Consider the following 89,150-nt stretch of genomic DNA (forward strand, 5'->3'; position numbering starts at 1 on the left):
GCCATAATAAATCAAGGCTGGCACTGTGCCAGAAAACATCCAACTGCCTACTATAATTCCTACCGCTAGTATAATTAAAATTGCAGGCATTGCAGTATTTAAACGTTCTGCAATGCCTTTTTCTAAATCTTGCCATGTTAAGCCTACACGTTTTGCAATCCATGTGGCATATGCTGAGGCAATAATTAATAATACTTGAATTGGAATATCAAAAAACACAAAGCCTGTTACAACAACAATAACCATTACAATCATTGTCGAAATTGATTCTAAAAAGGTTGGTTTTCTTGTCATCATCTATCGTCCCCTTCGCTTATTGATGAGAAACCTCTTTTCTTCAATTTATTGCTTTTGCATAATACTATATCCTTTTCTATCTTCAAGCCATCATTTATTTTAAATATTTTTCTAAATCAAGCTTATCTAAACCAATTTCTTCAACTGTTAAGCCTTCCTCAAAGAAGTCTCTCTCTAAAATAGTTGATGCAATTACAATTACTGCATCTATATTTGGTGTCGGTACATCAATAACACGACCTAAGCTTGACCATAATACTAAACCATATGCAATATCTTCAGTTAAATATCTGCTTTCTACATGATTTGGTCCTGGAATTTGTGAAAATACTGGGCTTGTATTAAACAAACGATTTAATGGTTCATCTTCTTTATCACGTTCTAAATAACCACGTTCAATACGTGATTCTTTAGCTGTTGATAATTCAAAACCTAATCTACGGCCTAAATTTAAACGTTCTAATTCGATTGCATGAAGTAATCTAACTGTATGTTTAGTAATTCCTTCTTTATATAAAGCGAACTCACCAGCATAATCAATGCGACCGACATTCAATAATGTTGGTCCTGGATGCACTTCAGGATTACCATTTTCAAGATTTGTTTTAATTAAGCTTTCCTCTTTTACTAAATGATCATAAATACTTGAAACTTTGTCATAACAATCATTTAGACAGCTTCTATCATATGTTGAAAAGAAGATACGACGTACATTTAGAGATAAATCAACTGCTGCATTTTCAAAATCGACACGCGTACCATACGTCAACGTATTAGCTTCCGCTAATTGTGGTTTTGTTTCAATATGTCTATCTTCTAAAACATTCATAAAACGAATTGACCCCATTGCTGCAGCCATGTTGAAGAATATCAACTGATTATCAGTTACATGCTCTGCCATTACATCAGCATAATACTCTATGTATGAAGATGGAATAATCACTTGAACAATTTCAGCATCTTTTAAAACATATTCCATATCATCACTAATATCAGTGAATTTTACGAAACGTTCATCACCTTCATTATTAAAATCAAATCCGCCCTTTTCGATTGCGTTTTGAAACTTACTTATAGATTGATTACGACAATATAATTTAACATCGTGGCCTTTGCTCACCATATCTACTGCTGCCGTAACTGCGCCATTTCCTGATCCTACAATTGCTATTTTCATAAACAACCCTCTTTCTATCTTTGGTTAAAATTAAAAACAAATTATACGTAAGACAATATAAAAATGATGCGAATTCATTACGCATCATTATAAATGTTAAGTATATATAACCTTAAATTAACCTATTTAAACGCCGACGTCCACCAATTATTTTTATTTTTAATAATTGTTTAATAAACATGTTTATTTTTGATTATATTTTGTTATAGTTAAAGATAATATTACAATTTTCAAAGGAGTGTCTAATATGACAACTGAAATGAACGATATAACACATCATCAACCGAATCGCAAATCCAATGATGAGAACATTATGGCGATGCTTATCTATTTATTAAGTTTATTCACATCTATTATTGGGCCACTGATTATATGGTTATTGAAAAAAGATGAATCGAAACTAGTTGATCGTGCTGGAAAAAATTATCTTAACTATACGATTTCATATATTATTTGGTCTATCGTTTTAGTCGTTATCACTTTAATAGGCGTTTTCCTAATTGCTACCGATATTGATTTCATTATCATTATAGGTTTCATCATTACATTTATCGGTATTTTATCCATATTCGCTTTCTCAATATTATCTTTTGTATTCACAATTATTGCGTGTGTCAAATATTATAATGGCCAAGAATATGTAATACCTTTAACAATTCGATTTATTTAAACATATTACAAATAAATATTTCCTATTAATTATCTGTTAATCTCATTGTAACTTTGACTAATTTTTATTACAAAATTAGTCAAAGTTTTTTTATTCTTTTACAAATCAATAACATTCCCCACAAGAAGCATTAATTTTGTTAAAGTAACTATTGTCATCAATTCGAGATGTAAGAATAAAACAGTCGCTACGTTTTATTTATAAAAAAAGATATAGAACTTTGGAGGACTTTATTCATGAAAAAATTAGTAACAGCAACTACGTTAACAGCAGGAATCGGTACAGCATTAGTAGGTCAAGCACATCATGCAGATGCTGCTGAAAATTATACAAATTACAACAACTATAACTACAACACGACTCAAACTACAACGACTACAACAACTACGACAACTACATCATCAATTTCTCATTCTGGTAACTTATACACTGCAGGACAATGTACTTGGTATGTATATGATAAAGTAGGCGGAGAAATCGGTTCTACTTGGGGAAATGCTAATAATTGGGCTGCTGCTGCACAAGGTGCTGGATTCACAGTAAACCATACACCTTCTAAAGGCGCTATCCTACAATCTTCTGAAGGACCATTTGGTCACGTTGCATATGTAGAAAGTGTAAACAGTGATGGTTCAGTTACAATTTCAGAAATGAATTATAGTGGCGGACCTTTCTCAGTAAGTTCTAGAACTATTTCTGCAAGTGAAGCAGGTAACTACAACTACATCCATATTTAATATAAACACGATGATACATATTGTCTTGAAACTTAATTCTAGTACATATGTCATCAAAAAACTTTGAGCTTTCCTTTATAGGAGAAGCTCTTTTTTTGCTATTTTTCGTTGCCACCTACTTATTTATATTTACTCCCATATTCATAATATTATTTTTTTCAATACTATTAACTTTAAAACTATGTTATCTAATTTAATTAATCCAGTTTTTCCACATTACAATATTCATAGTTCTACAGTGCCTAAGTTATATCACCTCCATCAAAAGTACACGCTTACATCATTGATACACAAGACATCATGACATAGTTGTATACTGTCTAATCTTCTACTATACTAAGATAAAAGGAGTGATCTTTTATGGAAAAAGTTTATGTTGCTGGTGCAATACCAGAAGTAGGTTTAAAACTTTTACAAGAACATTTTGAAGTTGAAATGTATGAAGGTAAAGGATTAGTCGATAAAGACACTTTAATTAAAGGTGTTAAAAACGCGACTGCCTTAATTAGTTTATTATCTACAAACGTTGATAAAGATGTTATCGATGCTGGTAAAGACTTAAAAATCATTGCCAACTATGGCGCTGGTTTTAATAATATTGATATCGAGTATGCCCGAGAAAAAAGTATAGATGTTACAAACACACCTAAAGCATCAACAAACGCGACTGCTGATTTAACAATTGGATTAGTACTTGCAGTAGCGCGTCGTATTGTTGAAGGCGACCAATTATCACGTACCACTGGATTTGACGGATGGGCACCTTTATTTTTCAGAGGTAGAGAAGTATCTGGGAAAACAATCGGCATTATCGGTTTAGGAGAAATTGGTAGTGCGGTAGCGCGTCGTGCAAGAGCATTTGACATGGATGTACTATACACAGGACCTAATCGCAAAGAAGAAAAAGAACGAGAAATCGGTGCAAAATATGTAGATTTAGATACACTATTAAAGAATGCAGATTTTATCACTATCAACGCTGCTTATAATCCTAAAATGCATCATTTAATTGATACAGAACAATTTAAAATGATGAAATCTACGGCGTATTTAATCAATGCCTCTCGTGGTCCAATCGTGCACGAACAAGCACTAGTGCAAGCATTGAAAGATAATGAAATTGAAGGTGCTGCACTTGATGTATATGAATTTGAACCAGATATTACCGATGACTTAAAATCACTTAATAATGTAGTATTAACACCACATATTGGTAATGCTACATTTGAAGCACGTGACATGATGTCTAAAATTGTTGCTAATGCTGCAATTAGTGCCGTTCAAGGTGAGAAACCACAATTTATCGTTAACTAATAATTGAATTTATTATAATGACATTATAAAAACAAGAACCCCCATATGTTGAGCTCTCGTTTCAACATACGGGGGTTTTCATATTGTTGTATTATTTTTCTTTCGATTTATATAAGAATTTAGTTTGTCCAGCTGCTAATGCATTTGGCATCATTTTCATAATACGATTTCGAACTGCAACAACTAAACGACTACGATATTGGGCAATTTTACCGATTTTTCTAGAACGCTTAATTACTTTTGCAGTATGTTTGACACGTATTTTATCATAACGCTGTAATGCTTTTTCAAAGTCGTATGCGTTAAAACAATTTACTAATACAATAGCATCTTCCATTGCTTGTCCAGCACCTTGCCCCATATTAGGCGTTGTCGCATGTGCTGCATCTCCTAGTAAAATAGTACGACCATAAACAAAAGATTTGAGTGGTTTCAAATCATAAATATTATGCAATAAGATACCTGTTTCACTTTGTTTGTCTAATATCTCTCTAACTTCATTTGGATAGTGATTAAAGTATGCTTGCAAATGAGGTTTACCAAACGAACTATATTTATGATTGTTTTCCTTCGAGTTAATTGTAATGAACCAATATGCTTGATTATTTAATAACGGAACAATACCTACTCTTCCTTTTCTTCCCCAGTATTCTTTTGCACAATCCGGATGCTTTAAATCAATATCATCAATTAAACCTCTAAAGCATGTATACCCTTGATATAATACTTTACTGTCAGCATTTACAGATTGTCTCACTTTAGAATGAATTCCATCAGCACCAATACATAAATCAAATGCTTCACTTTCTTGTTCCGCGAAATGTATGGTAACTTTATCTGTCTCATTATCTATATGCGTGACTTCATGATTTGTAAATATTGCATCATCTTTTACATAAGATTTAATAATGTCAATTAATGTTTGGCGTGGTAACGTCACATTCAATGTATTACTTTTTAATTTAACAGTAGTTAACGGGCGATCTTTGTCATCTAACACTGTCATTGTAGATAAGATTTGCCCAGCATTTTTAATACCTTTAGCTAAGTCATGATTACCTAGTTTTTTAAGCACATTATCTCCGATACCAATCCCAGCGCCAATTTCTTTAACTGACTCATTTTTTTCAAAGACTTTAATAGTATGACCTTGTTCTTGTAATAATGCAGCAGCTGTTAATCCACCGATGCCTGCACCTATAATTGCTATCTTCATATTGTCACCTCTATATTTTTCATTCTTTTCTATTTTATCACATGCACTATTGTTTAAAAATGACTCTTGGAACTAACGTTTCATTTTTAAAGACTTAAGTGTATTATCTGCACCATTGTATATTACATGCACATTTAGACAGCAATATTCATTTACATAATGTACATTTGTAACAATGATGTGGGAGCTTGGGACATAAATCAATGCCCTAGGGTCTATAATATTATATTGGTAGTAGTTGACTGAATGAAAATGCGCTTGCAACAAGCTTTTTTCAACTCTAGTCAGGGGCCCCAACACAGAGAATTTCGAAAAGAAATTCTACAGGCAATGCGAGTTGGGGTGTGGGCCCCAACACAGAGAAATTGGATTCCCAATTTCTACAGACAATGCAAGTTGGCGGGGCCGCAACATAGAAGCTGGCGGAAAGTCAGCTTACAATAATGTGCAAGTTGGCGGGGCCCCAACATAGAAGCTGGCGGAAAGTCAGCTTACAATAATGTGCAAGTTGGGGTGGGACAACGATAAAGAAATACTTTTTCTATAGAAATTAGTATTTCTTATGCATGAGTTTTACTCATGTATTCCTATTTTTAAGTACACATTAGCTGTGGCTAATGTGTAAGAACCACTACATAATAAATCATTAGTGGCTCTTTATCATTTCTGTCCCACTCCCGCGTTTTTGTTAGGTTAAAATCCATTTAACTAACACACTCAGAATGCGCTAAAGGAGCTCGAAACAATAAATTGTTCCAGCCCCTTTAAGCACCGATGTCTTATTTATAATATGTTTGTCTAATATCATCTTTCTTTATACCAAACTGCTTATAGGATTTATCCATTAATTTGGCAATTTTATCTGCCCAGCGAATGTCACTCGCATATTGATGTTGCGCAGGATTTTCTGGATTCCATCGCATTTGATATAAATTCAGTTGATTGTTTTCAAAATATTCATTACGAATGAACTTTGCACCACCAAGTATCGCCTTATCTGGTGATGTCCATTGTTCCTTTTCAGCATAACTTTTCCCACTACGAACAGCACTACTATCGAATGCTCCTATACCAAAAAAGTTGTAATAGCGTTTTTTTCCATCTTTAATGCCTTTTGCTAATTCTGATTTGCCGTTACCTGTTTCTACTAATGCATGGCTAACAAGATAAATGACATTAACCTCATATTTTTCTTGAGCTTCTAGAAAAACTTTCCCTCGATTTTCTAAAATCCCCTTACCTTTTAGCAATTGGTTAACTTCAGATTCCGACATTGGCACTTTTTCTGTGATATCCATATACTTCATATCATTGTCTTTATGTGAAATAGTCATTGCTTTAGCAATTTCATTATTATTTGCTTCAACAAATTTACCATCCTCTTCTTTTGTCTGTACAATACCTTTCCCTTGTTGCATTGAAACAGCCTCATCAAAAGAGTAATTCACATCATTTTTAAACAATTTAGTTTCATTCACGATGAGTAATATAGCAAAAACAACTAAAATAACTATCAATAGTAGCGTTGAAATGCGTAACTTGAAATTCTTCTTCATATAGACAAAACCTCATTTTTCTTACTTAGACAATAAAAAATATGCCACTACAATCGCTAATATTACGATTAAAAAAGAAGCGTTAACGATTACTTTCATCGTTGTTCTATCTCTGAACATCATATTAAAGACAACTAGACTAATTGATAATGAAACAGCAAAAAAAGTAATAGCTAACACTAATTTCATCATAAATAGACAGACTAAACCTATGACTAATAATGTATTAGAAATTACAGCTGACGTTTTTAACATTCTCGAATTAATATGCACTCACCCTTTTTATTTAAATAACTTACATAATCATAATAATACATGATGTTTCATAGCCCTGTCGATGGTTGATTATCAATAGCACATTATTTTCTCGATTCTCAAAAATATTGTTTAAAGTTTGATGAAGACTCGGATACAAATAATATTTCAATATAACTTAAAACAGTGCCCCTACACCAACATGCAAGAACACTGTTATATTCAAAGACAAAAAAATCGGAAAGATGAAAACTAAAAAACTTTTACATCAATCCGATTTATTATAGACCCATATTAATCTTCTCGAGACATACCTTTTAGCATATTAAGCATATATGTTAAACTACGGTTCATGTCGTCATCTTTTAAAACGCCTAACAGACTTCTTACAGATGTCTTCGCATTAGGACTCGCTTGATTTGCAACATGTAATCCTTTATTAACTTTATTAAGGAAGTCACTTAAATCTGATACATTTAATTCACCTAATAAAAATACCATTGAAGCCATATTTGTTAATAGACCAGTATAGATATCTTTGTTGAGCTCAACAGCAAATTTATTAATAATCACTTGACGTCCTCTAACTGCGCCATTTAAAGCATCTAATATTTTAGCATCATCTAACACTTTAATAAGTTTGATTACTTTTAATATACTATCTTTATTCGCTGCAATTGCCTCTGTAACTTCATTTATACTTTCTAACTTAATTTGTTCTTCTGATTTTTCTAAGCGTCTAATTTTAGAAGATATTCTCTCAGCCATTATTTATCCACCTGATTTCCTGGGAAAACATAATCTGGACGTTCCCATTTTTTCTGTACTTGAACACTGTACTGCGGATGACGTTTTTTATTGACACGGAAATTATTAGGGTTCAACGGTGACTTACCACGTTTCGTAATTACCTCCAAACGACAGCTTGTACGTTTATAAGATGGTGTATCCGTGTATTGATCAACATCACTATTAGTTAATAAGTTAATTGCACCTAGATCTCCATTTTCCATCGCATCATTATTTAATGGAATATAGATTTCTTTACCTTTAACACGATCTGTCACATGAACTTGTAATACCGCTTCTCCTGTTTCAGATATCAACTTAACTTCTGCACCTTCATGAATGCCTCTATCTTCAGCAAGTTCTGGAGAAATTTCAACAAATGCACGTGGCACTTTGTATTTAATCATTGGTGTTTGATAAGTCATATTACCTTCATGGAAGTGCTCTAACAATCGACCATTATTTACATGAATATCATAAACTTCATCTTGCTTAAAGTAATTATCAAATGATAATGGGAATAACTTTGCTTTACCATTATCGAAATTAAATCCTTCTAAATAAAGTATTGGTTCATCTGTACCATCTGGATGCACAGGCCATTGTAAACTATTAAATCCTTCTAAACGTTCGTAGCTTACGCCAGCATATAATGGTGTTAGTCTAGCAATTTCATCCATAATTTCGCTTGGATGTTTGTAATTCCAATCGAAACCTAATTTATTAGCAATTGCTTGGAATATTTTCCAGTCAGGTTTAGAATCACCTAATGGTTTCAATGCTTGGTATAAACGTTGAATACGTCGCTCAGTATTCGTAAAAGTACCATCTTTTTCTAATGAAGGACTTGCTGGTAAGACAACATCTGCAAATGTAGCTGTAAATGTTAAAAATTCATCTTGGACTACCATGAAATCTAATTTTTCAAAAGCAGCTTGTACAAAATTAATATTTGAATCTACAATTCCAGTATCTTCTCCATATAGATATAATGAATGAATTTCCCCATCATGGACACCTTCAACCATTTCATGATTATCTTTACCAACTTTAGGATTCAATTTAACGCCATATTCTTTTTCGAATTTAGCGCGAATATCGTCCGCTTCAATACTTTGATAGCCAGTAATTTTATCAGGCATACTACCCATATCACTACAACCTTGAACATTATTATGTCCACGTAATGGATACGCACCTGTACCAGGTCGACGATAATTTCCAGTAACTAATAATAAGTTCGAAATTGCTGTACTTGAATCACTTCCAATGTCTTGTTGTGTGATACCCATTGCCCAACAAATGACAACGGACTCTGCTTTGGCACATTCTTCAGCGAACTTAATCAACTCTGCTTCTGGAATACCAGTAGCCTCTTCAGCGAATGCCATTGTAAATGTTTCTAATGACTTGTAATATTCATCAAAATCTTCAACCCACTCTTCGATAAAGGCTTTATCGTGTAAGTCATGATCAATGATATATTTCGTCACTGCGCTTAACCAAGCCAAATCTGTACCTGGTTTCGGTTGATAAAAACGATCTGCGCGTTCAGCCATTTCATGTTTTCTAATATCAAACACATGTATTTTTTGTCCAAATAATTTTTGAGCACGCTTCATGCGTGATGCAATAACCGGATGCGCTTCGGCTGTATTCGTACCAATCAATACAGACATTGCTGCTTTTTCTAAATCTTCAATACTACCTGAGTCACCACCGTGTCCAACCGTTCTAAATAAGCCTTTTGTTGCAGGTGCTTGGCAATATCTTGAACAGTTATCAACGTTATTAGTGCCAATAACTTGTCTTGCTAATTTTTGCATTAAATACGATTCTTCATTCGTCGCTTTAGAAGAAGAAATGAATGATAGTGCATCTGGGCCATACTTTTCTTTAATAGATGTAAAATTATCTGCAATGACATTTAATGCTTCATCCCATTCTACTTCATGGAACTCACCATTTTTCCTTACTAATGGTTTCGTTAAGCGTTGATCTGAATTAATATGTCCCCATGAAAATTTACCTTTAACACAAGTCGCAATTTTATTTGCTGGAGAATCATGTGATGGTTGTACTTTTAAAATTTCTCTATCTTTAGTCCAAACTTCAAATGAACAGCCCACACCACAATATGTACACACTGTTTTAGTTTTCTTAATACGCTCTTTACGCATTTCTGCTTCTGAATCTGAGATTGCAAATAGTGGACCATAACCAGGTTCTGCTTTTTTAGTTAAATCAATCATTGCCGCTAATGAACCAGGTTCCGTATCAGTCATATAACCCGCATTACCTTCCATGTTAACTTCCATCATCGCATTACACGGGCATACAGTTGCGCATTGACCACAAGATACACATGACGATTCATTAATCGGTACATCATTATCCCAAATGACACGTGGATGCTCACGATCCCAATCAATTCTAATTGTTTCATTTACTTCAATATCTTGACATGCTTCTACACAACGCCCACATAAGATACATTGATTTGGATCATAACGATAAAATGGGCCGTAATCTTTTTCGTATGGCTTCTCTTTATATTCATACGTTTGATGCTGAAGTCCCCATGCATCCATCGTATTATGAATTTCACAATCACCATTATTATAATCACATACTGTACAATACAGCATATGCTTTTCTAAAATTCGATCAAGCGCTTCTTTTTGAGCATCTTTCACGTCATTATTCACTGTATTTACTGTCATTGGACGATCAATCACTGTACTACATGAACGTTCAATTTTACCATCAATCTCAACAGTACATGTATCACACGTTTGTATTGGTCCCATTGATTCGTTATAACAAATTGAAGATACAAAAGTATCTTGCGATTTAATGAATTCAAGTAAATTTGTACCTGGTTCTACAAGATAATCTTTACCATCAAGCGTGACCACCAAATGTTCTTGCATACTATTCACCCCATCTATATATTTTTCCGTAAATGACTTTTAATAAATTGCCTAATTTCCACCTAAAATAAAGATGCCCCACACATCTTTCAGATAGAATCAATATAATTGTATTACTTTAAGTGTATAATGTTAAGCGTATTTTTGTATTTTTTATTTTTGCAATCATTTTTATTTGAAATATTTTGCGCGAAATTAAATCATCTTTTTGTTTAATTGAAAATAATTATCATTATTAGCTTTCCAATTATCTGTTTCACGCTTTTTTGCCATTTCTTTCACAACCTTATTAATGACAATACTTAATAATCACCTCACCTAAAAATCGCTATACCATTTATAAATACCCTTTTTCTGAAAATTAATAACCCAAGTTTGATAAATATCTACTGTCATTTAGAAGGTAAGATTTATCTTTAAATTAAATTTGTAATGGATTAATTAATAAAAATCAAATCAGGCATTAAATAAAATAGCCCATAAATACAAAGTGTTATCACCTTCTATTTACGGGCTATTAATTCTATTCGTTATTCTTTATACAGCTCATTCTATCTAATTAATTTGTGTACAATTTTGATAACTTATTTTCCCTTAGTTTACTATTCTAGATTATCTTTTAATAACTTAGTACTTTCAGCTTTTGACTGCTCACTAGGAATGAAGTAGTACAATCCGTCACTTTGAATGCCGCCTTGACCACTCAATTGATGTTTATTAATTGTGTCATTAGCATCTTTATAATTGCTTCTAATCGTATTCAAATCACCTAATGTTAAATCTGTTTTAACATTATTTTGAATTTCATTCATTAGACTATTAAAATGTGTAATCGATGATGGGCTTGCAATCTTATTAGCCATCGCTTCAAGTACAATTTGCTGACGTTGTTGTCGACCAAAGTCACCACCAGCACCTTCTTCTTTACGACTTCTAATAAACTTCAATGCTTGATCACCATTTACATGTGTTTGCTGTCCTTTTGTAAAACGAACACCATCAACAGTGAATGTATCATTACTTACTACATCAACACCGCCGATGCTATCTATCATATTATGCAAACCATCCATATCGATTGTCGCATAATGATCAATTGGCACATTCATTAATTTTTCAAGTGATTTAACAGCCATATTTGGTCCACCATATGCATAGGCATGTGCAATTTTTTCAGTAGTACCACGGCCAACAATTTCCGCTCTTGTATCACGCGGTATACTTACTATTTCAGTTTTCTTCGTTTTAGGGTTGATAGATAAAATCATAATACTATCACTACGCTCTCCGCCACCCTTTTTCTTACGATCAGCATCTGAATCGACACCAAATAAAGCGATTGTGAATGGATCACCATCGTTTAAACTCACTTTTTTATCTCTTAATTCTGAATGATTGCGATCTAACGGATTGTGTATCTTATTACCAGTAATAAAAATTTTAGCAGCTACATACACAACAGCTACAATCGCTAAGATTACTAAAATACCGAATACCCATAAAAATATTTTTTTCGGTAGGCTCATTTTACTTTTAGACGAACGTTTCAATCCCACCACTCCTTTACTATTCCTTACATACTTTGTCTGTTTTCTCTATTTATTATATAGTAAAATAATTTTTTTACTATACTTCTGTAGACGTATAACTATTTTTTATCATTTTTTATCTCTCAAGAATATCTATCTGTATTTTTGATAACCACCATTTGCATTTAAAATTTTAAGTACCGTTTCATGACATGCTTTATTACTTATAATAAAAGGTGCACCCTTTAAATGATCAATTGCCTTACCATCTAAAGTTGTCATTTTTAGATTCAATAGTTCTGCAAATAAAAACTGTGCAGCAATGTCCCAAGGTTTAGGATTTGTATTAATATGTGCCCCAAATTGACCTTTTGCCACTCGCATAGAATCTAATCCGCAAGCACCAACTAAACGATAACTAAATGAGGCATCAAATAAATCTTGCACCGTATCCAGATTCATCACTTGTGCATTAAACGATATAATAGCGTCTTCCAATTTTAACGATGGTGGTTCTTCCATCTTAATTCCATTACAAAAAGCGCCTTCTCCTCGTATTGCTTTATAAAGCTTTTTATGCGGATAATCATATACGTACGATAACATTGGTTTACCTTCATAAAAATACGCCAATATAATACAATAATCTTCTTGCTGTTTTACTAAATTGGCAGTTCCATCAATGGGATCCATAATCCATAAATGATTAATTTCATTCGTAATCATTTCATTACTTTTTTCTTCCGCTAATAGTTGGTGTTCCGGAAAATGTGTTGCTAAAAATTGTTGAAATTGTTGTTGAATCTGTTTATCTACATTTGTAACTAAATCAAATCGATGACGCTTCGTTTCTGTAGTCATCTCCGTAATTAATTGTGGAATAACATTGTCTATTTGTTTCAACCATGAACATATTAACTTATCTATTTGCTGTAATGTTTTATCTGTCATTTCGTCCACCACTTCTCATATCATTATCATTTTATTATTACCCTATATTAAAATAATCAACAATACAACTGAAGACTTCTTCATTTTATGCATAAAAAAATCGGCTAGTCACGTGCTAGCCGACAAATAGAAAGGAAAGTAAGTAATAAATATTGAAGATGTTGTGATGTAACTTGAACGATTAAAAGCTATCTGTTATATAGCTCTACCCCTTTGTTTAATCGCTCCCCCTGTTACAAGTAATATCATAGCACAATCTTTTTTAAAATGTAAGCGTTTTCCACGAAATTTTTCCGATTTTTTTAAAAAGATATTGAAAATGTCCTCATTGTCACTCTTATGTTATACTTTGTGTAATATATCATCTTTTAGGAGGTGGCTGTCATGAATAAAGCTGAAAGGCAAAATTTAATAATTACTGCAATTCAACAAAATAAAAAAATGACCGCTTTAGAATTAGCTAAATATTGCAACGTATCCAAACGCACAATTTTAAGAGATATTGATGATTTAGAAAATCAAGGTGTTAAAATTTATGCGCATTATGGGAAAAATGGTGGTTACCAAATACAACAAGCACAATCTAAAATTGCATTAAACTTATCTGAAACACAATTATCGGCCTTATTTTTAGTGCTTAATGAAAGTCAGTCGTACTCGACATTACCATATAAAAGCGAAATCAATGCAATTATAAAACAATGTTTAAGTCTTCCACAAACACGCTTAAGAAAATTGCTTAAGCGCATGGACTTTTATATTAAATTTGATGACACACAACATATGACACTCCCAATGTTGTTTTCCGACATTTTAATTTATTGTACAGAACGAAATGTGATGTTAGTAGATCATAAGGTTGATGATAATATTAAAGCCGAAAACGTTATATTTATTGGCCTTTTGTGTAAACATGGACATTGGCATGCAGTCATTTATGACATTGCTCAAGACAAAACTGCCGAACTCGAAATTGAAAATATTATAGATATTTCGTATTCATTCGGTAAGACGATTCAAACCAGAGACATATCCATTGATAACTATCATCAATTTTTAAACCCCATCGATTCCTAAACTATGGAGTCGACGGGGTTTTATCTACGCATAAATACTTATTACTGATATAACGAAAGAAACAAAATTATTTGCTATATGTAATGCAATTGTTGAACCTAGGTTTCTTCCAGATTTTAAATAAGTGAAAACTAATATGATGGATAGTATGAGATATGGACCAAACTCAAACGGTGACTTTGCATCAGTCACATGAATAAATGCAAATAAGAACACCGAAACAATACTCATAGCTATAAAATTAAACTTCTTACCTAATTCTCCAATTAAAATATGTCTAAATACGATTTCTTCAACTATTGGACCTACAATCACAATTAATAAGAATGCTACAGGTAAAAATGCAGGCACTTCAAACATTTTATTTAGCTCAAGTTCATTGGCTGTTTCACTATATTGCAAATGTTTAGGTAGAAACTGTGTCATATATTCATATGTATAAATTAAGATGAGAGCAATAATATACGTTATTGACAATCTAAGCCAATATTTTTTGATATACGCAAAACCAGCCCGAAGCCTTGATGGCATCACTTTTAAATGAAATAAATAAAATGCGCCAATCCCAATCGTATATGCTAAAGCTTGTGTGATAGTCGCTACAAATATCAGATTACTATCGATTTCATAATAATCAAACAAAATTGGTCCTATGTAAGCTGCAATGTTTAGTGCAAATAATAATACACCTATAATTGGAATTATAAGCAAATCTCTCCATGCTATATCTTTAAACGTGTATTTCTTTTTTTCATTTTCCACTGTTATATCCTTTCCTGTTTAATAATTGATTTTTGGAGGTACTTCTACATGATAAACGAAACTAAGTATATGAGACAACAAATTACTAATTTGATTCAAATCATTGATACGATTAAATATAATACTTTAATGACAGATTGGAACATTCAAACGCATATTTATAAATTTAACCAAATAGTTACTAATGAATTGAATAAGTTCAAAGGCTTTGAAACATCATATATAATAAACGAAAATCAAGTTTCCTATTATGAAATTATAACACTACTTAATAAACGTCCCCTCCGACAAGTCGACTATGGTAACAAAATTCAATATCTTAATTTTTATCATACAGAACTATCTAACGCATTATTTGCAATTAAATTTGCCCATTAACCTATTTTTCATAAAATGTCATTTAAACAAGTTATTTATTAAAATTCACTTTATTACATAAATTATACAATTAAAAAGTTTCTTCAAATTGTAAAGATGCATTAATCGAGTTATAATCATAATGATTAAGATGGTAGATTTAGTCTTATATAACTACATTTACTAAGATTTAAATAGATGAGTACATAATGTATAAATTGGGAATATACAGTATGACTTACGGTAATATATCAATATATTGATATATTATTTGCACATGGGAGTATGCTATTTTTTATCTATACATCTTAAAAAATTTACAGTTTTATAATTCAATATCATTAAACAAACAACATATTCAGCTTATTTTTCATTCTCTTACGTTACAAGTTGTAAATACCATCGCGTTAAACAACAATAGCCAACGCTAATAAAATATATTGCGTTAAAGTGGAGTGATTAATATGTCAAACGTACTAACAGAAATAGATAGTCAATATCCATATATGACTAAAAACGAAAAAAAGATAGCTAAATTTATACTAAATTCACCTCAAAAGGTGATTAAAATGAGGTCTCAAGACTTAGCAAGCTTATTAGATATTAGTACATCATCAGTCATTCGATTCAGCAAGAAAATTACTGATGGCGGTTTTCATGACTTGAAAATAAATATATCTAAATATGTTCCTAAAGCATCATCAATTTACAATGTTGAATTAATGAATAACGAAAGCACAGAATCTTTAAGAACTAAACTCCATACACGTACTACACGCGCACTGAATCATGCTAATAACGAATTAAATGATAAAACTATTGATCAAATATGTCATTGTTTAAAACGTTCTGAGACGATTTTTATATATGGTTTTGGCGCATCTTTTGTAGTTGCTACCGACTTATACCAAAAGTTATCAAGAATAGGTCTTAATATTCAACTTGTTCAAGAAACACATATTTTTGCAACATTATTAGCAACTCACAATTCGAACGACAGTGTTATTCTTATTACTAACAATGGTACGCAAAGTGAAATGCAATCAATGGTTAAAGTTATTGATGACTACCATATACCTATAATTACAATTACTAGTACAAGGGATAATCCCGTAGCACAGGCATCAAATATTGTTTTAACTTATGGGAAAACTGATGAAAATGAGATGCATATGGGAGCAACAACTTCATTATTTGCTCAAATGTTCACTATTGATATTTTATATTATCGTTATGTTGCATTAAATTATCACGCATCATTAGATTTCATAACACAATCTAAAATGGCTTTAGATAACTATCGTAAACATTTATCAAATATTAACTTTAAACATTAACAGTCTTATATAAATTCTTTAATCATGTCATATAATAATTTATGCATCATTTCCAAAGCTTACATGTCTTTTATCTTGTATAACATACGCATATGACCAATGATTTGATAAGGCCATTCAATTTCTTATATTAAAAACAAACGCAGTTGATTAACGGATTCATTCCATATATCAATTGCGTTTGTTATTTTAATGATGCTATTTTTTTAAGCCCACAGTAAAAACTATCGATAGTATTGCCTTTTAAAGGTAAATTCTTACTACAACTTCGATTTAAGCTAAATTTATAAAAAAATGCGCCTACTCATAACACTTCTTTGGCTATTTAACTTTAATAAGCTAGGGCCAAGTTTGTCATAAAATAAGCGCACATTATAATCATACTATTTTGCTTTTACATTATTTTTATTATATCTAATAAAATAATAAATCGTTACAATCGTTAAGAAGATAACACCAATAAGCACTGATATTCTAGTTTCAACATTAAATACCATACCAACCAATACTAATATTAAAAATAAGATTGTTAAATAGTTAGTTACTGCGCCACCAGGCATTTTGAATGGGTGACCTTCCACTTCTTCAGGGTGTAATTTTCTAAAACGTAAGTGACTGAATAAAATCATAAACCAAGGAATCATACCTGGTAAAATAGACGCACTATAAACGTATACGAAAATACTCTTCGCTCCATCGATATATAAAGGTAAAATTACATTTAATAAAGCACCAATTAAAATACCAAGAGATACTGCAACAACAGTGTACAATGGCACACCATTTCTCATGATTTTAGTAAATATTTTCGGCATTTCACCTTTATGAGCAAGTGTATAAATCATACGACTCGCACTGAAAATACCTGAGTTACATCCTGACATTGCTGCAGTTAATACGACAAAGTTAATTAATCCAGCTGCAAATGTAATACCGATTTTAGCAAATGTTGCAACAAACGGACTTCCAATGTCTCCTAATTGATTCCAAGGATACACTGAAACAATAACAAAAATAGCACCTAAATAGAAAATTAAAATTCTCCAGATAACACCATTCACTGCTTTAACGATATTTTTCTGAGGATCTTTAGTTTCACCTGCAGTAATACCTATCAGTTCCACACCTTGGTATGAACCAATTACAATTGATAATGCAAAGAAGAAACCAACAATACCATTTGGCATAAATCCGCCATTTGTCCATAGATTAGAAATACCTACCGCATGGCCACCATTTCCAAAACCAAAGAAAATAAGACCAAAACCAGCAATAATCATTAAAATAATTGTTACAACTTTAATTAAAGCAAACCAAAATTCAAATTCTCCAAACGCTTTTACCGAGAATAAATTCGCTGCCATTAATAATAAAATAGCAATAACACCAGGAATCCAAGTTGGCAATTCCGGGAACCAAAACTTCATATATTCTCCTACTGCGATGACCTCACTCATACCAACAACAATCCATTGGAATATATTACTCCATGCTGTCATATAACCTGCTGCAGGATGTATATAATCACTTGCAAATGTTGCAAATGATCCTGTTGTAGGGTTTAAATAAATCATTTCCCCCATTGCTCTCATGATTAAAAATAAAAAGATACCCGCAATTAAATATGCAAGGATAACTGATGGGCCTGTCCATTTAATTGTACTTGTCGCACCCATGAAAAGCCCCACGCCAATCGTACCACCAAGTGCAATCATTTGAATTTGACGGGCACTCAATCCCCTTTGTAGTTCATTGTTCTCCATAACTTCTTACCCCATCTCTGATTGATACTAAATAAATCCATAAAAAAACTTATTGCCGTAATTATACTATAAATTATCGATTTTGGTACATTAATATTTGCATACCATGCAATCGTTTACAGAACTACTATAGCAGGCTTTTGCAACTTTGCAAACAATTATTTTGTGATTTTTCTAAAAAATTAAAAAAGTTGTCCAAGTACCGTTGAGTCACATACAACTTCAGCTATTCTCGGTAATTATGATATAATTTTAATAATATTAAAAAGGAGTATATCAATGTTAAAACAAATACTGCCACGTGCTACAAAAATATCGGTAATCTTTGCTGTAGCATTTTTCATCATAAATTATATCGGTATGGAAAAACCTGACATCCTATATTTAGTTGGAAGAACTATTATTGCAACACTTGCTTTCATACTCATTTGTCTTACATTATTTACTATTATTAATTCTCCAGAGCGCAAGATTAAACTCGGTACGACTTTACCGATTGCATTAATTATTGGTATCATTTTCGGCGCCATATTTTTAACGGTACAAATCGGTGTCATCACTGGGTTAATCATCGGTGTGATTGCTACGTTTATTTGGGAATTGATTGAAAAAAATAAAGGAGGTCGTTCATCATGACAACAGCATTAATTGGTGTAATTGTATTAATCTTACTAATTATTAGCTTTGTGCCAAACTACCGTGCTATGAAATCAGCAAAAGAACAAGGAAGTAATGCAACAAGAGCTACAATTATGGTAGGCATAGATATTATCTTAATTGTACTTATCATCGTGACGTTATTATTAAAATATATGTAACTATTTAAACCACCCTATCTCATACATAAACATGAACGTTCTACCATTTCACATACATATGGTCGTCCATTTAATGAGGTAAGGTGGTTTTCTCGTTAAAGTTTACCTTGTAATAGTAAAAAATAGCCAATTGTTGCAAGTATTAAGTAAATCATTGAACCAACAACAAAAGATCTTACTTGCACGCGAAATGGTGTCTGTTTGTTAAATATAGGACCAATCACCAAATTTCCAACGCCTAAAATTACTGGACCAGCTAGAAAAAACAATATAATGTAACCCATCATGATACGCCTCCTATTTCGTAAAGAAACGCGCTACAATTTGATCGTAATCAATATCTTTTGCTACATAATCTACATTAGAAAAGTCCTGTGCGCTTGTCATTTTATTCGTATTAACAATAACATCTAATCCAGCTGCAATCGCGGCTGTTGCACCATTTACAGAATCTTCAATAGCCAAACATTGTGTCGGCATATAATTTAATTGTTGTACTGCAGATAAATATAATTCAGGGTCAGGTTTAACTTGTTCAACATCTTCTCTACCAACAACTACCTCTATATACTCGTCTAGACCTAATGCTTTAAAGGTAGGCAATATTTCCGCTTTCACACTACTTGTGGCAATCGCCATAGGAATGTGACGTTGCTTTAAAAATGCCATCAATGATTTAATCGTATCAATCATCGGTAATGTTGTACTAGTAAGATGATGTTCTTCATAAAGTTTATCTTTATTTTCCGAACCAATCGCTTTAATTAAATGGTCATGCAAATCTGTAGCTGCTCCTCCAATAGAAGAACGATAAAAATCAATGCTTATAGGATCGGCATTATGCATCTCTAGATGTTTATTAATAACATTAAATAAATGTTGTTCCGTATCTATTATTGTTCCATCGAAATCAAATATAACTGCTCTATACATATATTTACTCCTCTATTTTTTCTCTTTATCAAAGCTTAACACAGTCCGATGACCACTTCATTCTATTAGTGCAATTATAACTTTTTTGACCAATACTTTGCTAAAATAGGCCCTGTTATATTATGAATGAAACTAAACACTGCGCCTGGTACTGCTGCAATTGGATTAAAATGCAATGCTGCTAATGACACAGCTAAACCAGAGTTCTGCATTCCAACTTCAATACTGACTGCTTTTTGATCTTGTCGATCTAATTTTAAAAGACGAGCTAACCAATAACCAATCGTATACCCTAATACGTTATGTAACATAACTACTAAAAATATTAATAATCCTGTAGTTAAGATTTGGTGCTTACTGCCACCTACAACTATTGCTAAAATTAATGAAATAGCAACAACTGATATAATCGGTAAAGCTGTAGAAGCTTTTTCAGCAATTTTACGATTAATAATTTGCAAAACAATACCTAAAGCAATTGGAATTAATACAACTTGAACAACTGACCACAACATACTCAAGAAAGATACTTCCAACCATTCATTTGCAAATAGATATATTAACGCAGGTGTAACGAATGGCGCTAGCAACGTAGAGACCGTCGTAATAGAAACAGAAAGTGCTACGTTAGCTTTGGCTAAATAACTCATTACATTACTTGATGTCCCACCCGGACAACATCCAACTAATATTACGCCAACAGCAATATCAGGTGGTAAATGAAAAGACTTTGCAATTATAAATGCTAATGTGGGCATAATACTGAATTGTAGACAGACACCAATAATTACTGCTCTAGGTGCTTTAAAGACCATTTTGAAATCATTAGGTGTAATTGTTAATCCCATACCTAACATAACAATACCAAGTAAATAAGGTACCCACTTACCTAATGTCGCAACATGTTGTGGGAAAATAAATCCAATAACAGCTGCTACTAACATCCATACCAAAAAACTCTTCGTGGCAAATATACTCAATTTTTGAAACATTGTTAACACATCCTCGTCGATAATATTGAAAAATATTACCATAAGACCAGTAAGGTTACAATTACTTTTCTGAAAATTAAGATTATTTGGCCATTCTCTTCTTCTTGCAAATATTTTATCTCTGATAAACAATTATTTTAAACTTCATTCAAAAGTCTTAGTGAATAAAGAAAAAAAGCGTGGTAAAATCAACTTGAACTAAATTAAGTCACCTTTATAAATATTAAACGTGTATTTAATGCCATGTATTCCTCGGGAGGTCCTCACATGTTAATTGATAAATTCGAAACATACATCATCAACATCGCCGGTTTAAATGACCGTACTACTAGAAAAAAATTAAGTAAGTTATGCAAAAGTGTACAATTTTGTGATGCGTTGCAATTCTCAATAAACAAACAGTTTAATCAGTATGTATTAGAAATTAGCTTACCAAAGCAACAACTTCCATACTTCATTTCATTTTTAAGTTTTCATCAGTATAGTATTTTCCAAGTACTTTCACCAAAGAAAATAAATGAATTACTTGATTCTGATAATTTATATCAATCTGCAAAGCGTTTCGATATCAATATTGATGGCTTGCAAGATGCTTTCATTAAAGACAAAGTTATCGATATTATGAATATGTTCCAAAATCACACTGATATCACTTATACGTTGAATAAGTCTCATGCGCATATTATATGTACGCCAGAAATATTCGCTATATTGTTACATACGATTGCAACTAGAAATATCGACATTCTATCTGCCAATTATAGATCGTCATCTATGAGCAAAGCTCGAATATCATAATAAAAGACACATCTATACGATGATCATTTACAATGATTGCGTATAGTGATGTGTCTTTTTTTTGTATTATTTAACTTCGGACGATTGATCCTCAACCATTTGTTCAAATGCTTCACGAACTTGTGGTACTGTCATACCTACTACAACTTGGATACTCTTACCACTCTTTACTAATCCGTGTGCCATTTGTTGATGCGTGAAATATTCCGTATCCGCAACTTTACTTTCATCATAAACAGTTAAGCGTAATCTTGTTGTACAGTTAGTAACATCTTTGATATTTTCTTTACCGCCTAAACCGTCTAGGTAATACGCAGCTTTGTCTTCGTATTCATTACCAGTTGAAGCACGTTTAGAATCTTCGCTATCACCTTTTTTATTTTTGTAATCTTGCTTAGAAAATAATTTAACTTCCTCTTCTGTTTTCTTACGTCCAGGTAATGGAATATCAAATTTCAAAATTAAGAATCTGAATAAGAAGAAGTAAATCGCTACAAATATTAAGCCTATAACAACTTGTGCTACATAAGTGCCCCAATGTTCTTTCCCAAGTGGTAACCAGTTTGTTGAAATAAAGTCTAACAAACCACCACCCATATTTCCTACAACACCAAATGCGTACATTAAAGTATCCATTGATGCTGCTAAAACTGCATGTAAAACAAATAAGTATGGCGCGATGAATAAGAATGTAAATTCTAATGGCTCAGTAATACCTACAACGACTGCTGTTAATGTGGCAGGAATAAGTAGTGCCGCCACCTTTTTACGATTTTCTTTAGGTGTCGTAGCATACATTGCTAAGGCAATACCTAAACATCCAAATACTTTCCCATTTCCTTGAAGCATAAAGCCATAAGGGAATTGCTCTTTTAATGGCTTAGTACTCTTAGCAAACTCATTTAAATGTTGTAACCATTCAGCTTTCAAGCCGTGATTGACTACTACTGGTCCAACTTCAATTGGTGCATAAATAAAGTGATGTAATCCTGTCGGTATTAATACACGTTCTAAGAAGTGATACAACCATACACCGATATAGCCTGAAGCAATGATAAAGTGTTGCATTGAGCCAATACCGTGCTGAACAGTTGGCCAAATAACACAAGTAATTGCTGCTAATGGTAACATCACAAAAAATGAGATTGTAACCACAAATGTTAAACCTTGGAATACACCAACCATTTCTGGTAATCGTTTACTATAGTATCTATTGTGAATCCAAGTAATAATAGCTGAAATAATAATACCACCTAGAATATTCGTATCCAATGTGGCAATACCTGCAATTGATTTTAAACCAGGTACATTTTCAACGCCTTTTTCTAAATTAGCGCCAAACGTATGTGGCCATTGCGTTAAAATGGCATTTATAAATGTATTAAACATTAAGTAACCCATCAATGCTGCAAGTGCTGCATGACCTGGTGCTTTTTTAGCTAAAGAAAGTGGTAAACCTACAACAAATACAACTTCCATATGCGTAAAAATAACCCAGCCACCAGATTCTATCACTGACCAAAATTTAAACCAAAACGTATGTTGATCTGCTAAACTCCCCATGATTGTAGGATTTTTAAATAATGTCGCAAAGCCAAGCACTATCCCAAAGAAAGCGAACATTAATACTGGTACAATCATTGCACTACCGAAACGCTTTATCGCATTCATCTTCTATTCCCTCCATATCATCTTTCCTAACAATACATCTAATTAGATTCATTTATAAATAGATGTCTTACTATTTAAATATAATATATAGTAAACGCTTACACACCTACAACGACATTGACGTATTTTGAAAGTATTTTGTATAATTAGATTATCTTTTCATATAGTGAAAATTTTTTCACGACCTTATATATGACATCGTTGTATTTGTAATACATTCGTTTTAAACACATAATCAAACCTATATCAATACACAAATATATATAATGACATACAAGGTTTTAATGTAATAACGATCTATCACACATTTATTTTCAAGGAGGTTGAATATGTTTTTAGATGAACACATTAATCGAAACTTTGATAAACTTAATGACAATGATTTACATATCGCTCACTTTATCAATACACATATAGATGAATGTAAAAATATGAAAATACAAGATTTAGCGCAATTCACACATGCCTCGAATGCAACCATTCACAGATTTACACGCAAATTAGGTTTTGACGGTTATAGTGATTTTAAATCGTACCTTAAATTTGAAAGTAATAAGACACACCAATTACCATCTAACTCTATCGATAGTTTCAAACAAGAAATCGATAGTACATTCAGTTATTTAGAACGCGTTGATTACCAGCTTCTTACTGAAAAAATGCATACAGCTTCAACAATATATTTGTATGGTACAGGGCGTGCACAGTTAAACGTTGCTTCAGAGGCACAGCGTATATTGTTAACGTTACATAATCATGTCATTGTACTTCATGATGAACATGAACTTAAAATGATTTTGAACAAGAGTGAACCTAATGATTTATTCTTTATTATTTCATTATCAGGTGAAACACATGAATTATTAGAAGTAACAAACTTGCTTCAACTTAGACAAAAATACTTTATTTCTGTTACTACAATGAAAGATAATACCCTTGCTCAAAAAGCAAATTACAACGTCTATGTATCCAGTAACACATTCTACTTAACTGATGGTACAGACTATTCTAGCTTCATCAGTTATCATATATTCTTTGAAACACTTGTAAGAAAATATAATGAGTATTTACTACATAATGATATTTCAAACTAGAAAAAAGGAAGTTATGATTTAATGGCCTTGAGCCTATCATAACTTCCTTTTATCATTTTATTGTTGTGTTGATGTTTCGATAACGTGGTACATCTTATCAAACATCAATTCGAAACCATGCACCATGGCATCATGATATTCTTTTTTCTTTTGCTTGTATTCTAAATTAGTAAATCGTCTTTCTTTTTCAACTAATGAACGATAATAAAATAGCATTTGGGTGCCACCTGTTTCACGTTCAAAAAATTCTACCTCAATGACATCTTGTGTTTCACTTAGTCCAGGCATACCGATAGTCATCTTAACGTATTCATCCATAACTAAAGATTCATAAATACCTTCAATCACATTTACTTTGCCATTACGTTGTTGATCTACAATACGATATTTACCGCCTTCTTTAACATCCGCTTCAATCTCTTTATTCGTTCTGGCTGATGTCATAAACCATTGTTTCAACAAATCTTTCTTTGTCCAAGCTTCGTATACTAACTCTGGAGAAAATTTATAAAGCTTTTCAATTTCAACTTCGACATGTTCATTCTCTACATTAAATTTTGCCACTGTTGTCCACCCACTTTCGCTCTTACTTTTATTTTAACGTATTTTTGCTCAGTTCCAAACATAGATGATCATCATTTTTAAAAGATTAGCGTTATACGGTGAGTACAACATGATCTGTTAATATAACAAGCCACCTTACTTGGCTAGATCGATATATTGTTAAGCATTAATGTTTCATTTCTTGACTAGTGTTCTTTTTTTAGCTTTGGAAAATTAAATAAAATCGCAATAAGTCCGCATACACCTAATAATATAGGATAAATGCTGTATGGGAATAACATTAACGGTGAAATACCAGCTACACCAGCCGCTGAAATGACTTGCGGGCTATATGGTAATAAACCTTGGAAGCAGCCTCCAAATATATCAAGAATACTTGCTGATTTCCTTGAATCTACATCATATTCATCTGCAATATTTTTAGCTAAAGGACCTGACATAATAATAGAGATGGTGTTGTTTGCCGTGGCAATATCTGCGACACTTACCAAACTCGCAATTCCTAATTCTGCGCCACGCTTTGATTTCACTTTAGAGCGAACAAATTGCAACAACCATTCAATACCACCATTGTGTTGAATAATACCGACTAAACCACCAATTAGCAACGCAATCATAGCAATATCTTCCATGCTTATAATACCTTTGGACACTGCATCTAGTAGCCCCATCCAACCGAATGAACCATCTATGAGACCAATGATTCCGGCTAATAATGTTCCGCCAATCAATACGATAATGACATTTACACCTAATAATGCTAATACCAATACTAAAATATACGGTACAACTTTAATTAGATTGTAATCATAGTTTTTAGCATGATTTAAAGAAATGCCATTCGTTAAGAAATACAGAATAATAATCGTTAAAATAGCACCTGGCAATACAATTTTAAAGTTTACTCTGAATTTATCTTTCATTTTCGTATGTTGTGTTCTAACCGCAGCAATTGTTGTATCTGAAATCATTGATAGATTATCGCCGAACATTGCACCTCCAACAACTGTAGCCATTGCTAGTGCAGTTGGTACATCTGTCGCTTGTGCAAATCCGTAACCAACAGGTGCTATTGCAGCAACAGTCCCTACTGACGTTCCCATAGATATAGAAACAAACATACAAATCACAAACAATCCTACAATAATTAAATTTTCTGGGATTAATGATAGTCCTAAATTAACTGTCGACTTTACGCCACCCATTTTTTCAGCTGTATTTGAAAATACACCTGCTAAAATAAAAATCAACATCATTAAAATAATGTTTGAATGGCCTGCACCTTTCGTGAAGACCTCAACTTTTTTAGCAAATGATTCTTTTCGATTCATTAATAACGCCACAATTACCGTTATCGTAATTGCAACATTTAATGGTATTGAAGTAAAATCACCTGTGATAATACCTACGCCTAAAAACAACGCCACAAATAATAACAAGGGGAATAATGCCCAAGCATTGCTCTTTTTATGTACTTCCATCCTTTTTACCTGCTTTCCAATTAAAAATACCTCTTTCTCACAAACGATGAAGAAAGAGGTTTCCATGTGCTTTACCTGCTTATCTTCAAACCATTACGGTTACTGGAATTGGCACATTCGAGATGTTGCCGAGGCTTCATAGGGCCAGTCCCTCCACCTCTCTAGATAAGTGATGCTTATTTACGTTTACGTTACAAGATAATCCTTAGTACGTCAATCATAAATTAATCAGGAGTCGTATAATATTTTTCATAAACAATCATTGCTACTGTAATAATAATCAAAACAATAATGCTAATAACAAGTAAAAGCCACCATTTAAGCATTAATGCAATAAAAATGAACACGATAGACACACTTACTAATATTAATGATATGACTTTAAATTGCTGTGCGCTTTGTTCAGAAATAACTTTTAGCTGTTTGTTTGATGGACGCGTATTTTTAAAATTAATACCCAGTACAATTTCTAATATTGTAATCGATACGATACTTATTGCAAATATAATAAATGATATAAAATTATAGTAACCTATAATAGTTGCTCCATAAATAACGATTCCAATGTAGAATACTCCTGAGAGCACACCCAAAAAGTAAGCAACACGTTTGTTAAACTTAATGATATTCTTTTTAACGTTTTGATGTGTAAGCCATACATTCGAAACAATCGCAACCACTACAAACAGTGTGAATACTATATATAATGGCAACTTTTGTTCAGGAAAAACAGTCGCTATTCCAAAAGCTAATGCTAAAATCAAAAATAATATAGCTCTAGATACTATTAATGCCATAATAACAACACCTTTGTTTAATATCGAGTTTGCAAATTTACGTTTATCAGCATTTCTATGATCAGTACTTCTACGGGCAGCGTTTCTATGTAATTTACATCATCTTATCATATAAATACTTCGCTATATAATTGAAAACATATCCCATTATTCTTTGTCCGTTCTGGCGTCTAATATCTAACCTTAGCCATTTCACTTGTTAATGAATTGAACTTTCTTCCACTAACCGTCCCTAAACCCAATCCCGCAACAGTTTTTAACTTTTTCGTTGTTGTCCTGACATCCTCATTAAGAAAGTTTATTCTGCTTAAAACTTATAATCCACACCCTGAGCAAACGCTCCTTATGACAGGGTATTAAAATAAGCCGATAAAGATACACACCTTTACCGACTATTTAAAATAAACTTCACTAATTCATTTTAATTTACTTGATTGAAGTAGCTAAATTAATATTATGTTGTTCAATTAAAAGCTTCATACAAACCTAATCTATTTGCACTCCACCGCTAACACCGAACACTTGTCCAGTTGTATAACTTGATTCTTCTGACGCTAATAGCACATAAGTTCCACATAACTCAACAGGTTGACCTGCACGACCTAAAGGTGTTTTTTGACCAAATGTTGGGATTTTACTTTGAGGTTGTCCACCAGAAATTTGTAATGGTGACCAGAATGGACCAGGCGCTACACAGTTCACTCTAATTCCTTTTGGTCCTAATTCTTCTGAAAAACTTTTAGTTAATGAAATAATTGCTGCTTTTGAAGCGGCATAATCATGAAGAATAGGACTAGGATTATAACCTTGTACAGATGATGTCGTCGTAATTGACGCACCCGGTTTTAAATATTCCAATGCTTTTTGAACTGTCCAAAATAGCGGATAGACATTCGTTTCAAATGTTTCTGTAAATGCCTCAGTTGTAAATCCATGAATATCATCATGATACTGTTGATGTCCAGCAACTAAAGTAACATTATCTAAGCCACCTAATTGTTGATATGCTTGTTCAACAAGGTCATAGTTGAACTGCTCATCTCTTATATCACCAGGAATTAACACTGCCTTTTGGCCACTTTCTTCAATCACTTGGCGTACTTCTTGTGCATCTTGTTCTTCACTCGGAAGATAGTTAATCGCTACATCTGCACCTTCTTTAGCATACGCAATTGCTGCTGCACGCCCTATTGCTGAGTCACCACCTGTAACTAACATTTTATAGCCTTGTAAGCGTTGATGACCTTGGTAAGACGTTTCGCCACAATCAGGTGCTGGCGTCATTTCAGATTGTAAACCCGGTACCTCTTGTTCTTGTTTTTCATAATCCGTTGTTTTAAATTTTGTTCTAGGATCTTGAGCTGCCATTTTTTAACATCTCCTTATTCGCTTAATGGTTATTATTTACCCAATCTTCCTAGGAACTTAATCATGATTACACTAAAAATTACTTTCTTCTTTATAAAAACAAGCTCGAATTACTCATGCAATAGTCTTTTTACAAATTCAACAAAATACTCAGGTACTTTTTCAAGAATCCTTTCATCCGGTTTATATTGAGGATGATGTAAATCATATTCACTATGAGAACCAATTAACGCAAATACACTTGGAAAATGTTGACTATAACCTGAAAAATCTTCTCCAATCGTAAGCGGCTGTTCCATCATTTCCACCTTATATCCAACATGTTGGGCTACTGCTATTGCTTTATGCGTCAATGCCTCATCATTCATCACAGCGCCAGGTAAATGTGTATAATTTAAATTAATTTTCATATTATATGCTTGAGCTAATCCGTCCGCAATATCTTGTAATCGTGTTTCTACAAGCTTTCGCACCACAGGATCAAAACTACGCACTGTGCCTTGTACATACGCATGATCAGCAATGACATTCCAAGTATTACCACATGATATTTGCCCAATTGTTACTACCGCTTCATGAAACGCAGATAGGTTTCTACTAACTATGGATTGAATACTATTAATCAATTGCGCCAACACAATAACTGGATCGTTACATTGTTCTGGCTTTGCAGCATGACCACCCACGCCTTTAATATGAAACTCAAAACGATCTACTGCTGATGTAATTGCCCCTGTTTTGATTGCAAATGTACCTACCGGACGCGATGGGTCATTATGAAAACCTAATACCGCTTGTACATCTTTTAATGCATGTGTTTCAATAATTTTAAAAGCGCCATATCCTAGTTCTTCTGCTGGTTGAAAAATGAATTTAACACGCCCAGTAAGAGTGCCCTCAATTTCTTTTAACTTTACAGCCGTAGCCAAAATACTAGCCATGTGAATATCATGACCACACGCATGCATAACACCTTCATTTTCAGATTTAAAATCCTGTTCAACAAGCTCTTGAATCGGTAAAGCATCAATGTCAGCCCGAACAGCTATACAACTCGGTCCTTGTCCCACTTCAGAAACAAGCCCAGTCGCAAGTGGTAAGTCTAATATTCTAATATGATGTTCTGTTAAAATATCTTTAATTTTTTGTGTAGTCTTAAATTCTTTATCGGATAGTTCTGGAAATTGATGAAAATACCTTCTCCAGGCAACAACTTGATCTTTTAATCCCATCGGTCATTCTCCTTCCTTAAGTCAATAATATGTTGTCTACCCTACGATGATCGCCTTTGACTATTAAACGATGATTTCACAACAATGTACTCTTGTTAATTACTTTCGCTAATGATAGACAATTGTTTAATAATATCGTAACACTATTGTCAAACTATTCTAACTTTTATAACTAAGAATCTATACAAAAACATGTTCTCGGATAAACTTGTTTTCACAAATCACAAAAAAGCTCTAAACATTAGTGTAAATCAATGCTTAGAGCTTTCTAATTATTTTATGCTTTAAAAGATAATGTGTTATCTACGATGACCTTACCGTCTTTAATAACTTTTTCTGCGTGATTGATACCAAAATGGTATGGAATATATTCATGATTTGGTGCGTCCCAAATTACTAAATTAGCCTTATCACCTGTGTTAATTGTACCCGCGTTAATGTCTATTGCTTTAGCAGCATTGACCGTAACAGCATTCCAAACTTCATTAGGTGATAGCTTTAATTTCAAGGCTGCAATCGCCATAACAAGTTGTAAGTTGTTTGTGACACTACTACCAGGGTTATAATCAGTTGCTAATGCAATCGCACCGTTATTGTCTAGCATGCCTCTTGCATCTGCATAATCTTCTTTACCTAAATAGAACGTCGTTGCAGGTAAGAGGACAGCTACAGTATCACTATTTCGCAACTTTTCTTTTCCTTTATCACTAGAAGCTACTAAGTGGTCTGCTGATATTGCTTGTTCATCAATTGCTAATTCCAGTCCGCCTAACGGATCAATTTCATCCGCATGTATTTTCACTTTAAAACCTGCTTCTTTGGCTTTTTGCATATAATGTTGCGATTGTTCTATTGTAAATACACCTGTTTCACAGAAAATATCCGCAAAATCTGCATATTGTTTTACTTCTGGAAGTAACGCAATCATTTCTTCTAAAAATGCCTCATTTGAACTTGCCTCTTTAGGTACAGCATGAGGCCCTAGGAAAGTATGTTTCATGTCTAAATCATATTTCTCAGCTAAACGATTAGACACTTTCAATTGCTTCAGTTCATTTTCTCTATCTAATCCATAACCACTCTTACTTTCAACTGCAAGCACGCCGTGTTTAATCATAGTAAGCAAATCATGCTCTGCTTTTTTAAACAAGTCATCTTCGGATGTTTCTCTAGTAGCATTAACGGTAGATAATATGCCACCACCCATTTCTAATATTTCAAGGTAAGACTTACCTTGACGTTTTAATGACATCTCATGTTCTCGAGATCCACCAAATGTTAAATGGGTATGAGCATCTACTAATGCCGGAGAAACTACTTTTCCACTAGCATCAATCGTCTCAGTCGCATCGTAGTCATCTGTATGTTGTCCAGCATATACAATTTTGCCATCTTTAATGACAACTGTTCCATTTTTCACAACATTTAATTCATCTAATTCCTTACCCTTCAAAGGTTTATCTGTTGATCTCGGTAAAATTAATTCTGCTATATGATTAATTATTAAATCATTCATTACTTATCACCTGCTTTATCAATCATTGGAATATGAATACCTTTTTCTTTAGCTGTTTGAATAGCGATGTCATAGCCAGCATCAACATGTCGGGCAACACCCATACCTGGATCAGTAGTCAATACGCGTTCCAATCTTCTTTCAGCACGCTCTGATCCATCTGCTACAACAACCATACCCGCATGAAGTGAATATCCCATGCCAACACCGCCACCATGATGGAATGAAATCCATGAACCACCTGCAGCTGTGTTAATTAGTGCATTCAATACAGCCCAATCACCAACCGCGTCACTACCATCTTTCATACTTTCTGTTTCACGGTTAGGACTAGCAACTGAACCAGCATCTAAATGGTCTCGTCCAATAACAATTGGTGCTGAAATTTCACCGTCACGTACAAGACGATTTAAAGCTAAGCCCATTTTCGCTCTTTCTCCATAGCCTAACCAAGCAATACGTGATGGTAGTCCTTGATATGAAATTTTTTCTTCAGCTAAATCAAGCCATCTTAATAACTTTTCATTTTCTGGGAAAAGTTTGCGCATTTCTTCATCCGCACGCTCGATATCTTTTGGATCACCACTCAACGCAGCAAAGCGGAATGGCCCTTTACCTTCACAGAATAATGGTCTAATGTAAGCTGGTACAAAACCTGGGAAGTCAAAAGCATTTTTCACTCCGTTATTGAAGGCTACTTGACGAATATTGTTACCATAATCAAATGCTACAGCGCCACGTTTTTGGAATTCAAGCATTAATTCAACATGCTTTGCCATTGAAGCTTGTGACAGTTCAACATATTTTTTCGGATCTTTTTCACGCAATACTTTCGCTTCTTCTACAGAGTATCCTTGTGGCACATATCCATTTAGCGGATCATGTGCACTTGTTTGGTCAGTAATAATGTCAATTTTAAATCCTTTTTCTAGAATCGCTTGATGGATGTCTACAGCATTTCCAACTAACCCGATTGATAATCCTTCTCCACGTTCTTTCGCCTCTTCTGCTAATTTTAATGCTTCATCTAAATCAGCTGTTTTAACATCACAGTATTTCGTATCAATTCGCTTATCAACACGTGTTTCATCAACATCCACGCAAATTGCTACCCCATGATTCATAGTAATTGCTAACGGTTGCGCACCACCCATACCACCTAAACCTGCTGTCAGTGTAACAGTGCCTGCTAAATCTCCATTAAAGTGTTGATTACCTAGCTCGGCAAATGTCTCATAAGTACCTTGCACAATACCTTGAGAACCAATATATATCCAACTACCGGCTGTCATCTGCCCATACATGATTAAACCTTTTTTATCTAATTCATTAAAATGATCCCAGTTTGCCCATTCAGGTACTAATACTGAATTTGAAATTAATACACGTGGCGCTTCTTCATGTGTTTTAAATACAGCAACTGGCTTTCCTGATTGTACTAACATTGTCTCATCTGATTCTAATTCTCGTAACGTTTTCTCTATTGCTTCAAAAGCTTCCCAATTACGAGCTGCTTTTCCAATACCACCATAAACAACTAAATCTTCTGGTCTTTCAGCAACTTCTGGGTCTAAATTGTTGTATAACATTCTAAGTACTGCTTCTTGTTCCCAACCTTTACAATCAATACTCAAACCTTTTTTTGCTTGAATTTTTCTCATAAAATTCGCTCCTGTTCTTTTTAGAAGTTAATTCCACTAAATTTAAAACGCTTACATTATTATCTTCAATACTCATTATAGTATGTTAAAATATAGCCAACAAATATAAATAAACTAATTATCCATAGCTTGAATCTATAAATAAAAGGAGCAAAACACATGAAAATTATTCAGTTAGAATATTTCTTGGCTATCGTGAAATATAATAGTTTTACTAAAGCTGCACAATTTTTACATATTAGCCAGCCATCTTTAACTGCTACGATTAAAAAAATGGAAGCAGATTTAGGTTATGACTTATTTACACGTTCAACAAAAGACATCAAGATTACCGAAAAAGGAATACAGTTTTATCGTTATGCGAGCGAATTAGTTCAACAATATCGATCTACGATGGAAAAAATGTATGATTTAAGCGTTACATCAGAACCAAGGATAAAAATTGGGACTCTTGAATCTACGAATCAATGGATTGCGAATTTAATTCGAAAGCACCATTCCGACTACCCTGAACAGCAATATCGTTTATATGAAATACATGATAAACATCAATCTATAGAGCAATTACTGAATTTTAATATTCATTTAGCTATAACAAATGAAAAAATAACCCACGAAGATATAAGATCCATTCCTTTATATGAGGAATCTTACATTTTATTAGCACCTAAAGAAACATTTAAAAATCAAAATTGGGTAGATGTTGAAAATTTGCCACTCATATTGCCAAACAAAAATTCTCAAGTGCGCAAACACTTAGATGACTATTTTAATAGAAGAAATATTCGTCCAAATGTCGTTGTAGAAACAGATCGATTCGAATCAGCAGTTGGATTTGTTCATCTTGGCTTAGGTTACGCTATCATTCCGAGATTTTATTACCAATCATTTCACACGTCCAATTTAGAATATAAAAAAATTCGTCCAAACTTAGGCCGAAAAATTTATATCAATTATCATAAAAAGCGTAAACACTCCGAACAAGTACATACATTCGTACAACAATGCCAAGATTATTTATATGGACTTTTAGAGGCTCTTTAACTTAAGTAATTAGAGCCTCTTATGCAGTTGCGTAGTCAACTGTATACCTTTTGCCTTTAACTTAAGTTATTAGAGCCTCTTATGCAGTTGCTCAGTCAACTGTATACCTTTTGCCTTTAACTTAAGTTATTAGAGCCTCTTATGCAGTTGCTCAGATCATCGTATAAAAATTAATGACGTCATTTCAAAAATCGATACACAAATAATTTATTATAAAAATTCTAAGAAAGAAGTGAACCAGATGTTAAAATCTATTAATCATATATGCTTTTCAGTCAGAAATTTAAACGATTCAATACATTTTTATAGAGATATTTTATTTGGGAAATTGCTATTGACTGGTAAAAAAACTGCTTATTTTAAGCTTGCAGGCCTATGGATTGCTTTAAATGAAGAAAAAGATATACCACGTAATGAAATCCACTTTTCATATACACATATAGCTTTCACTATAGATGACAGCGAATTTAAATATTGGCATCAGAGGTTAAAAGATAATAACGTGAATATCTTAGAAGGAAGAGTTAGAGATATTAGAGATAGACAATCAATTTACTTTACTGACCCTGATGGTCATAAGCTAGAATTACATACTGGCACACTTGAGAACAGATTAAATTATTATAAAGAGGCTAAACCACATATGACATTTTACAAATAAGGCGTCATTATAAAAAGGCCTCTTGAATTCCGTTAAAATTTTAATTAATCATTATATAATAAGAGAACTTTTCATACAATACAGTTGTTATTTTTGCTATTTCAAATAACATAAATAAACAGTAAGATGACTACAACTTAAGAGTCTTCTTACTGCAATTATTTTTCAAATATATCAACGTTAATATAACTTCTATTACGAAATACTCACATTCTGCCCTGCAATGCAAATTTCGTCACATATAAATATTTTTAATTATTTTAAAAAATGATGCACTAAATTAGCAACGAGCTTTGCAGTTCTATTGTCAGCGTCATATGTTGGATTCATCTCAGCAATACTAACTGAAGACACCTTATCACTTGGAATAATACGTTTTGCCAATTCAAGAACAGTATGTGGATACAAACCTAACACTGCCGGCGCACTTACCCCAGGCGCAAACGCACTATCAATGACATCCATACAAATCGTAAACATAATGACATCATGTTCATATACAAAACGCTCAATCATATCTTTAATTGTTGGTGATACGTGACTCAATAATTCATCTGCAAAGACATAATCAATCTTTTTCTCTTTAGCATAATCAAATAAACTTTGCGTATTACCACCTTGAGCAATACCAAGCACTAAATAATCTGTGTTTTCATCTTCTTCTAAAATTTGTCTAAAGCTCGTTCCGGATGTAGATTGTTGTTCAGCACGTGTATCAAAATGCGCATCAATATTTATCACACCAATAGATTGTGTTGGATAGACTTTACGTGTTGCTAAATATTGAGCATACGCAATATCATGTCCACCACCTAATAAAAATGTTTGTCTATGATTAGCAATTGACTTCGCTGCAAGCATAGCAAATTCTTTTTGAGTATCAATTAATTCCTCATGATCATGATAAACATTTCCGTAATCGACTAAAGTTTCAAATTGATTCAAATCCGGCAAACCTGCAAATGCTTGTTTAATCGCATCTGGTCCTTCTTTTGCACCAATGCGCCCCTTGTTTAAAGCAACACCTTCGTCAACAGCATAGCCTAATATACCGACCCCTGATGGCCTACTACTCTTTTCCAGCTTAGACAAATCTTCAAATGTTACTGTTTGAAAATGTCTAAATTTTTTCGGGTCTGTTTCACTATCTAACCTTCCAGTCCATAAATTTGGTTCACCTTGCTTGTACACAGCATTTCCCCCTCTTATTTATGTGGCTTATTAACAATTAAAGTATAACGTATAGGAAATTTTGAATTCAATTCATAGTTAAATCCATATCTTAAAAATACTTATCTACATTTCTTTTACCCCTATTTTCTATGTAATAACGAATACTTAGCTGATTTATGTTAATAAAATACGTCAAGACTATTACATTTTCATTAATATTGACATAGACAATTTATCTCTCGGCTTGTAATATGTATAATTGTTACTAAAAGATATTTTGCTTGTTACCTAATGGAGGTTACATATAATGAAAAACAATAAAATTTCTGGTTTTCAATGGGCAATGACGATTTTTGTCTTCTTTGTCATTACAATGGCGTTATCCATTATGCTCAGAGATTTCCAGTCTATAATTGGTGTCAAACACTTTATATTTGAAGTTACAGATCTAGCACCATTAATTGCTGCAATCATTTGTATACTCGTTTTCAAATATAAAAAGGTCCAACTTGCAGGTTTAAAATTCTCAATCAGCCTGAAAGTAATTGAACGTCTATTGCTAGCTTTAATTTTACCTTTAATTATTCTAATTATTGGTATGTACAGCTTTAATACATTTGCAGATAGCTTTATTTTATTACAATCAACAGGCTTATCAGTACCTATTACACACATTCTGATTGGACATATTCTAATGGCGTTCGTAGTAGAATTCGGATTCCGTTCATACTTACAAAATATTGTTGAAACGAAAATGAACACGTTCTTTGCAAGTATTGTTGTTGGTTTGATGTATTCAGTTTTCTCAGCAAATACAACTTATGGTACAGAATTTGCTGCTTATAACTTCCTTTATACATTCTCATTCTCTATGATTCTTGGTGAATTAATTAGAGCGACTAAAGGACGTACAATTTATATTGCAACGACATTCCATGCTTCAATGACATTTGGACTTATTTTCTTGTTTAGCGAAGAAATCGGCGATCTATTTTCAATCAAAGTCATCGCCATTTCAACAGCAATCGTTGCAGTAGGATACATTGGTTTAAGCTTAATTATCCGAGGTATTGTATATTTAACAACAAGACGAAACCTTGAAGAACTTGAGCCTAATAATTATTTAGACCATGTCAATGACGATGAAGAAACTAATCATACTGAGGCTGAAAAATCTTCTTCAAATATTAAAGATGCTGAAAAAACAGGTGTAGCTACTGCATCAACGGTCGGTATTGCTAAAAATGATACTGAAAAAACTGCGGCTGACGAACCAAGCATTCATGAAGGTACTGAAAAAACAGAACCTCAACATCACATAGATAATCAAACTGAATCTAATCATGATGAACATCATGACATCACTTCGGAGTCAGTAGAATCAGCAGAATCAGTTAAACATGCACCACAAAGTGACGATTTAACAAACGATTCAAATGAAGATGAAATACAATCATTAAAAGAACCTGCGACTTATAAAGAAGACAGACGTTCATCAGTTGTAATCGATGCAGAAAAACATATCGAAAAAACTGAAGAACAATCTTCAGATAAAAACAAATAATAACAAAGCGCTTGCTAGTACCTCTTAAGAAGATGATGCTAGTAAGCGCTTTTCTATGCTATATATTATTTTTCTAAAATTTTAACACCTTCTTGAGTGCCTACAATAACTTGATCTGCCATATCTAAGAAGTATCCTGTCTCAAACACACCTGTCAGATGAATTAAATACTCATGGAACTTATATGGGTCAATTCCTTTTGGTAACTTACAATCTAAAATATAATTGCCATTATCAGTTATAAATGCGACATCTTCGTTTACACGGCGTTCTACTTTTATATCAGCGTATGATTCAATTTTACGTAATATGTGATACCAGTTAAATTTATCCACCTCTACTGGTAACTTAAACGTCTCACCTAAGTATTGAACCATTTTCGTTTCATCGACAACCACAACAAAACGCGATGCCATTTCATCTATAACTTTCTCTCTGAACAGCGCACCACCGCCACCTTTAATTATATTTAAAGATGGGTCTACTTCATCAGCACCATCAATTGCTAAGTCGATATGATCAACATCATTGATTTCACATATTTTAATACCTAGTTCTTTTGCTAAAAATGCAATTTTATTAGAAGTGCATACACCTGTAATATTGTAACCACGTTCTTTAATTAGTTGCGCCATTTGAGGTAAAAGTAATTCCATTGTACTTCCTGTACCAATTCCCAGCGTCATGTCACCATTGATTTGACTTAAAACATCATTTAATGTCATTAACTTAAGTGCTTTGACATCTTTCATGAAGGTAGCCTCCCATATTTATGTAATCTATTCAATTCATATTTTACATGACTCATATAAATTAACATACCCTTATTTCTAACATTTTTTTAAACATATCAATCAGAATTTACAATTCTAAAAATGTTTTATAGTACAATATACTTTAACTTAACGTTAAGGAGAATGATATGATATCAATTCACGCAATTTCGACAGGAAAAATCCAAGATTTGCCTTATAGCTCGAAAAGACCGATGCGCTCTGCTTTAGATAAAACTAAGATTTCACAAACAACATGGTTATCTTCAACTGGTTTCACTGGTGATGAACAGGCTTATAAAGATCATGGTGGACCACATAAAGCAGTTTGTGGGTTTAGTAAACATAATTATGCACTGTATCAAGATGATTTACCTTCACTACCTACTCATGCGATGTTTGGAGAGAATTTAACATTTGATTATTTAGACGAATCTGATGTTTACTTTGGTAATCAATATCGTTTAGGTGAAGCGTTAATTGAGGTTTCTGAAATTAGAGAACCGTGCTGGAAAATTCAAGCAAAATATAATATTCCTGGTTTAGTGAAGCGCATGTCTACATCTGGTAAAACAGGTTTCTATTTCCGGGTATTAAAACAAGGCTATGTATCTCCAAATGATCAGCTTTACTTAATACAAGAAGCACCAATCGAACATCGTTTATCTGTACAACAGCTTAATGACCTTTATTATAATGATAGACAAAATCAAGATATGTTACGATATGCACTAAACAATCCATTTCTGTCACCAACAAGACGCGATAAACTTCAAAAAATGTATAACAGAACATTGAAATAATTACCTTTCATTATAAGTGTTAAATGAACTTTTCAAAACAAAAAGGAATCAACTTACACATCGTTTGTATAATAGTCTTATCTATAACTACTGATGCTATTGATTCCTTTTTAATGTTATATATTTTCTTTATTTCAAACTGTATATTAATGATGTCACTTCATTTGATACGATTCTTGATAACCTATTCAAAATTCCGCCAAATAACATAAATATTATATAAATGCCGATACTTTTAATCATTTTCTACTTTTTCTTCGATACGGAAACTTGTTTTCGAATTGAACACTTCACCAGCTTTTAAAATTGACGGTGCTTTTTCACCATATAAATTAATATCATTTGGTAAAAATTGTGTTTCTAATGTAAAGCCAGAATGTGGTTTATAAATATTAAATGGACTATCCCACTCATCAGGCTGATTAAAAGTAAAGAATACAACATGAGGCATATCTGTATCGACCTCTAACATAAATTCATGATTTTCAACATACATTTTATGTTCACCAACTGTAAATGGGTGATCAAGACCACCAAAACGTGTCATTTGTTGGCTTAATTGCGCATGTTGTGATGTAAAAATATCACTCAATTTTATCTTGTTATCTTCAAACACTTCATGTAAATCTAGAATATCACCTGTAACAATATTTCGCTCATCTAATACATACATATCTAATTGATTACTTGAAATGCGATGATTATCAACGACATTATTATCTCGATTCAAATTGAAGTACACATGATTCGTAGGACTAAACAATGTGTCTTCTGATGCAACTGCTTCGTATTCAATCGACCATTGGTGATCCGCATCATAAATATGTGTAATCGTCACATCGATATCACCCGGGAAATGATCATCAGCTGATTTCAACACCGTCTTAAATATCACTTTAATTTGAGCAATTTCATTTCTAATTTCATAATCAAATAACTTATTGTCCAAACCATGACATCCACCATGTAAATGATGTTCGCCGTTGTTTTTTTCTAACTGATATTCTTTACCTTTCAACTTAAATTTAGCATTATCAATTCTACCGCTATATCTTCCTATAGAAGCACCAAATTTAAAAGGATTACTATGATAAAATTCATCCGCTTCAACAACATTTCCAAGAACAATATTATTATCATGATATTTCCAAGACACTACTCTTGCTCCATAATTCGTAAAAATAATTTTAGTTTCATCATTATCAATTTTGATTAAATCTACACCTTGTCTTTGGTGCTCAACTTCAACTATCATTTTTACTTCTCCCTTCTAACCACAAGTGTTCAAGCTCTGCTGGGTAGCAACATTACTAAAACACCTACAATACAAATGATTGCACCGATAACATCATATTTATCTGGCATTTGTTTATCTACGACCATCGCAAAAATCAAACTCATGATGATAAATACGCCACCATATGCTGCATATACTCTTCCGAATGATGGAAATGATTGAAATGTCGCAATGACACCATATAACATGAGTATCGCACCGCCTATTAGCCCAACAAGTGAAGACTGTCCTTCCCTAAGCCACAGCCAAATCAGGTATCCCCCACCTATTTCACATAAGCCAGCTAATATAAATATAAAAATCGGATATAACATGAAATCACTCCATCACACATTTGCTACCAATAATCTATCGGCTACATATCATTCGTTTACATTTCTTCTTACTTCACATTCCCATTTTAAAAAGTTCGTTTTCACATTCATATTGTACACTTTTTTAGACATTATTCTATAGCTAAATATAAAAAAATAAGAGTAACACGCTTTCATCATCATTTTATATGATAAATGTGTGTCACTCTCATCAATTTTATTTTTTAAATACACGTTTCATTGAATTAAATAAGCCACGTTCAAATGTAAGTACTGAATCTTTATATGTTTTAATTGCAATCCATATCAAGACAGCTACCATTACAATTGAGATTAATGAACTTAAGATGACCTCATGTATTTGAAGCCCTGAAGTTTGAGCGCGTACAACTAATTGAAATGGCGCTAAAAACGGAATATAACTTGTGATTAAAGCAAGTTGCCCATCAGGATTATTTATCGTGAATATCGCGATATAAAATGCAATCATACCAAGTAATGTCAGTGGCATCAAAGATTGATTTAAATCTTCTATTCTAGATGTTAATGATCCGAGAATGGCTGCAAGTAATACATACGCCATAATTCCAACAATACTACTTATAATTCCGACAATAATAATTTGCCAAGACAATTGATTCATTTCCACGTTAAAACCTTGTAGCAAGTCTTTTAAGTCAAAGGCAAAAATGCATATAACTGCCATCAATACAATTAAAATAATCTGAGTCACGGCAACTGCTATAACGCCTAAAATTTTAGCAAAAATATGTTGGATTGGTGAAATACTTGTAATAATCATTTCAATGACACGCGATGTTTTCTCACTAGCAATTTCCATAGCTATTTGAGATGCATAATTTAAAACAATAAAGAACATTAGAAAGATAATGCCATAAGCTAAAGCATAGTTGAAAATCTTTTGTCCTTCTGATACTTTATCGACTTCATCATTAGAAATCACCTTATTATCAACTTTACTTTGTGCTTGTAATTTTTGTAAGTCTTCTTTGTTGATATTTAATTCCCCGGCTACCATATTTGTTTGAATAGCTGTAAGCAGTGCTTGTACTTTTTGTGAATCTTCATGACTTACTCGCTTCTCACTAATGATTGTCCCTTGTAACGTGCGATTTTGATTCACCTTGATAATATAAGCTTTATCAAGTTTATGTTTTTTTACTTCTTTTTCAGCATCTTCTATAGAAACTTTAGTAAACTTAGCATCACTATGAAATGTATTCGCCTGTTGCTTGAAAACCTTATAGATTTGTTCATTCGGTGCTGCTACACCAATTTTATCTGGACCATCATCAAACATGTTAATAATCTTATCAATGTTAGATAGGCCAATCATTAAGGCAGCAATAATAATCATAAAAATTACAAATGATTTAGCTTTAATTTTTTTGATATATGTCAAACTAAATGTCGCCCAAAACTTATGCATCCTTGCCACCAACCTTCTCAATGAATATATCTTGTAATGATGGTTCTACAACTTGGAATCGTTTAACATAACCTTGATGTGCTACAACTTGATAAATATCTTTGGCTACGTCTTCATTCTCAATCGTCAACTGAATACCTTGCTTCATGTTTTCACTATGAATGATGCCTCTAATGTGTGTTAAATCTGGTAGTGTTGTTTCTGACTCAATGACAACTTTCTTGTTACCATTAGATGCACGTACATGATTGATATCACCAGAAACAACAAGTTGACCTTTATCTAAAATACAAACATCATCACATAATTCTTCAACATGCTCCATACGGTGAGAACTATAAACGATTGTACTGCCCCAATCATTTAAGTCTTTAACTGCTTCTTTTAATAACTCAACATTAACTGGGTCTAGACCACTGAAAGGCTCATCTAATATTAGTAATTCTGGTTTATGTAACATACTTGCTAACAGCTGAATTTTTTGTTGATTCCCTTTTGATAGACTATCAATTCGTTTTTTACGGTTTTCAGTAATATCAAAACGCTCAAGCCAATACGATATTTGCTGTTGTATTTCTGTTTTTGACATTCCCTTTAAAGTTGCCAAATATTTCAATTCTTCTTCAACTGTCAGTTTCCCATGTAAACCGCGCTCTTCCGGCAAATAACCAATACGATTGTACATTGTTTTATCTAGTTTTTTACCGTTATACGTAATGTGTCCTTCAGTTGGTTCACTTAAGCCTAAAATCATACGAAATGTCGTTGTTTTACCTGCACCATTTCTTCCTAGAAAACCTAACATTTTGCCTGATTCTAACTCTAATGAAATATCATTTACTGCCGTCATCTTGCCAAAACGTTTCGTAACATGTTCAATTACAAGTCCCATACTTTGCCTCCTAAAACAATATGTATTTATCTTAATATAACATTTCTATTCTCTATAAATGCAATATTTTTAAAGTGAATTTATTTTTAAAATTTCTGAAATTGAAATATTTAAATAGTATCTTCTTTGCATGTTAAGTATCATTAGCTTTAACTACTCATTTTCCATGCCTTTATTGCCTTATTCGTAAAAAAATATCCCAGCATCATTGTGCCGAGATATTTATATCCTTACAATTGATTATCTGTTTCTTCCGGTGTTTTCGGTGTTTCAGATGTACCCGCTTTTTCCGGTGTTTCAGATGTCACTGGTTGATTTTTAATTGAAGATGGGTATTTTGGGCTTTCGCCATATTTATTTGCCGGCTTACTGTCAAAGCATAGGAATACTATCATTGTAACTGTAAGTCCAAAATAAATAAGATATAGAAGTACTAACAAAATAACAATTCCAATTGGCATAAACATAAAATCATTATCATAATATGATTCGATAAACTGCACCACTATAGAGAATACAATACTAAATGCACACATTATAATAGGCAATACCATTGTTCTTGATATATCGTGGAATCTTCGGACGCTTAATGCCAAATTGGGAATAAAGGTTGCTAAAGAATAAAGAAGCATATATATAATTGTAAGTATTAATATCATCACACCAAACATAGATAATACTTTAGCATCTATTTCATCACCTATACCCACAAATACTGCTCCCATAAAGAACACGAAGAACGCAGGAAGTATAAATATTAAATGCCACAACATCATATACCAATATTCACTACGTCTTGATCTCCCCTTAAAATTTACATAATTTTTCCAAAATAATACGAATGATTTCATAAAACCTACTTGAGGTAATTGTTCCATTGTAATCTCCCTTTCGTTAATCATATTTATATTTTTAATTATTATTACCGTTATAATTTACAAGATTCATTATCAAGCCACTTCATTTCAATCGTCATTCACTTTGGAAAATGAACTTTATATTTCATCACTAGTTAAATGAAAACCCGCTAAAAGTACGCATCTATATGGAGACTCATTTGAAAGTCAACGCTTCGTTAACTATACTAAAAATATGTCACACTGCAATGTTCACATTTAAAAGAGTCTCAATCTCTGCAAATAAAATATTCCATAACAAAGTATATACTTTACATTTTTATAATTCTTAACAATACTATTTTATCAAACATTTGCCACAATAAAAATATCTTTTTCATTTTTATTTAAATTAATCATATAATTGCGAGGAGAATATTATGGATTTCGTTAATAATGATACAAGACAAATAGCTAAAAACTTATTAGGTGTCAAAGTGATTTATCAGGATACCACTCAAACGTATACAGGCTACATCGTGGAAACGGAAGCATACTTAGGTTTGAATGATCGTGCGGCTCATGGCTATGGTGGTAAAATAACACCTAAAGTTACGTCATTATATAAACGTGGTGGTACAATTTATGCACATGTCATGCATACGCATTTACTCATTAATTTTGTAACAAAATCTGAAGGTATACCTGAAGGCGTACTTATCCGCGCAATTGAACCAGAAGACGGTTTATCCGCTATGTTCCGTAACAGAGGTAAGAAAGGCTACGAGGTAACGAATGGCCCAGGAAAATGGACTAAGGCATTTAACATTCCACGGGCTATCGATGGCGCTACGTTAAATGACTGTAGATTGTCTATTGATACTAAGAATCGTAAATATCCTAAAGATATTATTGCTAGTCCACGAATCGGTATTCCAAATAAAGGTGATTGGACACATAAATCTTTACGTTACACAGTGAAAGGTAATCCATTTGTGTCTCGCATGCGTAAATCAGATTGTATGTTTCCCGAAGATACTTGGAAATAAATGTCATCTTTGATTGATTACTATCATGAAAATGAAATCTATCTCCTTATAAGTCAATCAATCGTGCCGTCAACATGCGGATGGGTTGATTGTTTTTCTTTGTGTCCATCATATTTTTTGATTCATCTCCTCTTTTTGAACTTGTTCTTAATTATAAAATATAACAATAGAATTATTTATAATTATTAAATTTAGATGCATTAATATTATTGATATTATTTTCAAAAACTAGAAATATTGATTTGTTGCATGTATAATGTTAAAAGTGCCCTTTTATAACGCTTACATATAAAAGCTTATTTAGGGAGAGGGATATTCAACAAGGGGGATTTGAAAATGATAGAACTTAATGCAATTACAACATTATGTTTAGCCTGTATACTTTACTTACTTGGTAAAGCTATCGTTAATCACGTTAATTTTTTAAAACGCATTTGTATACCAGCACCAGTGATTGGCGGCTTAATCTTTGCTATTTTAGTTGCGGCTTTGGATTCATTTGGCATGGTTAAGATTAAATTAGATGCTTCATTCATTCAAGATTTCTTCATGTTAGCATTCTTTACGACAATCGGTCTTGGTGCATCATTGAAATTATTTAAATTAGGTGGCAAAGTCTTGCTATTATACTTTATGTTTTGTGCTATCATTTCAGTCATTCAAAACATAGTTGGTGTATCACTAGCAAAAGTATTAAATATTAAACCGTTACTAGGATTAACAGCTGGTTCTATGTCTATGGAAGGTGGTCACGGTAATGCTGCCGCTTATGGTAAGACAATCCAAGATTTAGGCATTGACTCAGCATTGACAGCAGCACTTGCGGCTGCAACTTTAGGTCTTGTATTTGGAGGGCTTATCGGTGGACCAGTTGTAAAATTTTTAATCAAACGTTATAACTTAAAGCCTCAACATAGTGACAATACATTTAAAGATTATAGCCAAGTAGCATATAACGAACATTTACATAGTAAATTTAATGCCACTGAAGTATTCTTCATTCAATTTACAATCGTTGTATTCTGTATGGCAGTTGGAAGTTATTTCAGTCATTTGTTTACAGCTCAAACAGGGATTAATGTTCCAATTTACGTTGGCTCATTATTTGTAGCTGTTATTGTCCGAAATATCTCTGAAAGTTTTAATTTTAATATTGTAGATTTAAAAATTACTAATCAAATTGGCGATGTCGCATTAGGTATTTTCTTATCTCTTGCGCTAATGAGCATTCAATTAATCGAAATTTATAAACTTGCTATACCTCTTATTATTATCGTTTTAGTTCAAGTTGTCGTTATGATTTTATTTGCTGTTTTAATTTTATTTAGAGGTTTAGGAAAAGATTATGATGCTGCAGTAATGGTAGGTGGTTTTATCGGGCATGGGCTTGGTGCAACGCCAAATGCCATGGCAAATTTAGATGTTATTACTAAAAAATATGGAAACTCACCTAAAGCATATTTAGTTGTACCTATTGTTGGTGCATTCTTAATCGATTTAATTGGTGTTATAGTCATTATGGGATTCATTCAATGGTTTAGTTAAACACCAAACTCATAAATAAAAGAGGAGGCCTTCGCCTCCTCTTTTATTTATCCTCGATGTATATTCAAGCTACGTTGTTCTATCCATGACAATATTTCCGGACTAAATACGATTTGTTTTTGTGTTAAGTCGTCAATATTTTTAGCATCTAACATCGTCATTATTGATTTCATGTGTTCAATAAATGATTCTACATAAGCTACTGTATGTGCAATGCCATTATTTTCAACTTGATTTAAAAACGGACGTGACATACCAGTTGCCTTTGCGCCAAGTGCTAAACTTTTAATTGCATCGAGTGGTGTACGTAAACCACCACTCGCGAAAACTGAAATTTCGCTTTGATAAGCCGTTGTTTCAAGTAATGACTCAACTGTAGACTGTCCCCATGATGATAAGTAATCCATATCTTTATTTGCACGACGTTCATTTTCAATATCTACAAAGTTAGTACCACCTTTGCCACTAACATCGACATACTTAACGCCTATTTGTTGTAAGTCATGCATTAATTCTTTGCTCATACCAAATCCAACTTCTTTTATAATGACTGGAACAGACACTCGTGATACAATCGACGCTATATTATCTAACCAAGTCACAAATTCACGATTCCCTTCAGGCATAACTAATTCTTGAGGAGAATTAACATGGATTTGTAACGCTTGTGCCTCAAGTAATTCAACTGCTTCCAAAGCCTTTTCTACTGGTACGTCCGCACCAACATTGCTAAAAATCATGCCTTCAGGATTCATTTTTCGCGCAATCGTAAACGTCTCAGCCATGCGTGGATTTCTCAATGCCGCATGTGTTGATCCAACTGCCATCGCTAAGCCAGTTTCTCTTGCAACTACAGCTAGCTTTTCATTGATGTTTTTCGTCCACTCGCTACCACCCGTCATTGCATTAATATAAACCGGATATGCCATCGTTAAGTCAGGTGTCTTTGATGTCAAATCGATATCATTTACATTAATTGATGGGATAGAATGATGCACAAAACGCATCTTATCAAAATCTGAATGCATTGCGTCAGATTGGGCCATTGCTATTTCAACATGTTCATTTTTTCTCTGTTCTCTTTGAAAATCACTCATGATTAAACCTACCTTTTCGTCATTTCTAATTTAAAACCATTTTTTACGTCTGAAAAAGATGATTAATACGACAGCTATAACAAACATTACAGCTAAGCAAATATAATATCCATAATGTAAATGTAATGCCGGCATATTTACAAAGTTCATACCATAAATCCCAGCTATGAATGTTAACGGTGAAAATATAACTGATACTAATGTTAATACTTGCATAATACTATTCATTCTAAATGACGTGTATGACTCAAAATTTTCTCGTATCTCGTTTGTCATTTCTTGTGCAGTACGAATGATATTACGTTGCTTAATCAAGTGGTCATCGATATGTTGAATGTATAGCGAATGTTTATTATCTATAATCAAATCACCATTTTGTTTCATTGTATCAATTAGCTCCTGCATAGGAAACAGTACACGTTTTACTTTAATCAAATCCGAACGTAACTTAAAGACACTATCCATGACCATTTTATTAAAGCGATCATCTACATGGCGGTCTTCAAAATGATAAACACTATCTTCAAGTGCATAAACAAAGTTGAAATATTTATCAACCATCATATCTAAAATTAATATGACGACATCTGCACAATCTAATTCTGCATCTAATGTATTCATATACTTATAGACTACTTTATTTAATGATTCCAACGTTTGATGATGATATGTTACTAATACATTGTCTTGTATAAAAATATTTAGTGCTATTGGTGAATAGTTTGACCCCATAATACTATGGAATACTAAGTATTGATAATCTTTATAAGATTTATATTTAGCTCGTGGCATACCGTTAATTGCATCATCCACTTCTAAATCATTAAAATTAAAATGTGCTTTAAACCATTCATTTTCTTGTTCATTCGGTTCATCAAAATCATACCAAACAATAGTCGCATCTTTTGGTATCTCTTTGATATCATCAACTACTTTAAACGGTTCGTATGTAGTTTGATACCGTATCGTTAAAGCCATCGATACTCCCCCTAAATAACGAATTCTCTATTATTTTATCATGAATTAAATAACGTGTATGTCTTAATTTATTTTAGTATGATAGTCACTAAGGAGATGGTTATTATCAAACAACTTTTTACACATACTCAAACCGTAACATCTGAATTCATTGACCATAACAATCATATGCATGATGCAAATTATAATATCATTTTTAGTGACGTCGTGAATCGTTTTAATTACAGCCACGGTCTTTCTTTAAAAGAACGCAAAAATTTAGCATATACGCTATTTACACTAGAAGAACATACGACATACCTCTCAGAATTGTCTCTTGGCGATGTATTTACTGTTACTTTATATATTTATGATTACGATTATAAGCGGTTGCATTTATTTTTAACATTAACTAAAGAAGATGGTACACTAGCATCAACAAATGAAGTAATGATGATGGGAATTAATCAGCACACACGTCGTTCTGATGCTTTTCCTGAATCATTTTCAACACAAATAGCACACTATTATAAAAATCAACCAACTATCACTTGGCCTGAACAATTAGGACATAAAATAGCAATTCCACACAAAGGAGCATTAAAATGACAGATGCATTACAACAAAAGATTCATATCGAATTACTAGATTTATTAGATGATGTTAAGTTTGAATTAACAGAATTAAATGCACAAAAAGGGTTATACATTAACGGACCAGCAAATCAGCTACTTAAGCGTGGCGTGCATATGGCTTATGTTCAAGGACAAAAGCAAGCCATCGATAATATTATGACTATTGTGGAACAACAGCTTGAAGATCAACATTTCTTAGAACATTATGATAAATTTCAAAATGAGGTTGCTCATCGCAATTATGATAAAACAGCTAACTTTGCAGAACTTAGTGATATTCCACGTCAATTCGATAATTTTTTAGATCAATTTTATCAAATTAAAGGGCAATACTTTATCATCACGCATATCAATACACTTATTGGTGATTTTCACTCAGAAGCGCATTAACAATTAGTCTATATAATCCTTGCTATATTTTCAAAAACAAAACCCAATTGCGTTTTCATGTCAAATATCATCTTCCATGAAATCGTAACTGGGTCAATTGTATGTTATTAGTTGTTTTGTGTTACATCCTCATCTATCGATTTGGCAATTTGTTTAATAGCTTTATGTGATTGTCTAATTGGATAAATTGGAAAATCATGTACCATCTTAGGATAATCATAAAACTCAATGTATTGATGATGTTGCAACATCATTTGTTCGAATAGCTTCATATCAGGATGTGTCATTTCACGTCCACCACCAAACATATAAACTGGTGGTAATCCTTCTATTGTGCCATTAATTGGCGATATGCGCTTATCTGTTAATGGTAGGCCATTCGCCCATTTTTTCATAATCTCATTGACACCAAACTGACTTAGAACCGCATCTTGTTCGATTAAAGCGTCCGAAATATCTTTATTAGATAGTGTTGCATCTAAAATTGGTGAGATTAAATACAATTTATTCGGTAATGGCTGTTGATTATCTAAAAGAGATTGTACAAAGGATAATGCCAGTGCACCACCTGAACCATCACCCATGACTACGACATTTTGATGGCCTACTTCAGATACTAATTGATCATAAACACGTTGTATCGCTTGGAAAGTATCGTCAATATGAAACTCTGGTGTCTTTGGATAGATAGGCAGTACAACCTCATATAATGTACTTAAAGTGATTTTATCCAACAATCTCCAATGGAACGGTGATGGTTGTAGTGCATTGAATCCACCGTGAATATATAAAATTTTCTTATCAATTTGATGTCTGAAATTAAAGCGAAAGACTTGCATATCATCTAATGATAATTTTTCTAAATTTGCTTTAACATTTAATGTTGAAGGCTGCTTATGTTTTTTTCTATTTTCAATTTCTCTTTTATAAAAAAATCTTTCAACATCTTGATCATTTTTAAACATAATCGAGCGATTGTGAAGCAAATATTTATTGACAACGCTATTCATAACACGGTTTCTAATCAATGTCTTAACCTACCTTTATATATTTTATGTATCCAATGATTGTCTATCCCCTACATTCTTTGCCAAAAAAAGTATATAATGTAGAAGATATTTTCTTTTTCACTTTCAAATTTAAGACTACAATTGAACAGTGATTTTTCATCATTATAACAGACAACTAGACATATTGATAAGTAAAGAAAAGAACTTTATACGGAGGTACCTTGCATGACAAATCCTAATCAACGATTAGAACCATTTGATGAGACATTTCAACAACCGAATATTCATCGTGGTAAACGATATGGTAAGAAAAAACGTTCATTGGTAAGCATGATTATTCAAATCATTGTTGTTATATTAACCGCAATCGCTGGATACAGTATGTGGAAACAACCCATTTTTAATATTGTCTTCACCAAAGAATCTGTAGATTTTGATGGCATTAAAAATTTTAACGAGACAATTGGAAAAATGCATCAATTAAATATTAATTTGGGTAATATCAATGATTTACAACAAGGAATCGATCGCTTAATTTTAGTCTTTAACGGTTTCTTTATTTTATGTATCGTTAGCCTAGTCATAACAATACTGACAATTGTATTTAATCGCACAGTTCTAAAAGTAGTAAATATTTTAGTGTTAACAATTATGTTAGTCATTACATTGTATTTCAGTTATATTATTAAAGCACTCGCACAAGAAATTGCAGATGCTTTAAAAAAATATTATTTAAATGTACCACCAGATCAAGTAATAACAGAAGCTGACGCTATTCATAACGGCATCATTTTACTGGGCTGTAGCATCGGTTTACTTGTTATAAGCTTATTCTTCCGTAATCGCATGCCTCGTTTAAAATAATGTTATATAGTAGGGATTGGGACAGAAATGTTATTTTCACAAAATTCATTTCGTTGACCCACTTCCTGCTTTTTCTTTATTAATGACCTACTACGTCAATGCCAAATTTTAATATAATTCCTCTAACATTCTACAAATCAACAAATAAAAAAAGTATCGATAACCATATATTGGCACCGATACTTTAAAAATCATGTCCCCACAACATAATTTTTGATTAGTCACACTTCAATTAATTTATTTTATTTATTCATGATTGATACTATTATCTGCATCTATCTTTTGAGCCGTAGCTTTTGCTTTTTTGTTACTTTGTAAAAATAAACATAAAATTAAAGCGATGATGCTAAATATCGTTGCAACTATAAATGCATCATTAATCCCTTCAACTGTTGCTAGTTTATTTACAAATTGTAATAACACTTTCATTGCGCCTTCTTGACCACCATATTGCGATGCTAATTCACGCATATGATCTTGTACAACAGGATTCGTTTTATCTAACTCTTCCCCAAAAGCTGATAAATGTTGTGTAGTTTGCGTTGTCATTACAGTAACCAAGATTGCTGTTCCTATAGAACCAGCTAGTTGACGCATCGTATTTAAGAAGGCATTACCATGGGAGGCAAGTCGTCCCGGCAACGCATTAATAGCTGCTGTTACCATTGGCATCATAATAAATGCCATACCAAATGAACGTAGTACATAGATGCCCATGATTGTCATATATGGCGTATCCATATTCAATTTAGTTAATTCCCATGTTGCATAAGTCATGACAGCAATACCAAAAATGGCTAAAGGTTTTAAGCCAATCGTGTCTAACAACTTACCAGCAAATGGTCCTAGTAGACCCATAATTAGAGAACCAGGTAATAATAACAATCCGGAATCTAATGCTGAGAAACCACGTAAATTTTGTAAGTAAATTGGTAATAAAATCATACCACCATACAAGCTCATCATTACAACCATATTAATTACTGTTGTTAGTGTAAATGTTGGAAATTTCAATACTTCTAAATTCAACATTGGTGCTTTCATTCTTAATTCTCTTATTACAAATAGAATAATAAAGATAATACCAATCGCAAACATTGTTTCTATCTCAACAGAACCCCAGCCTTTGTTCCCCGCTTCTGAAAAGCCGTATAACAAAGCACCAAAACCAATTGTACTAAAAATGATACCTGGGATATCAGCTTTAGGGTTTGTTGTATATTGATATAACTTAAACCATACAAAACCAACTAAGATTGCAATAATTCCGATAATGAACATACCGTAAAACATCACATTCCAATGGTAATTTTGTACAATATAACCTGATAATGTTGGACCGATTGCAGGTGCTAAAATCATTGCAATACCCATTGTACCCATGGCAGCACCACGTTTTTCAGGTGGATAAATTGTAATAATAACAATTGAACCTAATGGCATTAGTACACCTGCACCAATGGCTTGTAATACACGTCCAACCATCATGATTGGGAAATTCATTGAAATCGCACATATTAATGAACCAATTGTAAAGAGTACTAACGCAACTAAAAATAATTTTCGATATGAATATTTATTAAATAGATACGCCGTAATTGGTATTAAAATACCGTTTACTAACATGAATCCCGTCATCAACCATTGCCCTGTTGACGCAGAAATATTAAATTCCGTATTAATTTTTGGCAAAGCAACATTTAATAATGTTTGGTTTAAAATCGCAATAAACATACCGAATAATAATGCCGCTAATATTTTACCGCGTGAAACACCTTCACCAAAAATATAGTTTTTATGTTCTTTTTTAATTTTCTCATTTACTTTATATTCTTCTGATTCAGGATTTTTAGCAGCAAATGCTTCATCATCCTTATTATCATTGAATAATTCTTGATCTTGTTCAGACCCTTTCGCATGATCAGTTAGACTAACTTGATTCTGATTGTCTTTATTGTCAATACGTGCCTCTTCACGCGCCGTATGTTGTGACGATTGATCAGTTGTTCTGTCTAAATCACTTGCTTTAAATTTAGATTGATTTGATTGACGTGTCGCAAAATGTTGTTCCTTTTGTTGGCGTTTTGCTTTTCTTCTTGATCTTATTAATATTAAATTGATAACCCCAACAATAATGAGCGCTAAAACAATGTAGCTAATAATGAAGGTCGTAGTCATTTAATGACCCCCTTAATTTTTATGAATTTTTACTTCAGCGTTCATTCCAGGAACAACTTGTTTAGACGGTTCTGAATCTAACGTAATTTTAACAGGTATAACTTGAGATACTTTAGTATAGTTACCATCACTATTTGATGATGGCATTAATGAAAAACTAGCAGCAGTAGCTTTTCCAATACTATCAACTTTACCTTTAACAGAAGCTTTTTGACCGTCAATAGTCACATCAACATCTTTACCAACTTCAACATCTTTAATATCTTTTTCGTCAATATTTGCAGTTACATATAAATCATCTAAATTGTAAGCATAAGCAATTGGATTGCCTGCTTGTACCATAGAACCTTCCATGCCATCTAATTTAGCAATTGTACCTTTTTGTGGCATTTTAAGTTCCATATCTTTAGTTTCGCCATCTTGACCTTGAACAGTAACTGTTGCTACTTTATCACCTTTATCAAGTTTATCACCTTGCTTAACATTTAGTGATTTGATTTGCCCAGAAGCTGGACTTGCTATTTTAATTTGATCGCCATTTACTTTAGCATTATCAGTTGTTATATAACTTGTTGTTTTATTCCAGAAATAAAAACCAGCAATCCCAATTGCTAACAGTACAACAACCGTAATGACATTAATTAATATCATCTTTTTCATGAAACATTTCCTCCTATTTGCTTTTAAAATTCACTTTATTTATTATAGAGACATGATAACTAAAAAAACACCAACAATTTTTATAAGAGTGTTGGTTAAAATTCACAAAGGTGTAACAATATGAAACGACAAGCCAAAATAGAAATTCAAAACGCACTTGTTGATTTGATGGCTGAATATCCTTTTCAAGAAATATCCACTAAAATGATTTGCGCGTATTGTAATATTAATCGTTCTACTTTTTATGATTATTACAAAGATAAATTTGATTTATTGGATACCATCAACTCAAAGCATAAAGAAAAATTCCAATTTCTTCTAAGCGCGCTACATCATAATTTCGAAAATATTAAACAGGATAAGCTTAAACTTTATAAATTCTTCATTATTATTGCTAAGTATATCAAGCACAATGAGCAGTTTTTCAAAGACATTTTAGTTACCTATCCAATGAAAACATTATTCATAGACTATATAAATTTAGCGAGAGATTACTATCAACAAATTATGAATGACTATAGTACTACAGTAACCAATAAACAGCTTTATGTTACATATATCATAGGCGGTCAAGCTGGAGTATTTATTAATTGGCTTTCGAATGGTTGTAATGAATCACCTGAAGAAGTTGCTGACATTTTATTGGCTAATACGATTAAACTTCAAAACCAATAATACGGTTTCATTCTAATAAAGAAATGCTATAAAACAACTAGAGAAAGTTAAACCAAATGGACAGATAATAGTACATATGTAACGGTGCTATCAAAATAAAAATGCCGAGATTTCCACATAATAATCTCGGCATTTTTATTTTTGATGCTAAATTCATAGGTCTATGAATAGCTCATGTTTTGTTTTTTAATTTTTCAATTCAATATAATAGAAGAAACTATGTTTATCATCGATTTGTTTTAAATACCTTCATATTATAAATCTGTAAAACAATTAATATAACTGCTGTAGCTATAATAATAATTATGTAAGGTATAGGATTATCTTCACCTTTTACCCCCACTAATGGCGATGCAATACCACCAAATAAAAACTGCACTAACCCTAATAAACTTGATGAACTCCCTCTACCACTACTACTTTCATCCATAGCTATTGTAAAACCAAGTGTCGCAACACCTGTCACTGGTGCTATTAAAATGATAAATCCTATCGCTAAAATCCAAAAGTTCCAATGATTAAGCAATACAATCGTCACTAAAATTACACCGATAATCTGAATCATCGTCATGCCTCTCATCAATTTTTGTGAGTCTATAAAATCAACAAGGTACCCAGTAAGTTGACTTGATATGATGAGCGTAATACCAATTCCTGCAAACATCCAACTAAATTGTATTGCAGTCATGCCATAAATTTTTTGAATAATAAACGGAGACGCAGAAATATAAGTAAATAATATTACAAATGTCATACCTTGAATGAGCATTGGTAATACAAAACGTGGCGTCTTCAATAATATTTTGAAGTTTTTAAACATTGTCTTTAATCCACGACTTGACTCACGATTGGTCACTGTTAATGATTCAGGTACTTTTAATAAAGAACCTATGACCATGACGAAGCCAAAGATAGTCAGAATGACAAAGACCATACACCAGACAGAATAATTTAAAATTATGCCCCCTATTGTTGGCGCAACAACTGGTACAATACCATTAACAAGCATCAATAATGCCATAAACTTAGTTAGTTCATTACCACTATACATATCACTTGCTATAGCTCTTGAAATAACTGCTGCTGCTCCACCTGTGACTCCTTGAAGAAATCTTAATGCAACCATCAGCCAAATATTATGTACAAAAACAATACCTAAACTTGCTAATGTAAAAATAATCATAGCTATAATAAGTGGCTTTCTGCGCCCAGTTGAATCTGAAATTGGACCAGCAAACAAATTACCAAACGCTAAACCAATCATAAACATCGATAATGTTAATTGTGCGTTAGACGTCGTTGTTTGAAAATCATGCCTAATATCTGGTAATCCAGGCAAAAACATATCTATTGATAATGCTCCAATGGCCGTCAAAGATCCTAAAATAATAATAAATATCGGTGAACGCTTGTTAAAATGCGTTAAATCATTCATATGACTATCTCCTTTATATAATGATTAGTTTATAACTATCACGAACAGAAACTAATTTTAAATATGCTCTTTTATATATTAGCATTACTCACAAGTTTCATGAACATCATTACAACTTATAAAAGGTATAAAATGATATAAACCTCAGCACTCCATAAATTTTTTCACAAAAAACAATCCCTTCAAAGTAATTCACACTAATTGTAAATACTTTGAAAGGATGTTGTTTGTATTCCATGACACATGCATCTTATTTAAGATTTATACTCTATTTTTCTGATGTCTTGATTAATTGCAAGCGGTCTTGCGAACCTTGTTCAAGCTCATATTCTTTATCTACTTGCTTACCGTTTTCATTTATTAATCTTACGGTTGCGGTAATCTTATCACCATGTTTTTCGGCATCTATAATTTGTGGTGAACTAATCATCATTAAACTTCCTTTAGATACACGCTTCTTTACATCATCATAAAAAGATGATCCTTTTTTTATATATGACGATACAAAATCAAAATCCGACTGATTAAACGCAGCATTATTCGCTAAAGAATATCCAGCAAAGAATTCTATCAATTTGTTCTTCAAGCTGTTTTCTTCTTTTTCTTTCTTTTCAACATAGTCTTCGATATCTTCACTGTCAAAATTCAAAGTTATTTCTGTATTGTATTTTAAATCGCTGGCTTTAATCGTCTTCGTCTGTGTTGTAAATGTTTTACCTTTCGCTTTACCTGAAGCTGAAATGGTAATATCTTTATTTTGTGGATATGGACCATACGTTTTGGAACTTGAAAATGCCATTTCACGGTCATTTATAGTTACTTTTTTAGAACTATCATTTAATTTTGTATCGCCTTTTAAAGTTACAGATATATTTGCTTCTTCAAAATCTTCAGTAACATCTACCGTTTCAGAATTACTTTGTCTAAAATCAAATTTTAAATGGCCTGCAAAATCACCGTTCTCAGTTGATTTCATAGCTGGAATTCTATATGTCCCCGGTATAAAATTACCTATTGGCGTCACTTTATTTGCTTCAGCTATAACCATCTTTTTCTTACCACCAGATTTAAACTCATATTTTGTTTTTTCTTTCGGTTTAACAATTGGTTGCTTGGTAGGTGCAGTAAAGCTCATATTATCGAAAAAGATATAACGTGTGCCATTTTTACTTACACGTAATATATTTTGACCAGATCTGGTTTGAATATAAGAAGCTACGCTGGTCTTACTCTTATTCAATTTATGTACCGTATTTTTAAGGTCGCTGACAAATTGCTTAAGCCCAACTTCATCTTTGATATAGTTAATGTATACTTTCGCTTCTTCAGAATCTACTTTATTATCTTTAGTACTTAATAATGTTGCTACTTTTTGTTTATCATTATTCTCAATCGCATTCACTAATATTTTAGTTTGCGCTTCAGGTGAATTGAAGTTTCTTAGTAAAAAGAACAATATAATAATTAAGATTAAAATGAAAAAACCAATTGCCCAAGGCACCATTTTTCTCATCTTGATGTTATTAGTTTGTATATCTTCATCGGTTGACTTTCTATATAATGCTTGACGACTATCAAATTTATGTCCACATTGTGTACATATCTGTACATCATCTTGTGCTTGTTGTCCGCACTTCGGGCAAGATTTCATACTTTCACCTCAATTCTGTTCCTCTTCAATTGTTATATGTATATCATAAAAATTATTTTATTATTTTACCATTATTATTTTACAAATATTATCCCAAGAATACAATTCAAGAAATGATTAACTTTACTTTAGAATTGTACCTTATTACATTATTTATGAAAGTACTCTCTCAATTATAACTAAAAAGAAGGTGTTCAATACATACATAATTAGTCTTATATTTGAACACCTTCAAAAACCTATTTATGATTGCTATATGTTTTAATGCGATGATTGATTACTTCTAATACTTGCCTTACATTTTCAATATCTTCAGAATTTAAATCATTAGTAATATCTTGCGCAATATCTGTCATAATCGCATTACGTTCTTTCAAATATGCTCTACCTTTGTCAGTTAAGGTTATGAATTTCAAACGTTGATCAATATTTAAATTTGGTTTATCTAACTTAACTAATTTAGCATCGATTAACTTTTTAATTCGTCGGCTTACTGCGGCCTTATTTACACCTTGTCTTTGCGTGATTTCACTAATTGTCAAAGGTTCTTTATTTAACATACCTAATACGTTAGACTGCTCTAATGAAATTTCATATTCATTTTGTAAATCTTTCAACATTTTTGCAGTTAATGCGTTAACGTTATTTATAAACTGCTCTAAAAATTGAATATGGTCTTGTAAATGTTTTACCATAATTATTTCTCCCTAATTACTATTTTTATAAAGTATCCTCAGCAATCATTGTATCGCACATCTAAAAAACACAAAAATATTGACCCATATATAATATAACAAATTAAGACTTACATGTTGCTACGTTCTCCTTGCTTTAATAAATTAAATCATCTACATTTATATTTAATATTTATTATAAGCGAGGTGTCAGTATGTTATTGAATTTATTATTAATATTTATACTTATCGTTATTTGTCCGTTAATTTTCAACTATACTCTGACGTTAAATTTAACATGCTACATCTTAGTTGTCATATCGATATTTTTGTCACTCATCTATAGCATCATGACCTATACTTTCCCTTGGTCTATGTTTGTAACATTTATAATAATCAGTATTATCATGCTATTCAAACATAGATATTTATTTTCTCATACTTCTAGTCGCTTATTTATTAAAAAATTATTATCTTTTTCATATAAATTTGTACTCTACACATCAGCACTTCTATTTATAAGTACGATTCAGTCACCTATTGTGAAAGGTTTGTCTATGTGGTTCGCTATATTATGTCTTTCCCTGTTACTAACCTTTATTTGTTATCTCGTTTGGACAGTATCATATAGACATAGATCATACAACAAAGAAGTTGATATCATAATTGTGTTAGGTGCTGGTATTTTTACCGAATTTGTCACACCAATGCTTGCAGCGCGTTTAGACCGTGCACTTGATATCTATCAACAACAAGCATCAGCAACAAAGATCATTGTATCTGGCGGACAAGGACCAGACGAACCAATTCCTGAAGCTTTAGCTATGCAACGCTATTTGATTGCACATGGTGTTGATAAAACAGATATACTAATGGAATCTCACTCTATAAATACATACACAAACTTTTTATATTCTAAACAAATCATCAACAATTTGTATCATGAAGCAGTTAAAATTGTTTGTGTAACAAGTCAGTTTCATGTATTACGCGCCTTACGACTAGCCCAAAAATTAGGTTTATCTATCGATGGTGTCGGAAGTCATACACCATATCACTTTTTCTTACATGTGCTCATTAAAGATTATCTAGGCGTAATGTATCAGTATAGATTGTTATTAACGTTATATTGTTCAAGTAGTTGGTTTATATGTCTTTACGCCGCTTTTATTTATAATAGTTAATCCACAAACAAACTATTATTATAGGTTGTTTCTAATATTGCGTCAAACTATCTTTAAATATTCGTTAATCCTTGATTAGACAATTGTTATATTGAAAATAAATAAACTAAAGCACGTCATCATTTTATATAATAGTGACGTGCTTTTTTGTAGACCCAAATCATATTCTGTTATCTAACTTTTATACTACTATGTCTTAAATCATTAACATTTAGCGTCTTTGCAAGCCACTAATCAGTTATTTTGCCATCTTCTAATTCAATCACTCGATCTGCATATTCAAATAATCTTCGATCGTGTGTAATCATAATACCAATCATTTGTTGTTCTTTAATTTGTTGACGTATCATCTCAACAACTTTTGTTGCTCTATCGGCATCTAAACTTGCTGTGGGTTCATCTGCTAAAATGATTTTCGGATTATTCATAAATGCTCTCATAATCGCAACACGTTGCTTTTCACCCCCAGATAACTGATGCGGATATACATTCAAGCGATCTTCTAAACCAATATTTTTCAAAAGTTGTATTGCTCTTTTTGAACTTTGTTGTTTGGTCATTCCCGCTTCTTGGCCTACGAGTGTCAATTGCTCTATCACTTTTAAATAAGGAACTAAATGTGAAGATTGAAAAATAAAACCAATATCTTCCAATCGTAAATCACTAGGACGATGCTGTTTATCAAACAATGGTGTATCATTGTAAAGCACTGTACCACTCGTTTGACTTAACAATCCGCCTAATATCGTTAGCAATGTTGTTTTCCCAGAACCAGAGGCACCATTTAAAATGACAAATTCCCCTTGTTCCACTTCAAAATTAATACCTTTTAAAACTTTTGTTTCAGACAAACCTTCTCCGAAATTTTTGACGATATCTTCAACGACTAATGCCATTATTCTGCACCTCCAATTGCTTCGATAGGATCCACTTTAAATAATTTGACAAATGATAGTGAGGCACCTAAAATCGCTACTAATATAAATATCCCCACCATCAATAAAATATTTTGCGTTGTTAAGTAAAAAGGCATGGTAACCGGCATCATAAATGATAGTCCTACTATGATAATCACAGCAATACCTACCCCAATTATTGTTAGTGTTAAAATTTGTAAAACTAACGCACTCAATAAATGTCTTGTCTTAATACCAATTGCTTTCAAAATGCCAATTTGTGATATTTTTTGAATCGTCATAACATAGAAAAATGCACTTAGAACAATTGCTGTAATAGCAAACAAACTAACAATCATCATATTTAACGGTGCTTGCTCTGCTTGATAACTCGCAATATTACCTGTTAAATCTTTTTCACTCACAACTTGAACGTCATTTATTTTATTAAGCTCATCACGTTGTTGTTGCGTTAAATTTTTCACTGGATAAAATGCCGTATTAACCTTATTCAATGCATTAAATCCGTTATCGTTCAATAGCACAATGGAACTATGCGCATACATTGTGTCGTTTAAAATACCAGAAACTCTATAACTAGTTGAATTATTTTTAAAATGTAATCTATCCCCGACTCTAATGTTGTCTGCAGCTAACTTATCATTAATAGCCACCTCATGAGCATTTTTAGGATAATCACCTTTTTTAAGTTGTAAGCGTTGTTGTTTAACGTCATTCATTGTAATCACATCTTGTTCTTTATTAGATAATTTTAATGTTTGAACATTCATTTTATGTGGTTCTTGATGAATTACCTTTTTAATTTGATTCTGTTGCGTATCACTAAGTTGCGATTTCTCAATTTGCGGCTCTTTCATTTTTTGAACAACATATTCATCATTATCAAAGTGTTCAAATAACGAAATATTCTCCCTACCAAGCCCTTGAGCTAAACCACTAATAAATAACACCATAATACTTAATAAAAGAATGATTAATGTGATTAAAATATAACGAAATTTGTAAAACATAATCTCTTTTATCGCTAATTTCATATCGATTCACTTCTCCCTATTTCTTCTTTAGCGTCAGTATAAGGTTGAAATATGAACTCAATATGAACAATTGTTTTTTTACGCAAAAATATTTTACATGTATAATAAATGAAAAAGATAAGGGAGTTTATAGCTATGGTGCAATGTCTTGTTGTCGATGACGATCCTCGAATCCTAAATTATATAGCTAGCCATTTACAAACAGAGCACATTGATGCATACACACAACCAAGTGGTGAAGCTGCATTAAAACTTTTAGAAAAACAGCGTGTCGATATTGCAGTGGTAGATATTATGATGGATGGTATGGACGGCTTTCAATTATGTAATACATTAAAAAATGATTATGATATACCAGTTATTATGTTAACAGCGCGGGATGCACTTAGTGACAAAGAGCGTGCGTTTATAAGCGGTACTGACGATTATGTAACCAAACCCTTTGAGGTTAAGGAACTTATTTTTAGAATTCGTGCGGTATTACGTCGATATAATATCAATTCAAATTCAGAAATGACCATTGGCAACTTAACGCTAAACCAATCCTATTTGGAACTCCAAGTATCTAATAAAACGATGACGTTACCGAACAAGGAATTTCAATTATTATTTATGCTTGCAACACGTCCTAAGCAAATCTTTACTCGTGAACAGATAATAGAAAAAATTTGGGGCTATGATTATGAAGGGGATGAACGAACAGTTGACGTTCATATTAAGCGACTACGCCAAAGATTAAAAAAATTAAATGCCACACTTACAATTGAAACAGTAAGAGGACAAGGCTATAAGGTGGAGAATCATGTTTAAAACACTCTATGCTAGAATTGCGATTTATTCCATTACGGTTATTTTATTTAGTGCATTAATAAGTTTTGTATTAACAAATGTTTACTATCATTATAATTTAAAAGCATCTAATGACGCGAAAATCATGAAGACGCTTAAAGAAGCAAGACAATATGAACAATCGGCTAAACCAACGCACATTCAACAATATTTCAAACATTTAGGGCAAATGAATTACCAAATAATGACCGTTGATCAAAAAGGGCATAAGACATTTTATGGGGAGCCTTTTAGAGAAGATACTTTATCACAAAATGCTATTAACAACGTGTTAAATAATAAAGATTACCATGGTATTAAAGATAAACCATTCGCATTATTCGTAACTGGATTTTTCGACAATGTAACAGATAATACTGTTGGTATTAACTTTAAGACAAAAGACGGTTCAATAGCAGTATTCATGCGTCCAGATATTGGAGAAACATTTAGCGAGTTTAGAACATTCTTAGCCGTCTTGTTAATGTTGTTATTATTTATCTCGATTTCATTAGTTATCGCATCAACCTATTCAATCATTCGTCCAGTAAAAAAGTTAAAGCTAGCGACCGAACGCTTAATTGATGGTGATTTTGAAACACCTATCAAACAAACACGCAAAGATGAAATTGGAACATTACAGTATCACTTTAATAAGATGAGAGAGTCATTGGGACAAGTTGATCAAATGAGGCAGCATTTTGTACAAAATGTATCTCATGAAATCAAAACACCATTAACACATATTCATCATTTATTAAGCGAGTTACAACAAACTTCTGATAAAACATTACGACAACAATATATAAATGATATTTATACCATTACAACGCAGCTGAGCGGATTAACAACTGAATTGTTGCTCTTATCCGAATTAGATAATCACCAACATTTATTATTCGATGATAAGATTCAAGTCGATCAACTCATTAAAGATATCATTCGACATGAACAATTTGCTGCTGATGAAAAGTCGTTAATCATTTTAGCTGACCTAGAATCAATCAATTTCCTAGGAAATCAACGTTTGTTACATCAAGCATTGAGTAATTTATTAATAAATGCTATTAAATATACAGATGTTGGTGGTGCCATTGACATCGCTTTGCAACATAGTCACAACAACATCATTTTCACAATAAGTAATGATGGTTCACCAATTAGTCCACAAGCTGAAGCACGTTTATTTGAACGTTTTTATAAAGTGAGCAAACATGATAATAGCAATGGTTTAGGTCTTGCAATTACAAAATCCATCATTGAATTGCATCATGGTACAATCCAATTCACACAAAGTAACGAGTATGTAACCACCTTTACTATTACACTGCCAAATAATTCACATTAATCTCTACCTCCTGAAAAACATTTCTGTTTTTATTTCAGGAGGTATCTTTTATATTGATTAGCGCTTTCTAGCCACTTAACATTTAATTTCTACCATTCAACACATTTTAAATATATCGATGGTCGTTTATGGTTTAATAATTTTGAAGGAGGCATTAACCTATGATGAAACTCAATTTATTTATCAATGCAAATGAGACGGAATCTTATATTGATATACATGCACCTAAAATGAATGATCACGTTCAAAGTATTATTAATGCAGTCAATGATTTAGACAAATCACATACATTAGTCGGATACATAGACAAAGAAATCCATATCATTCATATATCAGATGTTATAACATTCCAAGTTATTAATAAAAATGTAACAGCCATTACAAGAAATCAAAAATTCAAACTAAAATTACGACTTTATGAACTAGAAAAACAATTACCACAACATTTCATTCGCATTTCCAAATCAGAAATCGTCAACAAGTATTGCATTGAAAAATTATTATTAGAGCCAAATGGACTTATACGTATGTATCTTAAAGACGCACACTACACCTATTCTTCTAGACGTTATTTAAAATCTATAAAGGAGCGCTTATCAATATGAAAAATTTGAAAAACTCATTATTCATTAGCTTAATCATTGGTTTGACCCTTTCACTGTTCTTTAGTATGTTATTTGCAGACGGCAAATATTATCCACTGAACCCACAATCAACTATTGGCATATTGTATTATACGCATTTCACAGAAACTACCGTAATGTTGATTTCTATCATTTTATGGTTACTCATAGGCGTCGTCTTTTTCCTTGGAGATTTTATCTTTAAATACACAGATTGGGGCATTACTAAAGCAACTATAGTGCATTTCATAACAACGTATGTCGGATTCTTACCTTTAGCAATACTTGCCGGTTGGTTTCCACTAACAATAAATTACCTAATCATATTTACAATTATCTTTATTGTGGTTTACACATTGATTTGGATTATTCAATTCTTTAGAAACAAGAACTACGTAGACACTATTAACGAGCAACTGAAACAATTAAAATGATTTTTATTAAAATTATAAAAGCTATACATTGCATTAAAGTAGTCTCTTCTGCAATGTATAGCTTTATGTCGTATTTATTTTAAATATGCATGAACTGAATAATATCTTTTTACTATTTTCAAATTGAATTGTAACTGCAACTGTCCTTTACGACATCAACTTATCATGATAAAAACCTAACGAAATGCATTTTCAAATATTTTATTCATAATTTCTGCTACTTCTTTAGGACTTTCTTTATATCCTCGTTTGACCCAATCTTGCAACACACCAATGATTGCATTACTCATAAAAATAAGTAAAAAATACTTTTCCTTCGTCGTTAACATTTTTGTATTTAATACTGGTACAACATTAATTTCGATACGTTGTTGTAGTGATTTTTTTATGACTTGATGTAATTTATAAGCACTCTCATCACCTAATAACATTAAAATGAGTTGACCTTCGCTTAGCCAAAAATAAATCATCTTTTTTAAAAATATTGCTTGTGTCAGAGTTTCACTTTTAAGAAATTTCTTTTTTGCTTCTTTTAACAATGTATTAAGATAGCTGTATATAAAATCATCTTTAGTTTTGTAATGTGTATAAAAGGTTGTCCGACTTATTTGACCCTTTTCACATATATCTTTAACAGTTATATCATTATATGCCTTCGTTTTTAATAGATTTACCATTCCATCATGTATGCGATTTATCGTTTTCGTAACACGACTATCCGTAAAAGCTGTTTGATCCATATGCCCCACCTTTTTTCTGAACACTAAAAGAAAATATGTTCACTATCTATTAATATTTTATTCGCAATCTTAATATACGCTTAAGATGATATATAAATAAAGTGAAATGTATCTCAATTTAGGAGGGGTTGTCATGGACGCAACTATCGCGAAGTTGGATAAAGTTGAAAAAACGTATAATAAGCATCACGTATTAAACGAAATTAGTATGTCAATCAATAAAGGTGAACTTCTAGGGTTAATAGGTCCTAGTGGTTCTGGTAAAACAACAACAATAAAGTGTTTACTAGGTATGGAAAAGATAGATTCTGGATCTGCAGAAATTTTCGCACATAAGATGCCTAATCGCAAAGCTTTAAATCGATTAGGCTATATGGGGCAAACTGATGCATTATACGAAAACTTAACTGCTTATGAAAACCTAGAGTTTTACGGTCGTTTGTCAGGACTGAAAGGAAATGTATTAAAAGATAATATTGAAAAACATATCGTTCTAGTGAATTTAGAGCAAGCGTTAAATAAAAAAGTTGCACAGTTTTCAGGAGGCATGAAACGCCGATTATCTTTAGCAATAACATTGTTGGCCGAACCGGAATTAATCATATTAGATGAACCAACTGTAGGCATTGACCCTAAATTGCGCCAACAAATATGGCAACAATTCAAGCAAATGACCAAAAACGGAAAGAGTGTCGTCATCACAACACATGTTATGGATGAGGCGGAACGTTGCGATAAAGTTGGACTTATTGTCGACGGAAGAATATTTGCTATAGATACGCCAACCAATTTAAAACAAAGATTTAATGTAGATACAATTGAAGCGGTATTTATTAAAGCTGAGGAGGTTCGTCAATCATGAAAATTTTAGCTATTGTTAGACGAATATTAAAAGAAATGTTACGTGATAAACGTACACTTGCGCTAATGTTTCTAGCACCAATTTTAATATTGACACTTATGTATTTTATTTTTAACGGTGATGAAAACGATTTAAAAATCGGTATCGATACATCTGTTTCATCAAATATAACAAAACAATTGCCATCATCCGACATAAAAACTCAAACGTTCCATTCTCATGAAAATATCAAATCTAAAATCGAGAATAATCATCTTGATGGTTATATTTACCAAGAAAATCAAACATTGCATGTCATTTATACAAATGAAGACCCTAACAAATCTAATATGATCAAACAAATGATTGGCAAAGCTATACAACAAGATAAAATAAGCAGTATAAAGCATCTAATTGAAAAAGCACCTCCGACAATGAAAGCACCAAACAAACAAGATATTAAGATTTCACATTCCTATTTATACGGTAATTCTGATAGTACTTATTTCGATAAAATGTTTCCAATACTAATGGGCTTCTTTGTATTTTTATTTGTATTTCTAATATCAGGTATAGCTTTATTACGTGAACGTACAACAGGTACGTTAGAACGTGTATTATCAACTTCAATTCGTCGAAGTGAAATCGTCCTTGGTTATCTGATTGGCTATGGTATATTCGCAATCATTCAAACATTAATCATAGTCCTATTTTCAATATATTTATTGAACATTAATTTAGCAGGTAGCTTATGGTATGTAATTTTGATTAATATTTGTTTAGCTATTACAGCATTATCTATGGGAATTTTCATTTCAACGTTTGCTAATTCTGAGTTTCAAATGATTCAATTTATTCCACTAGTTGCTGTACCTCAGGTATTCTTTTCAGGAATTTTCCCACTTGAAAATATGCCTGATTGGCTAGGTAACATTGGCTATATCTTCCCCCTCAGATATGCTGGTGATGCTTTAACCAATGTTATGATTAAGGGGCAAGGTTGGAGTAATATATGGTTCGATTTACTAATTCTAATGATTTTTATCATGGCCTTTATTATCTTAAATATTGTTGGTTTAAAACGATACAGACAGGTATAAATTCTCCAAAACTTTTAAATGACTTCAATCAAGATAAGCTTCTAAATATAAAGCACTGATAATAAAAACAACCACTAAAAAAACGGTAATGTCTATCACATTAAAAAAGACATTACCGATTCGTTTATTATTTAACTTGTAAATACTTAGTTACTTCTTCATTAATTTTGTGATATAAATCCTCATGATCTGTTAAGCGATAACCAAATGACGGCACCATTTCTTTAATCTTTGGTTCCCACCCTTTGAATTCATCACGATAGCATCGCTGTAAAACATCAAACATAATATCTACAGCTGTTGACGCACCAGGTGATGCACCAAGTAATGCAGCTAATGTGCCATCATCTGACGTAATGACTTCGGTACCAAATTGTAAGTTACCTTTAGAATCCTCAGTATCCTTGATTACTTGGACACGTTGCCCTGCTGTAATCACTTCCCAATCTTCATTTTTAGCATTTGGGAAAAAGACTCTTAAATCATCCATACGCTCATCATTAGATAACATCAATTGTGACACTAAATACTTCGTAAGACTCATTTCTTTGATACCTGCAGATAACATCGTCACGATATTATTTGGTTTAACCGATTTAATTAAATCCATATGTGAACCTGTTTTTAAAAATTTAGGTGAGAAACCTGCAAATGGACCAAATAACAATGAACGCTTGCCGTCTACAAAACGTGTATCTAAGTGCGGCACTGACATTGGTGGCGCACCCACTGCTGCTTTTCCGTACACTTTAGCATGATGACGATCAATCACTTCTTGATTTGTACAGCGCAGGAATAATCCACTTACCGGGAAACCACCAATATGTTTTGATTGTTTAATTCCAGTCTTTTGGAGTAATGGCAAACTCGCACCACCAGCACCAATAAATACAAAATCAGATTCGTATGTTGTCGTTTCGTTAGTTTCTAAATCTTTAACTTTAACTAGCCATGCCCCAGATTTCTGTTTCTTGATGTCTAATACATTCTGCTTATATTGAATTCCCACACCACGTTGTTCTAAATTATTAAATAACTTTGCAGTTAACGCACCAAAATTAACATCTGTACCAGTTTCATCATAAGTTAAAGCAATTGGTTCATCAGACTTACGACCTTCAATCATTAACGGTACCCAAGATTTCATTTCTTCTTCATCTTGCGATAATTTCATTTTTTCGAATAAAACACTTTTCTTTAACGTTGCAACACGACTTTTTATAAAAGCTACATTATCTTCGCCAATGACGAAACTCATGTGTGGCACCGCTTGAATAAAGCGATCTGGGTTATCTAATTGTCCTGTTTTAACTAAATATGCCCAAAACTGTTTTGAAATTTGGTACTGCTCATTTATCTTAATTGCTTTACTACAATCAACTGTGCCATCCTTACCTTCTTTTGTATAGTTCAACTCGCAAAGTGCTGAATGCCCTGTACCGGCATTATTCCATACATTTGAACTCTCTTCGCCAGGTTGTGCTAATTTTTCAAACACTTTAATATTTTTCTCAGGTGATAATTCTTTAAGTAAAGTTCCTAATGTTGCACTCATAATACCGCCACCAATTAAGATGACATCTGTTTTGCTATGTTGTGTTGTCATAACAAATACAGTCCCCCTTTTTAAAATGAATAATGGAACGTTCGAGAAATACGACATATTAATACCACTTTGAATCAATAAGTGTCTCAACAGGTTCCCATGGTGATGCTCTATTACTATCTACTATGTATATAAATATTTTATAATAACGAAACTACTTTAATTATATACTTTATGTGCGATAGCACAAAGACAAAACCACAAACCTTAACAGCTATCAACCAATTTAATTTGATTGCTGATTACTCACTCTTCATTTTAACATAAAGCGCTACCATTATTATAATGTCAAACTTCTTTCATTAATGATCCATTAAAAAAAGATGAGATGTTAGAAAACATCTCACCCTCTGTATATTTATATTTTGAAATACGTTTATTTATAGTAATGACAAGATGAAAGTCCAAATACAGATGAATATTAGTAAACATACACTGTATTTCAATGTCATTTTTAATAATTCTGATTCCTTACCAACTTGTTTTACTGCTGCAGTTGCAATTGCAATTGATTGTGGTGAAATCAGTTTTGCCGCTACACCACCAACTGTATTAGCAGATACAAGAAGTGAACCACTTGTTCCAATTTGTTGTGCAACAGAAGCTTGAATTGGTGCAAATAATGAGTTGTTATTTACAACTGATCCTGTCATAAACACACCTATCCAACCTAAGATTGGTGATAGAACTGGGAAGACATTACCTGCTTTAGCAATACCTTGACCCATTGCTGCACTTAAACCACCATAAGTTGTGATTTTAGAAATTGCTAAGATGAAACAAATTGTAAGAACTGGTAACCATAATTCTTTAAATGTAACACCGAATAATCTACCTGCATCTTTAAAGTTAACCTTTTTAGACATTAAAATTGTAATAATAATAGTTAATAAAATAGCTGTACCTGTTTGTCCAATAATATTTAAAGTCAATACTAATGGTTTATGCGTAACTTCGCTGACTGTTCCAGGTAAGTTGAATTTAAATACTAATGATGATAAAGCACCATTTGGTAAGAATAAGTTTTTAAAGAATGGCGCACTCCAAATCATTACAATGACTGTTAATACAATGAACGGACTCCATGCATGTAATACTGCTTTTGCAGAATGTGCTTTTGCAGGTTCAATTTCTTCATCTTTATTAACACGATAAATGTGTTTTGGTTGGAATTTTTTAGAAAATACTGCTAATGCTAACATTGTTAATAACGGTGGAATAATATCTGCTAATTCAGGTCCACTGAATACAGTTAATAATCCTTGAGTAAGTGTATAAGTGATTGAAACTACTAAAATTGCTGGTAATGTTTCTTTAACACCTCTAAAACCATCAATAATAAAGATAAGTAAGAATGGAATAATGAAATTTATGATTGCCAATGTTAAAGTTGCTGATTGAGAAACACCTAATACTGAAACATCTCCAGGTAATTTCAACGTTTCTACAACACCTACAGGGATACCAATCGCACCAAAAGCACCAGACGCTGCATTTGCGACTAAACATAACATCGCAGCTTTTAATGGATTAAATCCTAATTGTGTTAATAAAAGTGCACAAATTGCAATTGGTACACCAAATCCTGCTGCACCTTCTAAAAATGCGTTGAATGCAAATCCAATAAGTAAAACTTGAATACGTTGGTCTTGTGAAATATTTGTAATACTATCTTGAATTGTTAAAAATTGTCCAGATTCAACAGTAATTTTGTATAACAATACTGCCATCATAACGATATAGCCAATCGGAATGATACCTTGGAAGAAACCTTCGACTACTGCACCAGAAGCGATACCAACTGGCAATTTGAAAAATGGTATTGCAATTAGTAATGTTACAACAAGTGTTGTAATGGCTGCATAAATACCTTTCATTTTAAAAACAGTTAAACAAAGTAAAAACAGTACAATCGGTATTGCTGCAATTAAAGACGATAATAATAAATTATCAAATGGGTTAAACGTATTTACTAACATAGGCTGACTCTTCTTTCCATAAAGTAGTAGTGTAATTGCTTCATTAAAATCATGCTCTGGCTATAGCATTTTGTTATCGATAACATTTTACAGAACAGTGAGATTAATGTGATTTTTTTCACAATTAAAATATACCATTTTTTCAGACTATTAACAATATCACTTTCCTATTTAATTGTTTTATTTTTCATTTTAAATCTGTTCATCAAAATGAATTGTACTTAATGTAATGAAGTAACTTATACTATTCATGAATTTTACATAAGACCGTGCTAAAATAAGGAAGATACTACGATGAGAAATGGAAGTTATAGCAATGATTAAACAGATAAATGTTTCTAATATGCAAAAGTTTGAATCTCAATTAATGAAAGCTCAGTCTGAAGGTTATACACATGTCGTTCCATACGCCAATGAGATAATGATTTATCAATCTATGTTAGATGCGGTTCAATTATATCCTAAGTCTATCGTGGTTGATTATACTGTTGATGGACAATACAAAAATGATTGTCACTATTTCGGTCAATCATCGATCAACATTGCCGATTGGGCTCAAAACAATAATTATTATCCTAACCTGATATATGCGATTCAACAGACTCTTGATTTAATACATTATTACTCTGTAGAAACGATTTTCGATTTAGCTTTATTGACACTTCTGAAAGGTGATTTATCAATCGATGGTCATGTCGTTTTTGATTTTAAAGCCCCTTTAGCAACAAGTGCTTCAATATGGGAAACTATTAAAACTATTGAAGATTTTGATATGATGTCTCAGTTTTATTTGAATAAAATGGCTTATATTGATCATCATCCTATACCTTTTCGCAACCTTTTTATCGAGGATTCAGAACAACTTAATTCGCCAGATAATTGGTTGTATTCTACCAAGTTTATGCTACCTAAATGGTTATATAAAATAGCAAAGCAACGTGCTGATAACAAACAATTACAAAACTTCGGCTTGTATACGAAGCAACCAAACGTTTTAAAAGATCACATCGTTTTTATCGGTGATCATCATCAATATATAGGTAATTCAAAATATTTATTTACTTACTTCGTTAAACATAATCCAATGACTGCCTGTTATTTTGTTACTGACGATCGTCGCGGACCACATTTCATATCACCTAGGTCTGAAAAAGCTGACGAATTAATTAACAGCGCACGCGTAGTTTTAGTTGAAAATGATATACCTGAAACGTTACAACCAAACGGTACTTTAATTCAATTACATCAAGGCACACCAATAATGCAATTATTTTTAGATAGTAAAGAACCTATTAAAAATATAGAAACACCTTTTTATCGTGCTAAAAGGTATAATCGCTGGTTGCAATTCGATTATGTTATACATTCTGCTGATGATATTAGCCACTTTTATCAAACGGCTTTTCCTAGTCACCAAGCAAATGTATTGGCTTATGGTAATCCTAAACACCAATATTTACTACAAAAGCGTAACGAAAGTAATACTCAACAACAGTATAAGAAATCGTTTAAAATAAATGATCAAAAACCAGTTTTATTATACGCACCTATTGGATTAGTGAGTGCGCAACAATTACCACTATCAGATGCTTTATTCAAAGCCTATCATGTTGTGGTTCAGGGTGTTGATGAAACGATGTTACCAGAAGAGGCGCTTGTTGCACCAAAGTATCTTAGTGCTCAAGACTTAATTCTAATGTCTGATGTCGTTATCACTGATTACTCAAATATAATATTTGATGCGATGGCTATAGACAAAACAGTAGCATTATACACTCCAAATCACAGTCAATATATTGAGTCTCAAGGTGTTAACGAAGATATTTGGCGTCATCTATCAAAAATTTGGTATACAGACCGACAATTATTAATTAATAATTTAATTTCCCAGGCAATACCAGTGATTAAATATCCACAAATACAACATAAAGAACAACCATTAGAATCTATTTCACAACTTATATTGTCTAAGATGACATCTAATCAATAGTGTTTAAATTCCTCAGTGGCTGTGAATGAGGTTTAAAAGTACTATAGAACGTAAACCTTTATACTTTAAAATACGCAAAAACGGTAAACCCTAATTCATATTATAGAGTTTACCGTTTTAATTTTTTAACTTGCATCATAGTTATATTAACATTATTGTTGGTAGTTTGGATCAGTAACCATTGCTTGTCCAGTATAATCAACCGTTACAATTGAATATTTTCCATTTGCATTTGGGTCTTTAAAACTAAACACATACTTATAGTTGCCATTATGTTCTTCAATAGAATAATCATTATACACTTTATTATTACTACCAAATTTATTTGCTTCATTATTAGCAGCATTTAAAGCTGTTTGGAAATTTGGCAATTGCTGTAAAGCTTGAGTTTTATTTCCATTAAACGGATAAATTTGACGTGCAACCGGCGCGGCATTTTGTCCATAATATGGTGCAACGTAACTTGATTTTTGATTATTATTCGCTTGATTATTACTTGATTGGTTATTATTTGTTTGGTTTTGGTCATTGTTTGTTGCATTTGAATTAGATTGTTGCTGGTTATCGTTTGCACTATTATCTTTATTATCTTTGTTTACGTCTTTACTATCATCTTTATTATCTTTCTTATCTTTAGATGAATCATTTGTTTTTTTATCTTGTTGTTCAGTTTTCGCTTTATCATCTTTTTCTTTATTACTGTCTTTTTGTTGGTCACTATCTTGACCACATGCAGCTAAAAATAATGATAATGCTAGTAACCCTGTAACTAATCTTTTCATACATATCTCCTCCTATAATTCGATATTCATTGAATAAGCTTGAAATACATATCTACCATGTGTATCATTTCATGGCTTGTTACCAAAGACGTCAACATTAATATGATTTGAATTATCACAATACCCATAACTACAATCTAAGGTTCTTTTTATTATACCCTAATTTTTGTTCATTATTATTTAATTTTTGTGAATTTTATGTTTTCTATAAATTTAATTATTTTACTTTAACACTTCATTACGCATTTAGCATTTCAAGGTATACAGAATATTTATTACTATGATTTCATTTTATCTGCTGTAAAAACAATCATTATAACTCTTTTTCCATAATTAAATCTGTATCCGTTACATCACCTGTTTGAAAATGATGTTCACCAACCACTTTAAATCCATGACGTTTATAAAATGCTTGAGCACGAGGATTATGCTCCCAAACTCCTAGCCAAATTTTATGTTTATTATGTTCTTGTGCAATTTTTTCGGCCAATTCTATCAATTGTGAACCTCTTCCGCCACCTTGAAAGTCTTTCAAAAAGTATATGCGCTGCACTTCTAAATAGGTCTCCCCCATTTCTTCAGTTTGAGCACTATTAATATTCATCTTTATATAACCAACATTCGCACCATCTTCTTGATAAAAATAATGAAATGAATCTACATGGTTAATCTCTTGTGTAAATTTTTCTACAGTATAATTGTCTTTAAAAAATTGATCAAAATCTTTGTCATCATAGTAAGAACCAAACGTGTCATAAAATGTTCTAGTTGCTAATTCAACTAATTCACTAGCATCTTGTTTTGAAATCTCTTTGATTATCCCAGCCATATAAATCCTCCAATAAACAGTGATCGAATCAAAATATTACTTAATTTTTCAGCCAAAACTATTTAAAAATACATTAACACAAATCAATTACAAATTGTATTGATTGTGTGTAACATCAATAAATGATACATTTATTCCAGTAAAATGGCCGTATTTTCAAAAGAGAAAAAGAGAGGATGTATCGTTGTGATAGAAACATTTAAAGCGTTTGTAATTGATAAAGATGAGAGCGGTAAAGTGACACCAACTTTCAAACAATTATCGCCTACTGATTTACCTAAAGGAGATGTGCTGATTAAAGTACATTACTCTGGTATAAATTATAAAGATGCTTTAGCGACTCAAGATCATAATGCAGTCGTAAAATCGTATCCTATGATTCCAGGAATAGATTTAGCTGGTACAATTGTTGAATCCGAAGCACCAGGCTTTGAAAAAGGAGAACAAGTAATTGTAACGAGTTATGACCTAGGTGTTAGCCATTATGGCGGTTTTAGTGAATATGCGCGTGTAAAATCAGAATGGATTATCAAGCTTCCTGATACTTTAACATTAGAAGAATCAATGATATATGGCACAGCTGGTTATACTGCCGGTTTAGCAATTGAAAGACTTGAAAAAGTTGGAATGAATATTGAAGATGGTCCTGTACTCGTTCGCGGTGCTTCAGGTGGTGTCGGTACTTTAGCAGTACTCATGCTTAATGAACTTGGTTATAAAGTTATCGCAAGTACAGGTAAACAAGATGTTAGCGATCAATTACTTGAACTTGGTGCCAAAGAAGTTATCGATCGACTTCCTGTTGAAGATGATCATAAAAAGCCACTCGCATCATCAACTTGGCAAGCTTGTGTAGACCCTGTTGGTGGCGAAGGTATTAATTATGTTACAAAACGTTTAAATCATAGTGGATCAATTGCAGTTATTGGTATGACTGCCGGTAATACTTATACTAATTCTGTATTCCCTCACATTTTAAGAGGTGTAAACATTTTAGGAATTGACTCAGTATTTACTGCTATGAAATTAAGACAGCGCGTTTGGCGTCGTCTCGCAAAAGATTTAAAGCCTGAAAATTTACATGAGATCAAGCAAGTTATTACATTTGATGAACTTCCAGAACAACTTAACAAAGTAATTAAACATGAAAATAAAGGCCGCATTGTTATCGATTTCGGTGTAGATAAATAGTATTCATGAAAAAGACATCCCGTTATGCGAGATGTCTTTTTTAATTTAGTATTTAATATACATTCCACCTGAATCTGGTTCCGTAGGCATAAATCCAAATTTTGCATACAATTTATCCGCCGGGTAGTCTGCGATCAGACTAACGTATGCACTTTCGACAGATACATTTTTAATATACTTCATAATATGTTCCATAATTTGACTGCCGTAACCTTGACCTTGGTAACTTTTCAAAACTGCAATATCAACAATTTGAAAAACAGTTCCTCCATCGCCAATCACTCTACCCATACCAATTAACCGATCTTTATCATACAAGGTTACTGTAAATAAGGCATTAGGTAATCCTTTTTCAGCTGCTTCGCGCGTCTTTGGACTCATACCTGCATTAATCCTTAATGCACAATAATCCTCGCAAGTCGGAATATCATATGTCACTTTAACCATTATTTACCCCACTTTTCATCACACAATATATCAACCTAGTATAAATGTTTATTTACAATAGTCTTATTCGCTTCTTTAAACACTTCATGATGACTTGAAACATAACCCTCTGCATTCGCATCTGGTTGGATATATGTTTTAGCAAGGTTCGCTGCATTTGCACCATCACTAAATGCACTTGCAATTAGATGTGATTTTGCATCATGATAAACAATATCTCCACACGCATAGATACCAGGTATACTTGTTGTCGTATTTCCAAATCCTTTAACACGACAATCATCATGCATATCTAGCTTTGAAGATGTTTCACTTAATAATGTATTACAACGATCAAAACCATGACTAATAATGACATCGTCAAATTTAACTGTATGCGTATCACCACTTTCAACATGTTCCAAAACAACTTCACTTATATGCGTTTCATCATCATTGCCGACCAAGTATTTAATACGTGTTTTCGGGCATAGTTTCACATTTAAATCTGTCACCAGCGTTTTCATCGCTTCATGACCACTTACATCTTCTTTTCGATAAACAACTGTCACGCTTTTAGCAATCTTGGCAATATCATGCGCCCAATCTAATGCTGTATTTCCTCCACCTGATATTAATACATCTTTATCTTTGAAACGTCTGTAACTTTGTACAACATAATGTAAATTAGTTAATTGATATCTCTCTACACCTTTAACATCTAATTGTTTTGGATTAATAATACCCGCACCAATAGCAATGATAACTGCTTTCGATGTATATATTTCTCCCGCTTCTGTTTCAACTTCGAAATGACGTTCTGCCTTTTTCCTAATATCTACCACACGTTCATTCAAATGAACTTCCGGTTTAAAATATAATCCTTGCTTAATTGTATCTTTTAAAATTTCATGACAAGGTTTTGGCGCAATGCCGCCAATATCCCAAATAATTTTTTCAGGGTAAATTCTCATCTTACCCCCTAATTCAGATTGAACATCTATTAATCTTACAGACATATCTCGCAATCCAGCATAAAAGCTTGCATACAAACCAGACGGACCGCCACCAATGATTGTAACGTCTTTCATTATGTGCCTCCTATGACTCTCTATATTCATTTCTTTCATTAACGCGCTCAAATTGATAATTATTATCATTTAAAGACATTATACTATTAATATTTATATTGTTAAAATAAATCGCATAGTTAGCCATGAATTATCAATAACTATCCCATCACAATATAAAAACACACCTTTCAAAGTACGAAACAACAATGTTCCTTTGAAAGATGTGTATATTTTTTAGTTCTAGTTATATTATTTTTTAAAAGACTCATCACGTGGTTCTTTAAGAATTGCTTGTCTTAAAAGGAAAAATAGCAACAATAAACCTGCAAGCATACCTGTGTGCCCAATACCTGCAAAGCCTGCAAATGCTTCTGGAGAGTATGATTTACCAGTGACTTGGAAGAATCCTTTTGTCACCATCATACCTATAGTAACGATAACACCTATGTTATATACATAGAAGAACCAGTTAAATAAGTAGTAACTTGATAATTTAAATAACTTCTCCAATGGTAATAATATTAAAAACATAAACATACCTAAAATAAGTGTATGTGTGTGTACAAGTGATAATTGTGTTGTACCAGTAAAATCATATGCTTTTGTTAGCTCTCTATAGAAAAAGCCACTAAATAAACCTATGATCATATAAAAAAGAAATGAATATAATAACCTACGCATTTTGAATCCTCCCTCACCTTTTCATTATATCCGATTATACCTATTATAACAGTGACAAAAAAGCGAAGATATGACACAACTGAATTTGGTTTAGCACATAGTATGACAGCTAAAATAACTTTACATCAAGTGCTATACAAATAAAATAGCTATACCATGACGCTCGCTACAAACGTCTTGTATAGCTATATTCCTATTTATTAAATTATGACGGCACTTCAGTACGTTTTGTGCTATGTTTTCTAACAATAGCTGAAACTAAACTTGATACAGCGCCAAAAATCATAAACCCTATAAACATCCACATTGTACTATTTAATTCAATATGATGATTCAAGTATAATAGTTCTCTTACACTTGTTGCATAGTGTGTGAATGGATTCCAATCATATACATATTTTTGATAACTTTCAGGCAACATTTGTTTAGGTAACGTTACAAGTTGCATACTAAAGAACATTAAAATGAAGAAAATTGGAATTGACTTCATACCTAGCCATACCATAACACCTAAAATAAGGCCCACGAAACCAAGAATCGCAAGTGCTACAAAAATCGCGATACGATTTGGATGGTCAAAATCAAATCCTTGAACGCCTTGCATGAAATAAATATAAACGAAGCTACCTGCAAATGCTGCAACAACTGCAAATATCATTTGTCCAATTGAAGCAATGATACGATGTTGCACGACGATATTGTTACTAGTTCTAAATGCAAAGAACAATAAGATAGACGTTACGATTGAACCTATCCAAATTGGCATAAACATTAGGAATGGTGCATTACCACCTGCTTGGTGATCTTTAACTTTATTAAGTTTTTCATTATCCACTTTTACTGGATTCGTCAAACCATTGATGTCCGCGGCATTGACTTTAACATTTTGACTCGTTAATGTTTCCAAACTTTGCTTCGTAATTTGAGCATTAATATTATCACCCATACCAGTTAACACAGCTGATGCAATTTGTGAACCTTGTAAGCTTGATCCTTCACTTACAATCGTTTTAAATTTAGCCTGCTTAACCTCTACTTGTTGATTCCCCATTTTTTGTTTCATTTGTTGAACTACTTGTGGCGGAATTTCACCTGAAGCAACTTTTTGTTGCATTTCTTCTTTTTTGCTATCCATAACTACTTTTTGTGTTTTACTCATAGCATCTTTTGAAAAGTCTTTATCAATAATAGCTACTCCAAAGATTTTTTGATCTTTCAAATCTTTTTCAAGATCTTTTTCACTATCAACCTTAACCCATTTAATTTTATTAGAATCACTATCTAATAATTTATCCTCTAATTTTTTACCAATGTTAACATTTTTATCTTGAATCGTTGTACCTTTATCCTCATTTAATATACCAATTGGTAAATCTTTTGGTTTAGGATTATATGCAGGATAAAAAGCTAAAGAAAAAATTACCAAGATAATCATAGTTGCTATTGGTGCAATCCATAATAATTTATTTTTAAATATATTCATTTTATTAATTACCTCCTTATTAGACAATGTGTTGAATATTTTGCATGTTGTCTATTATAATATGTAAGTGGGAATAAACAATACACAATGTTCATCAATACGTTTATTAATAGACATATACACCCACATTGTTCAATAACACAAGGAGGTTGATTTATTTTTGAAAGAAGATAGGCGAATTAGAAAGACAAAGTCCTCCATTAAACAAGCGTTCACTAAATTACTACAAGAAAAAGATTTAGAAAAGATTACCATTCGCGACATAACAACACGCGCTGATATCAATAGAGGGACATTTTACTTACATTACGAGGATAAATATATGTTACTCGCAGATATGGAAGATGAGTATATTTCAGAACTAACGACATATACTCAATTTGATTTGTTACGCGGTTCTTCAATTGAAGACATTGCTAATACTTTTGTAAATAATATACTCAAAAATATTTTCCAGCATATTCATGATAATTTAGAGTTTTATCATACTATTTTACAATTGGAACGCACGAGTCAATTAGAATTGAAAATCAACGAACATATTAAAAATAATATGCAACGTTATATTAGTATCAATCATTCTATCGGAGGCATTCCAGAGATGTATTTTTACAGTTACGTTTCCGGAGCAACAATTTCAATTATTAAATACTGGGTAATGGACAAACAGCCCATTTCAGTTGATGAATTAGCTAAACATGTGCATAATATTGTTTTTAATGGTCCATTAAGAATAATGGCAGAAAACCGTTTGCATAAATCAAACCTTGATTCACTAACTTAAGTAATACTCGCTTTTCCTAAATCCTTTAGAAAGGAACTATATATCATGATTACTTCATTCAGACATTCTGAAGATATAGATAAACATATTATAAAAACACCATTAGATCATACAGCGTCATGGATTAATGTAGTAGAACCAGACCGAGAAGAAATTGAAAATCTTATGGAACAATATAATATACCTGAAGACTTTATACGTGACCCTTTGGACTCAGAAGAAAGTTCCCGTATTGAATATGACGAAGATACTGGTTACTCATTAATCATTATTGATTTACCTATCGTCAATTCAACTAATCGTAGCGTTCTATCTTTTGTAACGATTCCATTAGGCATTATTATTGGCAACGGCATTATCGTAACAGTTTGTGACGCTGAAAATGAATTTTTAGAAAATTTACCTAAGCGTGATATTAATTTAAAATTTCACAGCAGATTTGCATTAGAAATTTTAACTACTATTGCCGACCATTATAATCGTAACTTACGATTACTTAATAAAAGTAGAATTCGTATTGAGAAAGAACTAAAAAATAACATTACTAACAAACAACTTTTCAAATTAATGGAAGTTGAAAAAAGTTTAGTATACTTTTTAGCTGCCTTAAAAGGTAACGATACAATTATTAAAAAGTTATTCCGTTTACCTGCAATTAAACGTTTTGAAGAAGATGAAGAATTACTAGAAGATTTAATCATTGAAAATAACCAAGCCATCGAAACAACAGAATTACATCAACGTATCTTAGAAAGTATCACAACATCATACGCTTCCTTATTATCTAATGATATGAATACGATTATGAAGACATTAACACTTTTCACGGTACTATTAACGTTACCAACGCTCGTATTTAGTTTCTTCGGTATGAATGTGCCGTTGCCAATTGATGACCATAGTTATATATCTTGGATTATTGTGGTAGGTATTTCATTAATTCTTGTCGTAATTGTTAGTATTTTCTTATGGCGAAAACAGAAATTATAACTAAATTAAAAGGTATGACAGCTTAAAGTTTCATCCTATTGCATTTGCAATGACTGATACTTTGATTACTGTCATACCTCTTTTTTTATTCTACAACTTCTTTATTTGCTTTTCTTTTCGATAAAATTAAAGTAACTGTTATAGCAACGATGAATGATATTGTCATACTAACAAAGTAGTGTAACCATCCTGCATGTACTGGATTGATTGAAATAAATCCTGGCAATCCAGCAGTTCCTAATGCGATTGCTTTAACCTTGAAGAAAGCAATATATGCTGAACCAATACCTGATCCAACGATAGCACCAATAAATGGATATCTTAGTTTTAAGTTAACACCAAACATAGCCGGTTCTGTAATACCAAGTAATGCTGAAATACCTGCGGCAGATGCCACACCTTTTAACTTCTTATTTTGTTTAATAATAAAGAACGCTGCAATTGCTGCACCACCTTGTGCAACATTAGACATTGTCGCAATCGGGAATATAAATGATCCACCCGTTTTAGTGGCATCTGCAATTAATGTCGTTTCTACAGCTATAAAGCTATGATGCATACCTGTAATAACAATCGGAGCATACAATAATCCGAATATTAATCCACCAATTGCACTACCAAATTCATAAAGCCATGTTAAACCATCTGATAACCAGTAACCTAATTGTCGAGTGATTGGACCTACAAATGAAAATGTTAAAAATGCTGTTATAAAAATAGATAACAATGGTGTTAACAAATTATCTAACACCGTTGGAATAACTTTGCGTAACCCTTTTTCAATTGAGGCTAAGATATAAGCTGCTACAAGCATAGGTAACACTTGTCCTTGATAACCTACTTGATTAATATGCAAACCAAATACATCCCAATATGGAATAGCCTTACCTGCTTCAACTGCTTTTGGGAAATCGTATGCGCTCATTAGCGATGGATGAACCAATATCATACCTAATGCAGCACCTAAAAACGGATTGCCACCAAAACGTTTTGCTGCACTAAATCCAATTAAAATTGGTAATAATGTAAATGGTGCATTCGCAAAAACATTTATCATTTCAGCTAATCCAGCAAATTGACTATATACATCTATCAATGATTTACCTGAAAAGAATAAATCTTTCGCAGTCAAAATGTTATTTAACCCCATTAATAAACCACCAGCAACGATGGCTGGTATAATCGGAACAAAGATATCTGACAGCATTTTTACAAATCGCTGTAACGGATTCATATTTTTAGCAGATTGTGCTTTGACTTCCGAAGTGGTCGATGCTTCTTTTCCAGTTAATTTTTCCAGTTCACTAAATACTTTATTGACTGTACCAGACCCAATAATAATTTGGTATTGTCCCCCAGTAGAAAATGTCCCTTTAACTACATCCATATTGTTTAGCGCCTCTTCATTTACTAAACTTTCATCATTTAAAACTAATCGTAGTCTCGTTGCACAATGCGCCATTGCATCTAAATTCTCTTCTCCGCCTATCGCGTTCAAAATATCTTCTGCGGATTGCTTATAATTCATATATTTAGCCTCCTAATTAGAACCGGTTCCATTTATTCCACTTTATTGTAACCGGTTCCAAAAATATTTGCAACACTCTATTATCATTTTATATAAACACTTGCATCACTTTTGATAGCGCATTCATTTTTATTGCTATACTACATGCATGTATATTAACATTAATTATCGGAGGTAATTTTATGAAAGAACGTGGCCATATCGAACAGCTTTGGCGTGAGGAAAAATATCATGTATTGTTACACAGTCAACAGTCTTACCAAATGATAAGGAATGCTTTAAAAACGGATTTATCACTTCATCAAGTCCAACAAATGATTGATGATGCTTTGTTAATTGAACCGAGTATAGGAAGTGTATGTAATGCTTTTGATCATATGTGGGGATATTTTAAAAAATGTGCGAATGAAGAAGAAAGACAACACTCAAAATTACTTAAAGCTGATTTTATTAATGGTAAAATCGACACCCAAACTTTATTAGATTTTTTAGCAGAACTTGCTAATAAATATGATGTTCAATATTTACTACAAAGTCGTGTTTTAAACACAAAAAGAAAGAGATAGATTGAAACTTTAGTTGTAACGGACAAATAGTAGTCATTGGAGTTCAGCAATTCATACTTTGTACTAAAGTTTACTATAATCTATCTCTCAAGGTTTAAATGTACATATCTATATTAAAATGCGTTTCTTGATGTTAGAAGATACCATACACATTTAATTAGTTACAGCATAAATCAATTTATACCCTTAATTATTACATTGTTTATATTTTAAATTCGGGGGAGTAATTTTAAGTAATATCTTGTTGCTGCTAATTCTATTGTTAATAAATTGATATTAGATGTAGAAATTGAGTGTGAAAGTTAATAATAGATGATTTAGCTAGTAACATAATTAATTCATATATAGTCAAAAAGTTCTGTTAGATACTGTTCTTGATGAATATTCTTTGATGTTAGGTGTTAGCTATTCTAGATGAGTTTCTTAGATGTGGATGCCTGTCTTGATGAAGTTATCTATGATGTTAATATAATACTTGATGTTGATTCTTAGATGTTAGTGCGATTTCAAGATGCTGATTCTTTGTTGTTGCACTATCTTGGTGACGTTTCTAGTTGTTTATAGTTATCGCATCTCTTGATGTAAAATCTAAGATGTTTATGCATTTCTAGATGTTAATTCTTCGCTGCTTAAGAATTATCTTGATGGTAAATCTAGTTGTGCCATGCATTTTCTCATGATGAATCTAAGGTGTTAATTCATTGATGTGTGCTGTTTCTTGTTGTTTCATTATCTTGATGGTGAATTTCGTTGTCTAATGCACTTTTTCAAATGATTATTCTAATTGTTACGGCAATAACTAGATGGATTTTCTTAGATGTTCACTTTTCTAGATGTTTATACTTATCTTGATGTTTTCTAAACAGAACTTTTAAACGCTTTATTTTTTAGTAGATTGTTTAAAATTTCTTAGTTGATGGTTATTGTTGTTGATTTGAATAATTTGTAGCGAATATTTTGTAACAGGGCTACTAAGAATTTTTATAACAAGAAGTGATTTCAATCGTACTAATTTTCAGCGTTTGATGACAAAAGTGTATGTCCAAACTTAAATAATGGCGATAAAATTTAAGTCATGGGTACATTTAATGTTTTTTGATTCAAACTTCCATTTTGGTCAATTTGCTTTTTTTATAACATAGTTGAATATCAATAAAAGATTAGCAAGTTAGTTCAAAATGGCTATGTATTGTTTTTTGAAATACATAGGTTTGAAATCTATATTAATTATGCACCAAATAATTTAATTAGACTCTATCGAAAATTTCCAAATTTTGCTTACTATCTTTCTAATTTTACTTTTATATTGTGCACAATGCATAAAAACAAGCGTTTTCCTAGGAGTTTTCATTAATTTCTTTTATTTTTCACTATTACCTTTTCAAAAATATTCAACTATAATGGGTATACTATCCATGATTTTAAAAATTTCCATGTTTTACATTTAAATGATAGATTTCAATATATATTAGGCAGGAGAGAGAAATATGACATGCCAACTTAAAATACATCATACATTATCGACAATACCAAGTCGTAATATTAATAATATTATGGTGCTATTTTCACTTACAAGTAAACTCAATATTACGATTAATGGTGAAACCAAAGACGTAAGTAATTATATTATCTTAATTAACCATGGTGATATTTATAATATTAACCACGGCGAAAATATAATCGAATTAATGATACCCGTTTTTTATTTTTATCAACAAGATGATGATTTCTTTAATGGTTATTTAGATCGTCATTTATTACAATCAAGTAATTATATTAAGTCATTAATTGCCGATTTAATCAGTACACCAACAAGTTCTTCTTTAATGGGAAAAATATAGGTCAAAGTATTATAGACACTTTACTTAAAGAAGCTTTTATAAGAATAGATCATGAATATTTACCAAATATTGCTTTAAGCAATCCGGTGTTTATAGACTGTGTAAACTATATTCATGACAATATTGATGCGCACTTGTCTTTAAAAGATATAGCGATGCATTGCAACATCTCTGAATCATATTGTTCTAATCTTTTTGTTCGATATTTGAGTATGAATTTTAAAGATTATTTTACAAGTATTAAACTTGTTAACGCCATCAATTTATTACTTTCTACAAAACATTCTATTACAACTGTTTCTGAATTGGCCGGTTTTAACAGTCATACAAATTTTGCAAATCAATTTAAGAATTACTTGCATTTTAGTCCTAAACAGTTCCGTTCACTCGTTTCCAAGATTACTGAACCACCACAAATACACTTCCAACAAGATAACGTATCACAATTCACTGAGTTAATTTCAACAATTGATTTAACAGCTCAACTGGCTACAAATACAACAGATATTCATATAGATGATTTTAATCCGAAAGATCGAAGTCAGCGTGCCAAAGTATTTGTTCGATTTAGTAATTTCAATGAACTATTTCAATTTATTTTCAATGAATATTACGATATTAACTTTGAGCACTTACCAAAACCTGTCGTTTTCATTGACGATATTCACGATATTGAGATTAGCCAAACGAATTACAACCTGTTAAATAGATGTTTTGAAAAACTTTTCGAAAAAAATATAGGTTTAGCAATCGCTATTAAATCAACACAACAATTCGAAACGATGAAGCAATTAATACTAACATTTTTACAAGGTAATCAAGACTATAAGACAAGCAAGAAATTAGTTAAATTTATGCTCGTATTTTGCTCTAATTCTATGACAGCAGATGAAATTCATTTATGTCATCTTAAAATTAAAAACAAAAATAAAGAAATTAAATATAGTGTGACAGTCGATGGCTTTTTAGAAACTTATTCAACAGTGGAACAAGTTTATGATGTCATGCAGCGTCTTAAATTCCATTATTACTTTATTGATATTGAAAATTCAAAAACTGCAACACATCTTATCACTAAAAACCAACACTATCATCAAACTGACACTCATTTTGAACAGTATAAGAAATTCATTTTAGATTCAGGTATATCATCAACACAATTCGTATATAATAACCTGTCTGTAAGCGGATTTAAATATACTAATGATGGTAAGAATCCAATTCAATTATCTGACATAGTGTATCACTTAATCGCATTATTACGATATGGCGGTGGCATTAGCTATCAATTATTAGATGACCATTCAAATTATATTTCCTTGTACAACAAATATGGTAGCCCCCTACCATTAATGCATTTATATAAAATGTTTAGACCTTTTGTTAATGAAGACATTGAAATTACAAATAATTATGTATTGAGTCGTAAAGATAATAACTACCATTTCTTATTATTCAATAAAATTAATGACCGATATATGTCAGACGTAAAACAAGACTTCATTTTCCATAATGAATTACCTCAAGATTCTTTGATGATTATTAAAACTTTGAATCATGAACATGGTTCAATTCAACATTTGCTTCCAACAAGCGATCAACTTGTCTATATAGAAAAAGAAATTCTAGATGAATTAGACAAAACGAATTACCCTAAAACGGAGCTTGCAGTTCAAGAAGAAACTGGTCGTACATTTGAACTCAAGTTAAATCACGACGAGGTTAAATATATTTGCTTTAAACCAAGCTAAATACTAACAGTCCTCTTGTGTTTAGTTTCTTACGTTAAAGGCTATTTATATCATAAGGAGATGATATAGGATGAGTAACTCACAAGCAATTCAAGCAATTGAAAACGTGTTAGCAACGTCAAAAGTTGGTGTATTATCAACTGCATATAATAACAAACCTAATAGTAGATATATGGTCTTTTATAATGATGGTCTTACTTTATATACTAAAACGAATATCCATTCTGCTAAGGTCAAAGAAATTAAAGATAATCCAGCAGCATATGTTTTGTTAGGCTATAACGACACAACTAATCGTAGTTTCGTTGAGATGGAAGCGACAATCGAAATCGTTACAGAACAAGAAGTGATTGATTGGCTATGGGAAACACAAGACAAAAGCTTTTTCAGTTCAAAAGAAGACCCAGAGTTATGTGTTTTAAGAGTAGTTCCGCAATCCATTAAGCTAATGAATGATAAATCATTAGATACACCTATTAAAATTAATTTATAATATGTAAGTTTTTTAGTTTTAAAAATTAGCCAGCAATTGAACATGTTAGCTATAAATTTCAACAGTATCCTATTTATATATATTTCGCTTTTGAAAGCGTTTAATACTTTTAACTATATTTTTATTATATAACAATATTTCAGACACATTTTATTCACATTTATTGTGATTAAGGTGTGTCTTTTTAAATTAATTTTATGTAATATAAATACTGCATTTGCAAACTGTTGTACTTTAAGATATAACAGAATTAACTACATTTAAGGAGATTGATGAACCGTGAAAAATAAAAAAGGTTTTGGTCTTGGTATTAGTTTAATTGCCATCATGTTGATTGTATGTATTGTACTAGTAATCATGATGATGACTGGTGGAAAGAAAGATACATATTATGGAATTATGAAAGACAATGATACAATTGAAAAAATGATTAGTGAAAAAGATGAAAGCATTGAGAAGAACGTTAAATTACCTTCAGATGCAGACGTTTCAGTTAAAAAAGGTGATTTTGTAATTGTTTATAAATTAGCAGATTCTGATAAAATTGTTAAAGTAAAAAAAGTTGATCATGACGATGTACCACATGGTTTAATGATGAAAATTCATGACATGGGCAAAATGCACATGAAACACTAATTAAGCTTTAATTTTGAGTAATATATAAGATATTAAAAGCAGCAGTAAGATGTTTTCTAATTGAAAATTATCTTACTGCTGCTTTTTAAGAATTACTGTGTCAGTCTATTTCCGGTTCGCCTGCGCTTTGCGCATGCATAAAAGCCCCTAACAAGCAGAGGTCCCTTCGTTCCGGTTCACCTGCGCTTTGCGCATGCATA

86 protein-coding genes, 1 pseudogene and 1 riboswitch (1 of these 88 only partly in view) are annotated in these 89,150 nt (G+C 32.2%); of the genes and pseudogenes, 35 read left to right on the top strand and 52 right to left on the bottom strand.

The genetic code is table 11. The features are described 5' to 3' along the window. Both nhaC and JV528_RS02810 read right to left on the bottom strand, forming a co-directional pair. On the bottom strand, positions 1-297 hold the start of the coding sequence (nhaC, locus tag JV528_RS02805) for a Na+/H+ antiporter NhaC (protein ID WP_204177259.1). It extends 1,104 nt beyond the left edge of the window; only the first 297 of its 1,401 coding nucleotides appear in the window; its start codon is at positions 295-297; its stop codon lies off the left edge, out of view. Between the two features lie 94 nt (positions 298-391). After that, on the bottom strand, positions 392-1,474 hold the full coding sequence (locus tag JV528_RS02810) for an NAD/NADP-dependent octopine/nopaline dehydrogenase family protein (RefSeq protein WP_000684567.1): 1,083 nt from the start codon (positions 1,472-1,474) through the stop codon (positions 392-394). A 247-nt stretch (positions 1,475-1,721) separates the two neighbouring features. On the opposite strand from JV528_RS02810, the gene JV528_RS02815 reads away from it, so the two are divergent. The 3 genes from JV528_RS02815 to JV528_RS02825 all read left to right on the top strand — a co-directional run bounded on the left by JV528_RS02815 (position 1,722) and on the right by JV528_RS02825 (position 4,195). Beyond that, positions 1,722-2,144 carry a DUF4870 domain-containing protein gene (locus JV528_RS02815; protein WP_000206098.1) on the top strand — a complete coding sequence of 141 codons (423 nt, stop codon included), beginning with the start codon at positions 1,722-1,724 and terminating at the stop codon, positions 2,142-2,144. A gap of 236 nt (positions 2,145-2,380) precedes the next feature. Then, positions 2,381-2,881, top strand: coding sequence for a CHAP domain-containing protein (locus JV528_RS02820; RefSeq protein WP_000737705.1), 501 nt, complete (start codon positions 2,381-2,383; stop codon positions 2,879-2,881). Between the two features lie 360 nt (positions 2,882-3,241). Further along, complete coding sequence (locus JV528_RS02825; protein WP_000417015.1) at positions 3,242-4,195, top strand: 2-hydroxyacid dehydrogenase family protein; 954 nt, start codon at positions 3,242-3,244, stop codon at positions 4,193-4,195. Positions 4,196-4,286: 91 nt separating this feature from the next. Here the strand turns inward: JV528_RS02825 and JV528_RS02830 are convergent, their stop codons facing one another. From JV528_RS02830 to JV528_RS02860, 7 genes are all read right to left on the bottom strand, one after another. Next, on the bottom strand, positions 4,287-5,411 hold the full coding sequence (locus JV528_RS02830; protein ID WP_000684154.1) for an FAD-dependent monooxygenase: 1,125 nt from the start codon (positions 5,409-5,411) through the stop codon (positions 4,287-4,289). Positions 5,412-6,190: 779 nt separating this feature from the next. Next, positions 6,191-6,967 carry an N-acetylglucosaminidase gene (locus JV528_RS02835; RefSeq protein WP_000739218.1) on the bottom strand — a complete coding sequence of 259 codons (777 nt, stop codon included), beginning with the start codon at positions 6,965-6,967 and terminating at the stop codon, positions 6,191-6,193. 21 nt (positions 6,968-6,988) lie between these two features. Then, positions 6,989-7,222: a hypothetical protein gene (locus JV528_RS02840; RefSeq protein WP_000921246.1), complete on the bottom strand. Its 234-nt coding sequence runs from the start codon at positions 7,220-7,222 to the stop codon at positions 6,989-6,991. Between the two features lie 294 nt (positions 7,223-7,516). Next, positions 7,517-7,990, bottom strand: coding sequence for a helical membrane plugin domain-containing protein (locus tag JV528_RS02845; protein WP_000840806.1), 474 nt, complete (start codon positions 7,988-7,990; stop codon positions 7,517-7,519). Continuing rightward, positions 7,990-10,944, bottom strand: a complete 2,955-nt coding sequence (gene fdhF, locus JV528_RS02850) for a formate dehydrogenase subunit alpha (RefSeq protein WP_204177261.1) — start codon at positions 10,942-10,944, stop codon at positions 7,990-7,992. The genes JV528_RS02845 and fdhF overlap by 1 nt, the downstream gene beginning before the upstream one ends. Before the next feature lie 602 nt (positions 10,945-11,546). Continuing rightward, positions 11,547-12,494, bottom strand: coding sequence for an LCP family glycopolymer transferase (locus JV528_RS02855; RefSeq protein WP_000831055.1), 948 nt, complete (start codon positions 12,492-12,494; stop codon positions 11,547-11,549). Positions 12,495-12,626: 132 nt separating this feature from the next. After that, entirely contained in the window at positions 12,627-13,424 is a 798-nt protein-coding gene (locus JV528_RS02860; RefSeq protein ID WP_000130470.1) for an inositol monophosphatase family protein, read from the bottom strand. 384 nt (positions 13,425-13,808) lie between these two features. On the opposite strand from JV528_RS02860, the gene JV528_RS02865 reads away from it, so the two are divergent. Next, positions 13,809-14,501 (top strand): helix-turn-helix transcriptional regulator, encoded by a 693-nt coding sequence (locus JV528_RS02865; RefSeq protein ID WP_001030123.1) that lies wholly within the window; start codon positions 13,809-13,811, stop codon positions 14,499-14,501. A 24-nt stretch (positions 14,502-14,525) separates the two neighbouring features. On the opposite strand, the gene sdpB is transcribed toward JV528_RS02865, so the two are convergent. After that, positions 14,526-15,263, bottom strand: a complete 738-nt coding sequence (gene sdpB, locus JV528_RS02870; protein WP_000426706.1) for a CPBP family intramembrane glutamic endopeptidase SdpB — start codon at positions 15,261-15,263, stop codon at positions 14,526-14,528. 48 nt (positions 15,264-15,311) lie between these two features. Between sdpB and JV528_RS02875 the strand changes: the two genes are divergently transcribed. Next, a complete protein-coding gene (locus JV528_RS02875; protein WP_000606726.1) occupies positions 15,312-15,641 on the top strand; it encodes a hypothetical protein in 330 nt (109 codons plus the stop codon). Between the two features lie 443 nt (positions 15,642-16,084). Further along, complete coding sequence (gene rpiRc, locus JV528_RS02880) at positions 16,085-16,957, top strand: pentose phosphate pathway transcriptional regulator RpiRC (protein ID WP_000073195.1); 873 nt, start codon at positions 16,085-16,087, stop codon at positions 16,955-16,957. Positions 16,958-17,340: 383 nt separating this feature from the next. Here rpiRc and JV528_RS02885 read toward each other — a convergent pair whose 3' ends face one another. Continuing rightward, on the bottom strand, positions 17,341-18,720 hold the full coding sequence (locus tag JV528_RS02885) for an amino acid permease (protein ID WP_000429676.1): 1,380 nt from the start codon (positions 18,718-18,720) through the stop codon (positions 17,341-17,343). Positions 18,721-18,999: 279 nt separating this feature from the next. Here JV528_RS02885 and JV528_RS02890 point away from each other — a divergent pair, with 279 nt between their 5' ends. Both JV528_RS02890 and JV528_RS02895 read left to right on the top strand, forming a co-directional pair. Then, positions 19,000-19,356 carry a hypothetical protein gene (locus JV528_RS02890; RefSeq protein WP_000917672.1) on the top strand — a complete coding sequence of 119 codons (357 nt, stop codon included), beginning with the start codon at positions 19,000-19,002 and terminating at the stop codon, positions 19,354-19,356. Then, the gene (locus tag JV528_RS02895) at positions 19,353-19,538 is read left to right on the top strand and encodes a hypothetical protein (protein ID WP_000205307.1); all 186 of its coding nucleotides are present in this window, start codon (positions 19,353-19,355) and stop codon (positions 19,536-19,538) included. Before JV528_RS02890 ends, JV528_RS02895 begins: the two co-directional genes overlap by 4 nt. Before the next feature lie 95 nt (positions 19,539-19,633). Here JV528_RS02895 and JV528_RS02900 read toward each other — a convergent pair whose 3' ends face one another. From JV528_RS02900 to JV528_RS02910, 3 genes are all read right to left on the bottom strand, one after another. Then, positions 19,634-19,825, bottom strand: a complete 192-nt coding sequence (locus JV528_RS02900) for a hypothetical protein (RefSeq protein ID WP_000971980.1) — start codon at positions 19,823-19,825, stop codon at positions 19,634-19,636. Between the two features lie 10 nt (positions 19,826-19,835). Further along, positions 19,836-20,471: an HAD family hydrolase gene (locus JV528_RS02905; RefSeq protein ID WP_000285446.1), complete on the bottom strand. Its 636-nt coding sequence runs from the start codon at positions 20,469-20,471 to the stop codon at positions 19,836-19,838. A gap of 74 nt (positions 20,472-20,545) precedes the next feature. Beyond that, positions 20,546-21,463, bottom strand: coding sequence for a bile acid:sodium symporter family protein (locus JV528_RS02910; protein WP_000486812.1), 918 nt, complete (start codon positions 21,461-21,463; stop codon positions 20,546-20,548). Positions 21,464-21,730: 267 nt separating this feature from the next. On the opposite strand from JV528_RS02910, the gene JV528_RS02915 reads away from it, so the two are divergent. After that, positions 21,731-22,261 carry a hypothetical protein gene (locus tag JV528_RS02915; RefSeq protein ID WP_204177262.1) on the top strand — a complete coding sequence of 177 codons (531 nt, stop codon included), beginning with the start codon at positions 21,731-21,733 and terminating at the stop codon, positions 22,259-22,261. A 66-nt stretch (positions 22,262-22,327) separates the two neighbouring features. Here JV528_RS02915 and JV528_RS02920 read toward each other — a convergent pair whose 3' ends face one another. Continuing rightward, complete coding sequence (locus JV528_RS02920; protein WP_065315887.1) at positions 22,328-23,932, bottom strand: alpha-glucoside-specific PTS transporter subunit IIBC; 1,605 nt, start codon at positions 23,930-23,932, stop codon at positions 22,328-22,330. Between the two features lie 329 nt (positions 23,933-24,261). Here JV528_RS02920 and JV528_RS02925 point away from each other — a divergent pair, with 329 nt between their 5' ends. Then, the gene (locus tag JV528_RS02925; RefSeq protein WP_000477989.1) at positions 24,262-25,026 is read left to right on the top strand and encodes a MurR/RpiR family transcriptional regulator; all 765 of its coding nucleotides are present in this window, start codon (positions 24,262-24,264) and stop codon (positions 25,024-25,026) included. Between the two features lie 57 nt (positions 25,027-25,083). Here the strand turns inward: JV528_RS02925 and JV528_RS02930 are convergent, their stop codons facing one another. The 7 genes from JV528_RS02930 to hutU form a co-directional block, all read right to left on the bottom strand. Next, a complete protein-coding gene (locus tag JV528_RS02930; RefSeq protein WP_001051556.1) occupies positions 25,084-25,590 on the bottom strand; it encodes an SRPBCC family protein in 507 nt (168 codons plus the stop codon). Between the two features lie 185 nt (positions 25,591-25,775). Next, positions 25,776-27,071 (bottom strand): Na+/H+ antiporter NhaC family protein, encoded by a 1,296-nt coding sequence (locus JV528_RS02935; protein WP_000451824.1) that lies wholly within the window; start codon positions 27,069-27,071, stop codon positions 25,776-25,778. 76 nt (positions 27,072-27,147) lie between these two features. After that, positions 27,148-27,243: riboswitch (SAM riboswitch) on the bottom strand. A 52-nt stretch (positions 27,244-27,295) separates the two neighbouring features. Continuing rightward, entirely contained in the window at positions 27,296-27,868 is a 573-nt protein-coding gene (locus JV528_RS02940) for a hypothetical protein (RefSeq protein ID WP_001185197.1), read from the bottom strand. A 486-nt stretch (positions 27,869-28,354) separates the two neighbouring features. Then, on the bottom strand, positions 28,355-29,236 hold the full coding sequence (locus JV528_RS02945; RefSeq protein ID WP_000730049.1) for an SDR family oxidoreductase: 882 nt from the start codon (positions 29,234-29,236) through the stop codon (positions 28,355-28,357). A 110-nt stretch (positions 29,237-29,346) separates the two neighbouring features. Next, on the bottom strand, positions 29,347-30,468 hold the full coding sequence (locus tag JV528_RS02950; RefSeq protein WP_204177266.1) for a M20 peptidase aminoacylase family protein: 1,122 nt from the start codon (positions 30,466-30,468) through the stop codon (positions 29,347-29,349). A gap of 277 nt (positions 30,469-30,745) precedes the next feature. Then, positions 30,746-31,984 (bottom strand): imidazolonepropionase, encoded by a 1,239-nt coding sequence (gene hutI / locus JV528_RS02955; RefSeq protein ID WP_000998761.1) that lies wholly within the window; start codon positions 31,982-31,984, stop codon positions 30,746-30,748. Continuing rightward, complete coding sequence (gene hutU, locus JV528_RS02960) at positions 31,984-33,645, bottom strand: urocanate hydratase (RefSeq protein ID WP_001226816.1); 1,662 nt, start codon at positions 33,643-33,645, stop codon at positions 31,984-31,986. Before hutU ends, hutI begins: the two co-directional genes overlap by 1 nt. Positions 33,646-33,804: 159 nt before the next feature. Here hutU and JV528_RS02965 point away from each other — a divergent pair, with 159 nt between their 5' ends. Beyond that, complete coding sequence (locus tag JV528_RS02965; RefSeq protein ID WP_000691839.1) at positions 33,805-34,689, top strand: LysR family transcriptional regulator; 885 nt, start codon at positions 33,805-33,807, stop codon at positions 34,687-34,689. Positions 34,690-34,930: 241 nt separating this feature from the next. Beyond that, on the top strand, positions 34,931-35,350 hold the full coding sequence (gene fosB, locus JV528_RS02970) for a FosB/FosD family fosfomycin resistance bacillithiol transferase (protein WP_000920235.1): 420 nt from the start codon (positions 34,931-34,933) through the stop codon (positions 35,348-35,350). Positions 35,351-35,605: 255 nt separating this feature from the next. Here the strand turns inward: fosB and hutG are convergent, their stop codons facing one another. Continuing rightward, positions 35,606-36,541 (bottom strand): formimidoylglutamase, encoded by a 936-nt coding sequence (hutG, locus tag JV528_RS02975; RefSeq protein ID WP_204177267.1) that lies wholly within the window; start codon positions 36,539-36,541, stop codon positions 35,606-35,608. A gap of 289 nt (positions 36,542-36,830) precedes the next feature. Between hutG and lyrA the strand changes: the two genes are divergently transcribed. Then, positions 36,831-38,087: a lysostaphin resistance protein LyrA gene (gene lyrA, locus JV528_RS02980; protein ID WP_000794448.1), complete on the top strand. Its 1,257-nt coding sequence runs from the start codon at positions 36,831-36,833 to the stop codon at positions 38,085-38,087. 65 nt (positions 38,088-38,152) lie between these two features. On the opposite strand, the gene JV528_RS02985 is transcribed toward lyrA, so the two are convergent. Further along, on the bottom strand, positions 38,153-38,839 hold the full coding sequence (locus JV528_RS02985; RefSeq protein ID WP_000655867.1) for a ribose 5-phosphate isomerase A: 687 nt from the start codon (positions 38,837-38,839) through the stop codon (positions 38,153-38,155). A 170-nt stretch (positions 38,840-39,009) separates the two neighbouring features. Here JV528_RS02985 and JV528_RS02990 point away from each other — a divergent pair, with 170 nt between their 5' ends. Then, positions 39,010-39,663 (top strand): MOSC domain-containing protein, encoded by a 654-nt coding sequence (locus JV528_RS02990; RefSeq protein WP_000623448.1) that lies wholly within the window; start codon positions 39,010-39,012, stop codon positions 39,661-39,663. Positions 39,664-39,898: 235 nt separating this feature from the next. Here JV528_RS02990 and JV528_RS02995 read toward each other — a convergent pair whose 3' ends face one another. From JV528_RS02995 to JV528_RS03020, 6 genes are all read right to left on the bottom strand, one after another. After that, positions 39,899-40,918, bottom strand: coding sequence for an aldose epimerase family protein (locus tag JV528_RS02995; protein WP_000634685.1), 1,020 nt, complete (start codon positions 40,916-40,918; stop codon positions 39,899-39,901). Between the two features lie 29 nt (positions 40,919-40,947). Then, positions 40,948-41,274, bottom strand: a complete 327-nt coding sequence (locus tag JV528_RS03000) for a YnfA family protein (protein ID WP_000966695.1) — start codon at positions 41,272-41,274, stop codon at positions 40,948-40,950. Between the two features lie 48 nt (positions 41,275-41,322). After that, positions 41,323-41,508: a hypothetical protein gene (locus JV528_RS03005; RefSeq protein WP_072491263.1), complete on the bottom strand. Its 186-nt coding sequence runs from the start codon at positions 41,506-41,508 to the stop codon at positions 41,323-41,325. Further along, positions 41,492-42,724 (bottom strand): ABC transporter permease, encoded by a 1,233-nt coding sequence (locus tag JV528_RS03010; protein WP_000548682.1) that lies wholly within the window; start codon positions 42,722-42,724, stop codon positions 41,492-41,494. Before JV528_RS03010 ends, JV528_RS03005 begins: the two co-directional genes overlap by 17 nt. Next, positions 42,717-43,616, bottom strand: a complete 900-nt coding sequence (locus JV528_RS03015; protein ID WP_000524825.1) for an ABC transporter ATP-binding protein — start codon at positions 43,614-43,616, stop codon at positions 42,717-42,719. Before JV528_RS03015 ends, JV528_RS03010 begins: the two co-directional genes overlap by 8 nt. Before the next feature lie 230 nt (positions 43,617-43,846). Next, positions 43,847-44,494 carry a DUF805 domain-containing protein gene (locus JV528_RS03020; RefSeq protein ID WP_000436825.1) on the bottom strand — a complete coding sequence of 216 codons (648 nt, stop codon included), beginning with the start codon at positions 44,492-44,494 and terminating at the stop codon, positions 43,847-43,849. Between the two features lie 398 nt (positions 44,495-44,892). Between JV528_RS03020 and JV528_RS03025 the strand changes: the two genes are divergently transcribed. Together JV528_RS03025 and gltS are read left to right on the top strand one after the other, a co-directional pair. Continuing rightward, positions 44,893-45,501 carry a DNA-3-methyladenine glycosylase gene (locus tag JV528_RS03025; protein ID WP_000348297.1) on the top strand — a complete coding sequence of 203 codons (609 nt, stop codon included), beginning with the start codon at positions 44,893-44,895 and terminating at the stop codon, positions 45,499-45,501. A gap of 336 nt (positions 45,502-45,837) precedes the next feature. Next, positions 45,838-47,046 carry a sodium/glutamate symporter gene (gltS, locus tag JV528_RS03030; protein ID WP_204177268.1) on the top strand — a complete coding sequence of 403 codons (1,209 nt, stop codon included), beginning with the start codon at positions 45,838-45,840 and terminating at the stop codon, positions 47,044-47,046. Positions 47,047-47,093: 47 nt separating this feature from the next. Here gltS and fni read toward each other — a convergent pair whose 3' ends face one another. Both fni and corA read right to left on the bottom strand, forming a co-directional pair. After that, the gene (gene fni / locus JV528_RS03035; protein WP_196931771.1) at positions 47,094-48,143 is read right to left on the bottom strand and encodes a type 2 isopentenyl-diphosphate Delta-isomerase; all 1,050 of its coding nucleotides are present in this window, start codon (positions 48,141-48,143) and stop codon (positions 47,094-47,096) included. 30 nt (positions 48,144-48,173) lie between these two features. Beyond that, entirely contained in the window at positions 48,174-49,121 is a 948-nt protein-coding gene (corA, locus tag JV528_RS03040) for a magnesium/cobalt transporter CorA (protein ID WP_001229248.1), read from the bottom strand. A gap of 96 nt (positions 49,122-49,217) precedes the next feature. Between corA and JV528_RS03045 the strand changes: the two genes are divergently transcribed. Together JV528_RS03045 and JV528_RS03050 are read left to right on the top strand one after the other, a co-directional pair. Beyond that, a complete protein-coding gene (locus JV528_RS03045) occupies positions 49,218-49,709 on the top strand; it encodes a thioesterase family protein (RefSeq protein WP_025173930.1) in 492 nt (163 codons plus the stop codon). After that, the gene (locus tag JV528_RS03050; protein ID WP_000128656.1) at positions 49,706-50,125 is read left to right on the top strand and encodes a hypothetical protein; all 420 of its coding nucleotides are present in this window, start codon (positions 49,706-49,708) and stop codon (positions 50,123-50,125) included. The genes JV528_RS03045 and JV528_RS03050 overlap by 4 nt, the downstream gene beginning before the upstream one ends. A 107-nt stretch (positions 50,126-50,232) precedes the next feature. Here JV528_RS03050 and JV528_RS03055 read toward each other — a convergent pair whose 3' ends face one another. Then, positions 50,233-51,153 carry an alpha/beta hydrolase fold domain-containing protein gene (locus JV528_RS03055; RefSeq protein ID WP_000620864.1) on the bottom strand — a complete coding sequence of 307 codons (921 nt, stop codon included), beginning with the start codon at positions 51,151-51,153 and terminating at the stop codon, positions 50,233-50,235. 207 nt (positions 51,154-51,360) lie between these two features. Between JV528_RS03055 and JV528_RS03060 the strand changes: the two genes are divergently transcribed. Next, complete coding sequence (locus JV528_RS03060) at positions 51,361-51,999, top strand: hypothetical protein (RefSeq protein ID WP_000184226.1); 639 nt, start codon at positions 51,361-51,363, stop codon at positions 51,997-51,999. Between the two features lie 246 nt (positions 52,000-52,245). Here the strand turns inward: JV528_RS03060 and JV528_RS03065 are convergent, their stop codons facing one another. Beyond that, on the bottom strand, positions 52,246-54,177 hold the full coding sequence (locus JV528_RS03065) for a DHA2 family efflux MFS transporter permease subunit (protein WP_000213896.1): 1,932 nt from the start codon (positions 54,175-54,177) through the stop codon (positions 52,246-52,248). Positions 54,178-54,189: 12 nt separating this feature from the next. Further along, positions 54,190-54,837, bottom strand: coding sequence for an HlyD family secretion protein (locus tag JV528_RS03070; RefSeq protein ID WP_000738244.1), 648 nt, complete (start codon positions 54,835-54,837; stop codon positions 54,190-54,192). 120 nt (positions 54,838-54,957) lie between these two features. Here JV528_RS03070 and JV528_RS03075 point away from each other — a divergent pair, with 120 nt between their 5' ends. Next, positions 54,958-55,512, top strand: a complete 555-nt coding sequence (locus tag JV528_RS03075) for a TetR/AcrR family transcriptional regulator (RefSeq protein WP_000828571.1) — start codon at positions 54,958-54,960, stop codon at positions 55,510-55,512. A 226-nt stretch (positions 55,513-55,738) separates the two neighbouring features. Here JV528_RS03075 and JV528_RS03080 read toward each other — a convergent pair whose 3' ends face one another. The 4 genes from JV528_RS03080 to JV528_RS03095 all read right to left on the bottom strand — a co-directional run bounded on the left by JV528_RS03080 (position 55,739) and on the right by JV528_RS03095 (position 59,293). Then, positions 55,739-56,947 carry a putative multidrug effflux MFS transporter TcaB gene (locus JV528_RS03080; RefSeq protein ID WP_204177274.1) on the bottom strand — a complete coding sequence of 403 codons (1,209 nt, stop codon included), beginning with the start codon at positions 56,945-56,947 and terminating at the stop codon, positions 55,739-55,741. Between the two features lie 109 nt (positions 56,948-57,056). Continuing rightward, positions 57,057-57,185, bottom strand: a complete 129-nt coding sequence (locus JV528_RS03085; protein ID WP_001792264.1) for a hypothetical protein — start codon at positions 57,183-57,185, stop codon at positions 57,057-57,059. A gap of 30 nt (positions 57,186-57,215) precedes the next feature. Then, entirely contained in the window at positions 57,216-58,598 is a 1,383-nt protein-coding gene (gene tcaA / locus JV528_RS03090) for a glycopeptide resistance protein TcaA (protein WP_000833799.1), read from the bottom strand. 239 nt (positions 58,599-58,837) lie between these two features. Further along, positions 58,838-59,293: a MarR family transcriptional regulator TcaR gene (locus JV528_RS03095; RefSeq protein WP_000238542.1), complete on the bottom strand. Its 456-nt coding sequence runs from the start codon at positions 59,291-59,293 to the stop codon at positions 58,838-58,840. Between the two features lie 194 nt (positions 59,294-59,487). Here JV528_RS03095 and JV528_RS03100 point away from each other — a divergent pair, with 194 nt between their 5' ends. Beyond that, the gene (locus JV528_RS03100; RefSeq protein WP_014532687.1) at positions 59,488-60,456 is read left to right on the top strand and encodes a YdcF family protein; all 969 of its coding nucleotides are present in this window, start codon (positions 59,488-59,490) and stop codon (positions 60,454-60,456) included. 230 nt (positions 60,457-60,686) lie between these two features. On the opposite strand, the gene JV528_RS03105 is transcribed toward JV528_RS03100, so the two are convergent. Continuing rightward, a complete protein-coding gene (locus JV528_RS03105) occupies positions 60,687-61,352 on the bottom strand; it encodes an ABC transporter ATP-binding protein (RefSeq protein ID WP_001229913.1) in 666 nt (221 codons plus the stop codon). Next, positions 61,352-62,407, bottom strand: a complete 1,056-nt coding sequence (locus tag JV528_RS03110) for an ABC transporter permease (protein WP_000761393.1) — start codon at positions 62,405-62,407, stop codon at positions 61,352-61,354. Before JV528_RS03110 ends, JV528_RS03105 begins: the two co-directional genes overlap by 1 nt. A gap of 135 nt (positions 62,408-62,542) precedes the next feature. Here JV528_RS03110 and hssR point away from each other — a divergent pair, with 135 nt between their 5' ends. The 4 genes from hssR to JV528_RS03130 all read left to right on the top strand — a co-directional run bounded on the left by hssR (position 62,543) and on the right by JV528_RS03130 (position 65,640). Then, a complete protein-coding gene (gene hssR, locus JV528_RS03115) occupies positions 62,543-63,217 on the top strand; it encodes a DNA-binding heme response regulator HssR (protein ID WP_000249498.1) in 675 nt (224 codons plus the stop codon). Next, entirely contained in the window at positions 63,210-64,583 is a 1,374-nt protein-coding gene (gene hssS, locus JV528_RS03120; RefSeq protein ID WP_000477338.1) for a heme sensor histidine kinase HssS, read from the top strand. Before hssR ends, hssS begins: the two co-directional genes overlap by 8 nt. A 161-nt stretch (positions 64,584-64,744) precedes the next feature. Beyond that, positions 64,745-65,188, top strand: a complete 444-nt coding sequence (locus tag JV528_RS03125) for a LytTR family DNA-binding domain-containing protein (protein WP_000977024.1) — start codon at positions 64,745-64,747, stop codon at positions 65,186-65,188. After that, positions 65,185-65,640, top strand: a complete 456-nt coding sequence (locus JV528_RS03130; RefSeq protein ID WP_000793174.1) for a DUF3021 domain-containing protein — start codon at positions 65,185-65,187, stop codon at positions 65,638-65,640. The genes JV528_RS03125 and JV528_RS03130 overlap by 4 nt, the downstream gene beginning before the upstream one ends. Positions 65,641-65,816: 176 nt before the next feature. Here JV528_RS03130 and JV528_RS03135 read toward each other — a convergent pair whose 3' ends face one another. Beyond that, positions 65,817-66,380, bottom strand: a complete 564-nt coding sequence (locus tag JV528_RS03135) for a TetR/AcrR family transcriptional regulator (protein ID WP_000372856.1) — start codon at positions 66,378-66,380, stop codon at positions 65,817-65,819. A gap of 133 nt (positions 66,381-66,513) precedes the next feature. On the opposite strand from JV528_RS03135, the gene JV528_RS03140 reads away from it, so the two are divergent. Together JV528_RS03140 and JV528_RS03145 are read left to right on the top strand one after the other, a co-directional pair. Then, a complete protein-coding gene (locus JV528_RS03140; RefSeq protein ID WP_000340142.1) occupies positions 66,514-67,242 on the top strand; it encodes an ABC transporter ATP-binding protein in 729 nt (242 codons plus the stop codon). Next, a complete protein-coding gene (locus JV528_RS03145; protein ID WP_000696064.1) occupies positions 67,239-68,321 on the top strand; it encodes an ABC transporter permease in 1,083 nt (360 codons plus the stop codon). Before JV528_RS03140 ends, JV528_RS03145 begins: the two co-directional genes overlap by 4 nt. 127 nt (positions 68,322-68,448) lie before the next feature. Here JV528_RS03145 and mqo read toward each other — a convergent pair whose 3' ends face one another. Both mqo and JV528_RS03155 read right to left on the bottom strand, forming a co-directional pair. Beyond that, positions 68,449-69,927, bottom strand: coding sequence for a malate dehydrogenase (quinone) (mqo, locus tag JV528_RS03150; protein ID WP_000211372.1), 1,479 nt, complete (start codon positions 69,925-69,927; stop codon positions 68,449-68,451). A 380-nt stretch (positions 69,928-70,307) separates the two neighbouring features. Then, positions 70,308-71,906: an L-lactate permease gene (locus tag JV528_RS03155; protein ID WP_000960862.1), complete on the bottom strand. Its 1,599-nt coding sequence runs from the start codon at positions 71,904-71,906 to the stop codon at positions 70,308-70,310. Between the two features lie 316 nt (positions 71,907-72,222). Between JV528_RS03155 and JV528_RS03160 the strand changes: the two genes are divergently transcribed. Further along, positions 72,223-73,896, top strand: coding sequence for a CDP-glycerol glycerophosphotransferase family protein (locus JV528_RS03160; protein ID WP_014532689.1), 1,674 nt, complete (start codon positions 72,223-72,225; stop codon positions 73,894-73,896). A 152-nt stretch (positions 73,897-74,048) separates the two neighbouring features. Here JV528_RS03160 and JV528_RS03165 read toward each other — a convergent pair whose 3' ends face one another. Together JV528_RS03165 and JV528_RS03170 are read right to left on the bottom strand one after the other, a co-directional pair. Next, positions 74,049-74,678 (bottom strand): hypothetical protein, encoded by a 630-nt coding sequence (locus JV528_RS03165; RefSeq protein WP_000827006.1) that lies wholly within the window; start codon positions 74,676-74,678, stop codon positions 74,049-74,051. A 313-nt stretch (positions 74,679-74,991) separates the two neighbouring features. Further along, entirely contained in the window at positions 74,992-75,507 is a 516-nt protein-coding gene (locus JV528_RS03170; protein WP_000907323.1) for a GNAT family N-acetyltransferase, read from the bottom strand. A gap of 186 nt (positions 75,508-75,693) precedes the next feature. Here JV528_RS03170 and JV528_RS03175 point away from each other — a divergent pair, with 186 nt between their 5' ends. Further along, positions 75,694-76,698, top strand: a complete 1,005-nt coding sequence (locus JV528_RS03175; RefSeq protein WP_000573239.1) for an oxidoreductase — start codon at positions 75,694-75,696, stop codon at positions 76,696-76,698. Between the two features lie 45 nt (positions 76,699-76,743). Here the strand turns inward: JV528_RS03175 and JV528_RS03180 are convergent, their stop codons facing one another. The 5 genes from JV528_RS03180 to JV528_RS03200 all read right to left on the bottom strand — a co-directional run bounded on the left by JV528_RS03180 (position 76,744) and on the right by JV528_RS03200 (position 80,361). Further along, complete coding sequence (locus tag JV528_RS03180) at positions 76,744-77,145, bottom strand: GNAT family N-acetyltransferase (protein WP_000241606.1); 402 nt, start codon at positions 77,143-77,145, stop codon at positions 76,744-76,746. 35 nt (positions 77,146-77,180) lie between these two features. Next, positions 77,181-78,215, bottom strand: a complete 1,035-nt coding sequence (locus tag JV528_RS03185; protein WP_000655972.1) for an NAD(P)/FAD-dependent oxidoreductase — start codon at positions 78,213-78,215, stop codon at positions 77,181-77,183. Positions 78,216-78,225: 10 nt separating this feature from the next. Next, complete coding sequence (locus tag JV528_RS03190) at positions 78,226-78,342, bottom strand: hypothetical protein (protein ID WP_001805726.1); 117 nt, start codon at positions 78,340-78,342, stop codon at positions 78,226-78,228. Between the two features lie 104 nt (positions 78,343-78,446). Then, on the bottom strand, positions 78,447-78,878 hold the full coding sequence (locus JV528_RS03195; protein ID WP_001253464.1) for a DUF2871 domain-containing protein: 432 nt from the start codon (positions 78,876-78,878) through the stop codon (positions 78,447-78,449). A 205-nt stretch (positions 78,879-79,083) separates the two neighbouring features. Continuing rightward, entirely contained in the window at positions 79,084-80,361 is a 1,278-nt protein-coding gene (locus JV528_RS03200) for a YhgE/Pip domain-containing protein (protein WP_001020017.1), read from the bottom strand. A 160-nt stretch (positions 80,362-80,521) separates the two neighbouring features. On the opposite strand from JV528_RS03200, the gene JV528_RS03205 reads away from it, so the two are divergent. Further along, entirely contained in the window at positions 80,522-81,145 is a 624-nt protein-coding gene (locus JV528_RS03205; protein WP_000656768.1) for a TetR/AcrR family transcriptional regulator, read from the top strand. Positions 81,146-81,190: 45 nt separating this feature from the next. Next, entirely contained in the window at positions 81,191-82,135 is a 945-nt protein-coding gene (locus JV528_RS03210) for a magnesium transporter CorA family protein (RefSeq protein WP_000633068.1), read from the top strand. Positions 82,136-82,220: 85 nt separating this feature from the next. On the opposite strand, the gene JV528_RS03215 is transcribed toward JV528_RS03210, so the two are convergent. Continuing rightward, positions 82,221-83,663: a sucrose-specific PTS transporter subunit IIBC gene (locus JV528_RS03215; RefSeq protein ID WP_204177278.1), complete on the bottom strand. Its 1,443-nt coding sequence runs from the start codon at positions 83,661-83,663 to the stop codon at positions 82,221-82,223. A gap of 182 nt (positions 83,664-83,845) precedes the next feature. On the opposite strand from JV528_RS03215, the gene JV528_RS03220 reads away from it, so the two are divergent. The 4 genes and pseudogenes from JV528_RS03220 (at position 83,846) to JV528_RS03235 (ending at position 88,950) form a co-directional block, all read left to right on the top strand. After that, the gene (locus JV528_RS03220; protein ID WP_065315881.1) at positions 83,846-84,229 is read left to right on the top strand and encodes a YbgA family protein; all 384 of its coding nucleotides are present in this window, start codon (positions 83,846-83,848) and stop codon (positions 84,227-84,229) included. 1,487 nt (positions 84,230-85,716) lie between these two features. Beyond that, positions 85,717-87,821, top strand: a pseudogene (rsp, locus tag JV528_RS03225) (AraC family transcriptional regulator Rsp). A gap of 70 nt (positions 87,822-87,891) precedes the next feature. Further along, positions 87,892-88,314 carry a pyridoxamine 5'-phosphate oxidase family protein gene (locus JV528_RS03230; RefSeq protein WP_000071902.1) on the top strand — a complete coding sequence of 141 codons (423 nt, stop codon included), beginning with the start codon at positions 87,892-87,894 and terminating at the stop codon, positions 88,312-88,314. A 279-nt stretch (positions 88,315-88,593) separates the two neighbouring features. After that, the gene (locus JV528_RS03235; RefSeq protein WP_204177280.1) at positions 88,594-88,950 is read left to right on the top strand and encodes a DUF4889 domain-containing protein; all 357 of its coding nucleotides are present in this window, start codon (positions 88,594-88,596) and stop codon (positions 88,948-88,950) included. Positions 88,951-89,150 lie beyond the last annotated feature (200 nt).

Source organism: Staphylococcus sp. GDB20D11A, assembly GCF_016893255.1.
Taxonomy (GTDB): Bacteria; Bacillota; Bacilli; order Staphylococcales; family Staphylococcaceae; genus Staphylococcus; species Staphylococcus aureus.

What these genes read in the sequence shown, in the direction of transcription:
- JV528_RS03045 (WP_025173930.1), top strand. Translation starts at nt 49,218, where the DNA reads ATGGTTATTATCAAACAACTTTTTACACATACTCAAACCGTAACATCT.
- mqo (WP_000211372.1), bottom strand. Translation starts at nt 69,927, where the DNA reads ATGACAACACAACATAGCAAAACAGATGTCATCTTAATTGGTGGCGGT.
- JV528_RS03160 (WP_014532689.1), top strand. Translation starts at nt 72,223, where the DNA reads ATGATTAAACAGATAAATGTTTCTAATATGCAAAAGTTTGAATCTCAA.
- JV528_RS02920 (WP_065315887.1), bottom strand. Translation starts at nt 23,932, where the DNA reads ATGAATGCGATAAAGCGTTTCGGTAGTGCAATGATTGTACCAGTATTA.
- JV528_RS02840 (WP_000921246.1), bottom strand. Translation starts at nt 7,222, where the DNA reads ATGTTAAAAACGTCAGCTGTAATTTCTAATACATTATTAGTCATAGGT.
- JV528_RS02905 (WP_000285446.1), bottom strand. Translation starts at nt 20,471, where the DNA reads ATGTATAGAGCAGTTATATTTGATTTCGATGGAACAATAATAGATACG.
- JV528_RS02830 (WP_000684154.1), bottom strand. Translation starts at nt 5,411, where the DNA reads ATGAAGATAGCAATTATAGGTGCAGGCATCGGTGGATTAACAGCTGCT.
- gltS (WP_204177268.1), top strand. Translation starts at nt 45,838, where the DNA reads ATGATAGAACTTAATGCAATTACAACATTATGTTTAGCCTGTATACTT.
- lyrA (WP_000794448.1), top strand. Translation starts at nt 36,831, where the DNA reads ATGAAAAACAATAAAATTTCTGGTTTTCAATGGGCAATGACGATTTTT.
- fdhF (WP_204177261.1), bottom strand. Translation starts at nt 10,944, where the DNA reads ATGCAAGAACATTTGGTGGTCACGCTTGATGGTAAAGATTATCTTGTA.
- JV528_RS02925 (WP_000477989.1), top strand. Translation starts at nt 24,262, where the DNA reads ATGTTTTTAGATGAACACATTAATCGAAACTTTGATAAACTTAATGAC.
- JV528_RS03190 (WP_001805726.1), bottom strand. Translation starts at nt 78,342, where the DNA reads ATGGCTAACTATGCGATTTATTTTAACAATATAAATATTAATAGTATA.
- corA (WP_001229248.1), bottom strand. Translation starts at nt 49,121, where the DNA reads ATGGCTTTAACGATACGGTATCAAACTACATACGAACCGTTTAAAGTA.
- JV528_RS03065 (WP_000213896.1), bottom strand. Translation starts at nt 54,177, where the DNA reads ATGACTACGACCTTCATTATTAGCTACATTGTTTTAGCGCTCATTATT.
- JV528_RS02910 (WP_000486812.1), bottom strand. Translation starts at nt 21,463, where the DNA reads ATGTTTCAAAAATTGAGTATATTTGCCACGAAGAGTTTTTTGGTATGG.
- JV528_RS03145 (WP_000696064.1), top strand. Translation starts at nt 67,239, where the DNA reads ATGAAAATTTTAGCTATTGTTAGACGAATATTAAAAGAAATGTTACGT.
- JV528_RS03070 (WP_000738244.1), bottom strand. Translation starts at nt 54,837, where the DNA reads ATGAAAAAGATGATATTAATTAATGTCATTACGGTTGTTGTACTGTTA.
- JV528_RS03125 (WP_000977024.1), top strand. Translation starts at nt 64,745, where the DNA reads ATGATGAAACTCAATTTATTTATCAATGCAAATGAGACGGAATCTTAT.
- JV528_RS03155 (WP_000960862.1), bottom strand. Translation starts at nt 71,906, where the DNA reads ATGTTAGTAAATACGTTTAACCCATTTGATAATTTATTATTATCGTCT.
- JV528_RS03085 (WP_001792264.1), bottom strand. Translation starts at nt 57,185, where the DNA reads ATGGAATACAAACAACATCCTTTCAAAGTATTTACAATTAGTGTGAAT.
- JV528_RS02995 (WP_000634685.1), bottom strand. Translation starts at nt 40,918, where the DNA reads ATGATAGTTGAAGTTGAGCACCAAAGACAAGGTGTAGATTTAATCAAA.
- JV528_RS03170 (WP_000907323.1), bottom strand. Translation starts at nt 75,507, where the DNA reads ATGGCTGGGATAATCAAAGAGATTTCAAAACAAGATGCTAGTGAATTA.
- JV528_RS02835 (WP_000739218.1), bottom strand. Translation starts at nt 6,967, where the DNA reads ATGAAGAAGAATTTCAAGTTACGCATTTCAACGCTACTATTGATAGTT.
- JV528_RS02815 (WP_000206098.1), top strand. Translation starts at nt 1,722, where the DNA reads ATGACAACTGAAATGAACGATATAACACATCATCAACCGAATCGCAAA.
- fosB (WP_000920235.1), top strand. Translation starts at nt 34,931, where the DNA reads ATGTTAAAATCTATTAATCATATATGCTTTTCAGTCAGAAATTTAAAC.
- tcaA (WP_000833799.1), bottom strand. Translation starts at nt 58,598, where the DNA reads ATGAAATCTTGCCCGAAGTGCGGACAACAAGCACAAGATGATGTACAG.
- JV528_RS03010 (WP_000548682.1), bottom strand. Translation starts at nt 42,724, where the DNA reads ATGCATAAGTTTTGGGCGACATTTAGTTTGACATATATCAAAAAAATT.
- JV528_RS03165 (WP_000827006.1), bottom strand. Translation starts at nt 74,678, where the DNA reads ATGAAAAGATTAGTTACAGGGTTACTAGCATTATCATTATTTTTAGCT.
- JV528_RS02875 (WP_000606726.1), top strand. Translation starts at nt 15,312, where the DNA reads ATGATAAACGAAACTAAGTATATGAGACAACAAATTACTAATTTGATT.
- JV528_RS03110 (WP_000761393.1), bottom strand. Translation starts at nt 62,407, where the DNA reads ATGAAATTAGCGATAAAAGAGATTATGTTTTACAAATTTCGTTATATT.
- hutI (WP_000998761.1), bottom strand. Translation starts at nt 31,984, where the DNA reads ATGAATGATTTAATAATTAATCATATAGCAGAATTAATTTTACCGAGA.
- JV528_RS02820 (WP_000737705.1), top strand. Translation starts at nt 2,381, where the DNA reads ATGAAAAAATTAGTAACAGCAACTACGTTAACAGCAGGAATCGGTACA.
- JV528_RS02985 (WP_000655867.1), bottom strand. Translation starts at nt 38,839, where the DNA reads ATGAAAGATGTCAAAGCACTTAAGTTAATGACATTAAATGATGTTTTA.
- JV528_RS02890 (WP_000917672.1), top strand. Translation starts at nt 19,000, where the DNA reads ATGTTAAAACAAATACTGCCACGTGCTACAAAAATATCGGTAATCTTT.
- JV528_RS03060 (WP_000184226.1), top strand. Translation starts at nt 51,361, where the DNA reads ATGACAAATCCTAATCAACGATTAGAACCATTTGATGAGACATTTCAA.
- JV528_RS03130 (WP_000793174.1), top strand. Translation starts at nt 65,185, where the DNA reads ATGAAAAATTTGAAAAACTCATTATTCATTAGCTTAATCATTGGTTTG.
- hutU (WP_001226816.1), bottom strand. Translation starts at nt 33,645, where the DNA reads ATGAGAAAAATTCAAGCAAAAAAAGGTTTGAGTATTGATTGTAAAGGT.
- JV528_RS03095 (WP_000238542.1), bottom strand. Translation starts at nt 59,293, where the DNA reads ATGGTAAAACATTTACAAGACCATATTCAATTTTTAGAGCAGTTTATA.
- JV528_RS02860 (WP_000130470.1), bottom strand. Translation starts at nt 13,424, where the DNA reads ATGACAGATAAAACATTACAGCAAATAGATAAGTTAATATGTTCATGG.
- JV528_RS03100 (WP_014532687.1), top strand. Translation starts at nt 59,488, where the DNA reads ATGTTATTGAATTTATTATTAATATTTATACTTATCGTTATTTGTCCG.
- JV528_RS02965 (WP_000691839.1), top strand. Translation starts at nt 33,805, where the DNA reads ATGAAAATTATTCAGTTAGAATATTTCTTGGCTATCGTGAAATATAAT.
- JV528_RS03050 (WP_000128656.1), top strand. Translation starts at nt 49,706, where the DNA reads ATGACAGATGCATTACAACAAAAGATTCATATCGAATTACTAGATTTA.
- JV528_RS02945 (WP_000730049.1), bottom strand. Translation starts at nt 29,236, where the DNA reads ATGGCAGCTCAAGATCCTAGAACAAAATTTAAAACAACGGATTATGAA.
- JV528_RS03185 (WP_000655972.1), bottom strand. Translation starts at nt 78,215, where the DNA reads ATGAAAGACGTTACAATCATTGGTGGCGGTCCGTCTGGTTTGTATGCA.
- JV528_RS03020 (WP_000436825.1), bottom strand. Translation starts at nt 44,494, where the DNA reads ATGGAACAATTACCTCAAGTAGGTTTTATGAAATCATTCGTATTATTT.
- JV528_RS02950 (WP_204177266.1), bottom strand. Translation starts at nt 30,468, where the DNA reads ATGGGATTAAAAGATCAAGTTGTTGCCTGGAGAAGGTATTTTCATCAA.
- JV528_RS03230 (WP_000071902.1), top strand. Translation starts at nt 87,892, where the DNA reads ATGAGTAACTCACAAGCAATTCAAGCAATTGAAAACGTGTTAGCAACG.
- JV528_RS03210 (WP_000633068.1), top strand. Translation starts at nt 81,191, where the DNA reads ATGATTACTTCATTCAGACATTCTGAAGATATAGATAAACATATTATA.
- JV528_RS03180 (WP_000241606.1), bottom strand. Translation starts at nt 77,145, where the DNA reads ATGGTTAAAGTGACATATGATATTCCGACTTGCGAGGATTATTGTGCA.
- JV528_RS03140 (WP_000340142.1), top strand. Translation starts at nt 66,514, where the DNA reads ATGGACGCAACTATCGCGAAGTTGGATAAAGTTGAAAAAACGTATAAT.
- JV528_RS03195 (WP_001253464.1), bottom strand. Translation starts at nt 78,878, where the DNA reads ATGCGTAGGTTATTATATTCATTTCTTTTTTATATGATCATAGGTTTA.
- hssR (WP_000249498.1), top strand. Translation starts at nt 62,543, where the DNA reads ATGGTGCAATGTCTTGTTGTCGATGACGATCCTCGAATCCTAAATTAT.
- hssS (WP_000477338.1), top strand. Translation starts at nt 63,210, where the DNA reads ATGTTTAAAACACTCTATGCTAGAATTGCGATTTATTCCATTACGGTT.
- JV528_RS02900 (WP_000971980.1), bottom strand. Translation starts at nt 19,825, where the DNA reads ATGATGGGTTACATTATATTGTTTTTTCTAGCTGGTCCAGTAATTTTA.
- JV528_RS02940 (WP_001185197.1), bottom strand. Translation starts at nt 27,868, where the DNA reads ATGGCATTAATAGTATCTAGAGCTATATTATTTTTGATTTTAGCATTA.
- JV528_RS02810 (WP_000684567.1), bottom strand. Translation starts at nt 1,474, where the DNA reads ATGAAAATAGCAATTGTAGGATCAGGAAATGGCGCAGTTACGGCAGCA.
- JV528_RS03000 (WP_000966695.1), bottom strand. Translation starts at nt 41,274, where the DNA reads ATGTTATATCCGATTTTTATATTTATATTAGCTGGCTTATGTGAAATA.
- JV528_RS03075 (WP_000828571.1), top strand. Translation starts at nt 54,958, where the DNA reads ATGAAACGACAAGCCAAAATAGAAATTCAAAACGCACTTGTTGATTTG.
- JV528_RS02935 (WP_000451824.1), bottom strand. Translation starts at nt 27,071, where the DNA reads ATGGAAGTACATAAAAAGAGCAATGCTTGGGCATTATTCCCCTTGTTA.
- JV528_RS02825 (WP_000417015.1), top strand. Translation starts at nt 3,242, where the DNA reads ATGGAAAAAGTTTATGTTGCTGGTGCAATACCAGAAGTAGGTTTAAAA.
- JV528_RS03105 (WP_001229913.1), bottom strand. Translation starts at nt 61,352, where the DNA reads ATGGCATTAGTCGTTGAAGATATCGTCAAAAATTTCGGAGAAGGTTTG.
- JV528_RS02885 (WP_000429676.1), bottom strand. Translation starts at nt 18,720, where the DNA reads ATGGAGAACAATGAACTACAAAGGGGATTGAGTGCCCGTCAAATTCAA.
- JV528_RS03200 (WP_001020017.1), bottom strand. Translation starts at nt 80,361, where the DNA reads ATGAATATATTTAAAAATAAATTATTATGGATTGCACCAATAGCAACT.
- JV528_RS02915 (WP_204177262.1), top strand. Translation starts at nt 21,731, where the DNA reads ATGTTAATTGATAAATTCGAAACATACATCATCAACATCGCCGGTTTA.
- JV528_RS03215 (WP_204177278.1), bottom strand. Translation starts at nt 83,663, where the DNA reads ATGAATTATAAGCAATCCGCAGAAGATATTTTGAACGCGATAGGCGGA.
- JV528_RS03135 (WP_000372856.1), bottom strand. Translation starts at nt 66,380, where the DNA reads ATGGATCAAACAGCTTTTACGGATAGTCGTGTTACGAAAACGATAAAT.
- fni (WP_196931771.1), bottom strand. Translation starts at nt 48,143, where the DNA reads ATGAGTGATTTTCAAAGAGAACAGAGAAAAAATGAACATGTTGAAATA.
- JV528_RS02845 (WP_000840806.1), bottom strand. Translation starts at nt 7,990, where the DNA reads ATGGCTGAGAGAATATCTTCTAAAATTAGACGCTTAGAAAAATCAGAA.
- rpiRc (WP_000073195.1), top strand. Translation starts at nt 16,085, where the DNA reads ATGTCAAACGTACTAACAGAAATAGATAGTCAATATCCATATATGACT.
- JV528_RS03025 (WP_000348297.1), top strand. Translation starts at nt 44,893, where the DNA reads ATGGATTTCGTTAATAATGATACAAGACAAATAGCTAAAAACTTATTA.
- JV528_RS02865 (WP_001030123.1), top strand. Translation starts at nt 13,809, where the DNA reads ATGAATAAAGCTGAAAGGCAAAATTTAATAATTACTGCAATTCAACAA.
- JV528_RS03220 (WP_065315881.1), top strand. Translation starts at nt 83,846, where the DNA reads ATGAAAGAACGTGGCCATATCGAACAGCTTTGGCGTGAGGAAAAATAT.
- JV528_RS02895 (WP_000205307.1), top strand. Translation starts at nt 19,353, where the DNA reads ATGACAACAGCATTAATTGGTGTAATTGTATTAATCTTACTAATTATT.
- JV528_RS03080 (WP_204177274.1), bottom strand. Translation starts at nt 56,947, where the DNA reads ATGAATGATTTAACGCATTTTAACAAGCGTTCACCGATATTTATTATT.
- JV528_RS03015 (WP_000524825.1), bottom strand. Translation starts at nt 43,616, where the DNA reads ATGGGACTTGTAATTGAACATGTTACGAAACGTTTTGGCAAGATGACG.
- JV528_RS02990 (WP_000623448.1), top strand. Translation starts at nt 39,010, where the DNA reads ATGATATCAATTCACGCAATTTCGACAGGAAAAATCCAAGATTTGCCT.